Annotated in this window: 104 protein-coding genes (2 of these 104 only partly in view); 40 read left to right on the top strand and 64 right to left on the bottom strand. The window is 71.5% G+C overall.

Annotated features, from left to right (window positions below; translation table 11 throughout):
* On the bottom strand, positions 1-603 hold the 5' portion of the coding sequence (locus tag ABIE45_RS05405; RefSeq protein ID WP_192709634.1) for an NAD(P)H-dependent oxidoreductase. Its footprint begins 12 nt before the window's first position; 603 of the gene's 615 nt are visible here — the first part of the coding sequence; the start codon lies at positions 601-603; the stop codon falls past the left edge of the window.
* An 88-nt stretch (positions 604-691) separates the two neighbouring features.
* Here ABIE45_RS05405 and ABIE45_RS05400 point away from each other — a divergent pair, with 88 nt between their 5' ends.
* The 3 genes from ABIE45_RS05400 (at position 692) to ABIE45_RS05390 (ending at position 2,336) form a co-directional block, all read left to right on the top strand.
* On the top strand, positions 692-1,072 hold the full coding sequence (locus ABIE45_RS05400; RefSeq protein WP_192709635.1) for a helix-turn-helix domain-containing protein: 381 nt from the start codon (positions 692-694) through the stop codon (positions 1,070-1,072).
* 102 nt (positions 1,073-1,174) lie between these two features.
* Positions 1,175-1,585 carry a response regulator gene (locus tag ABIE45_RS05395; protein WP_192709636.1) on the top strand — a complete coding sequence of 137 codons (411 nt, stop codon included), beginning with the start codon at positions 1,175-1,177 and terminating at the stop codon, positions 1,583-1,585.
* A gap of 130 nt (positions 1,586-1,715) precedes the next feature.
* Complete coding sequence (locus ABIE45_RS05390) at positions 1,716-2,336, top strand: glutathione S-transferase N-terminal domain-containing protein (RefSeq protein WP_192709637.1); 621 nt, start codon at positions 1,716-1,718, stop codon at positions 2,334-2,336.
* A gap of 29 nt (positions 2,337-2,365) precedes the next feature.
* Here ABIE45_RS05390 and ABIE45_RS05385 read toward each other — a convergent pair whose 3' ends face one another.
* From ABIE45_RS05385 to ABIE45_RS05345, 9 genes are all read right to left on the bottom strand, one after another.
* The gene (locus ABIE45_RS05385) at positions 2,366-3,124 is read right to left on the bottom strand and encodes an SDR family oxidoreductase (RefSeq protein ID WP_192709638.1); all 759 of its coding nucleotides are present in this window, start codon (positions 3,122-3,124) and stop codon (positions 2,366-2,368) included.
* 15 nt (positions 3,125-3,139) lie between these two features.
* The gene (locus ABIE45_RS05380) at positions 3,140-4,354 is read right to left on the bottom strand and encodes an ABC transporter substrate-binding protein (protein ID WP_192709639.1); all 1,215 of its coding nucleotides are present in this window, start codon (positions 4,352-4,354) and stop codon (positions 3,140-3,142) included.
* Between the two features lie 133 nt (positions 4,355-4,487).
* Positions 4,488-5,309, bottom strand: a complete 822-nt coding sequence (phnE, locus tag ABIE45_RS05375; protein ID WP_192709640.1) for a phosphonate ABC transporter, permease protein PhnE — start codon at positions 5,307-5,309, stop codon at positions 4,488-4,490.
* On the bottom strand, positions 5,306-6,112 hold the full coding sequence (gene phnE, locus ABIE45_RS05370; RefSeq protein ID WP_192709641.1) for a phosphonate ABC transporter, permease protein PhnE: 807 nt from the start codon (positions 6,110-6,112) through the stop codon (positions 5,306-5,308). Before phnE (ABIE45_RS05370) ends, phnE (ABIE45_RS05375) begins: the two co-directional genes overlap by 4 nt.
* Positions 6,109-6,921, bottom strand: a complete 813-nt coding sequence (gene phnC / locus ABIE45_RS05365; protein ID WP_192709642.1) for a phosphonate ABC transporter ATP-binding protein — start codon at positions 6,919-6,921, stop codon at positions 6,109-6,111. The genes phnE (ABIE45_RS05370) and phnC overlap by 4 nt, the downstream gene beginning before the upstream one ends.
* Positions 6,921-7,943, bottom strand: coding sequence for a phosphate/phosphite/phosphonate ABC transporter substrate-binding protein (gene phnD, locus ABIE45_RS05360; RefSeq protein ID WP_192709643.1), 1,023 nt, complete (start codon positions 7,941-7,943; stop codon positions 6,921-6,923). The genes phnC and phnD overlap by 1 nt, the downstream gene beginning before the upstream one ends.
* A gap of 442 nt (positions 7,944-8,385) precedes the next feature.
* Complete coding sequence (efeB, locus tag ABIE45_RS05355; RefSeq protein ID WP_192709779.1) at positions 8,386-9,627, bottom strand: iron uptake transporter deferrochelatase/peroxidase subunit; 1,242 nt, start codon at positions 9,625-9,627, stop codon at positions 8,386-8,388.
* A gap of 78 nt (positions 9,628-9,705) precedes the next feature.
* Positions 9,706-10,593: an iron uptake system protein EfeO gene (gene efeO, locus ABIE45_RS05350; RefSeq protein ID WP_192709644.1), complete on the bottom strand. Its 888-nt coding sequence runs from the start codon at positions 10,591-10,593 to the stop codon at positions 9,706-9,708.
* Between the two features lie 189 nt (positions 10,594-10,782).
* Positions 10,783-10,968, bottom strand: coding sequence for a hypothetical protein (locus ABIE45_RS05345; protein ID WP_192709645.1), 186 nt, complete (start codon positions 10,966-10,968; stop codon positions 10,783-10,785).
* A gap of 134 nt (positions 10,969-11,102) precedes the next feature.
* On the opposite strand from ABIE45_RS05345, the gene ABIE45_RS05340 reads away from it, so the two are divergent.
* Positions 11,103-13,523 (top strand): ATP-binding protein, encoded by a 2,421-nt coding sequence (locus ABIE45_RS05340; RefSeq protein WP_373622184.1) that lies wholly within the window; start codon positions 11,103-11,105, stop codon positions 13,521-13,523.
* Positions 13,520-14,872, top strand: a complete 1,353-nt coding sequence (gene ugpB / locus ABIE45_RS05335; RefSeq protein WP_373622183.1) for a sn-glycerol-3-phosphate ABC transporter substrate-binding protein UgpB — start codon at positions 13,520-13,522, stop codon at positions 14,870-14,872. Before ABIE45_RS05340 ends, ugpB begins: the two co-directional genes overlap by 4 nt.
* Positions 14,873-14,893: 21 nt before the next feature.
* Here ugpB and ABIE45_RS05330 read toward each other — a convergent pair whose 3' ends face one another.
* The 5 genes from ABIE45_RS05330 to ABIE45_RS05310 all read right to left on the bottom strand — a co-directional run bounded on the left by ABIE45_RS05330 (position 14,894) and on the right by ABIE45_RS05310 (position 20,575).
* Positions 14,894-16,531 carry an ABC transporter substrate-binding protein gene (locus ABIE45_RS05330; protein WP_192709646.1) on the bottom strand — a complete coding sequence of 546 codons (1,638 nt, stop codon included), beginning with the start codon at positions 16,529-16,531 and terminating at the stop codon, positions 14,894-14,896.
* Positions 16,528-18,876 (bottom strand): HAMP domain-containing sensor histidine kinase, encoded by a 2,349-nt coding sequence (locus ABIE45_RS05325; protein ID WP_192709782.1) that lies wholly within the window; start codon positions 18,874-18,876, stop codon positions 16,528-16,530. The genes ABIE45_RS05330 and ABIE45_RS05325 overlap by 4 nt, the downstream gene beginning before the upstream one ends.
* Before the next feature lie 262 nt (positions 18,877-19,138).
* Positions 19,139-19,390, bottom strand: coding sequence for a hypothetical protein (locus ABIE45_RS05320; protein ID WP_192709647.1), 252 nt, complete (start codon positions 19,388-19,390; stop codon positions 19,139-19,141).
* A 15-nt stretch (positions 19,391-19,405) separates the two neighbouring features.
* Positions 19,406-19,672, bottom strand: a complete 267-nt coding sequence (locus ABIE45_RS05315; RefSeq protein WP_192709648.1) for a hypothetical protein — start codon at positions 19,670-19,672, stop codon at positions 19,406-19,408.
* Between the two features lie 141 nt (positions 19,673-19,813).
* Entirely contained in the window at positions 19,814-20,575 is a 762-nt protein-coding gene (locus ABIE45_RS05310; protein ID WP_192709649.1) for a response regulator, read from the bottom strand.
* A 134-nt stretch (positions 20,576-20,709) separates the two neighbouring features.
* Between ABIE45_RS05310 and ABIE45_RS05305 the strand changes: the two genes are divergently transcribed.
* On the top strand, positions 20,710-22,464 hold the full coding sequence (locus ABIE45_RS05305; RefSeq protein ID WP_192709650.1) for a DUF3369 domain-containing protein: 1,755 nt from the start codon (positions 20,710-20,712) through the stop codon (positions 22,462-22,464).
* Between the two features lie 145 nt (positions 22,465-22,609).
* Positions 22,610-22,741: a hypothetical protein gene (locus ABIE45_RS05300; protein WP_373622182.1), complete on the top strand. Its 132-nt coding sequence runs from the start codon at positions 22,610-22,612 to the stop codon at positions 22,739-22,741.
* Between the two features lie 88 nt (positions 22,742-22,829).
* On the opposite strand, the gene ABIE45_RS05295 is transcribed toward ABIE45_RS05300, so the two are convergent.
* The 15 genes from ABIE45_RS05295 to ABIE45_RS05225 all read right to left on the bottom strand — a co-directional run bounded on the left by ABIE45_RS05295 (position 22,830) and on the right by ABIE45_RS05225 (position 39,273).
* Entirely contained in the window at positions 22,830-24,080 is a 1,251-nt protein-coding gene (locus tag ABIE45_RS05295; RefSeq protein ID WP_192709651.1) for an ATP-binding protein, read from the bottom strand.
* A gap of 309 nt (positions 24,081-24,389) precedes the next feature.
* Complete coding sequence (locus ABIE45_RS05290; RefSeq protein ID WP_192709652.1) at positions 24,390-24,875, bottom strand: DUF302 domain-containing protein; 486 nt, start codon at positions 24,873-24,875, stop codon at positions 24,390-24,392.
* A 49-nt stretch (positions 24,876-24,924) separates the two neighbouring features.
* The gene (locus tag ABIE45_RS05285) at positions 24,925-26,532 is read right to left on the bottom strand and encodes a DHA2 family efflux MFS transporter permease subunit (protein ID WP_192709653.1); all 1,608 of its coding nucleotides are present in this window, start codon (positions 26,530-26,532) and stop codon (positions 24,925-24,927) included.
* Entirely contained in the window at positions 26,529-27,686 is a 1,158-nt protein-coding gene (locus ABIE45_RS05280; protein WP_209578389.1) for an HlyD family secretion protein, read from the bottom strand. The genes ABIE45_RS05285 and ABIE45_RS05280 overlap by 4 nt, the downstream gene beginning before the upstream one ends.
* 60 nt (positions 27,687-27,746) lie before the next feature.
* Complete coding sequence (locus tag ABIE45_RS05275; RefSeq protein WP_192709654.1) at positions 27,747-28,232, bottom strand: helix-turn-helix domain-containing protein; 486 nt, start codon at positions 28,230-28,232, stop codon at positions 27,747-27,749.
* A gap of 123 nt (positions 28,233-28,355) precedes the next feature.
* Positions 28,356-29,363: an SLAC1 anion channel family protein gene (locus ABIE45_RS05270; protein ID WP_192709655.1), complete on the bottom strand. Its 1,008-nt coding sequence runs from the start codon at positions 29,361-29,363 to the stop codon at positions 28,356-28,358.
* Between the two features lie 46 nt (positions 29,364-29,409).
* The gene (locus ABIE45_RS05265; protein WP_192709656.1) at positions 29,410-31,656 is read right to left on the bottom strand and encodes a xanthine dehydrogenase family protein molybdopterin-binding subunit; all 2,247 of its coding nucleotides are present in this window, start codon (positions 31,654-31,656) and stop codon (positions 29,410-29,412) included.
* A gap of 10 nt (positions 31,657-31,666) precedes the next feature.
* A complete protein-coding gene (locus ABIE45_RS05260; protein ID WP_192709657.1) occupies positions 31,667-32,113 on the bottom strand; it encodes a (2Fe-2S)-binding protein in 447 nt (148 codons plus the stop codon).
* 251 nt (positions 32,114-32,364) lie between these two features.
* Positions 32,365-32,985 (bottom strand): reactive chlorine resistance membrane protein RclC, encoded by a 621-nt coding sequence (gene rclC / locus ABIE45_RS05255; RefSeq protein WP_192709658.1) that lies wholly within the window; start codon positions 32,983-32,985, stop codon positions 32,365-32,367.
* Between the two features lie 37 nt (positions 32,986-33,022).
* A complete protein-coding gene (locus ABIE45_RS05250; RefSeq protein WP_192709659.1) occupies positions 33,023-33,370 on the bottom strand; it encodes a carboxymuconolactone decarboxylase family protein in 348 nt (115 codons plus the stop codon).
* Positions 33,371-33,457: 87 nt separating this feature from the next.
* Positions 33,458-34,408, bottom strand: a complete 951-nt coding sequence (locus tag ABIE45_RS05245) for an AraC family transcriptional regulator (RefSeq protein WP_192709660.1) — start codon at positions 34,406-34,408, stop codon at positions 33,458-33,460.
* A gap of 80 nt (positions 34,409-34,488) precedes the next feature.
* Positions 34,489-34,839 carry a response regulator transcription factor gene (locus ABIE45_RS05240; RefSeq protein WP_373622181.1) on the bottom strand — a complete coding sequence of 117 codons (351 nt, stop codon included), beginning with the start codon at positions 34,837-34,839 and terminating at the stop codon, positions 34,489-34,491.
* 183 nt (positions 34,840-35,022) lie between these two features.
* Positions 35,023-35,703 (bottom strand): response regulator, encoded by a 681-nt coding sequence (locus ABIE45_RS05235; RefSeq protein WP_192709662.1) that lies wholly within the window; start codon positions 35,701-35,703, stop codon positions 35,023-35,025.
* Positions 35,704-35,907: 204 nt separating this feature from the next.
* Positions 35,908-37,698, bottom strand: coding sequence for a thiamine pyrophosphate-requiring protein (locus ABIE45_RS05230; protein WP_192709663.1), 1,791 nt, complete (start codon positions 37,696-37,698; stop codon positions 35,908-35,910).
* Between the two features lie 351 nt (positions 37,699-38,049).
* Positions 38,050-39,273: an acyl-CoA dehydrogenase family protein gene (locus ABIE45_RS05225; RefSeq protein ID WP_192709664.1), complete on the bottom strand. Its 1,224-nt coding sequence runs from the start codon at positions 39,271-39,273 to the stop codon at positions 38,050-38,052.
* A gap of 483 nt (positions 39,274-39,756) precedes the next feature.
* Between ABIE45_RS05225 and ABIE45_RS05220 the strand changes: the two genes are divergently transcribed.
* From ABIE45_RS05220 to ABIE45_RS05200, 5 genes are all read left to right on the top strand, one after another.
* The gene (locus tag ABIE45_RS05220) at positions 39,757-40,746 is read left to right on the top strand and encodes an aliphatic sulfonate ABC transporter substrate-binding protein (RefSeq protein WP_192709784.1); all 990 of its coding nucleotides are present in this window, start codon (positions 39,757-39,759) and stop codon (positions 40,744-40,746) included.
* 4 nt (positions 40,747-40,750) lie between these two features.
* Positions 40,751-41,803 (top strand): LLM class flavin-dependent oxidoreductase, encoded by a 1,053-nt coding sequence (locus ABIE45_RS05215; RefSeq protein WP_192709665.1) that lies wholly within the window; start codon positions 40,751-40,753, stop codon positions 41,801-41,803.
* A 13-nt stretch (positions 41,804-41,816) separates the two neighbouring features.
* On the top strand, positions 41,817-43,154 hold the full coding sequence (locus tag ABIE45_RS05210; RefSeq protein WP_192709666.1) for an LLM class flavin-dependent oxidoreductase: 1,338 nt from the start codon (positions 41,817-41,819) through the stop codon (positions 43,152-43,154).
* A 253-nt stretch (positions 43,155-43,407) separates the two neighbouring features.
* Positions 43,408-44,463 carry a helix-turn-helix domain-containing protein gene (locus ABIE45_RS05205; RefSeq protein ID WP_192709667.1) on the top strand — a complete coding sequence of 352 codons (1,056 nt, stop codon included), beginning with the start codon at positions 43,408-43,410 and terminating at the stop codon, positions 44,461-44,463.
* Positions 44,464-44,666: 203 nt separating this feature from the next.
* Positions 44,667-45,650 (top strand): transporter substrate-binding domain-containing protein, encoded by a 984-nt coding sequence (locus tag ABIE45_RS05200; protein ID WP_373622180.1) that lies wholly within the window; start codon positions 44,667-44,669, stop codon positions 45,648-45,650.
* Here the strand turns inward: ABIE45_RS05200 and ABIE45_RS05195 are convergent.
* From ABIE45_RS05195 to ABIE45_RS05160, 8 genes are all read right to left on the bottom strand, one after another.
* The gene (locus ABIE45_RS05195; RefSeq protein WP_192709669.1) at positions 45,638-47,014 is read right to left on the bottom strand and encodes an LLM class flavin-dependent oxidoreductase; all 1,377 of its coding nucleotides are present in this window, start codon (positions 47,012-47,014) and stop codon (positions 45,638-45,640) included. The two genes, ABIE45_RS05200 and ABIE45_RS05195, sit on opposite strands and share 13 nt — an antisense overlap.
* The gene (locus ABIE45_RS05190) at positions 47,014-48,252 is read right to left on the bottom strand and encodes an SfnB family sulfur acquisition oxidoreductase (protein ID WP_192709670.1); all 1,239 of its coding nucleotides are present in this window, start codon (positions 48,250-48,252) and stop codon (positions 47,014-47,016) included. The genes ABIE45_RS05195 and ABIE45_RS05190 overlap by 1 nt, the downstream gene beginning before the upstream one ends.
* 10 nt (positions 48,253-48,262) lie before the next feature.
* Entirely contained in the window at positions 48,263-49,504 is a 1,242-nt protein-coding gene (locus tag ABIE45_RS05185; protein WP_192709671.1) for an SfnB family sulfur acquisition oxidoreductase, read from the bottom strand.
* A gap of 26 nt (positions 49,505-49,530) precedes the next feature.
* Positions 49,531-50,184 (bottom strand): methionine ABC transporter permease, encoded by a 654-nt coding sequence (locus ABIE45_RS05180; RefSeq protein WP_192709672.1) that lies wholly within the window; start codon positions 50,182-50,184, stop codon positions 49,531-49,533.
* Between the two features lie 48 nt (positions 50,185-50,232).
* Complete coding sequence (locus ABIE45_RS05175; protein WP_192709785.1) at positions 50,233-51,390, bottom strand: ATP-binding cassette domain-containing protein; 1,158 nt, start codon at positions 51,388-51,390, stop codon at positions 50,233-50,235.
* The gene (locus tag ABIE45_RS05170) at positions 51,390-52,190 is read right to left on the bottom strand and encodes a MetQ/NlpA family ABC transporter substrate-binding protein (RefSeq protein ID WP_192709673.1); all 801 of its coding nucleotides are present in this window, start codon (positions 52,188-52,190) and stop codon (positions 51,390-51,392) included. The genes ABIE45_RS05175 and ABIE45_RS05170 overlap by 1 nt, the downstream gene beginning before the upstream one ends.
* A 245-nt stretch (positions 52,191-52,435) precedes the next feature.
* On the bottom strand, positions 52,436-52,897 hold the full coding sequence (locus ABIE45_RS05165; protein WP_192709674.1) for a YeeE/YedE family protein: 462 nt from the start codon (positions 52,895-52,897) through the stop codon (positions 52,436-52,438).
* Positions 52,894-53,385 (bottom strand): YeeE/YedE family protein, encoded by a 492-nt coding sequence (locus ABIE45_RS05160; protein ID WP_373622179.1) that lies wholly within the window; start codon positions 53,383-53,385, stop codon positions 52,894-52,896. The genes ABIE45_RS05165 and ABIE45_RS05160 overlap by 4 nt, the downstream gene beginning before the upstream one ends.
* 190 nt (positions 53,386-53,575) lie before the next feature.
* Between ABIE45_RS05160 and ABIE45_RS05155 the strand changes: the two genes are divergently transcribed.
* The 7 genes from ABIE45_RS05155 to ABIE45_RS05125 all read left to right on the top strand — a co-directional run bounded on the left by ABIE45_RS05155 (position 53,576) and on the right by ABIE45_RS05125 (position 60,303).
* The gene (locus tag ABIE45_RS05155) at positions 53,576-53,767 is read left to right on the top strand and encodes a hypothetical protein (protein ID WP_192709786.1); all 192 of its coding nucleotides are present in this window, start codon (positions 53,576-53,578) and stop codon (positions 53,765-53,767) included.
* A 329-nt stretch (positions 53,768-54,096) separates the two neighbouring features.
* A complete protein-coding gene (locus ABIE45_RS05150; RefSeq protein ID WP_192709676.1) occupies positions 54,097-55,320 on the top strand; it encodes a metallophosphoesterase in 1,224 nt (407 codons plus the stop codon).
* A gap of 50 nt (positions 55,321-55,370) precedes the next feature.
* The gene (locus tag ABIE45_RS05145; protein WP_192709677.1) at positions 55,371-56,639 is read left to right on the top strand and encodes an arsenic transporter; all 1,269 of its coding nucleotides are present in this window, start codon (positions 55,371-55,373) and stop codon (positions 56,637-56,639) included.
* 29 nt (positions 56,640-56,668) lie between these two features.
* A complete protein-coding gene (locus ABIE45_RS05140) occupies positions 56,669-57,604 on the top strand; it encodes a DMT family transporter (protein WP_192709678.1) in 936 nt (311 codons plus the stop codon).
* 12 nt (positions 57,605-57,616) lie between these two features.
* On the top strand, positions 57,617-59,008 hold the full coding sequence (locus ABIE45_RS05135) for a TAXI family TRAP transporter solute-binding subunit (protein ID WP_192709679.1): 1,392 nt from the start codon (positions 57,617-57,619) through the stop codon (positions 59,006-59,008).
* A 217-nt stretch (positions 59,009-59,225) separates the two neighbouring features.
* Positions 59,226-59,951, top strand: coding sequence for an adenylate/guanylate cyclase domain-containing protein (locus ABIE45_RS05130; protein WP_373622178.1), 726 nt, complete (start codon positions 59,226-59,228; stop codon positions 59,949-59,951).
* A gap of 112 nt (positions 59,952-60,063) precedes the next feature.
* Positions 60,064-60,303, top strand: coding sequence for a hypothetical protein (locus ABIE45_RS05125; protein WP_192709680.1), 240 nt, complete (start codon positions 60,064-60,066; stop codon positions 60,301-60,303).
* 28 nt (positions 60,304-60,331) lie between these two features.
* On the opposite strand, the gene ABIE45_RS05120 is transcribed toward ABIE45_RS05125, so the two are convergent.
* The 6 genes from ABIE45_RS05120 to ABIE45_RS05095 all read right to left on the bottom strand — a co-directional run bounded on the left by ABIE45_RS05120 (position 60,332) and on the right by ABIE45_RS05095 (position 67,515).
* Positions 60,332-60,649 (bottom strand): cytochrome c, encoded by a 318-nt coding sequence (locus ABIE45_RS05120; RefSeq protein ID WP_192709681.1) that lies wholly within the window; start codon positions 60,647-60,649, stop codon positions 60,332-60,334.
* A gap of 23 nt (positions 60,650-60,672) precedes the next feature.
* A complete protein-coding gene (locus tag ABIE45_RS05115) occupies positions 60,673-61,881 on the bottom strand; it encodes a molybdopterin-dependent oxidoreductase (protein ID WP_192709682.1) in 1,209 nt (402 codons plus the stop codon).
* A 97-nt stretch (positions 61,882-61,978) separates the two neighbouring features.
* On the bottom strand, positions 61,979-62,920 hold the full coding sequence (locus ABIE45_RS05110) for an NAD(P)-dependent oxidoreductase (RefSeq protein WP_192709683.1): 942 nt from the start codon (positions 62,918-62,920) through the stop codon (positions 61,979-61,981).
* A gap of 94 nt (positions 62,921-63,014) precedes the next feature.
* Entirely contained in the window at positions 63,015-65,504 is a 2,490-nt protein-coding gene (locus tag ABIE45_RS05105) for an EAL domain-containing protein (protein WP_192709684.1), read from the bottom strand.
* Entirely contained in the window at positions 65,494-66,891 is a 1,398-nt protein-coding gene (locus tag ABIE45_RS05100; RefSeq protein WP_192709685.1) for a cytochrome P450, read from the bottom strand. Before ABIE45_RS05100 ends, ABIE45_RS05105 begins: the two co-directional genes overlap by 11 nt.
* Positions 66,892-67,254: 363 nt before the next feature.
* Positions 67,255-67,515 (bottom strand): hypothetical protein, encoded by a 261-nt coding sequence (locus ABIE45_RS05095; protein WP_192709686.1) that lies wholly within the window; start codon positions 67,513-67,515, stop codon positions 67,255-67,257.
* 275 nt (positions 67,516-67,790) lie between these two features.
* Between ABIE45_RS05095 and ABIE45_RS05090 the strand changes: the two genes are divergently transcribed.
* The gene (locus tag ABIE45_RS05090; RefSeq protein WP_192709687.1) at positions 67,791-68,162 is read left to right on the top strand and encodes a hypothetical protein; all 372 of its coding nucleotides are present in this window, start codon (positions 67,791-67,793) and stop codon (positions 68,160-68,162) included.
* Positions 68,163-68,568: 406 nt separating this feature from the next.
* On the opposite strand, the gene ABIE45_RS05085 is transcribed toward ABIE45_RS05090, so the two are convergent.
* A complete protein-coding gene (locus ABIE45_RS05085) occupies positions 68,569-68,778 on the bottom strand; it encodes a hypothetical protein (RefSeq protein ID WP_192709688.1) in 210 nt (69 codons plus the stop codon).
* Positions 68,779-68,961: 183 nt separating this feature from the next.
* On the bottom strand, positions 68,962-69,411 hold the full coding sequence (locus ABIE45_RS05080; protein ID WP_192709689.1) for a hypothetical protein: 450 nt from the start codon (positions 69,409-69,411) through the stop codon (positions 68,962-68,964).
* A 280-nt stretch (positions 69,412-69,691) separates the two neighbouring features.
* On the opposite strand from ABIE45_RS05080, the gene ABIE45_RS05075 reads away from it, so the two are divergent.
* The gene (locus ABIE45_RS05075) at positions 69,692-70,228 is read left to right on the top strand and encodes a DUF2059 domain-containing protein (RefSeq protein ID WP_192709690.1); all 537 of its coding nucleotides are present in this window, start codon (positions 69,692-69,694) and stop codon (positions 70,226-70,228) included.
* A gap of 234 nt (positions 70,229-70,462) precedes the next feature.
* On the top strand, positions 70,463-70,831 hold the full coding sequence (locus tag ABIE45_RS05070) for a response regulator (RefSeq protein ID WP_192709691.1): 369 nt from the start codon (positions 70,463-70,465) through the stop codon (positions 70,829-70,831).
* Between the two features lie 264 nt (positions 70,832-71,095).
* Here the strand turns inward: ABIE45_RS05070 and ABIE45_RS05065 are convergent, their stop codons facing one another.
* The 6 genes from ABIE45_RS05065 to ABIE45_RS05040 form a co-directional block, all read right to left on the bottom strand.
* Entirely contained in the window at positions 71,096-71,380 is a 285-nt protein-coding gene (locus tag ABIE45_RS05065) for a hypothetical protein (RefSeq protein WP_192709692.1), read from the bottom strand.
* A gap of 137 nt (positions 71,381-71,517) precedes the next feature.
* Positions 71,518-71,829 (bottom strand): hypothetical protein, encoded by a 312-nt coding sequence (locus ABIE45_RS05060; protein WP_192709788.1) that lies wholly within the window; start codon positions 71,827-71,829, stop codon positions 71,518-71,520.
* Between the two features lie 410 nt (positions 71,830-72,239).
* A complete protein-coding gene (locus ABIE45_RS05055) occupies positions 72,240-72,389 on the bottom strand; it encodes a hypothetical protein (protein ID WP_192709693.1) in 150 nt (49 codons plus the stop codon).
* Positions 72,373-72,588 (bottom strand): hypothetical protein, encoded by a 216-nt coding sequence (locus ABIE45_RS05050; RefSeq protein ID WP_192709694.1) that lies wholly within the window; start codon positions 72,586-72,588, stop codon positions 72,373-72,375. Before ABIE45_RS05050 ends, ABIE45_RS05055 begins: the two co-directional genes overlap by 17 nt.
* A gap of 1,293 nt (positions 72,589-73,881) precedes the next feature.
* The gene (locus tag ABIE45_RS05045) at positions 73,882-77,076 is read right to left on the bottom strand and encodes a multidrug efflux RND transporter permease subunit (protein ID WP_192709695.1); all 3,195 of its coding nucleotides are present in this window, start codon (positions 77,074-77,076) and stop codon (positions 73,882-73,884) included.
* Positions 77,077-77,178: 102 nt separating this feature from the next.
* Positions 77,179-78,435, bottom strand: coding sequence for an efflux RND transporter periplasmic adaptor subunit (locus tag ABIE45_RS05040; protein WP_192709696.1), 1,257 nt, complete (start codon positions 78,433-78,435; stop codon positions 77,179-77,181).
* A gap of 88 nt (positions 78,436-78,523) precedes the next feature.
* Here ABIE45_RS05040 and ABIE45_RS05035 point away from each other — a divergent pair, with 88 nt between their 5' ends.
* Complete coding sequence (locus ABIE45_RS05035) at positions 78,524-79,123, top strand: TetR/AcrR family transcriptional regulator (RefSeq protein ID WP_192709697.1); 600 nt, start codon at positions 78,524-78,526, stop codon at positions 79,121-79,123.
* A gap of 750 nt (positions 79,124-79,873) precedes the next feature.
* Here ABIE45_RS05035 and ABIE45_RS05030 read toward each other — a convergent pair.
* From ABIE45_RS05030 to ABIE45_RS05020, 3 genes are all read right to left on the bottom strand, one after another.
* On the bottom strand, positions 79,874-80,587 hold the full coding sequence (locus tag ABIE45_RS05030; RefSeq protein ID WP_192709698.1) for an SDR family NAD(P)-dependent oxidoreductase: 714 nt from the start codon (positions 80,585-80,587) through the stop codon (positions 79,874-79,876).
* A gap of 375 nt (positions 80,588-80,962) precedes the next feature.
* The gene (locus tag ABIE45_RS05025) at positions 80,963-82,267 is read right to left on the bottom strand and encodes a TAXI family TRAP transporter solute-binding subunit (protein WP_192709699.1); all 1,305 of its coding nucleotides are present in this window, start codon (positions 82,265-82,267) and stop codon (positions 80,963-80,965) included.
* 94 nt (positions 82,268-82,361) lie between these two features.
* A complete protein-coding gene (locus ABIE45_RS05020) occupies positions 82,362-83,069 on the bottom strand; it encodes a hypothetical protein (RefSeq protein WP_192709700.1) in 708 nt (235 codons plus the stop codon).
* A 322-nt stretch (positions 83,070-83,391) separates the two neighbouring features.
* Between ABIE45_RS05020 and ABIE45_RS05015 the strand changes: the two genes are divergently transcribed.
* Positions 83,392-84,093: a GntR family transcriptional regulator gene (locus tag ABIE45_RS05015; protein WP_192709701.1), complete on the top strand. Its 702-nt coding sequence runs from the start codon at positions 83,392-83,394 to the stop codon at positions 84,091-84,093.
* A gap of 10 nt (positions 84,094-84,103) precedes the next feature.
* Here ABIE45_RS05015 and ABIE45_RS05010 read toward each other — a convergent pair whose 3' ends face one another.
* The gene (locus tag ABIE45_RS05010) at positions 84,104-84,520 is read right to left on the bottom strand and encodes a nuclear transport factor 2 family protein (protein WP_192709702.1); all 417 of its coding nucleotides are present in this window, start codon (positions 84,518-84,520) and stop codon (positions 84,104-84,106) included.
* A 197-nt stretch (positions 84,521-84,717) separates the two neighbouring features.
* Between ABIE45_RS05010 and ABIE45_RS05005 the strand changes: the two genes are divergently transcribed.
* From ABIE45_RS05005 to ABIE45_RS04990, 4 genes are read left to right on the top strand one after another with little or no spacing between them, the layout of a single operon-like run.
* On the top strand, positions 84,718-85,899 hold the full coding sequence (locus ABIE45_RS05005; protein WP_192709703.1) for an ABC transporter substrate-binding protein: 1,182 nt from the start codon (positions 84,718-84,720) through the stop codon (positions 85,897-85,899).
* A gap of 8 nt (positions 85,900-85,907) precedes the next feature.
* The gene (locus tag ABIE45_RS05000) at positions 85,908-86,777 is read left to right on the top strand and encodes a branched-chain amino acid ABC transporter permease (RefSeq protein WP_192709704.1); all 870 of its coding nucleotides are present in this window, start codon (positions 85,908-85,910) and stop codon (positions 86,775-86,777) included.
* 4 nt (positions 86,778-86,781) lie between these two features.
* Entirely contained in the window at positions 86,782-89,250 is a 2,469-nt protein-coding gene (locus tag ABIE45_RS04995) for a branched-chain amino acid ABC transporter ATP-binding protein/permease (protein WP_192709705.1), read from the top strand.
* Between the two features lie 9 nt (positions 89,251-89,259).
* A complete protein-coding gene (locus ABIE45_RS04990; RefSeq protein ID WP_192709706.1) occupies positions 89,260-90,147 on the top strand; it encodes a polysaccharide deacetylase family protein in 888 nt (295 codons plus the stop codon).
* Between the two features lie 157 nt (positions 90,148-90,304).
* On the opposite strand, the gene ABIE45_RS04985 is transcribed toward ABIE45_RS04990, so the two are convergent.
* The gene (locus ABIE45_RS04985) at positions 90,305-91,591 is read right to left on the bottom strand and encodes a Zn-dependent hydrolase (RefSeq protein WP_192709707.1); all 1,287 of its coding nucleotides are present in this window, start codon (positions 91,589-91,591) and stop codon (positions 90,305-90,307) included.
* 358 nt (positions 91,592-91,949) lie between these two features.
* On the opposite strand from ABIE45_RS04985, the gene ABIE45_RS04980 reads away from it, so the two are divergent.
* The 6 genes from ABIE45_RS04980 to ABIE45_RS04955 are packed head-to-tail and all read left to right on the top strand — an operon-like array spanning position 91,950 to position 98,293.
* Positions 91,950-93,191: a transporter substrate-binding protein gene (locus ABIE45_RS04980; RefSeq protein WP_192709708.1), complete on the top strand. Its 1,242-nt coding sequence runs from the start codon at positions 91,950-91,952 to the stop codon at positions 93,189-93,191.
* Positions 93,184-94,803 (top strand): urea ABC transporter permease subunit UrtB, encoded by a 1,620-nt coding sequence (gene urtB, locus ABIE45_RS04975; RefSeq protein WP_192709709.1) that lies wholly within the window; start codon positions 93,184-93,186, stop codon positions 94,801-94,803. The genes ABIE45_RS04980 and urtB overlap by 8 nt, the downstream gene beginning before the upstream one ends.
* Positions 94,800-95,900 carry an urea ABC transporter permease subunit UrtC gene (gene urtC / locus ABIE45_RS04970; protein ID WP_192709710.1) on the top strand — a complete coding sequence of 367 codons (1,101 nt, stop codon included), beginning with the start codon at positions 94,800-94,802 and terminating at the stop codon, positions 95,898-95,900. The genes urtB and urtC overlap by 4 nt, the downstream gene beginning before the upstream one ends.
* Entirely contained in the window at positions 95,897-96,607 is a 711-nt protein-coding gene (locus ABIE45_RS04965; RefSeq protein ID WP_192709711.1) for an ATP-binding cassette domain-containing protein, read from the top strand. The genes urtC and ABIE45_RS04965 overlap by 4 nt, the downstream gene beginning before the upstream one ends.
* Positions 96,604-97,317 carry an urea ABC transporter ATP-binding subunit UrtE gene (gene urtE, locus ABIE45_RS04960; RefSeq protein WP_192709712.1) on the top strand — a complete coding sequence of 238 codons (714 nt, stop codon included), beginning with the start codon at positions 96,604-96,606 and terminating at the stop codon, positions 97,315-97,317. The genes ABIE45_RS04965 and urtE overlap by 4 nt, the downstream gene beginning before the upstream one ends.
* A 19-nt stretch (positions 97,318-97,336) precedes the next feature.
* Entirely contained in the window at positions 97,337-98,293 is a 957-nt protein-coding gene (locus ABIE45_RS04955) for an acetamidase/formamidase family protein (protein WP_192709713.1), read from the top strand.
* 157 nt (positions 98,294-98,450) lie between these two features.
* Here ABIE45_RS04955 and ABIE45_RS04950 read toward each other — a convergent pair whose 3' ends face one another.
* Complete coding sequence (locus ABIE45_RS04950) at positions 98,451-98,804, bottom strand: transposase (protein WP_192709714.1); 354 nt, start codon at positions 98,802-98,804, stop codon at positions 98,451-98,453.
* Positions 98,805-99,021: 217 nt separating this feature from the next.
* On the opposite strand from ABIE45_RS04950, the gene ABIE45_RS04945 reads away from it, so the two are divergent.
* The 5 genes from ABIE45_RS04945 to glnT all read left to right on the top strand — a co-directional run bounded on the left by ABIE45_RS04945 (position 99,022) and on the right by glnT (position 104,266).
* Positions 99,022-99,708, top strand: coding sequence for an XRE family transcriptional regulator (locus tag ABIE45_RS04945; protein ID WP_192709715.1), 687 nt, complete (start codon positions 99,022-99,024; stop codon positions 99,706-99,708).
* A gap of 99 nt (positions 99,709-99,807) precedes the next feature.
* Entirely contained in the window at positions 99,808-100,716 is a 909-nt protein-coding gene (locus ABIE45_RS04940) for a glutamine amidotransferase family protein (protein ID WP_192709716.1), read from the top strand.
* A gap of 48 nt (positions 100,717-100,764) precedes the next feature.
* A complete protein-coding gene (locus ABIE45_RS04935; RefSeq protein WP_192709717.1) occupies positions 100,765-101,451 on the top strand; it encodes a GXGXG domain-containing protein in 687 nt (228 codons plus the stop codon).
* Positions 101,452-101,554: 103 nt separating this feature from the next.
* Positions 101,555-102,883: an FMN-binding glutamate synthase family protein gene (locus ABIE45_RS04930; protein ID WP_192709718.1), complete on the top strand. Its 1,329-nt coding sequence runs from the start codon at positions 101,555-101,557 to the stop codon at positions 102,881-102,883.
* A 75-nt stretch (positions 102,884-102,958) separates the two neighbouring features.
* A complete protein-coding gene (gene glnT, locus ABIE45_RS04925) occupies positions 102,959-104,266 on the top strand; it encodes a type III glutamate--ammonia ligase (protein WP_192709719.1) in 1,308 nt (435 codons plus the stop codon).
* Positions 104,267-104,293: 27 nt separating this feature from the next.
* Here the strand turns inward: glnT and ABIE45_RS04920 are convergent, their stop codons facing one another.
* The 5 genes from ABIE45_RS04920 to solA form a co-directional block, all read right to left on the bottom strand.
* The gene (locus tag ABIE45_RS04920) at positions 104,294-105,070 is read right to left on the bottom strand and encodes an amino acid ABC transporter ATP-binding protein (RefSeq protein ID WP_210331888.1); all 777 of its coding nucleotides are present in this window, start codon (positions 105,068-105,070) and stop codon (positions 104,294-104,296) included.
* 5 nt (positions 105,071-105,075) lie between these two features.
* A complete protein-coding gene (locus ABIE45_RS04915; RefSeq protein WP_192709720.1) occupies positions 105,076-105,921 on the bottom strand; it encodes an amino acid ABC transporter permease in 846 nt (281 codons plus the stop codon).
* Positions 105,918-106,667 carry an amino acid ABC transporter permease gene (locus tag ABIE45_RS04910; protein ID WP_192709721.1) on the bottom strand — a complete coding sequence of 250 codons (750 nt, stop codon included), beginning with the start codon at positions 106,665-106,667 and terminating at the stop codon, positions 105,918-105,920. Before ABIE45_RS04910 ends, ABIE45_RS04915 begins: the two co-directional genes overlap by 4 nt.
* Before the next feature lie 139 nt (positions 106,668-106,806).
* Complete coding sequence (locus tag ABIE45_RS04905; RefSeq protein ID WP_192709722.1) at positions 106,807-107,646, bottom strand: transporter substrate-binding domain-containing protein; 840 nt, start codon at positions 107,644-107,646, stop codon at positions 106,807-106,809.
* Between the two features lie 95 nt (positions 107,647-107,741).
* Positions 107,742-108,911: an N-methyl-L-tryptophan oxidase gene (gene solA / locus ABIE45_RS04900; RefSeq protein ID WP_192709723.1), complete on the bottom strand. Its 1,170-nt coding sequence runs from the start codon at positions 108,909-108,911 to the stop codon at positions 107,742-107,744.
* 151 nt (positions 108,912-109,062) lie between these two features.
* On the opposite strand from solA, the gene ABIE45_RS04895 reads away from it, so the two are divergent.
* The gene (locus tag ABIE45_RS04895; protein ID WP_192709724.1) at positions 109,063-110,082 is read left to right on the top strand and encodes a GlxA family transcriptional regulator; all 1,020 of its coding nucleotides are present in this window, start codon (positions 109,063-109,065) and stop codon (positions 110,080-110,082) included.
* Positions 110,083-110,168: 86 nt separating this feature from the next.
* Here ABIE45_RS04895 and ABIE45_RS04890 read toward each other — a convergent pair whose 3' ends face one another.
* Positions 110,169-111,098, bottom strand: the 3' end of a protein-coding gene (locus ABIE45_RS04890; RefSeq protein ID WP_192709725.1) for a molybdopterin oxidoreductase family protein. Its footprint extends 1,107 nt past the window's final position; 930 of the gene's 2,037 nt are visible here — the last part of the coding sequence; the start codon falls outside the window, past its right edge; the stop codon is at positions 110,169-110,171.

Below are 111,098 nucleotides of genomic sequence, written 5' to 3'. Positions count from 1 at the left end.
CTGTCCGATGGCGTCGCGCGCCACCTCCATCGCGTGGGTCTTGGTCTGCTCGCCGGCCGCCAGACCCTCGACCAGCACGAATTCGGGCGCGATGCCCAGGAACCCGAAGACCGCGCGCAGGTAGCTCTGGGCGTGCTCCGCCGAGATCATCGCGGTGTCCGGACCATAGAAGCCGCCGCGGGCCAGCGCGACGATCACGCGCTTGCCCCGCATCAGGCCCTCCGGACCGCCCGCGCCGTACCTGAAGGTCCGGCCGGGCACGGCCAGGCGGTCGATCCAGGCCTTGAGCTGCGAGGGGATGCCGAAATTGTACATCGGGGCCCCGACCACCACGATGTCGGCGGCCAGGAACTCGTCGAGGAGCCGGTCGCTGGCGTCGCGCCGGGACTGCCCGGCCGCGTCGAGCGCGCCCGCCAAGGCCGCCCGGGGATGGGCGCTCGGCAGCGTCGCCAGCGTCAGGTGCGGCAGATCCGCCTCGGCGAGGTCGCGGTACGTGACCTCCGCCGCGACGCCCGCCGTCACCCTCCGGACGATCAGGGCCGACAGCTCGCGCGAGACCGAGCCAGCCCCGAGAATGCTGCTATCCACGTGCAGAAGTTTCATATCGGAACCCGGTTCCTGTTTGTGACCGGGCGATGATATGAGCTTGGCTGGGCGCCGCAAGACGGCACAGATTTGATACCGAGGTTACATGGATGTGACCGAGTCGACCGTCTCGCCGTCGTCAGATTGCCGCCGGGTCTCGCAGGTCCTGTCCCGTATCGGCGACAAGTGGAGCGTGCTCGTCATCATGCTGCTGCATCGCGGACCGCACCGTTTCAGCGCGCTGAAGCGCAGCATCGGCGGGATCTCGCAGCGGATGCTGACGCTGACCTTGCGGAACCTGGAGCGGGATGGCTTGGTGAGCCGCACCGTCACGCCGTCGATCCCGCCCCGGGTCGATTACGAGCTGACCGAGATGGGGCGCTCCCTGGCCGAGCCGGTGAAGGCGCTGGGGGCCTGGGCCTTCCAGCATCTCGACGCCATCGGCGCCGCGCAGACCCGGTACGACGACGGGCAGACCGGCGCCTGAGACGGCGACCGGACCGGTGCGCTTGCGCCGCCCGGCGTGCCGCCCGCTACCTCGCCCGATGCGCGGCCCGGATCTTTGATCTGGGTTGGGCTTTGTCTGGTGATGACCGACTCGCCTGCCCCCTCGACCCCTTACGCCCTCGTCGTCGACGATGATGGCCTCATCCGCATGGATGCGATGGATATGCTGGAGGATGCGGGGTTCCGGACCTTCGAGGCCAGCGACGGCGACACGGCGATCGCGCTGCTCGCTCAGAACCATACCCTGATCGTCCTGCTGTTCACCGACGTGCAGATGCCGGGCTCCCGCGACGGCTTCGCGGTCGCGCGGGAGACCGCCCGTCAGTGGCCGCACATCGCCATCGTGGTGGCGTCCGGTCAGGTCCAGCCGGGCCCGGATGACATGCCCGACGGGGCGCACTTCATCGGCAAGCCGTTCACGGCCGACATGGTGCACGATCATCTCAAGGAGATCCTGCCGGACGGCCAGAAGCCGGATCCGCTGCGCAACTAGGCTCGGATGGGGAATGCGGCGCGGCCGGTAGCCGGGCGGCTGGCGGTATCCCGTGCGATCCCTGCTTCTGCGGACCGGCCAGGGCCGGTACATGGGACCGACGATCCGGCGCCTGAGGGGATGGACCGCGATGATCGAGCTGTACGCCTGGAACACGCCCAACGGCCGCAAGATCAGCGTGGCCCTCGAGGAGATGGCGCTGCCCTACCGGGTCACGCCGGTGGACATCACCCAGGGCGCGCAACACGAGCCGGCCTTCCTGGCGATCAGCCCGAACAACCGGATCCCCGCCATCGTCGATCCCGACGGGCCAGACGGCGCGCCGATCTCGGTGTTCGAATCCGGTGCGATCCTGCTGTACCTCGCCGAGAAGACCGGCCGGTTCCTGCCGGAGGACCGGCGGCAACGCGTCGGCGCGCTGGAATGGCTGATGTGGCAGATGGGCGGCTTCGGGCCGATGCCCGGCCAGGTCCACCACTTCCTGACCGTCGATCCGGCGAACCGGGCCTACGGGCTGGAGCGCTACCAGAAGGAGACGCGGCGGCTCTACGGCGTCCTCGACCGCCGCCTGGCGCAGGTCGAGTTCGTGGCGGGCCCGCTCTCGGTGGCGGATTTCGCGATCCTCGGATGGGCCTGGCGGCACGAGCGCCATCAGGTCAGCCTCGACGCGTATCCGCACGTGCAGCGCTGGTACCAGACCCTGATGAGCCGCCCCGCCGTGCAGCGCGGTTTCGAGGTTTCCCTGAGCTGAGGCCGGCGCGGCCCCCTCATCGCGACCGCTCAGAGCTTCACACCTTCGAGATAGCCGCGGTTCCAGGTGGGGCTCATCAGGATCTCGTTGATGCACACGGAGGCCGGCAGGCGCGCGACGAACAGGATCGTCTCGGCGAGATCCTCCGCCTGCAGCATCCGCCCCTTGTCCTCCGCCGTCACCGGAACCGGCCGCTTGTCGAGGAGCGGCGTCGCGACCTCGCCGGGGCAGATGCAGCAGGACCGGATGCCGTGGCCGCATTCCTCCTGGTTCAGGCTCTCCGAGAGCGCCACCAGCCCGTGCTTGGCCGCCGAATAGGCCGGTCCGGTCAGCTTGGAGACGTAGCGGCCGGCCCAGGAGGAGACGTGGATGATCAGGCCGCTCCCCTGGGCGCGCATCGCCGGCAGCACCGCCCGCGACGCGTAGAACGGGCCGTTGAGGTTGGCGCCGACCACGGCGTCGATGCCGGCCGGCGTGATCGCGTCCCAGCCCCGCTGCGGCACGTTGAGGCCCGCCGCATTCACCAGCAGGTCGCAGCGCCGGTAGGCGGCCTCCACCGCCTCCCAGGCGCGCTGGACGTCGTCGGCCACGCGCATGTCGGCGGGGGCGACCAGTGCCTCCCCGCCCGCCTGGCGCACGAGCTCGGCGGTGTGCTCCAGGGCCTCCCGCCCCCGTCCGGTGAGCGCGAGCCGCAGCCCGGCCTTCGCCAGAGCCAGGGCGGCCGCCTGTCCGATGCCGGACCCGGCCCCCGTCACCCAGGCGACCTGTCCTCCGATGTCACGCAGCATGCCGGGCTCCCGTTTCTACAGCTTGCCGACGAGCGGGCAGCCCCCCTCGGCCAGGGGGCGGAAGGCCTGCTCGGCCGGGATCGTGTCGAGGAGCCGGTAGAGGTCCCACGGGCCCTTCGATTCCGAGGGCGCCTTCACCTCGAACAGGTACATCGGGTGCACCTTGCGCCCGTCCGCCCGGACCGTGCCCTTGCCGAACAGCGGGTCGTCCGTCGGGTTGGCCTTCATCCAGGCCATGGTCGCCTGCGGGTCCGTCGACTTCGTCGCCGCCACCGCCTTCAGGTAGTGCAGCAGCCCGGCATAGACGCCCGCATGGTTCATCGTCGGCATGCTGTTGCCGTTGCGCGGATAGAACCGCTCGGAGAAGGCCCGCGTCCCGGGGTTGAGATCCCAGTAGAACGATTCCGTGAGCACCAGCCCCTGCGCGGTCTGCAGCCCGATCGCGTGGACGTCGACGGCGTAGATCAGCAGCGCTGCGAGCTTCTGGCCGCTCTCGGTCAGCCCGAACTCGTGCGCCTGCTTGACCGCGTTGACCGTGTCGCCGCCGGCATTGGCCAGCCCCACCACCTTCGCCCCCGAGGCCTGGGCCTGCAGCAGGAATGAGGAGAAGTCGGTGGCGGGGAACGGGACCCGGGCGGCGCCCAGGACCCGCCCGCCGCCCTTGTCGATCACCGCGGTGGCCTCGTTCTGCAGCGAGAGGCCGAACGCGTAGTCGGCGGTGAGGAAGTACCACGCGTCGCCGCCGCGCTTGAGCATGGCGCCGGCCGTGCCGTGCGCCAGCGCGTAGGTGTCGTAAGTCCACTGGATCGTGTTCGGCGAGCATTGCCGGCCGGTCAGCTCCGTGGTCCCGGCGCCCGAATCGATGAAGACCTTGTTCTTCTCGCGCGTGACCTGGCTCACCGCCAGCGCGACCGAGGAGGTCGGCACGTCGAGGATCGCGTCGACGCCCTCGCGGTCGTACCACTGGCGGGCGACGGCGGCCCCGACATCGGGCTTGTTCTGGTGGTCGGCCGAGACGACCTCGACCTGCACGTCCGGGTTGGTCTTGGCGAAATCCTCGACCGCCATCTGCGCGGCGACGACGGAGCCCTTGCCGCCGGTATCCGCGTAGACGCCGGACATGTCGTTGAGGATTCCGACCTTGACGCGGATCGGCTCGGCGGAAGCCGGCCCGATCAGGGCGGCCAGATTGATCGCGGCCGAGAGAACGCAGCACCGGATCAGCGTCATGGCAGACATTCCTCCGAGGCGGATTTTTTATTTGCCGACAGGAGGGCATGGCTGGCATCCCAGCGTCAAGCACCGGTCCCGGCGGGATCCGGCGCTCGGCGTCGACGCGCCACGCGAACCTGTCGCCTTAGTCTCAGAGCATGCGGGCTCTCACGGTCGTGACCACGATCTCGGCCGCGATGACGGTGGCGAAGATGGCGGCGAGCACCACGGCCACCTGATCCCAGTAGAGCAGGTTGAGCGCCGTATCGAGCGCGACGCCGATGCCGCCGGCGCCGACCAGGCCGAGCACGGCCGATTCCCGGATGTTGATGTCCCAGCGGAACAGCGCGATCGACCAGAAGGCCGGCTTCACCTGCGGCCAGTAGCCGAGCAGCAGGGTCGAGAGCCGCCCGGCCCCGGCGGCCTGCAGCGCCTCGATCGAGCCGCGGTTCGCCTCCTCCAGCGCCTCGGCGAACAGCTTGCCGGTGAACCCGACGGAGCGCAGCGCGATCGCCAGCGTGCCGGCGAGCGGACCCGGGCCGAACACCGCCACGAACAGCAGCGCCCAGACCAGGGAATTCACCGAGCGGGAGGTCACGAAGACGAACTTCGCCAGCAGGTTCAGGGGCAGGCTGGGCGTCACGTTCCGCGCCGCCAGCAGCCCGATCGGCACCGCGATCCCGATCGCGATCAACGTGCCGAGCGTCGCGATGTGCAGCGTCTCGACCAGCGCCCGCAGCGTCGGGCCGACATAGCCGGCATCCATCGGCCACATCCGGCCGAACAGGTCGGCGAGCTGGTCGGGGGCGTCGTAGAGGAATTCCGGGATCACCTCGATCGTGCGCAGGCTCGTCACGAAGGCGGCCACCGCGAACAGCGTGAAGGCGAGCCGCGCGAGGCGCTTACCCAGGGAGAAGCGCTGCCAGCGGCGCGGGACCGGAGCGGCGGAGACGGTCGCGGCGGCGGCGCTCACTGGAACACCTTCCGCGCCCAGCCCGACACGATCTCGGCCACCATGATCAGCGCGACGATGACGATCAGGATCGCCAGCACGACGTCGTAGTCGAAGCGCTGATAGGCGGTGAACAGCGTCGCGCCGATGCCGCCGCCGCCCACGATCCCCACCATGGTCGAGTTCCGGAGGTTGGAATCAAGCTGGTAGGTGGCGAAGCCGATGAAGCGCGGCAGGACCTGCGGCTGCACGCCCATGATCAGCGTGGACAGGAAGCCCGCGCCGGTCGCCCGCACCGCCTCGACCTGCTTCAGGGAGATCTCCTCGATCGCCTCGGCGAACAGCTTCGCGATGAAGCCGACCGAGGCGACGATCAGCGCCATCACGCCGGCCAGCGCCCCGAAGCCGATCGCCTTCACGAACAGGATCGCCACGATGATCGGGTGGAACGAGCGGCACAGGGCGATCAGCGCCCGCATCGGCCACGTCACCCAGGGCGGCATCAGGTTGCGCGCCGCGAGGAAGCCGATCGGCAGGGCGACCGCGATGCCGACCACCGTGGCGATCACGGCGATCTGCAGGCTCTCGACGATGCCGGACTGGATCAGCTCCCAGCGCGAGAAGTTCGGCGGGAACATGCGGGCCAGGAACTGCCGGCCATGGCCGAGCCCGCTGGCGAGGCGCTCGGGCACGAAGCCGAGCTGGCTGGCGGCGTAGAGCGCGTAGACGGCGAGGAGCGCCCAGCCGATCCGCGCCGTCCAGTTCGGACGGAACGCGGCGCCGCGGGATGCGGCCGCGGGGGTTGGTCCGGCGGTGGCGCTCATTCGAGCCAGTTCTCGCCGCCGTAGATGCCGCGCAGGTCGCGCTCGCTCAGGCGGTCGGGCGGCCCGTCATAGACCACGTGGCCGCCCGACATGCCGACGATGCGCGCGGCGAAGCGCTGGGCGAGCGCCACGTTGTGGATGTTGACGACCACCGGCACGCCGCGCTCGGCCGCGAGCCGCGACAGGATCTCCATGATCTCGACGGAGCTCTTCGGGTCGAGGGAGGAGGTCGGCTCGTCGGCGAGCACGATCTCGGGCTCCTGCATGATCGCCCGGGCGATGCCGACGCGCTGGCGCTGGCCGCCCGAGAGGGCGTCGGCCCGGCGCGTGGCGAAGCCCGAGAGGCCGACCGCGTCGAGGAGGTCGAAGGCCCGGGCGATGTCGGCCTCGGGGAACCGCCGCAGCCACGCGCGCCAGACCGGCACGTAGCCGAGGCGCCCGCAGAGCAGGTTCTCCATCACGGTCAGGCGCTCGACGAGGTTGTACTCCTGGAACACCATCCCGATCCGGCGACGCGCCTGGCGCAAGCGGCGGCCGGAGAGTTGGGCGAGATCCTCGCCGCGGAACAGGATCTCCCCCGACGTCGGCTGCACGAGGCGGTTGATGCAGCGGATCAGGGTGCTCTTGCCGGTCCCCGACGGCCCGATGATCGCGGTGAGGCCGGTGCCCGGCACCACGAGGTCGATGCCCTTCAGGACCGGCTGGCCGGGCCGGTATTCCTTGGTGAGCCCGCGGATCACCAGGGCGCGCGGGTCGTCCGCCGGAACGACGGCGGATTGAGCGGCCTCGCGCAGCGCGGAGCCCGCCATCACTTCTGGCCTGCGCTTTCCGCCTTCTTGCGCGCCGCCTCGGCCTCCCGGGCGGCCTCCCGCTCGTAGGCAGCCTTGTTGTAGGGCGTGCCGGATTCCTCCGCGACCTTGCGGACGATCGCCCAATCCTTGAGGTAGGTGATCGGCGCGAAGCGGTCGTCGCCCTCGAAATCCTTCACCATGTCGGGCGGGAAGCGGAAATCGTAGAAGCACTGCTTCAGCTTCTCGGCGAGCTCCGGCTTGAGATCGTGGGCGTAGGCGAAGCCCGAGGTCGGGAATTTCTCGCTCGTGTAGATCACCCGGTAATCGTCGCCCTTGATCGTCCCGCGGGCGACCATCCGGTAGAACACGTCGGAGGCGACCGGGGCCGCGTCGTAATCGCCGGTGCCGACGCCGAGCGCCGACTTGTCGTGACCGCCGGAATAGATGAGCTTGTAATCCTCGCCCGGCTTCAGGCCCTGCTCGGGGAACAGCGCCTTCGGGGCGAGATTGCCGGAATTCGACGACGGGGCAGTGTGGGCGACCCGCTTGCCCTTGAGATCGGTGAGCGTTTTGTACGGGCTGTTTGCCTTCACCACGACGATGAGGTTGTAGCCCTCGGCGCCCTTCTCGGTGCCCTTGGCGGCGAACGGGATCGCGCCGGCCATGTTGACGGCGAAGCCCAGAGGGCCGGTCGAGAAGCCCGCGACCGTGAGCCGGCCGGAGCGCATCGCCTCGATCTCGGCCGAGTTCGACTGGACGGGGTAGTAGACGACCCGCTTGCCCGTGCACTGGCTCAGATAGGTGGTGAACGGCTTGAAGGAGTTCTCGTAGACCGCGGGATCCTCGACCGGCGTGTAGGCGAACACGATGACGCTGGGATCACGGGTCTTCGCCGGCACATCGGCGACGAGATCCTTGTTGGCGTCGCAATACGCGTCGTCGAGCTGGCCGCGATTGGGGCAGTCGTCGGCCTTAGCGGGCGACACCGAACCCAGTCCCCAGAGCAGCGCCAGGGCTGCACCGCATCGGGCGATTGTCACGCGGTTTCCTCCATGGGGAGCAAGGCCTTAAGGCCGCCCCACCGTGTTGCCGCTCGATCCGGGCCGAGCTTGAGCCGGCAACTTGTAGGCGGCGGCTTCCGGATTGCGCAAGGCCGCCGGCGCGGCGGTTCTTGAGGGATGGGGCGTGGTGACAGGTCCCGTCGATCCGCAGCGCGCCCGCCTCGCGGCATCGAACCGCGTTCCCCGGCGGCGGCGCGCCAGGATCGAGATCGCGACCCTCGATCAGGAATTCGCTTGGGCTGCCGGCCATGCCGTCATTCCGGGGCGCCGCAGACGAGCCCGGAATCCAGAACCACCGACGGAGCAAAGCATTGGCGCGTCGGCGGCTCTGGATCCCGGGCTCCGCTGCGCGGCCCCGGGATGACGGTGCGCAGGACCAACCCCGGGTGGCCAGGTCCACGCGAATCGGGACGCGATCAGCCTACGCCGCGGCGAGCAACCCTTCCCCCAGAAAGCTCCCGGGCCCCGCGACGCCCGGCAGGGCGAAGAAGTAGCCGCCGCCGACCGGGCGGATGTACTCCTCGAGGCCCTCGCCGGAGAGGCGGTTCTGGACGGTGATGAAGCCGGCCGCGAGGTCGGCCTGATAGCAGACGAACAGCAGGCCCATATCGAGCTGTCCGGCCGTGGTCAGCCCGCGGGAGTAATTGTAGCTGCGGCGGAGGATCAGGCTGCCCTCGGTGCCGGGGAGGCGCGGGTTGGCGAGGCGGATATGGGCGGCGAGCGAGATGGCCTCGCCGTCCGGATCGGCCGCGTAGTCAGGGGTGTCGCGCTCGTGGCCCTGCCGGAGCGGCGCGCCGCTGCCCTTGTGCCGGCCGATGATCGCCTCCTGCTCGCCGAGCGGCGTGCGGTCCCAGCGCTCGACGAGGGTGCGGATGATCCGCACCACCTGGTAGCTGCCCCCGACGGCCCAGGCCGGCTCGTCCTGCCCCGCCCCCACCCAGACGTAGCGGTCCATCAGCCGGGAATTCCGCACGTCGAGATTGGCGGTGCCGTCCTTGAAGCCCAGCATGTTGCGCACGGTGTCGGCCCCCATGGTCTTCACCACGTGGGGCGGCAGGAAACCCTCGATCTTCCAGCGCGGCGCGAGCAGGCCGGGCGTCGCCTTGATGACGTCGCGCAGGGCGTGGATGTTGGTCTCGGCCGTGTTCGAGCAGAACTGGATCAGCAGGTCGCCGTGACACTGGGCCGGGTCAAGGGCGTCGTTGGAGAAGCGCTCCATGGGCCCGAGATGGCGCGGGCGGGCGCGCGCCAGGCCGAACCGGTAGTCGAACAGGCTCGCGCCGACCGAGACGGTGGCGGTGAGGTTGTCCGGCAGGACGGTCGGACCCAGGATGCCGGAATTGCGCGGCGGCAGCTGCGGGTGGACATCGGGCACGGCGCCGCCCCGGGTCAGGAAGGCCAGGCGCTCGGTCAGCGTCCGGAACAGGTGGGGCAGCTCGCCCCGACGCTCGGCCAGCACGTCGAAGGCGACGTAGAGGGCGGCGGCCGGCTGCGGGGTGACGATCCCGGCCTGATGGGGCCCGTAGAAGGGTTGGGCGACGAGCGTGCCCTCGGTCGCCGGCGTGGGCGTCGCATCCTCGGCCCGGGCCGGACCGAGGAGCGCGGCCGCGCCGAGACCGCCGAGGAAACGGCGGCGGGTGGGGACCGGAGACGGAAAGCGCATCATCGCTCGACGAGATCTGTTCGTTCTGCCGCTTGTCGCCGCGAACAAAGACGACAGGACGGCACCTTGGCAATGGTTTCAGTCTAAGCCCAGCCGGCCGCGCAACGTCGACAGGTCTTCGGCGAGCAGCGTGATCGGCCCCTTGAGGGCGTTGCGGTCCCGGGCCGTGAGGTTGTCGTAGCTCTGGAAGGCGCCGTCCGGGCTGCGGTAGCGGGCAAGCAGGTCCTCAACCCGCTTGTAGCTGCGCTCGACCCGGGCCACGAAGTCCCGGTCCGCCAGGAGCGGACGCAGAAGCGTGAACACCACCTTCGAGCCCTCGATATTGGCCTGGAAGTCCCACAGGTCGGTGCGACTGTAGCGCTCCTCCTCGCCGCTGATCTTGGTGGCGGCGATCCCCTCGATCAGGGCCGAAGCGGCCCCGACCGCCTTGGCGGGCGGAATGGCCAGCGCCGCGATTCTGTCGCGCAGGGTCACGGTCTCGGCGGAGAGCCGCTCTGCGACCTCGCCGAGGCCCTCCGTGGTGCCGTGGGTGAAGAGCGCCATCTCCAGGCGGTGGAAGCCCACGAAGGCGGGATCGCGCTCGCGCAGCTCGAACTCGTCGCTGCGCACGTCGAGGCGCTTGATCAGCTCGGGAAACAGGGCCGCCACCGGCTCGATGCGCTCGTAGGGCGCGCGCGCCGGGGCGTAGAGCCGGCGCGCCTCCGCGAGCTGCCCGGCCTGGATCGCCGCGACGAAGCGCGCGGTCTCGCGCACGAAGGCGTCGGCCTGGGCGACGACGTAGGTCCTGTACGCGGCGAGGGCCGCGGCCAGCTCGGGCGCGATCGGCCGGGCCGGACGCGCGGGACGCGGGCTGTCCGGCTGCTCGAGGGACAAGGCCGGCCGCGCCTCGCCGAGACCGATCAGCATCGCCACGGCGACCGCCGCGACGCGGCGTCGGTCCCTGTCGAGGCGTGCAATCTCGGGCATGCGGGGCCGGAGGCGGATCTGGACGCGGAGCGCGGCGCGAACCGACCGCAGAGTCCGGCTAACCGAGGCCGCGCACCAGGGCAACCGTCGCGGGTCATGACAGCCGGCTCAGACGAGGAGCGGGATCAGGACGGCGACCACGACATTCGTCCCGACGAGGAGGACCAGAGGCAGGGCACCCATGGCCGGTCAGCCGATGCAGGCCAGCGCGCGGGCGCCGGGCGCGGCGGCCTTCGCCGGGCAGGCGCGGGAGACCATCGCGGAGGCCGGGGCATCGGCCGGCTGGGCGGTGACGGCCTGCGAGAGCATGGGCAGGTAGGTGGTGCCGGTCAGGATGCCGGCCGAGAGCAGCAGGCGGGCGATGACGTCGAGCATGGTGTTTCCCCTTTTTCGGTCTTCGAGGACCGTTGTGCGGGGCGGTGTCTACGGGTTCTGTGATGCGGGAATATTGCGTCCCGTGTTGCTTCAGTGCTCTCGGGAAGTCATCGCGCGGATGTCACAATAACCGAATGTGTCGTCGCGAGGTCGGCGGCGGAACGGGAGACCGCAACGGTGGCGGGGCGCGGGACACGGTGTGGGGCGCGATGATGCGCGGGTTCGGCACGTCCGGCATCGCGCGCCGCGTCCTCGTGGTCGGGGCGATCCCGATCCTGGTCGCCGCCGCGATCGCGCTCGGCGCCTGGATCCTGCTCCACGAGGCCGAGCGCGCCCGGGCCGGCGCCGTGGTGGCGACGGAGACGGCGCAGACGCTCGCGGCGATGAACCGGGCGCGGGCGGATGCCCTGAGCGGCAGCGTCGCGGGGCGGGACGGGGCCGAGCGCCGCTTCGACGAGCGCGCCGCGACGGCGACGGCGCAGCTCGAAAGGCTGGAGCGGCTCGCGCGGACGCGCGGCCAGGCCGCCCTCGTGGCGACCGTGACGGGCGACCTGACCTCGCAGGTGACGCGGATGCGCGCGCTCCTGCTCTCGGAGCGGGCAGCGACCGCGACCATCGCCGACATGGCCCGGCGGGCGGACGCCCTGGTGGCGCTGACCGACGTCGCGCGCCGGCGCCAGCAGCAGGACAACGCCCAGCTGATCGCCGTGCTCGCCGTCAAGGATGCCGAGCTGGAGCGGAACCAGGGCGTCGTCACCGCGCTGCGGGAGCTGCGCGAGGCGATCAGCACGGCGGAGCTGAACCGGGCGCGCATCGGCCGCCCGGTCTTCCCGATCGAGTTCGACGAACTCGCCGCGGATCTGCGGCAGCTCGATGCGGTGGGCGACCGGCTGCGCCGGGTCCTGCGCGTCGACGGCGAGGCCGGGGCGGCCGACCGGGCGACGGAGCTGCTGAAGGCCTATCGCGACCGGAGCCGGACCGAGGATGACCTCAACCGGGTGCTCTCGGAGGGGTTCGAGCTGACCCGCGCCACCCAGGCGGGCCGGGTCCTGGTCGAGTGGTGCGACCAGCTCGTCCAGGTGAACGTCGCCCGCCAGAGCCGGCTCTACGAGGAGGTCGCGCTCCTCATCCGCCACTCGGTCCTGTCGAACGAGGCCGAACTCTCCGCCCAGGACATCGCCCTCACGGCCCTGCGCCTCGCCCGGCGGACGGACGCGGCGCTGGCGGGCCGGGACACCGCCGAGGCGTCCCGGGTGCTGGCGGCGGGTGCGGACCTGTCCGGCACCTCCCGGACGCTGCTCATCCCGGTGAGCATCCGCGACGAGATGGCGGGCGCGATCGACGGCTGGCGCACGCAGCTCGCCGCGACGATCGAGAAGATCGGCGAGCAGAACGAGACCATCGCCGACATGGACCGGCGGGCCGCCACCATGAGCGCCAACGCCCAGACCCTGAGCCGGGCCTTCATCGACGACGCCGACCAGTTCGGCAGCGTGATCCGGCAGCTCCTGATCGTCGGGGCAATCGGGGCCCTGTGCCTCGGGATCGGCGCCGCCGCCGCGGTGGCGCGCTCGATCACCCGGCCGCTGCACGCCCTCCAGCACAGCATCGTCACCGCCGCCGGCGCGCCCACGCCGGAGGATATCGGCCGGGACGGCCACCTGCTCGCCCGGCGCGACGAGCTCGGCGACATCGCCCGGGCGACCAACGCGTTCCTGGAGCAGATCCGCCGCCGGGAGGCGGACCGGCGCAACGCGTCCCAGCGGGCCGACGACGCGCTCACGACCCTGCGGCAGGCCCAGGAGGACCTGATCCGGGCCGAGCGGCTCGCCTCGCTCGGCCAGCTCGTGGCGGGCGTCTCGCACGAGATCAGCACGCCGCTTGGCATCGCGTTGACCACGGCCACGCAGGTCCAGTCCGACTCGGCGGCCTTCGCGCGCCTGGTCGGGGAGAACCAGCTCTCCCGCTCGCGGCTGACCCAGTATGCCGGGCGGATGCAGGAGGGCGCGCAGCTCCTGACCAGCAACCTCATGCGGGCCGCCGACCTCCTCTACAGCTTCAAGCAGGTGGCGGCCGATCAGGCGATCGAGGACCGCCGGGCGCTGAACCTCGCAGACTGGATCGACGAGCTGCTGAAGAGCCTGCGGGCCCTGGCGCGGCCGGGCCGGCACGCCTTCGTGGTCGACTGCCCGCCCGACCTCGTCGTCGACACGCTCCCGGGCATCCTGGCGCAGATCGTGTCGAACGCCGTCAAGAACGCGATCGAGCACGGCTTCCGGGACCGGGAGGGCGGCCGCATCACCATCACGGCGCTGCGGACCGGGGGCGGGATCGACCTGTCCATCGCGGATGACGGGCGCGGCATCGACAGCGCCGATCTCGGCCGCGTGTTCGACCCGTTCTTCACCACGGCCCGCGCCCGCGGCGGGACGGGCCTCGGCCTGCACATCGTCCACAACCTCGTGGTGAACCGCCTCCAGGGGCGGGTCGAACTGCAGAGCAGCGCCGGCGCCGGCACGGTGCTGCGGCTGTGGCTTCCGGAGCGGCTGGCATGAGCAGAGCTATGCGGAACGCCCCGCGCGGCGGCCTCGTCCGCCTGGGGCTGCTGATCGCCGGCCTGCTTCTCGCGCTGCGCCCGCTCCCGGCCGCCGCCGTCACCGAGCTGCAGTTCTGGCACGCCCTCGACGGGCCGAACGGCGAGCTGGTGACCCGCCTCGCCGAGACCTTCAACGCGTCGCAAGCCGATTACCGGGTCGTCCCGGTCTACAAGGGCAGCTACGCCGAGACGATCAGCAGCGGCATCACGGCCTACCGCACCGGCGCGGCGCCGCACCTGCTCCAGGTCTTCGAGGTCGGCAACGGGACCATGGCGGCGGCCATCGGCGCCGTCAGGCCGGTCGCCACCGTGATGCGGGAGGCGGGGCTTTCGGCGACGCCGGAGGATTTCCTGCCGGTCGTCGCCACCAATTACCTGGCTTCCGAGGGTGGGATGCTGTCCCTGCCCTTCAACGTCTCCTCGACGGTGATGTGGATCAACCGGGACCGGTTCCGGCAGGCGGGCCTCGACGCCAACCATCTGCCGGCGACCTGGCCGGAGGTCTTCGAGGCCGCGCGGCGGCTCAAGGCGGCGGACGGCACGCGGTGCGCGCTGTCCTCGGCCTGGCCGACCTGGGTGCATCTTGAGCAGCTCTCCGTCTGGCACGACCGGCCGCTCGCGACCCGCTCCAACGGCCTGGACGGCTACGACGCCGAACTCGTCTTCAACGGCCCGCTCCAGGTCCGCCACCTGCAGAACCTCGTCGACCTGCACCGCGCGGGCGTGTTCGCGTACAACGACCGCGTCAACCGCGGGGAGGCCCGGTTCGTCTCGGGCGACTGCGCGATCTTCCTCACCTCGTCGAGCCTCTACGGGAAGGTCTCGACCGCGGCCCGGTTCGACTGGACGGTCGCGCCGATGCCCTTCTATCCCGACATCGTGCCGGAGCCGCAGAACGCGATCCTGGGCGGCGGCTCCCTCTACGTGATGCAGGGCAAGACGCCGGACGAGTACCGCGGCGTCGCCCGGTTCCTGGCCTTCCTGATGGAGGGACGCCAGCAGGCCGCGCTGTACCGGAACACCGGCTACATCCCCACGACGCGCGCCGCCTATGCCGACGCGGTGGCGGAGGGCTTCTTCGAGCGGCACCCGCAGCTCCACGTCGCCGTGCAGGAACTCACCCGGCGCCCGCCGACGCGCAACACCGCCGGCCTGCGCCTGGGCAACATGCTGCAGATCCGCGACCTGTGGGCCGAGGAGCTGGAGGCGGCGCTCAACGGCGCGAAGTCGCCGCAGCAGGCCCTCGACGACGCCGTGGCGCGGGGCAACCAGGTCCTGCGGGTCTTCCAGCAGCGGACCAAGAAGTGAGCGTGGTGGGCGGTCGCGCCGTCACCGGGGCGCGCGGAACCGCACCGTCTCGAACAGGTGGCGGCCGAGGGGATCCATCGTCAGGCCGAGCACGTCGTTGCGGATCGCCAGATGGACCTTGGTGTGCGCCAGGGGCACCCAGGGCATCGCCTTCCGGACGATGGCCTGGGCCTGGCGGTAAAGGGCCTGGCGCGTCTCGCGGTCGCCGGTGCGGCGGGCGGCCTCGACCAGCCGGTCGTAGGCCGGGTCACACCAGCGGGCGAGGTTGGCCCCGCCGGCCTGGGCGGCCTTGCAGCCGAGCAGGACGTTCAGGAAGTTGTCCGGATCGCCGTTGTCGCTCGTCCAGCCGTAGAGCATCAGGCTGGGCTCCCCGCCGTAGAGCGCGGCGCGGTACGCGTTCCAGGGGCGCGTGACCGGGCGCGCGCGGATACCGACCTGCGCGAGGTCGGCCTGGATCATGTCGGCGACACGCCGTCCGTTCGGGTTGTAGGGCCGGCTGACCGGCGGGTACCACAGGTCGGTCTCGAAGCCCTCGGCGAGCCCCGCTTCCGCCAGCAGGCGCAGGGCCCCGGCGCGGTCGAAGGGCGCGTCCGGCAGCTCGGCGTCGTGGGCCCAGATCCCCGGCGGCAGCGGCCCCTGCGCCAGGAGGCCGGCATCGCCGTAGACGCCCGCCACGATCGCCTGCCGGTCGATCGCCAGATTGACGGCGCGCCGCACCCGGACATCGTCGAAAGGCGCCTTCGTCGTGTTGAGCGCGAGATAGGCGACGTTGAGCTCGGCGAGTGCGAGCAGCGTCAGGCCCGGCTCGGCGCGGATCGCGTCGAGGTCCCCGGTCGCCGGGAACGCCATGGCGTGGCACTCCCCGGCCCGCAGCTTGGTCAGCCGCACCGCCGCATTCGGGGTGATCGCGAAGACGAGGCCGTCGGGGCGCTCCCCCGGTTCGCCGTCGTCCGCCGCGCGGCGCCAGTAATCCGGGAAGGCGCGATAGCGCAGGACCTGATCCGGCCGGTAGCCCTCGAACACGAACGGGCCGGTCCCGATCGGCGCCCGGGCGAGGTCGTCCGACGCGTTGCCGGCTGCGAGGGCCGCGGCGTACTCGGCCGACAGGATCGCCGCGAAGGCCTGGGCGATGTTGGCGAGGAACGTGGTGTCGGCCTCGCGCAGCCGGAAGCGGACGTGGCGCGGATCCGGCGCGTCAATGGCCTCGATCAGGTCGGCGAGACCGAGATCGTGGAAGTAGGTGAAGCCCGGCGCGGCGCCGTCGGGTCCGGCCCGGCGCTGCCGAGCGAAGGAGAACACCACGTCCTCGGCGTTCAGGGTGCGGGTCGGGGTGAAGCGCGCGTTGGCGTGGAAGCGCACGCCGTCCCGCAGGGCGAAGACGTAGGTCCGGCCGTCCTCCGAGACCGTCCAGGATTCGGCGAGGCCCGGGCGGATCGTCGTGGTGCCGGGCGCGAACTCCACCAGCGTGTTGTAGACCTGCCAGGCCGCGTTCATCGTGGTGGTGGTCGTCGCGCGGGCGGGATCGAAGCTCTCCGGGCTGCCCTCCGAGCAGAACACGAAGGTGCGGGCCGCCGCCGGGCCGGGGGCCAGCAGAAGCCCGGGGAGCAGGCCGGCCGCCAGGGCGAGGAGCCCGGCCCGGCCTCCCGCAGCCGGCCTCACGGTGTCCCGATCGCGGTGGGGAGCGCATGGGCGGCCGTTTCCGCGCGGCGAGCGGGAAACTCGACCTGCACCACCGTGCCCTGGCCGAGTTCGCTGGTGAGCGCGATGCGACCGCCGAGCTTGGCGGTGACGAGGTTGTGGACGATGTGCATGCCGAGCCCCGTGCTGCCGGCGCTGCGCGCCGTCGTGAAGAACGGATCGAAGATCCGGTCGAGGTGCTCCGGCGGGATGCCCTGGCCGGTGTCGCGGACCTCCATCCGCACGAGGCCGCCGTCCCGTTCCGACACGTCCACGGCGATCCGGCCCGGCTCGCCCGCGCGGAAGCCGTGCACGACCGCGTTGGCGATCAGGTTGGTCACGATCTGCGCCAGCACGCCGGGATTGGTGTCGATGACGAGGTCCTCCGGGCAGGCGCGCTCCACGATGTGGCCGCCCTTGCGCAGCATCGGCCGCAGGCTCGCCAGCAGGTCGTCGAGCCAGGTCGCCAGCACGACGCTGCGGCTCTCGTCGCTGACGCGGTCGACCGCAACCTGCTTGAAGCCCTGAACGAGGTCGGCGGCCCGGGTGAGGTTTGTGCAGAGCAGCGTGGCGCCCTCCTCGACCCGGTCGACGAAGTGGTTGAGCCGGGAGCGCGACAGCGTGCCGGCGGCGAGGCCCGTCCGGAAGGTCCGCGCCTCGTCGCTCATGAGTGTCCCGGTGGTCAGCGCGATGCCGAGCGGCGTGTTGATCTCGTGGGCGACCCCGGCCACGAGCTGCCCGAGGGAGGCGAGCTTCTCGGCCCGGACGAGATTGTCCTGGGTCCGGCGCAGCTCGACCAGGGCGACGTCGGCCTGATCCTTGGCCCGGCGCAGCGCCCCCTCCCGGCGCGTGATCTCGGAGACGAAGACGGCCGTGGCGCGGGCGATGTCGCCGAGCTCGTCCCGGCGGCCCGTGCCGCGCACGGCCGCGCCCGCCGGGTTGCCGGTCAGCATCACCATATCGCCCTGCAGGGCGCGCAGGGGCACCAGGATCGAGCGGGCGACGCAGATCACCACCAGGGCGCCGAACAGCAGCAGCCCGGCCGCGCCGGCGAGCAGGATCCGCTGGATGAAGATGCCGAACCGGTCGGCGTCGCCCACGAAGGCGTCGTTCAGGGCCTTGGCGCTGTCGATCATCGTCGCGGCGAGCCCGTCCATCGCGACGATCATGGCGTTCTGGCTGCGCAGGCCCCCGATGGTCGTGGTCAGGCGCGCCCGCCAGCCGTCGAGGGCCTGAATCATCTCCGCCTGGATCAGCGGCGAGATCGGCAAGGCGCCGGCGCTCCGGGCGAGGCGCTCGCCCTCGGCCAGCATCCGCTCGGCGAGGGCGGCGTCGCGGTGCAGCAGGGCGCCCGCCGTGCGCGGCCCGAGCTTGAGGGTGCCGATGGCGACGTTCTGCGTGGCCTGCTCGATCTCGTTGGCCTCCACCGAATAGGCCAGCAGCTGCGCCACCTCGTCGTGCAGGCTCTCCTGGCCGGAGGTCTCGATCTTCAGATTGCGCTCGATCCAGCCGGCGAGCTTGCCGCGGTCCGGGTTCTGCCCCGCGGCCTCGACGGTCAGCGCGTCGAGCGCCTCGGCCTCGGCCTCGCGGCCGTCGGCCCGCAGCGCCGCTGCCAGGTCGCTGCTGGCGGCGCGGAAGCGGGCCTGCCCGCGCTGGGCCTCGGACTCGGCGGCCGCGGGGCTGGCCGGGTCGGCGCCCTGGCCGGTGATCTGGCCGGTGATCTGGCCGGCGCTCTGGGCGACGCCTTGCGCGGCGATCACCGCGCTCTCGGCGGTGCGGACCCGCAGGGCGTTGAGGCGGGCGACGAGGCCGCGGGCGACCCGCAAGGCCTCGACCTTCTCGGCCAGCGAACGGGCGAGGTCGGCGTTCGAGGCCTGCTGCCGCAGGCGGGCCCGGTCGGTGAGGTCGATCAGGGTGTCGGCCCGCTGCGTCATCTCGCGGATCAGGCCGTCATTCTCCTGGGTGCGCCGGACGAAGGCCTCCATCTGGCTGCGGTAGCGGGCGAGCGCCGCCTCCACCGAGGCGATGCGGGCGCGCTGGGCGTCGATGCGGGCGAAGCCCGTGAGCCGGCCGAGGCCCGCTTCGGCCCGCGCCGTCAGCCCGGCGAAGCGCTCGGCGTAGGGCTGTCGGTCCTGCGCGTCCGCGGCGGCGTACTGGTCGCGGACCAAACGCGCGGTGGCGATGTCGTGGTACACGTCGGCGACCAGGACCGCCCCGCCCCGTGCGCGCTCCTCCTGGGCCAGGAGGAGCCAGCCGGCCATGGCGATCGCGCCGGCGGCGAGGATCGGCACGCCTCCGACCAGGGCGATCTTGGGTCCAACCCGCATCCGCGTCCCGACATAGGGGTCCGGCATCAACTTAAAGCCGTGCCGGAGCGCGGTGCAATCGGGCGGCGTTCCGGCGAGTCCCGGCGGCCCGGTGACGCGGCCATCCCGTTTCCGTTCGAAGCCTTCGGTCGATGCCGTCCGCTCCGTCATCACGCGCGCCGCGACGTGACCCAGGGCTGCGCGCGTCCGGTCGGTGCGGCGCTGCTGGATCGCGTCGCTGCGCTCGCACAGACGGCGTCGCAGCCACCCACCCCGCGCGGTCTCAGCGGGGTCGGGATCCGGCCGGTCGCGGGTCGGGACCGGCCAGCGCCGCATCCTGCGGATCACGCGCGCCATCGCGCGGCGTTGGCACGCCGTGTGGCGTTGACGCGCCGAGCGGCGCCGGCACGCCGAAGCGTTCCGCCCGGGTCGGCGGGCGCCGCGGCGCGGGATCCCGGCCGTGCAGCATGAGGTGCAGCCGGCGCAGCAGGTCGGGATCGTCGCCGGCGCCGGGATCGTCGCTGAAATGCGGCATGGCGGCCCCCGCCTCTCACCGCGGGCCGGGCGCGGGCTCGACCGCGATGAGCCGCACGCGGCGGGGCGGCGCATCCGCTTCGCTGGGGCCCGCACAGGCGCCCGGCGGGTACGGCCAGGCCGCGCCGGCACAGGGTGCGCCGTCACGGAGAGACGCGGCGGAGGCCCGCGCATCACGATCCACCACCGGCGCCGCGCCGCCCGGGGCGACCAGGCCGACGAGCGCCAGAACGCAGAGCGTGCCGGCCGCCGCGGCCGACGAGGGTCCGATCACATGTCGCATGGCCTGTCCTCCGGGCCGCCTCGGCCCTCGGTCCTGCCACGCTGATAGGGGCTTTCCGTGCCGCGGTTATTGCGTCCCGGCTGGTCCGAGCGCCGAAATGTTGCGTCCGCAGGCCGGGACGCAATATTTCGGCGCCTTCCATCAGTCTCCCTCGGGCCGGAAGATGTATCCGAGGCCCCTGACCGTACGGATGTAGCGCGGATTGCCGGGATCCGGCTCGACCTTCTTGCGGATGCGGTTGATCCGCACGTCGATGGCCCGGTCGAACGCGTCCGGGTCGCGGGCATCGGCGAGATCGAGCAGCCGCTCGCGGGATAGGGCGCGCCGCGGGTTGTCGGCGAACGCCTTCAGCAGATCGAATTCCGAGCGGGTGAGCGCCTGCTCGAGGCCGGCATCGTCGCTCAGGCGCAGGGCGTCGAGTTCCAGCCACTTGGTCCCGAACCGAATCCGGCGTCCCACGTCCGGGTTCGGCACCGGCGCTGCGCCCGGCGCCTGCACGCGACGCAGCACGGAGCGCACCCGGGCGACCAGTTCCCGCAACTCGCACGGTTTGGGCAGGTAATCGTCGGCCCCGAGTTCCAGCCCGACCACCCGGTCGATCGCGCTCGCCGTGGCGGTGAGCATGATGATCGGGATCGCCGTCCGGGCCTTGAGGTCGCGCACGATGGAGAGCCCATCCTCCTCGGGCATGTTCAGGTCGAGCACGATCAGGTCCGGGCTCTGCCGGACGAGGTGCTCCCGCAGGGCGCGTCCGCCGTCGCACAGGACCACCGAGAACCCGTGGAGCTTCAGGTAATCCCCCACCATCTCGCGGGTCGCTGCCTCGTCATCGACCACGGCAATAGAAGGCATCACCGCGCCGCCACGGGCGGTGCCGAGGGCGGGGCTGTCTGGAATGGTCATCGCAGCTGTGCGCACTTTCCGGCTTCGCTCTGGAACGAATGTAGGAATCGTATCGGATCACGATAGCGTGACAAGTTTTCAACACGATTGCTAGCGTACTCGTCAGGTTTCGAGCAGCATTTCAGGCCACAGCCATGGATGACGACACCCTCACGCTGATTCCGGACGATCTCGACGAGGCGAAACCGAATGCGGGGGCGTGGGTCATCGCCGTGATCGACGACGATCCGGCGGTCCATGACGGCACCCGCTACGCCCTGGCGAGCTACACCCTCGACGGGCGCGGCCTGGAGATCCTCACAGCCCGCTCGGCCGCAGAGGCGCGGGTGCTGCTCGCCGAGCGCCGCGACGTGGCGGTGGTGCTGCTCGACGTGGTGATGGAGACCGACAACGCCGGGCTGGACCTCGTCGACTACATCCGGCGCGAGCTCCGGCAGGAGACGGTCCGGATCATCCTGCGGACCGGCCAGCCCGGCCAGGCGCCGGAGCGGCGAATCATCGTCGATTACGACATCAACGACTACAAGGCGAAGACCGAACTCACCGCCGACAAGCTGTTCACCAGCCTCACCGCAGCGCTCCGCGCCTACCAGCAGCTCAAGCGCCTCGACGAGACCCGGCGCGGGCTGGAGATCATCATCGACGCAGCCCCGATGCTCCTCGACCACAAGTCGATGCAGCGGCTGGCCGAGGGCGTCCTCACCCAGGTCGCCTCGCTCCTGAACGTCGCCTGCGCGGGCATCCTGGTCCTGCGCGAGACCGCGGCCCCGCAGGAGCGCTTCTGCGTGCTGGCCGGGTCCGGCTGCTACGGACATTACGCGGGCCGCGAGCCGGCTTGGCCGCTGGAGGAACGGGTGCAACCCCTCGTCGAGCGGGCCTTCGCCGAGCGCCGCCACAGCTTCGGCGAGCATTGGTCGACCCTGTACCTGCACACCGCGAGCGGCAGCGAGATCGTCGCGCTGATCGAGGCCGACCGGCAGCTCTCCGAGACCGACCGCTCGCTCATCGCGCTGTTCACGAGCCGGCTGTCGATCGCCTTCGACAACGTCATCCTCTACGAGCGGCTGCAGCAGACCAACGCCAGCCTGGAGCGGCGGGTGGTCGAGCGCACCGCCGAGCTGATCCGGGCGAACCGCCGGCTGGACCTGCAGCGCTCGGACCTGCGGCGGGCCAACAGCCTCAAGACCGAGATCCTCGGCACCATCGCGCACGACCTGAAGAACCCGCTGGCGGTGATCCTCGGCCGCGCCGAGATGCTGTCCGACCTGATCGACATGCAGGGCGACCGCGAACAGATGCGCGCGCAGGTGCAGCACGTGCGCGCCAGCGCCAAGGGGCTGACGACCATGATCGACAGCCTCATGGCGGACGCGATGAACGACGCCCTCGACATCAGCCTGCGCCGCGAGCCCGTCGACCTCGCGGGCCTCGCCCGGGAGGTCTGCGAGGCCGACCGGCCGCTGGCCGACGCCAAGGGCCAGACCCTGGTCTGCGAAGGCCCGGACGAGCTGTTCCTCTGCGGCGACGCCGAGCGCCTGCGCGAGGCCCTCGACAACCTCGTCTCCAACGCGATCAAGTACAGCCCGGCCGGCGGCGCGATCACCGTGCGGGTCAGCCGCGAGCCGGGTCCGCGGGGTGCGGAGCTGGTCTGCGCGGTCGTCGATCACGGGCCCGGCCTGTCGCCGGAGGATTCGACCCGGGTGTTCGGGCGCTTCCAGCGCCTCTCGGCGAAACCCACCGGCGGCGAGAATTCCACGGGTCTCGGCCTCTCGATCGTCCGCCGCATCGCCGAGCTGCACGGGGGCCGCGCCACGGCCGAGAGCGCGGGACCCGGGCTCGGGGCGGTGTTCGCGATCCGCTTTCCGGAAGAGGCCGTCGGATTGATTTGAGCCGACGCGTCAGGAGCCTGTGACCGGGGCTCCCGTGATCCGCTCGGAGCACGCAACAATCGACGCAATCCGCACGCAAACCAGCTTGGCCATACAGCCATCCCAGAACAGCCGACCCGCTTTTGTGGTGAGGGGGAGACGACGGATGGCCACCCGGATGATGACCAACAGCGTGACCGGCGCGGACCGCATCGTGACCTGGACCATGATCAGCGGTCTGGCGCTGGCCTTGATCCAGTCCGCGCAAGCGTTGGCGCTGCCGGCCCATTTCGTCTAGGGCCATCCGGACGGTCCGAGATCGACGGCACTTCGCAGCCCGACGGCCCGCCCCGCCGCATCGCGGGCGCACGCATCGGGCGGCCCGTTCACGTCCGATGGAGCGGCAGACGGACGGAGAAGCGGGCGCCCGGCGCTTGGCTTCTAGCGCCCGCCTCGATCGAGCCGCCATGCGCCGCGACGATCGTGCGGCAGATCCCGAGACCCAGGCCGAGCCCTTCGGCGCGCGTGGTGAAGAACCCGTCGAACAGCCGCTCGGCGTTCCCCGGGTCGATGCCCGGCCCGTTGTCGAGGATGTCGATCACGACGGACGCGCCGTGATCGGACGTCTCGATCATGATCTCCGGCATCGTCGTGCGGGCGTGCCGGTGAACCTGGATGGCGTTCATCAGCAGATTGACGAAGACCTGCTGCAGCTGGATCCGGTCGGCCTGGACCAGCGCGTCGCCGCCGGTGCAGGCGAGGCTGAACCGGACGTCGATGCGGTCGAGATCGTGCCGCACGAACTGCACGGATTCCGTCAGGACCTCCGCCACGGAAACGAGCGTCCGGACGCTGTCCCGCTTGGTGGCCATGCGGCGCGTGCGATCGATGATGTCGCCGGCGCGGGCGACCTGATCGACGATGCGCTGGCATTGCCGCCGGAGCAGGTCCCGGTCGAGATCGTCCCGGTCGAGGAGGCGCAGCATGGCCCCGGCGGTCATGCCGATCGACGACAGCGGTTGGCCGATCTCGTGGGCGATAGAGGCGGAGAGTTCGCCCAGGGTCGAGATCCGGGCGACATGCGCGAGCTCGTCGCGCAACGTGTTGAGGGATGTCTGCCTCTGAACGTGTTCGGTGATGTCGACGAAGGAGGCCAGCCACAGGCCGGAGGTCGCCCCGTCCGCCCGCGGCACCACGCAGAAGAGCGTTTCGAAGCGGCTCCCGTCCAGCCGGACGCTGTGCGCCTGCTGCTGGAACGCGGTGGCGCCGGCCGCGAAGGCCCGCGCCGAATTGACCTGCGCGGTGCAGAGCGGATCGAAGAAGCGCTGCGTGCGCTGCCCGATCATGTCCGCGCGGCCGGCGGCGCCGAACATCCGTACGGCCGCCTCGTTGACGTCGAGGATGACCATGCCGTGCCGCAGCCGGTCCGCCACGGCGGGATGGGCGTCGAGATAACCGGAGATGTCGGCGATCCCGGCGGCTCGCAGCGCGTCGATGGCGGCGACGCGTTCGCGCGCGTCGACGACGACGAAGCCGATCGTCGAGACCTTCATGCAGACCAGGTACCAGGCGTCGTTCCAATCGGCCTCGGTGCTGACGATCAGCCGATCGGCCGCGGGCGCGAGTCCGACGCTCATGCCGGCTGTCCCCGGGCAGGGCTGCGGGCGCCGTGTCCCGCGCGCGCCGGCGCGGGCTCAGCCCGCGACCGCGTCAGTCCGCGCGCCCAGGTTGGCATAGGCCGCCACCCGGCCACGTCCACGGTGCGCGTCATCGGGAAGCTCCACTCCGGTCACGGGACGGGTAAGGCCATGCAGCTTTGCCGCCAAGTCTCCGCCCCGTTCATCCGGCGGCTTCTGCGTGCGGCCGCGTGCTGATCCGCGATCGCGCGCTCCCGAGACGCCGAAGGCGATGCACGACCGGGCGGGGCTGGGCTCCCGGAGGGCCGGTCACGCGGCCGCCGCGATCAGCGTCGCCCGCAGCTGCGCGTCCAGATCGCGCGCCACCGCATCGACAGCCGCATCGTGGAACTGGCCGAAGGCGGTCGCCGGCCGGTCGTACTCGAACGCGACGCCGTCGGCGCCCTCCCGCAGCAGCACCCGGATCGGCGCGTACAGGGCCGCCGAGAGCACGTGGCGCGTCATGCGGGAGGCGGTCAGCGGGTTGCCGATGTCGTACTGAATGGCCTTGCGCTCCAGGCCAGCGATCCGCAGCAGAGCGCCGTGATCGCGCTGACCGAAGATCGAGAGCGGGGCCGCGCGCGCGAGCTGGCTGCGCGCCTCCTCGGCCCGGCCTGCCTGGACGATGGCCGCGTAGCCGTGATCGAGGGGCGGGACCGCATCCTCCAGGGCCTGGCGCACGGCGTCGAAGGGTTTCGTCGAAGGGATCGTCACGTGCTCGATCGTGATGGGCGTGGTCGATGCGGTCATGGCCATGACGCTGTCTCCGTGTCTGGCGGGTTCGGCCCTGCCTCGGTCCCCCGGGTCAGTGCGCGTCGGCGGAGGGCCCCTTCGGCGGGGCAACCTTGCGCATCAGCGGCACCAGCGCGGTGGCCAGGGCGAAGCAGAGCGCGATGGCCGTGAAGGCGTCGGCGTAGGTCATGGTCTGCGCCTCGCGCAGCGTGAGCGACCGGAGCTGCCGCAGGGCGGCGACGTGGCCGTGCTCGGGATCACCCGCGAAGCTGCCCGCCATGCGCGCCTCCATCCCGCGCAGGAGGTCGAGCATCGCCGGGTTCGTCGGGTTCAGGTGCTCGGCCAGCCGCAGGAAGTGCAGGTTGGTGCGGTCGTTGAGAATCGTCGCGCAGGCCGCGATGCCGATGGCGCCGCCCAGGTTGCGCATCAGGTTGAACAGCCCGGAGGCAAGCTTCAGCTTGGCCGGCGCGAGGCCGCCGAGCGTCAGCGTCACGGTCGGCGCCACGGCGAATTGCTGCGCGAAGCCGCGCATCGCCTGCGGCCACAGCAGCTCGCGCCAGCCCCACTCGTGCGTGATCGGCGTGAACGACCACATGCTCAACCCGAACAGGCCGAGCCCGAACATCATCAGCCAGCGCAGGTCGATCCGCCTGGCCAGGACGGCGTAGACCGGGATCGCCATCACCTGAAACACGCCGGTGGAGAAGATGGCGAGCCCCATCTGCAGGGCCGAGAAGCCGCGCACCTGACCCAGGAACTGCGGCGTCAGGTAGATCGTGGCGAAGATCCCGATGCCGGTGACGAACGAGAACAGGCAGCCCAGCGCGAAGTTGCGGCTCCTGAGCGCCGTCAGGTCGACGATCGGGTGGGCGTAGGTGAGGCTGCGCCAGAGGAAGCCGATTCCGGCGAGCCCGGACAGCCAGGCCGTGGTCCGGATGGTGGCGTCCTCGGTCCAGTTCCAGCGTGGCCCCTCCTCGAGCGTGTATTCGAGGCAGCCGAGGAACACGGCCATCAGGGCGATGCCCAGCCAGTCGGTGGACTTCAGGAGTGCCGGCTCGGGCTCGTCGACCCGCACCAGCAACGGCACCACGACGGCGACGAAGATCCCAGGCACCAGATTGACGAAGAACAGCCAGTGCCAGGAGTAATTGTCGGTGATCCAGCCACCCACCGTTGGCCCCAGGGTCGGCGCCAGCGACGACAGCGCCCCGATGGTCGCGGCGGCCACCAGGATCTTCTTGCCGGGGAAGAACGCGAAGGCGGTGGTGAAGACGGTCGGGACCATCGAGCCGCCCAGGAAGCCCTGGAGCGCCCGGAAGACGATCATGCTCTCGATGTCCCAGGCCCAGCCGCAGAGCAGCGAGGTCGCGGTGAATCCCGCCGCCGAGACGCAGAACAGCCAGCGCGTCGACATCACCCGGGCGAGGAAGCCCGAGAGCGGGATCACGATGATCTCGGCGATGAGGTAGCTGGTCTGGACCCAGGCGACCTCGTCCGGGCTCGCCGCCAGGCCGCCGCCGATATCCTTCAGCGAGGCCGAGACGATCTGGATGTCGAGGAGCGCGATGAAGAAGCCGATGCACATCACCGCGAAGGCGAAGACCTTCTGGCCCTCGCTCAGCGGGGCGGGGGTCTCCCGGGGCGGGGCCGTGGCGCCGCCGGTGACGGCCGCGGCCCTCATCGGGTGAGCTGACCGACGACGACGCCCGCGCCTTGGGCCGGCGCGTCGGGCTCGGGCGCGCCGCCGCGGCGGTCGACCGAGGCGGTCACCGACAGGCCGGGCCGCAGGCGGCCGAGCCGTCCGGCCTCGCCGTCGAGGCGGATCCGCACCGGCACGCGCTGGACGATCTTGGTGAAGTTGCCGGTGGCGTTCTCGGGCGGCAGCACGCTGAACTGTGCGCCGGTCGCCGGCGCCAGGCTCTCGACATGGCCCGTGAAGGTCTCGCCCGGACGCACGTCGGCCACGACGGTCGCGAGCTGGCCGGGCCGCATCTCGGCGAGCTGGCCCTCCTTGAAGTTCGCGTCGACCCAGAGACCCTGCGCGGGCACCAGGGCGATCAGGCCGGCGCCCGGCGTCGCGTAGGAGCCGGTGCGGGCGCTGCGGTTGCCGACCACCCCGGCGATCGGCGCCCGGATCTCCGTGTAGCCGAGGTTGAGCCGCGCCGTGTCGCGCTCGGCCACGGCCTGGGCGCGGGCGGCTTCGGCCTGCCGCTTCTGCGTCTCGATGACGGCGATCCGCCGCTGCGCCGCATCGAGGGTGGCGCGCGCCTTCTCGACCGCCGCACGGGCTTTCTTGTCGTCCGCGTCGGCCTGCTGGAAGCGCTGCTCGGACGCGTACTGGCTGGCCGAGAGCTGCCGGTAGCGGGTGTAGTCGAACCGGGTGCGGGCGGCTTCGGCCTCCGCGGCCGCGAGATCGGCGCCCCCCTGCGCGATCACGGCCTCCTGCAGGTGCCGGGTGGCGTCGAGGTTGAGGAGCGTGGCCTCCTGGCCGGCCACCGCCGCCTCGGTCCTGGCCAGGGCCGCCCGGTAGTCGCGGTCGTCGATCCGCAGCAGGAGGTCGCCGGCCTGGACCCGCTGGTTGTCGGTGACCAGCATCTCCGTCACGAAGCCCGACACGCGCGGCGCGAGAACGGTGACGTCCCCGCCGACATAGGCGTCGTCGGTGCTCTCCAGGAAGCGGCCAGTCTCCCACCAAGAGCGGCCATAGGCCGACCCCGCCGCCAGAGCGAGAACCACGAGGCACGCGGCGGCCGCACGCTTGCGGGATCGCCGCCGACCGGCCGCCGCATCGGCCGGAACCGCCTCCACGAACCCGTCCATCGCCGCGCCGCTCATGGTCCCGTGCTCCTGACCCCGTGCCCCTGGCCCGTGCTCCTGGTTCTGTGCGCCTGCCGGTCAGAGCGCGGTCTGGCGCTCGAAGCGCCGCCGCAGCCGCGGGCTCGCCGCCGGCCCGGCGACGACGCGGACGCCGTCGGAGAGCGGCCGGCCGGTGCGTCGGTCGACCACGACGGGATCGACCGGCAACCCGGTCTCGGGGTCCATGAGGCTCACGCTCTCGCCCTCCGGGGCGAGGTGGCGGTTGCCCCAGGCGAACAGGGTCCACAGCACGGGCCGGAAGTCCCGGCCCTTGTCGGTGAGCACGTACTCGTAGCGCGCGGGCCGCTCCTGGTAGAGCCGCCGCTCCATCAGCCCGGCCTCGCACAGCGCCTTCAGGCGGCGCGTCAGCATGTTGGGCGCGATGCCGAGGCTCTGCGCGAACTGGTCGAAGCGCGTCAGCCCGTAGAAGGCGTCGCGCAGGATGAGGATGCTCCACCACTCGCCGACCCGATCCAGGGAGCGGGCGACCGGGCACTGCATCTGATCGAAGGATGTGCGTTGCATGATGCAAGTTACCGGATATGACTTTCATCAAGCAAGTGACATTTCGCACATTCGATGGTGGTGGGTGCCGGTCGCGCGGGCCGCGATGGCGTGCGGCTCCGCGCGGTCCGGTGCGACGGCGTCTCAGCCGCTGAGGGCGCGCAGCTCGCCGCGCGCGATGCCGGTCAGGGTCCGCAGGGCGAGCGCCCCGATCAGCCCCGTCGCGAAGGCGAGGAGCAGCAGCGCCAAAGCGTCGGCGAGGCCGCTCTGCGCGTGCTCGGCGTAGCGCAGGGCGGCCACGGCGGTCGCGGCCGCCGGGAAGCTCACGGCCCACCACGACACCCGGAACGGGCAGCATCGCGGCAGGTCCCGGAGCAGACCGACGAGGATCACGAAGACGAACAGGCCGATCAGGAACAGCCCCTCGGCGAACGCGTCGATCCGCCCGAGCGTCGCGGCGTAGCTCGAGAAGCCCACCACGAAGGGCGCGACCAGGATCATCAGCGTCGGCCGCATTGCCGGCGCGAGCGGCTCCTCGAACACGAGGCGCGCGAAGACGAGGGTGAAGAGCGGCACGGCGAAGAACAGGCCGACGCTCAGCGCCAGCAGGGTCACGGTCTGCGTGTGCGGCAGGCCGAGGACCGGGGCGGCGAGCGGCACGTCGAGGAGCCCGACCACCGGCACGATCCAGGCGGGCGTCGCGTGCGCGAGCTGCTGGCGGCTGCTCATCCAGCGGCTGACGATCATCACCGCGAAGACCAGCATGCCGGCGGCGGCCAGGATCCAGACGCCCTGGGCCAGGAGCGGGCTGACGCGGACCAGGACCAGCGGCAGCAGCAGCAGGCTGATCAGCACGGTCCCGAACAGGTTGCCGGCGATCGGGTGCCGGAACTCCGCGACGACGGTCGGCCACGCCGTGACCGCCTTCATCCCGTAGGCCGCGGCCAGGGCGAGGAAGGCGGCGAGCGCCGCCCACCCGATCAGGTCCGCCACGAGGCCCGGCAGAGGGTAGCGCAGGGCCGCAAGCCGCCACGCGACGCTCAGGCCGGTCAGCCCCATCACCGATCCGAACAGGGCGACCGGCAGGTACTCGAAGCGGGGCCCGGTCCTGAACAGCGCCCATCGGGGCGTCTGCGCGGCTGCCGTCGTCATCGCGTATCCTCCAAGTCCCGTCGCCGCGCCCCGCGCAGCTTTTGCATCACGCCCCAGAGAGGCGCGCCTTGGCCAGCGGCAGGCTGCGCAGGCGCTGGCCGGTGAGCAGAGCCACCGCGTTGACCACCGCCGGCGGCACGCCCGGCAGACCCGGCTCGCCGATGCCGCCCATCGGCGCGCCGCTCTCCACGATCGCCACATGCACCCGCGGCATCCGATCCCGATCGAGGATCGGGTAGGCGTCGAAGTTCCGTGCCTGGCGCTGCCCGCCCTCGTAGACGACCTGCTCCAGCAGCGTCGACGACAGGCCCAGAGCCGCCGCGCTCTCCACCTGACGCTTCACGATCGCCGGGTTGACCACGCGGCCCGGATCGATCGCGATCCACAGGTCGTGCACCCGCGCCTCGCCATCCTTGAGCGAGACCTCGGCGATCGTCGCCGTCTCGGAGCCGAACGGCGAGGCCATCGACACGCCCCGCGCCCGGCGCGTCCCGTCCGGCGCCTGGAACGGCCCCGGCTTCCAGCCGCCGGCCAGATCCGCCACCGCCTGCAGCAGCGTCCGATGGCGGGGGCTGTCCTTCAGGAGCGCCATCCGCAGGGCGAACGGGTCCTGGCCGCCGGCCTGGGCGATCTCGTCGAGGAAGCTCTCGTAGAAGTAGTCGTTCATCGAGTGCCCGACCGAGCGCCAGAACGCGATGGTCACCGGGTGGGGCACCTTCACGTAGCTGAGCTTCCGGTTCGGGATCGCGTAGGGCTTCTGGTCGAGGCCCTCCACCACCGAGGAATCCACCGGCGACTTGAACAGCGCGCCGAACCAGCGCCCGATCGGGCCCTCGCCGACGGCCGTCGTCTCGAGCGCCACCGGCATCCCGTCGGGCCCGAGCGCGGCGCGGAAGCGCGCGAAGCTCAGGGGCCGCAGCGCGTCCATGCCGAACTCCTCCTCGCGCGACCACAGCACCCGCACCGGCTTGCCCAGGGCCTTGGCGAGCAGGATCGCCTGCGGGAACGGGTTCGCCGGCCCGTAGTAGAAATGGCGCCCGAAGAAGCCGCCGAGCATCGGCGAGTGGATCCGGACCTGATCGGGCTGCAGCCCGGCGGTCTTGGCGGCGATCTGCTGGAACAGCTCGGGCATCTGGTTGGGCAGCCACAGGTCGAGGCTGCCGTCGGCGGCGAAGCTCGCCACCGCCGAGGGCGGCTCCAGCTGCGCGTGGGCGAGGTAGGGGGCGTCGTATTCCGCCGCAACGACCTTGGCGGCGCCCTTGAAGGCGGCGTCCGGGTCGCCCGCCTGCTCGGCCGGGATGCCAGGCTCGGTCGCGCCCTTCAGGGCCGCCAGCATCGCGGCCGAGGAGAAGCCGGCCGACACGGTGGCAATGCCGTCGGGGGCCGGCTTGGACCACGTGACCTGCAGCGCCTCCGCGCCCTTGCGCGCCCGCCACCACGTGTCGGCCACCACCGCCACTGCGCCCGGCAGGCGCTGGACGGTTTGGACGCCCGGCATCGCCCGGACTTCCGCCTCGTTGGCGATCGCCTCCGGCTCGGTGCCGAGATGCGGCGCGTGCTGGACGGCCGCGTGCAGCATGCCGGGCTGGCGGATGTCGATGCTGTAGACGGCCCGGCCGGTGGACTTGTCGCGCATGTCGAGGCGCGCCACCGGCTTGCCGATCCAGCGGAAGGTCTTCGGGTCCTTCAGCGGGACGTCGTCGCGCGGCTGCAGGGCGAGGGCGGCGGCGGCGAGCTCGCCGTAGCCGAGGCTCCGGCCGGAGGCGGCGTGGACCACGCGGCCATCCGCGGTGGTCAGGCTGTCCTGCGGCACGGCGAGCTTGGCGGCGGCGGCGCGCAGCAGCATCTCGCGGGCGGTGGCCCCGAGCCGGCGCATGGCCTCGAAGCTGGAGCGGGTCGAGAACGAGCCGCCGGTCATGCGCAGGCCGTTGACGACGGCGTAGTCCGGCCCGGGCGGAGCGCATTCGACCGTGAAGCGGGCCGGGTCGAGATCGAGTTCCTCGCCGATGGTCTGAGCGAGCCCGGTGTTGATGCCCTGTCCGCCCTCCACGAACGGGCTGAGCAGGCGCACCGAGTTGTCGGGGCGGATCTCCAGGAAGGCGGCGACCCGGGTGCCGGGCTTCGGCGCAACGGCCGCCGGGCCTTCCGCGCGGGTCTGCGCGGCGGCCGGCTCGAGCCGCAGGCCGATTCCGAGGAAGAGCGCGCCGGAGGCTGCGCCGAGGAAGCCGCGGCGGGAGAGGTTGCGGACCGGCTCGCGACGGTCGGCGCGGCGGAGGGGCGTGAGGTCGGTCATGGGGCCCTCCTCAGGCGGCGGCCTGCCGCACGGCGGCGGCGATGGCGTTGTAGGTGCCGCAGCGGCAGAGATTGGTCATGGCGCCGGCGATGTCGGCGTCCGAGGGTTTTGGGGTCTGCTTGAGCAGGCTTGTGGCGGCCATGACTTGGCCGGACTGGCAGTAGCCACATTGCGGCACCTCGATGCCGACCCAGGCGGCCACGACCTTGGCGCCGACCGGATCCTGCTCGATCGCCTCGATGGTGGTGATCGCCTGGGTGCCGACGCTCTCGAGCGGGATCTGGCAGGAGCGGGTCGCCGCGCCGTCGAGGAGCACCGTGCAGGCGCCGCACTGGCCGATGCCGCAGCCGTACTTGGTGCCGGTCATCCCGAGGCTGTCGCGCAGGACGAACAGCAGCGGCGTGTCGGGCTCCGCATCCACTGTGTATTGGCGCGCGTTGATCGTGAGCTGGATCATCGTTCGACCTCTTCCACAACGTGGCAAGGGTTATCGCGCCGGATCCATTTGTCCTGGCGCCACGAAACTCTCGAAGGCGCGCCACGAATGCGGTGCTTCGCGATCGCGTCCTGTTCGAACGGGCGTACAGGCGCCGGAAGCGGTTCGGAATCATACGAAGGTTAGGGGTCATCACCCCGAGCGATGGCCGACCGGGGGTGCTCCGAACCTCGGTGGCGGGGGCGGCCGTGCAGCCCCCGCCCAGCGATCCATTACGCCTTCGCGGCCGGCACGAGCCCCGCCGGGGCGGTGCGGGTCGACGTCTGCTCAAGGACGGCGCGGGCGCTGTCGGCGAGGACCAGCCACGCGCCGGCCATGAGGGTCACGTCCTTCAGGACGAGGCGGCCGGCTCCCGACAGGTAGGGAAAGCCGTGCTCGGCATCGCCCAGGGCGGCAACCCAGGCCTCCGGCGTGGTGACCAGGAACGACAGGGTCACAACCGGGGTGAGGAAGGCCAGCACCGCCCCGGCGAGGCCGAGCCGCCGCGACACCAGCCCGACGAGGACGAGCAGGCCGATCAGCAGCTCCACCGTGCCCAGGCCGCGGGAGAACGCGTAGGTGTGGTTGGCGGCCTGCCAGGCACGCGCGGCGAGATTCAGCTCGCCCTCATGGGTGAGGTGCTGCGCATACTGGTCCGGATGGGCGTAGAAGAACGCCATCACCGGGCTGTTGGCGACGAACGGCGTGATGCTGTCGGCCTCGTAGGGCACGAACTTGAGCGCGCCGATCCAGAGGAAGATGATGGCGATGGCGACCCGCATGGCCTGAAGGCCGAGGCGGTTCGATTCCGGCCCGGAGACGAGGCCGAGGACGCGACGGATCTGCGTGTTCATGACACGATTCCTTTGCTCAGCGGACGGGCGTGCGGGGTCAGGCCTCGGCGGAGGCCGCGAAGGCGTCGAGGGCGCGCGTCGCGTAGACGACCGCGGCGCCGGCATTGATGCTGGTGGCGACGCCGAGGGCTTCGGCCAACTCGGCCTCGGTGGCGCCGAGCTTGCGGGCGGCGTCGGTGTGGACCGTGATACAGCCGTCGCAGCGCAGGGAGATCGCCACCGCGACCGCGATCAGCTCGCGGGTCTTGGCATCGAGCTGGCCGGTCTTCTGGCCGGCGGTGCTCAGGGTGCCGTAGCCGCGCACCGTGTCGGGGCTGAGCTTGGCGAAGTGTCCGACGCCGGCCGTGACTTGCTGGCGGTACGTGTTCCAATCGATCATGGCCATGACGACCTCCTTCGTGATGACGAGGAAGGTAATCGTGGCCGGCGCCGCCCTCGATGGCCGGGCGGCGCAAGCGGATGACCGCGCGGATCAGCCTGGATCGGCGGGGTGTTCGGCCTGTCGCACGTGGCCGGGGCGGATCCCATACTTGCGCAGGAACGCCCGGCTCAGGGCAGCGGCGGACTGGTAGCCGACCTCCACCGCCAGGACTTCGAGCGGGACGGTGCCGGCACGCAGACGGTGACGGGCGAGGCCCAGCCGCAGGTCGGTGAGGAATTCCAGGGGCGCGATGCCGGCGGCCTTCCGGAAGGCGCGCACGAGGCTCGCCCGCGAGGCGGCGGAGAGAGCGGCGAGTTCGTCCAGCGTCCAGTCGCGCACGGGATCGCGCACCATCGCGAGCACCGCCCGGGCGGTCACCGGCTGCCCGAGCAGGCGCAGCAGGCCCTCGGCGGGCGCCGCGGCTTCGAGATGCGCGCGCAGCATCATCATGAACAGCGCGCTCGCGAGATTCTCGGCGACCGCGACGGCTCCGGCACGCCCGTCGCTCAGCTCCTCGCGGATGCCGACGAGGAGGGGCTCGAACCGTGTCGCCAGCGGCTGCGCGCCGACGCTCAGGACGACGAGGTCCGGCAGAGCGGTCACGATCAGATTCTGCGGCGCGGCCTCGAAGTGCAGGCGGCCGCAGATCAGCTCGACATCCGGCTCGGCCCCGAGGGTGGTCTTGAACCGGAGTTCGTGCCGGTGCTGGACGGCGACGGGCAGCCTGGCCTGCGGCAACGGTCCCGCGCTGTGGAGGGTGTGCGCGTCGCCGCGCGGCAGCAGCAGGATGTCCCCGGCGGCGATCTGGACCGGGTCGCCCTCCGGTCGCCGGAGAACGGCCTGGCCGCGCGTGACGATGTGGAAATAGGCCTGCCGGGTCGGCTCCGGCGAATGCGGGGCGGCCCAGCATCCGCCGAAGCGGCAGACATCGTCCAGATGCGGCCGCACGCGCAGCAGGGGTGCGAGCCCGCTCAACGGATCGTCGCCCCCCGTCGCCGTCATGCGTCCCGTCCCATGCTGCGCGCGCTCCACCGGGTGATGATCCTGCACCGCGCCGCCACGTGCCTGAGACACGACCGGTTTCAGGCCCCGATCGTGTCTTCCAGGCAGCGGATCAGGTCGTCGGCCGCCAGCGGCTTGCGCAGGAGATCGCGGGCGCCCCCCGCGAAGGCACGAAGCCGCGTGGTGTCGTCCGTCAGCGCCGTCATCAGGATGACGGGCAGGGCCGGCCGGACCCGCCGCACGCGCTCCTGCAGATCCAGGCCGTTGAGGCCGGGCATGTTGATGTCCGTCAGCAGGCAGGACACATCACCCGTGAGGCCCGAGGCCAGGAACGCCTCGCCCGAGTTGAAGGCCCGCGGGTCGTAGCCCAGCGCTTCGAGGAAGCTGGATGTCGCATCCAGAACGGCCTCGTCGTCGTCGACGACCGCCACGGCTTTCTTTCCAGCCGACACAGATGTTCCTTTCGAGGCGTCCCGCCGGCGGATGGTCTGAACTCAATGCGCCGATCGCAGTGATCCCGATATTATACGTTCGGTTGGTCCGGCCGGCCGCCGTTTCCCTCGGGCCAGACAGCCGGTGCATCCGTCTCACTGACGATCATCGCGCGCATCCGGTCACCCGGTCGGCCGGCAGCTCTCTGCCCTCGTCTTCAACATCTCGGTCTTGCGCACGAGGTCGGCGACGGACCCGGCCGCCATCTTCCGCATGACGTTGCCGCGGTGGATCTTGACCGTGATCTCGCTGATGCCGAGCGCGTGGGCGATCTGCTTGTTCAAGAGACCCTTGACCACGTGATGCATCACCTCGGCCTCCCGCGCCGTCAGGGTGGCGGCGAGCGCCTCGATCTCGGCCACGCCCGCGCTCGCGGCGCGCCGCGCCCGATCCCGCTCGATCGCGACCGCGATCGCATCCAGCATGTCCTGATCGCGGAACGGCTTCGTCAGGAAGTCGAGGGCGCCGGCCTTCATGGCCTGGACGCTCATGGGAATGTCGCCGTGGCCGGTCATGAAGATGATCGGCATGCGGTTGCCCATCGCAACCAGCTTCGATTGGAGCTCGAGGCCGCTCGAGCCGGGCAGCCGGACGTCCAGGACCAGGCAGCCGGGACGGTTCGGCAGGGCCGCGGCGAGCAGACCGCGCGTCGAGTCGAAGGCGATCGTGTCGAGGCCCACCGACCGGAGCAGATCCTGCAGCCCGTCGCGGACACCCTCGTCATCCTCGACGATGACCACCAGCGGCGGAGCCTTCGCGTCGGCGGCCGTCCTGACCGCGACGCCCCGGGTGTTGCCTGCCATCGTCATCAACGAGCCCTTGCAGTCCTATGCGAGCGCACCCCTGACAGGTGTGCTTACAGAGATCGGCGCCGCGCGATCAAGCGCGCGTGATCGGGCCGGAAGGGCTTTCACGATCGTCGCGACCGGCGTGTCCCGCGGCTTGTGCAAGAGCGCCGGTCCGCGGCCCGGATCGGAGGGTTGATCAGGTCGGAGCGGGCGGCCGCCCTACGTCCTGTCGCCGGGCAGGACGGAACTCAGCACCTGCCGGGCGGTGTCGGCGAGCAGATGGCGCTCCTTCGAGTCGCCCTTGCCCAGCATCGACATGAAGTTCTTGACCTGCTCCAGGGTGAAGAACGGCGGCAACGGCGGCACCTCGGGATCGGTCTTGACCTCCAGCACCACCGGCACCGGGCTCGCCAGCGCCTCGTCCCAGGCCGGGCCGACCTGCGCCGGGTCATCCACGTAGAGGCCCTTCAGGCCGATCAGCTCGGCGAACTTGTGGTAGGGCACGTTCGGGATGGTCTGGCTCGCCTCGAATTTCGGGTTGCCCTCCATCACCCGCTGTTCCCAGGTCACCTGGTTCAGGTCCTCGTTGTTGAACACGCAGCAGATCCAGGTCTTGTTCGACCAGCGATGCATGTACTTCGCCACCGTGATCAGCTCGGCCATGTTGTTCATCTGCATGGCGCCGTCGCCGACCAGCGCGATCACCGGCCGGTCGGGATGCGCCACCTTGGCGGCGATGGCGTAGGGCACCGCCGCGCCCATCGAGGCGAGGCCGCCCGAGAGCGAGCACATCTGGCCCCGGCGCATCTTCAGGTCGCGGGCGTACCAGTTGGCGCAGGAGCCGGCATCCGAGGTGACGATCACCCGCTCGGGCATGCGCGGCGAGAGCTCCCAGGTCACCCGCTGCGGGTTGACCGGGTTCGCCTTGGCCATCGCCCGGTCCTCGGCCTCCTTCCACCAGGAGGCGACGTTCTTCTCGATCCCGGTCCGCCAGGCGCCGCCCTCCTTCTTCTGGTCGAGGAGCGGCAGAAGGGCGGTGAGCGTCTCGGCGGCCTCGCCGCAGAGCGGCACCTCCATCGGGTAGCGCAGCGACAGCATCTCCGGCGCGATGTCGATCTGCACGCCGCGGGCCTGCCCCTCCTCGGGCAGGAACTCGGCCCAGGGAAAGCCGGAGCCGACCATCAGCAGGGTGTCGCATTCGGCCATCATGTCGGAGGACGGCTTGGAGCCGAGCAGGCCGATCGTGCCGGTGACGAAGGGCAGGTCGTCCGGCAGCGCGGCCTTGCCGAGCAGCGCCTTGGCGACGCCGGCCTGGAGCTTGTTGGCCACCGCGATGACTTCGTCGGTGGCGTGGAGCGCGCCGGCGCCGACCAGGATCGCGACCTTCTGGCCGGCATTGAGCACGTCGGCCGCCCGGCGCAGGTCGCCGTCGAAGGGCACGACCTTCGGGGCGGTGTAGCCGACGCCCGAGAAGGTGTTGCCGTGCTTGCGCACCGGCCCCTCGTAGGGAACGTCCTGCAGGTCGTTGGGCAGGATGATCGCCGCGACCTTCCGCTCGGCCTTGGCGATGCGCATGGCGCGGTCGACGATGTGACGGACCTGGGCGGGCGCGGAGGCCTGCTGCACATAGGCGGCGACGTCCTTGTAGACGCTCGTGAGGTCGAGCTCCTGCTGGTAATGCGCGCCGTTGACGTTGCGGGCCTGCTGGCCGGCGATGGCGAGCAGCGGCACGTGGTCCGAATAGGCGTCGTACATGCCGGTGAGCAGGTGGGTCGCGCCGGGACCGGAGGTGGCGAGGCAGACGCCGACCTCACCGGTGAACTTGGCGTAGGCGGTCGCCATGAAGGCCGCCATCTCCTCGTGGCGGACCTGGATGAACTCGAAGGGCAGGTCGTTGCGCTGAAGGGCGCCGAGCAGGCCGTTGATGCCGTCCCCGGGGTAGCCGAAGATCGTCTTCACCCCCCATTCGGCCAGACGCTTCCAGAAGAAGTCGGCGACGGCGTCGGCCATGTGAATCCTTGGACTATGAGCGGCCGTGGCGCCGTGCACGCAGGATCGGGCCTGCGGGCTGCGGATCGGAAACGGCTCGTGCCGCCGTGGAGCGCTGCTGCGTGCTTGGCCAACCCGACACCGGAAACCGTGTTCCTGACCACCCCGCGGCGCGCTCTGACGCGCGCGTGATGCGGCATCGGGCGGCCGAACCATCAGGATCGGCGGTGCCGAGGAGTTGCGCGGCGGCGACGTACAGACGACGCGCACCTGCGCCCTCTCGGGCTACGGGGCCGCCTCCCGCGCGGCGCTGGTCATGCCCGGGACGGCCTCAACCGCCCGGTCACCGGATACCGTCCCCGGCGACGCGCCTCACGCCGTGCCGACGCGGTATTGCCGCGGCGGCGGCGCGCCCGTGATCGCGAAGGTCCCGACGATGCGGTCCCGGTAGATCCGGGGATTGTGGGACGCGATGGTGCGGGCGTTGCGCCAGTACCGGTCGAGGCCGAGCCCCGACTTCACGGCCGAGGCGCCCAGCGCGTCGAACAGCGACGTCGTCGCCTGCAGCACGAGGTCCGTGACCACGCTCACGGCCTGGTTGACCTCGACATCGGCGAGCGTCGTCGCCCGCTCGGTGGCCGGCCCGTCGCCGGCCTGATGCGCCGCGTAGGCCCGCTGGAGGGATTCGGCGCTCTTGAGCACAACGGCGCCGGCCGCGTAGGCATTGGCCCGGACGCGGCCCACCACCGCCTGGATCTGCGGATCCTCCGCACTGCGCCCGGCATTGCCGTGGCTGTAGACCCGGGTGCGCTCGGCCACGAGCCGCGCCACGTCCTCGGCGGCCGCCCGGCCGATGCCGGCGAGCGTCGCGAGATGCACCAGCTGGAAGAACGCCATCGCGTAGGGAAAGCGGGCCGGATCGGGCTTGATCAGGTCCGGATCGAGCGCCACGCCCTTGAAGGTCACGGTGCCGCTGGCGGTCAGCGCCTGCCCGAACCCGTCCCAGTCATCGACGACGGTGACGCCGGGCGCCCGGACCGGAACGGCAGCGGTCACGGCCCCGCCCGTCTCATCCTCGGCCGAGAGGTGGATGTAATCCGCGAACAGCGAGCCGGTGGTGTAGAACTTCCGGCCGTCCACCACGAACCCGCCGTCCCGCCGCCGCACCACCGTGTCGAAGGCGCCGACCTTGGCCGGCCCGGTTTCCGAGACCCCGCTGCCGATCGTTGCGCCGGCCCCGATCCGGGCGATCCAGGCGGTGCGCCACGCGTCGGAGGAGGCGCACAGGGCGTCCTCCGTGAAGCCGAAATGCGCGCGCAACGCGTTGGTGACGTTGGAATCGGCCTGGGACAGCTCGATCAGGAGCGCGAACAGCTCGGGCAGGCTGGCGCCGTGGCCGCCCTGCTCCGGGGCGAGGCGCAGGGTGGTGAAGGTCGCCTCCCGCAGCCAGCCGATCTCGGCGTGGGGCAGGATGCGGGCGCGGTCCCGCTCGGCCGCGTTGGCGCGGATCTCGGCGAAGACCGGACGGAACCGGTCCGCCAGCGTCTCGTAGCGCGCACTCGGACCCGCGCCCCAGCCCGCTTCCGTCTGCGACATGGCTTCCCGTTCCCGATCCTGACCAGCGCCGCAGCGCCTCACCCTGGAATCGAGGGTTTGTCCGGTGACCTCAAGCTGAATCGAGAGTTCGCCAGACTTTTGAAAGCATCATCTCGCCAGGGCCGGTTCGCAAACATCTTCGATTTATAAGTCGACCCTAGAAGAAAAACCTTTTCTTTCCGCGAACCTTCCTCTGCTGCGGAGAACGCGCGCGGCAATCCCCGGTCCGGGCCAGCCCATCGATCCGACCGGTACTTTTCGCGGCCGACATCGGAAAGACGACACTGCTGCTGATGCCCATCTATGAAGGATGTCGTTTTACATCCGCCTTAGAAATAGAAACATCGTTCCATTGATCCTGTCGTTCGTAACGGTCTTCAATAGAAGCAGGACGGGATGCGACGCGGATCTTCGCAGGATCGTGCCTTCCACAGCAGCTCCGGCACGCCGTCCGGGCACAGCTTCGAGATCCACGAGACCGTGATGACCGACGACACGTTGAGCCGGATCGCCCCGTCCCGCCGGTCCCTGCTGCACGCCGGCCTCGGCGCGGCCGCCACCCTGGCGCTCGGCGCGCCGGCGGTGCGGGCCGGCCTCCGCGAGGTGAAGATCAGCATGCAGCGCTCCTCGGTGCTGTTCACCGTGCTGAAGGTGAAGGGGACGCTCGCCGAGCGCCTGGCGCCGCTGGGCTTCACGCCGAGCTGGCACCTGTTCACCAGCGTGATCGAGCCGATGACGGCCGGCGCCGTCGACATTCACGCCGACGTCGCCGACGCGGTGCCGATCTTCACGCAATCGGCCAAGGCGCCGCTGACCTTCTACGCCCGCGAGCGCGGCGCGCCGGCCGCCGAGGCGATCATCGTGCCGGCGGAGTCGCCGATCCGCACGATCGCGGACCTCAAGGGCCGCACGGTCGGCGTCTCCCGGGGCTCGGGCAGCCACTACGTGCTCGCCGCCGCGCTGAAGCGCGCCGGCCTGAGCTTTTCCGACATCAAGCCGGCCTACCTCCAGGCGCCGGAGGGCGCGGCCGCCTTCGAGCAGGGCAGCCTCGACGCGTGGTCGATCTGGGACCCCTTCCTCGCCTTCGCGCAGGCCAAGCGCCCGGTGCGGGTCGTCGCCGACGCCACCGGCCTGACGAGCTACCATCGCTACTACCTCGTCAACGACAGCTTCGTCGCCGCGCAGCCGGAGGTCGTCGCGGTCGTCTACCGGGCGCTGGTCGAGGCCGGCGCCTGGATGCGGTCGAATCCGGAGGAGGCGGTGGCGCTGCTGGCCCCGATCTGGGGCGACCTGCCGCCCGCGGTCGTGGCCGCCGCCAACAGCCGCCGCACCTACGCGGTCGAACCGGTGGACCGCGCCCAGCTCGGCGAGCAGCAGGCCATCGCCGACGTGTTCTACGAGGCCAAGCTCATCCCGCGCCGGATCGACGCCACCGACGTGCCGATCTGGCAGGCGCCGGCGGGGCGGGGCTGAGGCCATGGCCGGACCGACCCACGCGCCCCGCTTCGGCATCTGGGCGGCCGTCCATGGCTCCCGGGCCTCCCATCACGACCCCGACGAGCCGGATGACGCCAGCTGGGACCGCAACCGCGCTCTGGTCCTGGAGGCGGAGGCCCTGGGCTTCGATTCCGTGCTGGTCGCCCAGCATACGATGAACCCCTACGACCCGACGCGCGACCAGCTCGAGGCCTGGATGGGGGCGGCGGCGCTCGCGGCGCTGACCCGGCGCATCGAGATCATCGCGGCGATCAAGCCCGGGCTCTACCATCCGGTGGTGCTCGCCAAGATGGCGCTCCAGATCGAGCATATCAGCGGCGGCCGCTTCGCGCTGAACCTCGTGAATGCCTGGAACAAGGCCGAGTTCGAGCGGGCCGGCCTGCCGTTCCCGGCGCACGACGACCGCTACGCCTACGGGCGCGAGTGGATCGGCCTCGTGGATCGGCTGATGCGGGGCGAGCGGGTCACCTTCGCGGGGGCGCATTTCCGGGTCGAGGACTACCAGCTCCGCCCCGCCGGCACGTTCCGGAAGCGGCCGACCATCTATCTCGGCGGCGAGTCGGAGCCCGCCCGGGCGCTGGCCGCCGACCATGCGGATGTCTGGTTCATCAACGGCCATCCGCTGGAGGACGTCGCGGCCCTCATCGCCGACGTCGCCCGCCGTCCCGCGGCCAACGGCCCGCTGCGCTACGGCCTCTCGGCCTTCGTGATCGCGCGGGATTCCGACGCGGAGGCGGAGGCGGAGCACGCGCGGCTCCTCGCCTTGGCGCAGCGCGACGCGGACCTGCGCGCCGACACCCGCGCCCGGACCGACCGGGCCAGCGTGATGTTCGCCAAGACCGACGCGGCCGCCAGCCGGCATGTCGGCACCAACGGCGGCACGGCCGCCGGGCTGGTGGGCAGCTACGCGACCGTGGCGGAGCGGATCCGCGCCTTCCACGCGGCCGGCATCGAGCTGTTCATGCTGCAGTTCCAGCCGTTCGAGGCGGAGATGCGCCGCTTCGCCGAGCAGGTCCTGCCACGCGTCCGCTGACCCGGAGAGTTCGATGAGCGGACGCACGCTGCATCTCAACGTCAACCTGCTGCATTCGGGCGTCTACCCGTCCGCGTGGCGACTGCCGGACAGCCGGCCAGACGCCTTCATCGACATCGACCATTTCGTGCGCGTCGCCCGCATCGCGGAGCGGGGCAAGCTCGACGCGATCTTCCTGGCCGACACGCCGGCGATCAACGACCGGATCGACTACCGGCCGTTCAACGCCCTCGAACCCACGGTGGTGCTGGCCAGCGTGGCGGCGGCGACCAGCCATGTCGGCCTCGTGGCCACCGCCTCGACGACCTACAACGAGCCGTACAATCTCGCCCGCCGCTTCGCGAGCCTGGACATGGTCAGCCGCGGCCGGGCCGGCTGGAACGTGGTGACCACCGCCGACGCCGCCGCGGGCCGCAATTTCGGCTTCGCGGGCGCCTCCGAGCACGGGGCGCGCTACGCCCGGGCGCGGGAATTCACCGAGCTGGTCCACGCCCTGTGGGACAGCTGGGAGGACGACGCGTTCGTCGGCGACAAGGCGGGCGGCCGGTTCGTCGACACCGGGAAGGTCCACGCCGTCCGCCACCGCGGCGCGCATTACGCCGTCGAGGGGCCGCTGACCGTGCCGCGCAGCCTGCAAGGGCGCCCGGTGACCTTCCAGGCGGGCGGCTCGGAGGACGGGCGCGAGCTCGCCGCCGCCACCGCCGACGCGGTGTTCTCGCTGGCCCAGACCATCGAGGACGGGGCGGCCTATGCCCGCGACCTGCGCGCGCGAGCGGCGCGCTACGGACGCGGGCCGGATGCCCTCGTCATCCTGCCCGGCCTCGCCACGGTGATCGGCGCCACAGAGGCCGAAGCGCGCCGCCGGCAGGACGAGCTCTGGGATCTGGTGCCGGAGGCGTACAGCCTCGCGCGGCTCGCCGGGACGCTGCGGATCGATCCGGCACGGCTCGATCTCGACAAGCCGCTGCCCGACCCGCTGCCGCTCCCGCCCGACGCCAACCACACGATGTTCCTCGGCACGGTCGCGCTCGCCCGGCGGGACGGGCTGACGGTGCGCCAGCTCCTGCGGGCGCTGGGCGGCGGCGTCGGCCACCGCATCGTCGCGGGCACGCCGGAGGCGATCGCCGACGACATCGAGGCGTGGTTCCGGGCCGGCGCGGCGGACGGCTTCAACCTGATGCCGGACGTGCTGCCGGACGGGCTGGAGACCTTCGTGGACGCGGTGGTGCCGATCCTCCAGCGCCGCGGCCTGTTCCGGCGCGACTACGCGGGCGCGACCCTGCGCGACCATCTCGGCCTGGACCGGCCGGCACGCCGCTACGCGGTCGGCGCGGCCTCGCTCTCCGCCTGACACGCCCGAGGCCGCCCCGGGACGGAAGGAGCCCCCACGCCGGCTGTCCGTCCGGACGATGGCGGCGCCCGGTCGCGCGCACCGACACGGCAAAGGACCGTGTACAGCCGCCTCGTGCGCCGTGGGAGCGGATGACCCTCCGGCCGGCCGGGGCTAACATCCGGACCGATCGAATCGCGCTGCGCCGCGGCGCGATGCCGCTTCCCACGCCTCGTCAGCGGTCGCGATCAGAACACGCATCCAGGCTGACCGTATGCCGTCCGACGCGACAAGCCGCCCTGCCGACGCCGCCTCGTCCGGCGACGAAGCCGCCGGCGGCGCGGTCGCCTGCCTGCGGTTCGAGCCGCCCGAGGATCCGGAGGCGCTCGGCCGGGCCTGGCAGGACCATCTCGCGCCGGTCTTCGCGGTCAGCTTCCGGCCCGAGACCGATCTCACCGTCCCGATCGCGATGCGCAGCTACAACCTCGGCGACCTCCTCGTCGGCGACGTGATCGCGCCGGCCCACACCCTGGTCCGAACCGAGGCGATGATCCACCAGCAGGGCATCGACCACATCCTTCTCCAGTTCTACCGCCGGGGGCGGAGCGTCGTGGAGACGGACAGCCGCGCCGGACCGGTCACCGAGGTGCAGTGCATCGTCTTCGACCTCGCCCAGCCCGTGCGCATCGTCGCGGAGGCCGTCGATGCCACCAACGTCGTGATCCCGCGCGCCCTCCTGGAGCAGCAGGGCTGCCACCCGGACGCCCTGCACGGCCGCCCCCTCGATCACGACGGCGACCCGTTCGGCCGGCTGGTCCACAACTTCGTCGCCAACGTCGTCGCGTGCGGCGACCTGCTGGACCGGCGCGAGGCGCTGTCGGCCGCGGCGGCGATCACCCAGCTCTGCGCGAGCTGGCTGCGCGGCCAGGAGCAGGGCCGCCCGACCGAGCATCAGGACGTCCGGATCCGGCTGCGCCGCCTCATTGAGGCCGAACTGGGCAACCCGAAGCTGACGCCCGCGCTGATCGCCGGCCGCCTGGGCCTGTCGCGCTCGACGCTGTACCGCCTGTTCGCGCCGAACGGCATCGTCGCCTATATCCGCGACCGCCGCCTAATGGCGGCGATGCGGATGCTCGTCCGGTACGACGCGCCCCGCCCGCTGCGCATCGCGCAGGTCGCCTACGCCGTCGGATTCTCGGACGAGCGGACCTTCCGGCGCGCGTTCAAGCGCCGGTTCGGCTTCATCCCGAGCGACGCCCCGCACCGCGCGGACGCAGAGCCGGACCGGGCGTCGGCGGCCGTCCTGCGCAACTGGATCGAGAGCCTCTGACGTGCGGGCCCCTCACCGGTCGATTCCCGCATGCCTGCTGGCCGTGCGGCTGTCCGTGTGCCTGGCCGCCGCGGCCCTGCTGCTCGATGCCCGCGCCTGCCGGGCCGAGCCCGGGGAGACGCCGCGCGAAGCACCCCTCGCCCTCCGAACCGGGAGCCCCGAGACGTGGCGGGGTCGCGACCCATTCGGTCCCGCCGCTGGTCATGGACGAGGGCGGCCGGCTGCGCGGGTTCAGCATCGATCTCTGGAACGCGATCGCCAAGGATCTGGGGGTCCGGACGGAGTACCGGCGCGTCGACAACCTGCCCGCGCTGTTCGACGCCCTGTCGGCAGGCCGGGCGGACGTGGCGATCGCGGCCGTCTCGATCACCGCAGAGCGCGAGCAGCGGTTCGACTTCTCGGTGACCATGCTGGAGATCGGCCTGCGGATCGCCGTCCGGGCGGCCCCGGATTCCACGGGATCGGCCACGGGGCGGGCCCTCTGGGCGCTCCTGGGCGACGCCGCCTTCCTCCAGGTCGTCCTGGGGATCGGCGCGCTCATCCTCGCGGTGGCCGCCCTGGTCTGGTGGCTGGAGCGGCGCCATCCGGCGGGCATGGTGGCGCAGGCGCCGCCTGGGCGCGGCTTCGCCTACACGCTGTGGTGGGCCCTGAGCAGCCTCGGCGCACAGGCGGAGGAGATGCCCCGCAGTCCCGCGGCGCGGGCGATCACCGTCCTCTGGCTGTTCGCCTGCATCGCCCTGGTGGCGTGGTTCACGGCCGGCCTGACCAGCACCGCGACGGTGGAGCGCCTGCGCGGCGCCATCAACGGGCCGCAGGACCTGCCGGGCAAGCGGGTGGGCACCGTCGCCGACACCACGTCGGTCGCCTATCTGGCGGACCACTTCGCCACGCCGGTGGCCTTCGCGAGCCTGGAGGAGGCCTGCGCGGCGCTGGAGGCCGGGACCGTCGCCGCAGTGGTCTACGATGCCCCGGCGCTGGCCTATTACGCGACGCAGGCCGACCACGCGCCGGTGCGCCTGATCGGACCGGCCTTCAACCGGCAGGCCTACGGCATCCTGTTCGCGGCCAACGACCCGCGCCGCAAGCGCGTGAACCGGGCCCTCCTCGCCCTGCGGGAGGATGGCCGCTACGACGAAATCTACGGCCGGTGGTTCGGCTCCGAGAGCGGCGAGGCTCAGTCCCGCTGAACCACCCCGGGGCGGAAGGCGTCCGCGGGGTGGCGCGCGGGCAGCCGGTCGCCCGCGCCGAACAGCTTCGCCCGCAGCGCGCCTTCGGCATAGGCGGTCTTGTAGAGGCCGCGGTCCTGCAGCTCCGGAATCACGATGTCGATGAAATCCGAGAAGCTTTCCGGCACGACGATCCGGCTGAGATTGAAGCCGTCGACCTCGCCCTCTTCGATCCAGGCCTGGAGTTCGTCGGCGATCGTCACGGCGTCGCCGGTGAGCACCGCGTAGCGGCTGCCGAGCTGCAGCTCGGCCAGGAGGTCGCGCTTGGTCAGGCCGCGCCTGGCCGCCGCCGCGGTAGCCGACTGGATGGCGTTGCCCGGCGCGTAGGGGATCGGCTCATCGAGGCCGTAGCGGGCGAAGTCGATCCCCGTGGAGGCGGAGAAATGCGCGAGCCCCGCCTCCGGGCTCGCGTAGGACAGGTATTCATCCCGCTTCGCCTCGGCCTCCGCCCGCGTCCGTCCGGGGATGACCGCGAGGCCGACGAACACCTTCACGTCGTCGGGATTCCGGCCGGCGGCGACCGCCTCGGCCCGGATGGCGCGAACGGAGTCGCGGGCGGTGGCCGGGTCGCGGGCCGAGATGAACACGCATTCGGCGTGACGCCCCGCGAAGGCCCGGCCGCGGCCCGAGGCGCCGGCCTGGTAGAGGACCGGCGTGCGCTGGGGCGACGGCTCCGACAGGTGGTAGCCCTCGACCGAGAAGAACTCGCCCCGGTGGGAGACCTTGCGGATATGGGCGGGATCGCTGAACACCCGGGCCGCCCGGTCCCGGCGTACGGCCGCGTCGTCCCAGCTGCCCTCCCAGAGCCGGTACAGCACCTCCAGATACTCGTCGGCGTAGTCGTAGCGCCGGTCGTGCGCCGGCAACGTGCCGCCGCTCTGGCCGCGATGGGCGCTGTCGAGATAGCCGGTGACGATGTTCCAGCCGATCCGGCCGCCGGTCAGGTGGTCGAGGGTCGAGAGGCGCCGGGCGAAGGTGTAGGGCGCCTCCTGGTGGACGTTGATCGTCACCCCGAAGCCGAGATGCTCGGTCACCGCCGCCATGGCGGAGATCATCACGGTCGGGTCGTTGACCGGGAGCTGCACGGCCTCCCGGGCGGTGACGTCGATGCCGCCGCCGTAGATGTCGTAGACGCCGATGATGTCGGCGATGAACAGGCCGTCGAACAGGCCGCGCTCCAGGAGCTTCGCCTGCTCGGTCCAGTAGGACAGCGTGTTGTACGCGGCCGAGCGGTCGCGCGGGTGGGTCCAAAGCCCGTGGTTGATGTGGCCCACGCAGGTCATGTTGAAGGCGTTCAACAGGATCTGCTTCTTTGCGAGGGCCATCAGAGCGCTCCGTGCCGGGGCGGATGCCGGCCGTCGAGGTGGTAGGCGCCGATCCAGTGGTACTTCCAGCGCACCGGATCGTGCAGGGTGTGGGTGCGGACGTTGCGCCAGTAGCGGTCGAGCGCCTCGGCCCGGTCGGTGGCGGAGGTGCCGCCGAGTTCGAGGAGCTTGTTGGCGGCGAGAAGCCCGGCCCGGTGGCTCGCGGCCCGGGCCTCCGCCACCGCCACGGAGGCCGCCGCGACGCGCTCGGCGTCGGGGGCTTCCTGCGCGGCGTCGACGAAGCGGCCGGCCCGCGCCAGCAGGGCGTCGGCCGCCGCGAGGCGCACCTGGACGTCGCCGAGCGCGTGCAGGGTCAGGGGATCCTCGCTCGCCCGCGTGACCCCGGAATCGATCCACGGCCGGGCGCGGTCGCGCACGAAGGGCAGCGTCGCCGAGAAGGCGCCCGCGCCGATGCCGAGATCGATCCCGGCATGCAGGATCTGCGCGAAGGGACCGATGGCGGTCGGCCGCTCCAGCGAGGCCTGGAACGGCACCACCCAGTCGGGCTCCACGGCGACCCGCTCGAACAGGATCGAGCCCGAGCCGGTGACGCGCTGGCCGAACCCGTCCCAATCGTCGACCAGGGTCACGCCGGGCGCGTCCCGGGGGATGAAGACCAGGTAGGTGACCTCCCGCCCCGCCTCCTCGACGTTGACCAGGGTCGGGATACGGTGGGCGTAGAGCGAGCCGGTGCAATAGAATTTGCGGCCGTCGACAGTCCAGCCCGCGGGATCGCGCACGAGCCGCGTGCGGCGGGTGTGGTCGCGCGAACCGATCTCGGCGAGCGCGTTGCCGAAGCGCTCGCCCGCCAGGACGCGGCCGTAGAGGGCGCGCTTCTGGGCCTCGGTGCCGCCGTTGCGGAGCACCTCCAGGGCGTAGAAGTGGTTCTGCGGGATCTGGCCGAGCGACCCGTCCGCCGCGGAGATCCGGGCGATCACCTGGGCGACCGTGGCGCTGTCGAGGCCGGGGCCGCCGTATTCCGTCGGCACCGAGATCGCCCAGAGGCCGGATTCGGTGAAGCGCTCGATCTCGGCGAAGGGCAGGCGGCGCTCGCGGTCGCGTTCGACGGCGGCCTCGGCGAAGTCGGAGGCCAGCGTGTCGGCGATCGCCAGCGCCGACGCGGCGTCGGCGATCACCGGTACCGGGCGCGGCGGCGCGGGCGTCCGCGTGAACGCGGTCTCGTGCGGCTGGAGCGGCATGGCCCGGTCCTCAGTTCCACTGGTGCCGGGCCGGCAGCACGCCGTTCAGGGCGTAGTTGCCGAGGAGGTGATATTTCCAGCGGACGGGATCGTGGAGGGTATGGACCCGGGCGTCGCGCCAGAACCGGCCCAGATTGTCGGCCTCGCGGGTCGCCGAGGCGCCGGCGAGCTCGAGGAGCCGCTCGGAGGCCTCCAGGGCCACCTCGGTGGTGAGGATCTTGGCCTGCGCCACCGCCACGGAGGCCTCGGCCGAGCTCTGCGCGGTGACGGGCGCGGCGGCGATCCGGTCCAGACTCCGTCCGGCGCGGGCCAGAACCTCCTCGGCGGCGTGCAGGTCGACCGTCAGCCGGCCGATCTCGCCGAGGATGTGGGGATCCTCCGCGACGGTCTCGGCGGTGAACGGATAAGGCCGCGTCCGGGTGCGCAGGAATGCGAGGGCGGCGGCGACCGCGCCCCGGGCGAGGCCGGCATCGATCGCCGCCTGGATCAGCTGCGAGACCGGACCGAACAGGCCCGGCCGGTCGGCCAGCGGCGCGAGGTCCAGGGTGAGATCCGCCTCGACGGGCGCATCCTCGAACACCACCGTGCCGCTCGCCGTGGTGCGCTGGCCGAAGCCCTGCCAATCGTCCACGACCCGCACCCCGGGGGCATCCCGGCGGACGAAGACCACGAGCGGCCGGCCGGCGGGATCGACCGCGCGGGTCGGGATCCAATGGGCGAAGAGCGCGCCGGTCGAGTAGAAGCGCGTGCCGGTCAGGCGCGGCCCCTCCGGCCCGGCGGTCAGGCGCGTCTCCACATGGGTGATCGCCTTGCCGTTGCGGGCGGGTCCGGCATTGCCGATCCGGTAGCCGGCGAGCACGTCGCGAAAGATCCGCGCCTTCTGGTCGGGACTTGCGGCGAACGCGACCAGGGCCAGCACGCCGAACTGGTTCTGGGGGATCTGCGCCGCCGAGCCGTCGGCCTCGGCGAGGATCGCGAACACCTCGGCGAGCGTCGCGTACGAGACCTCCGCCCCGCCATGGGCCCGCGGCACCGTGATTCCGCCGAGCCCGCTCTCCGTGAACGCCGCGATCTCCGCCCAGGGCAGGCGCCGGTCGCGGTCGCGCTCCGCCGCGCCCGCGGCGAAGATCCGGGCCACCGCGCGGGCAGCCGCGAGCGCCTCGGCGTCGGAGCGGATCCGGTGCGGGGGCGAAGGCGGCGGAAGCCGGTCCACCGCGGCTTCGGGGGCGGGATCGTCCAGATGCAGAATCATGGCCGGAGCGCCTCGAACCGAGTCCGTCAGCGGGCCCGGAGGCGCCGCACCGCAGTGTCGCCCACGAGCTGCACGAGGCAGACGAGGGCGATCAGGATCGCGATCACGACGCTCATCACGGTGGTGTCGAAGCGCTGGTAGCCGTACCGGATGGCGACGTCGCCGAGCCCGCCCGCGCCCACCGCCCCGGCCATCGCGGAGGCGCCGATCATCGACACCACCGTGATGGTGAAGCCGCCGACGATGCCGGGCAGCGCCTCGGGCAGGAGCACGTGGGCGAGGATGTGCCGGCGCCGGCAGCCGATGGACTGGGCCGCCTCGATCAGGCCGGCATCGACCTCGCGCAGCGACACCTCGGCGATCCGGGCGAAGAACGGGGTGGCGCTCACCGAGAGCGGCACGATCGCCGCCCAGACGCCGATCGTGGTGCCGGCCACCAGCCGGGTGAACGGGATCAGCGCCACCAGCAGCACGATGAACGGCACCGCCCGGAAGCCGTTGACCAGGGTCCCGACCACCCGGTTGGCCCGCGGCGCCGGGAAGATGCCCTCAGGGCCGGAGGTGACGAGGAACAGCGCCAGCGGGATGCCGACCAGCACCGCGATCCCGGCCGAGACCCCGACCATGAACAGCGTGTCCAGGAAGGCCTGCCAGAGGCGGTCGATCATCTGCGGGGTCATGGCGAGGCTCCGGGTCGAGACGGTTATCGGGCGGCCGCTGTCGCGGACTCACTCCGCTTCGAAGTCCGAGCCGGCGTAGCCCAGCCGCTCGACGCTCCCGCCGAGTGCCCGCAGCCGGCCCTCCACGCCCGGATCCTCGCTTGCGACGGCGACCAGGATCCGGCCGACCGCGTGGCCCTGGATCCGCTCGATGCCGGCCTGGAGGAGCCGCACCGGCGCCCCGGCGGCGGCCGCCAGGCCCGAGAGATCGGGCGCGCCCTGCCCGGAATAGGTGACCTGCAGGATCGCCGACCCGCCGGGCTCCGGGTGCGGCTGCAGCCGGGCCGCAAGGTCCGCCGGCAGGCCGCGGGTCAGCGGTTCGAGGAGCGCCCGGGTGGTGGGGTGCTCGGGCGCCCCGAAGACGCGCCAGACCGGCCCGGTCTCGACCACCCGGCCCGCCTCCAGCACAACCACGTCGCTGCAGATCTCGCGGATCACGCTCATCTCGTGGGTGATCAGCACGATGGTGATCCCCAGCCTCCGGTTGATATCGCGCAGCAGATCCAGGATCGCCAGCGTCGTCTCCGGGTCGAGGGCGGAGGTCGCCTCGTCGCAGAGCAGGATCTCGGGGTTGCTCACCAGTGCCCGGGCGATGCCGACCCGCTGCTTCTGCCCGCCGGAGAGCCGCGACGGGTAGGCGTCGGCCTTGTCCTCCAGCCCGACAAGGCGCAGCGCCTCCGCGACCCGCCGGCCGATATCGGCCTTGGGGATGCCCGCCACGGCCAGCGGCAGCGCCACATTCTGTCGGACGGTCTTGGCCGCCAGCAGGTTGAAGTGCTGGAAGATCATGCCGATGCGGCGGCGCAGGGCCACGAGCCCGTTCGTATCGAGGGCGTCGATCGGCGCGCCGTCGACCAGCACCCGGCCAGAACTCGGCATCTCCAGCCGGTTGACGGTCCGCAGCAGGCTCGACTTGCCCGCCCCCGAGCGGCCGATGATGCCGAAGATTGCCCCGGCGGGGATGTCGAGGTCGACGCCGTCGAGGGCCCGGACCGGGCCGGCGGCGGACGGATAGGTCTTGGAGACCGCCTCGAACCGCACCGTGCCGGCGGCCCGGCCGGGCGGCGGCGTCACGCTTGCGGGAGCCAGGGCGGCGCTCGGGTTCCGCGGTCCGAGGGCGACCCGTCCGGCCGGATCGCGCAGACTGTCGAAGACGAGACCGACCATCAGTTCTGCCACGCCAGCACGTACAGCTTGTCGCTGTTGGCGAAGGACTTGCGGATCTGCTGCTTCACGGCTTCCGAGCTCTGGAACAGCTTGACGAATTTGGCGATGGCCGGGTCGTCCTTGCGAGACGCCTTGGTGACGAAGCTGACGGCGAAGAGCTTGTCCTCGATGCCGGAATAGATCAGGCCGCTGGTCGGGTCGAAGCTGCCGGACGCCACGATGAAGTGCGGGTAGCCCTGCGCGAGGTCGACGTCGCGGGTGATCCGCACGAGCTGCGGCCCCTCGACCTCGGTGAATTTCAGCTTCTTCGGGTTCTCGGTGATGTCGTCGAGGGTGCCGAGGAAGCCGACCCCGTCCTTAAGCTTGATCAGCCCGGCCTTCTGGAGGAGCAGCAGGGCGCGGCCCTGGTTCACCGGATCGTTGGCGATCGCCACCGAGCCGCCCACCGGGATCGCGTCGAAGCTCTTATGCCTCAGGGAGTACAGGCCGATGTTCTGCAGGATCCCGAGGCCGACGATCGCGAACTGGTAGCCCTTCTGCTTCGCGGCGTTCTCCATGAAGGGCCGGTGCTGGAAGAAGTTCACGTCGACATCGCCGGCGTCCAGCGCAACGTTCGGCGTCGTCCAGTCGCTGAACTCGATGACCTGGACATCGAGCCCCTCGGCCTTGGCCTCCCGGGCCGCCACGTTGGCGGCGTCGCTGTAGGCGCCGGGGACGGTGCCGATCTTCAGGGTCTCGGCCCGGGCGGAGACTGTGCCGAGGGCGAGCCCCAGGGCGGCGAGGACGGGCAGGAACTTCATCGGGCAGGACTCTGGTCTCGTGACGGGGCGCGAGGCCCGCACCGATCGGACGGCACCGATCCCGCAGGCGGACGCCATCCGGGGATCGCTCCTCAAGTCGATGGCGGCCGGTGCGCTCAGCTGATCTTCAGCGCTGAGGTTTAGATCACGGGCGCCGGCGCCGACATTCCAAAGATACCGATCGAATGGGATGTTTGATCTCTGGCCGGCCTGTATCGGAAATCGGAATGCTTCCGGCGTCCGGCTCAGGCCGGGGCGCGTCCGTGCGGCGCATCCTTGCGCCCCGCGACCCCGCGTCCGAGATCGTGGAGGGCCATCCCGGCGAGCATGGCGGCGACGAAGACGAGGACCTGGCTCGCCCCCGTGGAGAGCGCCGCGACGGCCGGGCCGGGGCAGAAGCCCGAGAGCCCCCAGCCGATCCCGAACAGGGCCGCACCGGCAACGAGCGGCGCGTCGATCCGGCGCTTGGCCGGCCAGTCGAACCGGGTCGCGAGCACCGGCCGGGCGCGGCGCCGGCTCAGGCGGTAGCCCAGACCCGAGACCGTGACGGCGCCCCCGAGGACGAAGACGAGGCTCGGATCCCAGGCGCCCGCCACGTCGAGGAAGCCGCGTACGCGCGCCGGGTCGAGCATCCCCGAGAGCGCGAGGCCAAGGCCGAAGAGCAGCCCGGACGCCAGGGCCGCGAGGATGCGGAGGGCCGCGCTCACGCCAGCCCCCGGACGGCCGCGACCGTCAGCATTCCGGTGGCGAGGAAGACCAGCACCGCCACGATCGAGCGCGGCGACAGGCGCGCGAGGCCGCAGACGCCGTGGCCGGAGGTGCAGCCGGACCCCAGCCGCGTGCCGAAGCCGACCAGCAGGCCGGCCAGCGCCAAGACCGGCAGACCGGCCGCGATGCGCATCTGCGGCCAGTGGCCGGCGAGCAGAGCGAAGAGCGGCGGCCCGAGGGCGAGGCCGAGCAGGAACGCGGCGTCGGTCCAGCGGCGCGCGCCCGGGCGGCCGATTCCGGCGACGAGCCCGCTGATCCCCGCGATCCGGCCGTTCAGCAGGAGCAGCAGCGTGGCCGACAGGCCGATCAGCAGGCCGCCCGCCAGGGCGGGGAGATAGGTGCCCATCGCACGTCCCCAGATCGCGACTCGCGCGGCCGCGGCGGCGGCCGGATGCGACGTGGTAGCGCTCCGGAAACGCCGGAACAAGTCTTGCCGGATCGTTTTGGACCTGCAATTACTCAGTCCTCACAATAGCTTAGTGAAGATCATGCTCTTCCGCGAGCACTCCGCGAACGAAACCTTCTCCTCGACCCTGGAGCCCAGGGAAGAGCTTTCCCGGGACGATCGGGCGCCCCCGCGGCAGACCCGCGACGCTTGGGAGCGACCGGCTCTGGGCGTGGCGCAGGGCGACGAGGTCGTGTTCGAGCGGCTCGACCTCGCCGAGATCCTGGGGATCTGGCGCCACGCCCGCGGCCGGGTCGTGGGCATCCACCGCCAGGGCGGCGACGCCGCCACCGTGGATGTGAAGTTCGAGGGACACGAGACCCTGGAGCGCTACCTGCCGGACCTGTTCCGCCGCGTGCACTGACGCACCGCCGGAAGTCTCCGGCCGCCCGCGGCAAGATCCGGCCGGGCGCGGCCCAAGATCCCGCGATCTGTCGCGCCAGACGACAGGAGGTGTCTGCTTTCCCGACACTTCCGGCTGCTGACCCTCCGGCGCGGCCCCGATCACGAAAAGTTAGGCCCGTCCGCCCGCGTGCCTCCCCGACAGGCCGGAACTCGGCCCCGTTCGAAACGTCGGGCCGGTCGCGACCAATGCGGCCGATCCCCGGCCGGGGCGGACGCGTCTGTCCCGGGGGGCACGATGGCTGAAGGGAACCGCAGAGCGAGCGGGCGGCGTGCGCGCGCGGGCGCACCATGACGGCCCGCCACGGCGTCTTCGCGTTCGCGCATGTCGGCGACCTCCACTTGGCGGGTGCCGATGACCGCCACGTCGCCGACCTGCGGGCGATCCTCGCGGAGGTGGCGGGCCTGCACGGCCGGGGCCTGCTCGACTTCGCTTATCTCCCCGGCGACCTCGCCGAGGATGGCCGGGCGGAGCAGTACGCGCTACTGCGCGCGGCCCTCGACGCGCATCCGGACCTGCCGGTGCGCCTGATCGCCGGCGACCACGACCGCCAGCACGGCACGATGACGGATTTCGACGCCCTGTTCGCGGCGATCGCCGGCAGCCGCCGCGGCGGCGGCCACGCGGCACGCCGCCACGACCTGCCGCGCCCGCGCGATCCGGCCCCCGTCACCCAAGCCTACTACGCCGAGACCATCGCGGGCGTGCGCTGCCTGTTCCTCGACATGATCAGCGCCGGCTACGGCGAGAAGGGGTTCGGCCTCGATTTCCGGCTCGGCCCCTGCCAGCTCGCTTGGCTCGGCGAGGAGCTGGCCCGGGCCGAGCGCGAGGGCCTGCCCTGCGCGGTCTTCGCCCACACCTATCCGGACGACCTCTGCGTGCCCGACGAGCGGGAAGCGCTCGCCGGCCTGATCCGCCACCACGGCGTGCGCCTCATGGAAATGGGCCACACCCACTACAACGAGCTCGCCCCGGATGGCCGCACCCTCTACGCGGCGGCCCGCTCGGTCGGCCAGAACGAGGACGGCTCGGTGGGCTACGCGGTCGCGGCGATCGACGGGCCGGTCACGAGCTGGCGCTTCAAGCCCCTCGATCGGGCGCTGCCCTTCGTGATGATCACGAGCCCGGCCGACCGGCGCCTCGCCACCGCCCCCCTCGACGACCCCGACGGCACGATCACCGTGCGCGCCCTCGTGCTGTCGGAGAGGCCGCAGGACGCGTGGCGCTGCCATCTGCGCGTCGATGGCGGCCCGGCCCACCCGATGGTGCCGGACGGGCCCCGCACGGTCCACGCCCGCATCCCCTGGCGGGAGGGCGCGCACCGCCTCGCCGTCACGGTGACGGACGGCACCGGCCCTGCCGATACCGAGGTGATCGAGCCCGTGGGCCGAAGCTTCGTGCCGCCGCCCCCACACGCGCGCCCCGGCAGCGATGCGTTCCGCCTGCCCGCTTGGCCCGAGAAGGGCCTGCGCGGCGACCAGCTCGGCCCGAACCGCAATGGCCGGGACTGGTAGACGCGCTACACCCCCGCACCAACCAACCCGACAGAGGATCACCGGACCCGATGGGCGCGCTGACGCTGACCCCCAATATCGCCACCTGGGCCATCGCCGCGCTCGCGACGCTCGGCGTCATCGTGCGGCCGTTCTCCTGGCCGGAGGCGATCTGGGCCGTGCTCGGCGCCGGGGCGCTCGTCGCCCTCGGCCTGCTCGCCCCCGCCACCGCCTGGGACGGCGTGCTGAAGGGGACGGACGTCTACCTGTTCCTCGTCGGCATGATGCTGATGTCGGAGGTCGCCCGGAAGGAGGGCTTGTTCGACTGGCTGGCCTCGATCGCGGTCCGGGCCGCCAAGGGCTCGGCGACGCGGCTGTTCACCCTGGTCTACCTCGTCGGCACGGTCGTCACGGTGTTCCTGTCGAACGACGCCTGCGCGGTGGTGCTCACGCCCGCCGTCTACGCGGCCACCAAGGCCGCCAAGGTGGAGAACCCCCTCCCCTACCTGTTCATCTGCGCCTTCATCGCCAACGCGGCGAGCTTCGTGCTGCCGATCTCGAACCCGGCCAACCTCGTGGTCTTCGCCGACCACATGCCGCCGCTGGTGCGCTGGCTCGGCCTGTTCGCCCTGCCCTCGGTTCTCGCTATCGGGACGACCTACGCGGTCCTGCGGCTGACCCAGGCGAAGACCCTGCGCGGCCAGCAGGTCGCCACCGACGTCGAGGCCGTGTCGCTGTCCCGCACCGGCCTCGTGGCGGGCTTGGGCATCGTGGCGACCGGCGGCGTGCTGATCGGCGCCTCGGCGCTCGGCCTCGACCTCGGCCTGCCGACCTTCGTGGCCGGGCTCGCCACCACGATCGTCGTGCTGCTGCTCAAGCGCGGCGGCCTCGTGGAGGTCGCCAAGGACGTGTCGTGGAGCGTGCTGCCGCTGGTGGCCGGGCTGTTCGTCCTGGTGGAGGCCCTGGAGAAGACCGGCGTGCTGGCGATGCTGGCGGACCTCCTCAAGGGTTACGCCCACGCCGCCCCGGAGGCCACCGCCTGGGGAGCGGGCGGCCTGGTCGCGGTGCTGTGCAACCTCGTCAACAACCTGCCGGCCGGGCTGATCGCGGGCGCCGCCGTGCAGACCGCCCACGTGCCCGAGAAGGTGGCGGGCGCGATCCTGATCGGCGTCGACCTCGGTCCGAACCTGTCGGTGACGGGCTCGCTCGCGACGATCCTCTGGCTCACCGCCATCCGCCGCGAGGGCCAGGATGTCGGCGCCTGGACCTTCCTCAAGCTCGGCCTGCTGGTGATGCCGCCGGCCCTCGCGCTGGCGCTCGCCGGCCTGCTCCTCGTCTGACCCTTTTCCCGCAAACCCAAGGTCCGCGCGTGACGGCTGCCCTCCTCTATCCCTTCATCCTGGTGGCGGGCGCGCTGCAGGCGATCGGCAACGCCATGAACGCGCAGCTGCGCGGCCGCATGGTCAATCCGTGGCTCGCCGCGACGGTGTCGTTCCTGCCGATCGTCTTCGTGTTCACGACCCTGTTCCTCACGATGCCGACGCCGCTGCCGAGCCTCGACAGCTTGAGCAAGATGCCCTGGTACGCGCCGCTGGGGGGCCTCGCCGGCGCGGTGGCGGTGTTCGGCGGTCTCGCCTTCATCGACAAGGTCGGTGCCGGGCCGTTCAACGGCCTGACGCTCACCGCCAACATCCTCACCTCCCTGGCCATGGACGCGCTCGGCCTGTTCGGCCTCCAGGCCGCGGGCTTCAAGCCGATGCCCTGGCTCGGCGGCCTGCTGATGGCGGTGGGCGTCACCTTCATCGCGCGCTCAGGCGGCAAGAGTGCGGGCGGTGAGGGGCATGGCGAGGGGCACGGCATGTCGGGCAAGCTGCTCTACCCGTTCATCCTCGTGGCCGGCGCCCTGATGGCGATCGGCGTGGTCTGGAACGCGCAGCTCCGCGGCGCCCTGGAGAATCCCTGGCTCGCCGCGACGGTGTCGTTCGTGCCGGTCGTGTTCGTGTTCGCGCTGATGTTCCTGCTGCGGCCTTCGCCGCTGCCGACCCGGGACGACATCGCGGGCGTCCGCTGGTGGATGCCCCTCGCCGGGATCACCGGGGCGGTGGCGGTCTTCGCCGGGCTGCTCTTCGTCGACAAGGTCGGGGCCGGCGCGTTCAACGGCCTGCTCATCACCGCCAACCTCCTGACCTCGGTGGCGCTCGACCATTTCGGCTGGTTCGGCATGAAGCAGGTCAAGGCCGGCCCGCCGCGCCTGATCGGCGCCGCCCTGATGGTCGGCGGCATCGTGCTGATCTCGCTGTTCTGAGCGCCCTGGCCGATGGCGACCCTCCCCGCCTGGCTCCTGCGCCGGGAAATCCTGCTCCTGGCGGGCGCGGCCCTCCTGGGCGCGGGCGGGGTCGCGGCCTGGGTCCTGCTCCAGGCGACGGTCCTGACCATCGCGGTCGCCCCTCGCGACGGCACCGAGCCCGGCCTGATCAAGGCCTACGCGGACGCGCTCGATACCGCCCACGAGAATGTCCGCCTGAGGATCCTGTCCTTCGACGACGTGCGCGAGAGCGCCGCCGCCCTGCAGGACGAGCGCGCCGACCTCGCGGTGGTCCGCCCCGACGTGCTGCTGCCGACCAACGGCCTGACCCTGGCGATCCTGCGCGACCAGGCGATGATCATCGCCTCGCCCGAGCAGGCCGGGATCACGCGCTTGCCGAAGCTCGCCGGCAACCGGCTCGGCATCGCGGCGCACCGGGACGCCGATCTCTGGCTGCTCCGGAATCTCCTCGGCTATTACGGCCTCACCCTGGAGGAGGCCACCGGCCCGACCCGGGATTCGACGGTCCGGCTGGTGCCGGTCGACCAGGAGGCGGTGGCCGGCGCCTTCCGCAAGCGGCGGATCGACGCCTTCGTCAGCATCATCGCGCCCTCGTCGCCGAAGGCCTTGGCCCTGGTCTCGGCCGTGCAGGGCGTCGCCCGCGGCGGCAAGGTGGCGTTCGTCGCCGTGGAGGATGACGGCGCCGTCATCGAGCGCTTCCCGCGGCTCCAGGCGGTCACCGTTCCGGGCGGCCTGTTCGGCGGCCGGCCGAAGCTGCCGGCCGACGACGTGAAGACGGTGGGCGCCTCGTACCGGCTGATGGCCCGGGCCTCCCTGAGCCGGGTCGTGGCGGCCGACGTGACCCAGCAGCTCTTCGAGAAGCGCAGCGCCGCCGCCCTGGCGACGGACGCCGCCGAGTACGTCCAGGCCCCGGCCTACGATACGACCGTGGCGGCCACGAGCGCCCGGATCCCGATCCATCCCGGCGCGATCGGCTATTACGAGCGCGACCAGCACGGCTTCATCGAGCGCTACGGCGACACGCTCTACCTGCTCGGCGCCCTGGCGGGCGGCCTCGTCTCGGTGCTGGCCTGGATCCGGCAGCGCCTCGCCGGCCTTCGCCGCGAGCGCATCGACGAGCTCCTGGACCGGCTCCTGGAGATCGCAGGGCAGGCCCGGGCGCTGCGCGACCCGGCGGCGATCGAGGCGCTGAACACCGAAGTCGACGCCCTGGCCATGGACGTGGTGCGCTACGCCCGGGAGCGGGAGCCGGACACCCGGACCATGTCGGCTGCCGCGGTCGCCATCGACACCGCTCGGGCGACCATCGCGGATTGCCGGGCGCGGGCGGACGGTTCCCGGATCGGACGATCCGTCCGGCTGCACGGCGCGGGTGGGGCCTGAGATGGCCGTCTCGGAACGTCACGCCTGGGCGTTCTCCTGTCGGCCCTCTGCGGCCGGCGCAACGCGAACCTTTGGAGCGAGCCCCGACCGATGCTGTCCCGCCGTCATCCCGGGGCCGCACAGCGGAGCCCGGGATCCAGACCCGCCGACGTGCCAAGATCCTGCACGGCCAGCGGATCTGGGTTGCCCGCCTGCGGCGTGCCTCGCGGTCCTGTTCGTGCTGTTCGCCGCCTCGGCCCTGCGGGAGGCGACCCGGCGCAACCGGCTGTCGCGGTTCCTGCCGCAAGAACTGGTCCTGCGGCTCGCCGACGGCGACGGCAGCCTGAAGGCCGGCCGTCGACAGCGGGCCGCCATCGTGTTCGTCGACCTGCGCGGCTCGACCACCCTCGCCGAGAGCCTCGATCCGCACCGGCTCTCCGAGTTCCTGTCCGCGTTCCGGCGGCGGGTGACGCGCCTCGCCCGCCTGCGCGGCGGCGTGGTCGACAAGTTCATCGGCGACGGGGCCCTGGTGGTGTTCGGCCTGCCCGATCCTGGCCCCGACGATGCCGCCCGCGCCCTCGCCTTCGCCCAGGACCTCGTTGCGGTGATCGCCCGCTGGACCGACCGGGCCGAGCCGACGGAAGCCGTGCGCATCGGCGTCGGCGTCCATTACGGCGAGGTGTTCTGCGGGATCATCGGCGAGGCGGCGCGCTACGAGTTCACCGTGCTGGGCGACGCCGTCAACGTCGCCGCCCGCCTGGAACAGGCGACCAAGCTCCACGGCGTCCCGATCCTGGTCTCGGAGGCGGCGCGGCGAGCGGCCGGAGCCCCGGCCGCGGCGTGGCGCGAGGTCAGCCGCGAGCCCCTGCGGGGACGCCGCGCGCGCATGGCCTACCACACGCCCGCCGGACCTGGCGCCGGTCGGGCGGATCTTCCGCTGCCGACGATCGAAACGCCGCCCTGAGAAGAACCTGTTTGCCGTCTGGTCTGGGCGGAGAACAAGCATCTCTACGCGCAGCGAAATACGAAAGACGCGTCCATTGCGAACGGGGGTGCCGAGCGCGACATTCCGGATCATGCGCAGCGTCTCTGAAATCCAGTCGCCGGCCTTCGATCCGTTCGGCGAGCCCGTTGCCGACGGCGTCGCGCGCGCCTGCCCGGCCACCACGGCCGGCGACCGCACGGCGCGGCGCGTCGGCGGTGCGGTGTTCTGGACGCTGGCGCTGGCGATCCTGGCCGGCCGCGTCTACGCCTACGATCTTCCGGCCGTGCAATCCGTCGCCGCCCACGCGGCGCAGGTGCTCGCGCTGCGCTGACGCGGGTCCCGTCCGTCGCTCGACCCGCTCAGTACGTCCCCGCCAGGTAGGCGGCGATCGCGCCGGCATCGGCCTGCTCGATCGGGGCGTGGTAGGCCTTGATCATCTTGGCCACCTCCGCGTCCCAGAACGCCGTCCCACGGCCGGGCGGCTGCGTGGCGATGTAATCCACCGAGTGGCAGGTCTGGCAATTGGCCTGGGCAGCCTCGTAGCCCGCGGCCAGGCTGCCGTCCTTCGGCGCCCGCAACTGCGCGGTCGGGTCCGGAACCGTGTAGGTCCGTGGCGCGGCCCAGGCCGCGCCGGCGGTCAGGCCCGCGATCACCGCGCCGAGCAGAAGCGCACGCATCCCGTCTGTCCTCCGGTTCGCCGTCATGCCGCCTGCACCCGGGTGGTCTCGACGCCGTTGCGCATGTAGCCGGACGGGTTCCAGCGGGACGCCATCGGCTGGGTGCTGCCGTCCTGGGCGGTGGCCCGCACCCGGATCACGTGGGCGCCGGGCGCGAGCGCGGCGGTGAGCGACCAGGGCCGGAACGCGTAGGGTCCGAGATCCTGGCCGAGCGCGGCCTGGGTCCAGGTGGCGCCGTCGTCGGTCGAGACCGCGACCTCCTTGATGCCCGAGCCGCCGTCGAAGGCGATGCCGCGCAGGGCGACCGGCCCGGCGGCCACGCGCGCGCCGTCGGTCAGGTTGGTCAGGAACGACCGCACGTTGAGGCGCGCGATCGGCACGGTCTTGTCGGCGGCCTTGCCGGGCTCCGTGCAGGCGCAGGCATTGGCGGGGATGCGGTAGGCGGTCTTCATGAAGAAGCCCTCGAACGGCTTGTCCAAGACCGTGATAGTGTCGAGGTGCTTGACCCAGTAGGTCCCGTAATAGCCCGGCACTACGAGGCGGAGTGGGTAGCCATTGAGCCAGGGCAGATCGGCGCCGTTCATGCCCCAGGCGAGCAGCACCTGACCGTCGCCGGCCTGGTCGAGAGACAGCGCCTTGGCGAAGTCCGGTGTTTCCGGCAGGACCGGGCGGTCGAGCCCGTTGAACGCGACCTGCACGGCCCCGGCCTTCACGCCGGCCCTGTCGAGTACGCTCTTCAGCGGCACGCCGGTCCAGCGGGCGCAGCCCATGGCGCCGTTGGCGAGCTGGCCGCCGGCCATGCGCGGCTCGAAGAAGCCGCGGGAATTGCCCGAGCACTGGTTGACCGCGACGATCTCGGTCCGGCCCGGCAGCGCCTTCAGCTCCGCGAGCGACAGCGCGACGGGGCGCTCCACTTGGCCGCCGACGTTCAGCCGGAACGCCTCGGGGTCGATCTCCAGGGGAATGTCGGCGAGGTGGTAGCGGACGAAGAACGCGTCGTTCGGGGTGATCGCGCCCTCGTCGAAGACCGCGAACGGCGTCTCCAGTTGGGGCGGCCGGGCGGTGGTCTGCAGCAGCGGCCGCTTGCCCGGATAGGCGACGAGCGGGCGCTCGCCGTTGCCGAAGGGCAGGTGCGCGTCCCCCCCGGCCCGGGCGAGCCGCAGGCCGCTCCCCGCCGCCAGGACACCGAGGGCGGCGCTCCTCAGGAAGGCCCGTCGTGCCGGATCGGTCATCCCCTGCTCCCTCCCGGCCGGCCCCGCAATTCGCGGTCGCACAGCGCCGGTCCCGATGGATAGCCCGCGCCGGCCGAAAGGCCCAGATCCCGGGCGTTCAGCCCTGCGTGAGATGTCGGCGCACCGCCGCCGCGATCACGGCCGAGACCCGGACGTTCGATTCCTGCGTCACCCCGGCGATGTGCGGCGTGAGGATCAGGTTCGGCACCCCCGCGAACGCGGCGCCGGCCGCGGCGTCGAGGGGCTCGCGGTCGAACACGTCGAGGGCCGCGCCGCCGAGATGCCCTGACCGCAGGGCCGCCGCCACCGCGGCCGCGTCGACGACGCCGCCCCGGGCCGCGTTGATCAGCACGGCACCCGCGGGCATCCGCGCGAGGGCGGCCGCGTCGATCAGGCCGCGGGTCTCCGCGGTGAGCGGGACGTGCAGGGAGAGCACGTCGCTCTCCGCGATCAGCGTCGCGAGGTCCCGCCGCTGCACCGGACCGTAGGCGGGCCTCCAGGCCGGATCCGCGTCCGCGACGAACGGGTCATGGGCCGCGATCGCCATGCCGAGGGCGGCGGCGCGGCGAGCGGTCTCCCGGGCGATCGATCCGAAGCCCACGAGCCCGAGGCGCTTGCCGGCGATCTCGCGCCCCATCAGGGCATTGCGCGGCCACGCGCCCGAAGCGACCGCCGCGCTCGCCCCGTAGGCCCCGCGCAGGAGCAGCATCGCGGTCGCCACCACGTACTCGGCGACCGCCCCGTCATTGGCGCCCGTCGCCGGACAGACCGCGATGCCACGCGCCTCGCAGGCCGGGACATCGATGTTGTCGAGACCGACCCCGAGCCGCCCGACCACCCGGAGACGCGCCGCGGCGGCGAGGAGCGGGCCGCGCACCTGCGTCCGGTTGCGCACGATCAGGGCGTCGGCGTCGCCCAGGACCGCCGCGAGGGCGTCGGGCCGGTCGACGAGGCCGGGATCGTACAGGGTGTCGAAGCCCGCGAGATCCGCGGCGATCGCCGCCTCGTCCATGAACTCGCTGATGACGACCTTGGGCATGCGGCGCTCGGTTCCTCGGGTTCGCGTGGCCGCACCCCGCTACAGGGGTTTGCGGCCCCGTGGAACAGCAACATGGAACAGAGGCGGCCGCGGCTCAGGCCACCGCGCGCACCGCCTGCTCCGCCTGCAGGGCCAACCGGGGAATGCGCTCGACCAGGCCCGGCACCTCGCCGGGCGGACGGGCCGGGCTGTACAGGAAGCCCTGCGCGGAGTTGCAGCGCCGCGACCGGAGAAGCGCCGCCTGCTGCTCCGTCTCGACGCCCTCCACCGTGACGTCGATGCGCAGGTCGCGGGCGATGACCATGATCGCCTCAATCACCGTCAGGCATTCCGGACGGCTGCTCAGGTCGCGGACGAAGGCCCGGTCGATCTTGATCTTGTCGACCGGAAACTGCGTCAGGTAGCTCAGCGACGAGTAGCCCGTCCCGAAATCGTCGAGGGCGATGCGCACGCCAAGCGCCCGCAGCGCGCGGAGGTTGTCGAGCACGTGCGGCGTGTTGGCGAGGAAGATCGATTCCGTGATCTCGATCTCGAGGCGCTCCGGCGCGAGGCCGGTCTCGGCCAGCACGGCCTCGACGTCGGCGAAGAAGTCGGGCAGCCGGAAATGGATCGACGAGATGTTGACGGCCACGCGCATCTGCGCCGGCCAGGTCAGCGCCTCGGCGCAGGCCTGCCGCAGCGCCCAGCGCCCAATCGTGATGACGAAGCCCGTGCTCTCGGCGATCGGGATCATCTCGGCAGGCGAGACGGCGCCGTGGCCGGCGCGCGTCCAGCGCAGCAGCGCTTCGCAGCCGACCACCTGCCCGTCCTGCAGGCTCACCAGCGGCTGATAGTGCAGCTCCATCTCGCCGTTCTCGAGGCCCGCCCGCATCGCTTCGTCGAGCTCGCGCCAGCGCTGGACGCGGCGCTCCAGGTTGCGGTCGAAGCGCTGCCAGCGGCCCTTGCCGGCCTCCTTGGCGCTGTAGAGCGCGAGGTCGGCCTTGCGGAGCAGGTCCGCGGGGGCGGCCGCATCCCCGGGCGCGCACGCGATCCCGATGCTCACGCCGATCTCCGCCCGGACGCCGTCGATCAGGTAGGGCGCGCACAGGGCGCCGATGGCGGCCTCGGCCAGGGCCTCCGCCGCCACGGGATCCCGGCCGCGGTGCAGGATCGCGAACTCGTCGCCGCCGAGACGGAACGCCTGGGCGTCGGCCGGGAGCAGGACGCGCAGGCGCTCGCCGACTTGGCACAGCAGGGCGTCGCCCGTAGCGTGGCCCGCGCTGTCGTTGACGGTCTTGAAGCCGTCGAGGTCGAGGTAGAGCAGGCTGACCGGCGCGCCCTGCGCCTCCGAGACGGCCGCCGCGCAGGCCTCGGAGGCGACCTCGTGGAACATGACCCGGTTGGACAGGCCGGTCAGCGCGTCCCGGGTCGCCAGATAGGCGATGTGCGCCTCCGCCTCGCGGCTCTGCGTGACGTCCGAGCCGACGCCCCGGAAGCCCGCGAGGCTCCCGCGCTGATCGAGGAACGGCTTGCCGCTCAGCCGCAGCCAGCGCTGGCCGGCCGGCGTGGGGAAGGCGACGAGGTGCTCGTGGAAGGCGCGGCCCTGCCGGAGGTGATCGAGGAGCTCGGCGCTGCGATCGGCCTCGGGGGGCGCCTCGCCTCTGCCGGCGAGCAGGGCCTCGAATGCGCTGTGCTGAAGCACCGCGACCGGGCAGCCGAGCACCTCCGCCATCCGGGTGGAGACGTGCTGGAACTGTCCGGTCGCGTCGGTCTCCCAGAGCCAGTCGCTCGCGCCCGCCTCGAACTCGTTGAGCAGCAGGCCGATCGTCTCGCTCTGCTCCTCGACCCGCACCCGGTCCAGGATGCGCTGGCGCGACAGGCGGCTCATGCGGCCCACGCTCACCACCACGAAGAGCGCGTAGACGACGAGCAGGAAGCCGATGCTGAGCGCGACCGGCTCCCCGCACCGCGCCAGCCCGACGAAGCTCCCGAGGATGACCGGGATCGCGAACAGGTATGAGACCGACAGGAGCGGGCCGACTACGTAGGCGTCCGAGATCAGGCCCGCCGCGGTGGCGACGATGATCAGGCGCTCGTCGGCGTCGGCGGGGGCGAACAGCACCACCGGCATGGTCGCCCAGGCCAGGCCCAGGGCGAGGGCCAAGCCGCCGGAGATCCGGCAGCCCCACAGGACCCCGGCCGGCGAGACGGCGCTGGAATAGGTGCGCAGGTAGCGCCACGTCAGGTAGGTCGCCGCGACGATCACCACGGCGACCCAGGCGAGCAGGCCGAGGAGGTAGGCCTGCGGCGCCGAGGTCCAGAAGAAATACGCGACGGCGGCCGCGATGATCAGGTGCGTGACGGCCGAGTAGGTGGCGAGCTTCAGCGTCTCCTCGAGGAGGCCGGCGCGGACCTGCAGCCGGTAGCGGCTCGGCAGGGCCGCGACAGCGTCGAGGCGGCGGATGCGGTCGATCAGGGACCGGGCCGTACCGACCGGCGCGGCGGCCGTCTCGGCCGCCTGAGCCGTTCCGGCCGCCTGAGCGGTTTCGGCGGCCCGGGCGGTTTCGGCCGCGCGGTCTGGCCCGGGCGCGCGTTCAGTCAACATGGCGCGGCACGACCCTCATCCGCAGGCCGCCCTCGGGCCTCAGCGTCACGCGGAACTGCGCCCGCGGCATCTCGGCCGCCTCGGGCACGAAGCGGAAGGCGGGCAGCAGCGTCGCCAGGATGACGAGGCATTCCGTCAGGGCGAGGCTCATGCCGATGCAGACCCGCGGGCCGGCCCCGAACGGCAGGTAGGCGTAGCGGTCGCGCGCCGCGGCCCGGCCGGGGGCGAAGCGGTCCGGATCGAACAGCTCCGGCCTGTCCCACAGCAGCGCGTGCCGGTGCAGGGCGTAGACGGGGACGTGGATCGACTGCCCGGCCGGGACCGTCATGTCTCCGAGGCGGACCGGGGCCTTCGCCCGCCGCACGATCAACGGGGCCGGCGGATACAGGCGCATCACCTCGAGGAGGACCTGGCGGGTGTAGGGCAGCCGGTCTGCGGCCTCGGGATCGGCGGCGAGGTCCGCGTCGAGGGCCGCCATCTCGGCGAGGACGCGCCCCTCGACCGCCGGGTGCTCCGCCAGGACCCGGAAGGTCCAGGCCAGCGCGAGGGCCGTGGTCTCGTGGCCGGCGGCGACGAAGGTCAGGAGGTTGTCGATGATGCTCGCGTCGGCGAGGGGCTGTCCGGTCTCCGGATCCCGTGCCTCGAGCAGGAGGCCGAGAAGGTCGGCGCCGGGCTCGGCCCGGGCGCGGCGGCGCGCGATCGTCCGGCCGACTTCGGCGCGCAGGTAGCGGGCCGCCGCCGCGCCCGCCCGCGCACCCGGATGCGGGACCCAGGCCGGCGCGTGCAGCATCTCGAGGGCGATCTTCCAGCTGGTCTGTCCGAGATACGCGTCCATCGCGCGGCCGAACGGCTCGACCTTCAGCCGATCGTCGCCCGACACCATCGTGGCGACGATCACGTCGAAGGTGGTGCGCATCATCTCGCGCAGGATGTCCCGGGTCCCGTCGGGCGGCGTGTCGCCGCGCCAGCGCGCCCGGGTCGCCTCGGCGGCCCGGGCCATCGCCGGCACGAAGCTGCGCACGCGATCCGGCCGGAACATCGGGACCGCGGTCCTGCGCTGCTCCCGCCAGTGTGGGCCATCCGCGGTGAGGACGCCGGCCCCGAGCGCGGGCGCGAGGGCGCGCAGCATGAACGGCTCGCGCTCCAGGGCGTCGGCCTGGTCGACCATCAGGCTGCGGATCTGGCCGGGGCTGCACACGTAGGTGGTCCGCCGCCCGAGGAAGCGGGTGGTCACCAGTGGCTGCGTGTAGATCTGCTGCGGCCACGCCTCGATCAGGCTGCGCAGCATCGTGGCGAGCACCGACGGCAGAAGCATCACCTCGGCCAGGGCCTCCCCGAGCGGGGTCTGGCCCGGCTCGCAGACCCTGAACCTTCCGACAGCTGGCATTCCCAAATCCTCTCGGGACCAGAATCGGGCGCCAGTGTTAAATTTTGGCCCGGGTCCGAGCAGCACCCGGACGCAGGTTCCCTGAACGGTCAGAGAATTCATCACCGTGCTTACCGATCGCTTGCGCAATCGCGCGCGGATCGGAAGGTTCGGAAACCGCACCGCCGCGCCGCATCTGCGCGCGGTGCGCGACCGACTGGAGCGCGGCCGCGATCAACTGCGGACCCGGCAGACCGTCCGAAACGATACAGCTCCGCACCTGGGCCGTCGGTCGGATCATCGCCAGGCTGGTTCTCTGGTGGAGCCGAGCCGATCGGCCGGCTTGCGGTCGGCGCCTCGGGTCTGGGCTGGCGAACCCGGAGCTCAATCCACCCCGCAGGCCAGAAGATCGCGTCTGTGCCGCTCGGCCTCCTCCCGCGCCTCCTCCTGCCAGCTGTCCTCGGGAGGGGTGACCTTGACCCGGTCCGAGCGCTCGCCCGGCAGATGCAGGCTGCGCGGGTCGACGGTCAGCGAACCCGTCGTCTCGGGATCCTGGCCGCAATCCTGGCCCGGCCGATAGGCCTGCGCGAAGGCGGGACCGGCACACACGGTCGCGGCCACCGTGAGGGCGATGAGCTTGTTCATGATCGGTGTCTCGGCATCCTGACGCGACGGATCGGTCACCGTCGTGGGCGGCGGCGGGTGCGGGCCGACCGCCTTACCGGGAAGTTCGGGCGAAGGCTCGGCCGCAGCTATGGGCGCGAAGCATGCGCGCCCCGACACGGTCGCGCTTGACCGCGCTTCCCCGTCGGGCGGGGCCGCCCGCCGCGAGCGAAGCGCGCATGGCCGAGCCGGATTGGCCAAGCCGGAATGGCCAAGCCGGAATGGACAGGCCCAAACGGCCTCGCTAGCCTTCCGGAATGGCTGACAGCATTCTGGAGATCACCGGTCGCGTCGGGAGCACCGTGCGCGCCGTATCGACATCCGCCGGCATCGGCCTGCGGTCGCGAACCCATGGCGCAGGCGTGGCCATCGACCTCGCACCGGAAGCGGCCCTCGAACTCGGCGAGTGGCTGGTTGAGCAGGCGCGGGCACAGGGTGTCGGCCGTCCTGCGGCCGACGATCAGGGGGCGGCCGCCGACCATGGGGCAACCGCCGGCCAAGGGGCGGCCGACAACAAAGGGGCGGCCGCACGGAGCCCCGCATCGCCCGAAGGGGCGACCCGCGGCCTGACGCCGACCGGGCGCCCTCGCCGTCCGCGGACCGGCCGGACGATGCCGGCCGCGCGATAGGTCCCGCTGTGCACGATCTCCGGGCCGCCGAGGCCCAGCGTCGGGCGTCGCGGCTGAATGCCGGAGGGCGCCGGAAGCCTGTGCGGCGTGCCGTGGTGGCAGCCATGCGACAGGGCTCGGCGATCGCCTGTGGATGACGGCGCTTGCCCCCGAATGATCAAGGTTTGGGCGCGAGGCTGATCAGATCACCCGCGATCCGATGACCATGCTCGCTCTCCATCACGCTTTCGTCCACCGGCACCGCGAAGAGGTTGCCGTGCTCGTCTCCTCGGTCGTGTTCCTGGCCAGCGCGCTGCCGTTGTTCTGGGCGCTCGGCTGACCGTCGTCCGGACCGGGAAACGTCTCGACGGATCCGCCCGCGCGCTCCGACGACGTCATGACCCGTCTCGGCTGTCGTGGCGCCCTCTCAGGGCACCCGAGCCTCCCTGGCTGCGTGGCGTTCCGCTTCCGCCCGCCACGCCCTGCATTCGGCCTGGACCGCCTCGAGACGCGCATGCAGGTGCCCGGCATCGATCGCCGTCTCCATCAGCATGTCCTGCGCGGCGGCGAGCTGCTGACGCAGCTCGGTATTCTCGGTGGCGAGGACGAGGAGGAGAGAGGCCACATCGTCACCCATCCGGGCTCCTGGTTCCGCGATCCGAGCCGGCGCGTCTACGCGCGCCGGGCGGCAGGTTCAACCGCGTTGATCACGACGCGCCCGGACAAGCCGCCGCGCCTCTGCCCGCCGGATTCACCGCCCGTGCGGGATCGCGCGGCGCGACCGCGTGACCGAGGGCCGCCCGCCGCGACACCCAAAGCCTCAAAGGGCCGAGCCGGATGAGCGGCGGCGCGACAGGTCGGGCAGAAAAGCCGGATCGGTGAGGGCCGCCGCGAGCACCGCGAACAGGCCGAGATGGAGGCCCAGGGCCGCGAGCCCGAGATCGTGCAGCGACCACAAGCCGATGGCGCCGGCCGCCATGACGGGCGGTCCGGCGACGTAGACCGGCATTCGCCACAGGGCCGCGGGCCGCGCCAAGCGCCAGAAGCAGCCGGCGAAGGCCGCGAGCGCGAGACCGCCCTTGATCAGCGCCATGAAGCGGATCACCCGCACGAGGTCCGGATCGACGGTTGCGGTCGGCCCCCGCACGGCCGCGGCGCAGCCGACCAGAACCGCGCAGGCGGTCATCACGGCGAGGGCCGGACGCGCGGATCGCGGCCCGCTCGGGGCGGCAGCGGACGCGTCTGCGATTCGCATCGTCTGGGTTCGCATCACGATCTCCCGCCGTCTCGCACCGACCGCGTCGCGGTGGCCGGATACCGGGTCAGCCCGAACCGGACGAGCGAGGCAGCCTTCGCCCTCACCGGACGCCGCCAGGGTGACAGTCTTGCCCGCGTCCCGTGCGGTGATCCGCATCCTATCACCGCTTCGATCCGATCGTCGATCGGCGCTGCTCAATCCTGAGGTGTCATCGATTCTATTCAGAGCTGTGATAGCAGTCCTAGTCGGCTTCGAAGCGCCGGACGGCGCCGGGCCTTGAACTGGAGCGATCATGCGCCTTTCACCCTGGCTTGTCGGCCTGTGTCTCGGGGTTGCGCTGCCATGCGCCGCGACCGCGCAACCCGCTCCGAAGCCCGCGCCCGCCGCGGCGCCGGATCCGGCCTTGCTGAAGGTCGCCCGGGAGACGGTCGCCCAGATGCAGGGCGACCGCGCCGCGACACTCAGCTCGATGGCCGCGCCCATGGTCGGCATGATGCAGCAGATCGGCATCAAGGAGCCCGACAAGGCCCAGGTGCTGGTGCAGGAGGTCGTGATGCCGACCCTGTCGGCGCATTACGACGAGTTGCTCGACATCCAGGCCCGCGGCTTCGCCACGGTGCTCGGCAAGGACGACCTGCAGGCCATCGCCGCGTTCTACGCCACGCCGGCCGGCAAACGCCTCGCGGCCGCCCAGCCGCAGCTCGCCCAGATCCAGCTTGCCGGCATGCAGCAATGGATGCAGGCCGTGGCGCCCGAGATGCAGGGCAAGCTCATCAAGGCGGTCCAGGCGCACGGCTGGACGGCAGGGGGCCAAGCGAAACCCCATTGAGGCACACCCTGCCCTGAGCCGGAACCGCTCAATCCGATCCGCGCGTGCCGGGAGGCGGCGGCGGACGGCCGGGACGGCTGGAGAATCCGGCCTCGCCCGCGGCGAGCCGGACCGCCGCCCGGCGTGACGGCCGACAGGTCCAGAGCCGTCCCAGGCAGCGGCTGCCGGCGGCGCGGACGGCAAAAATTCTACGGCCACGCTGAAACGCGCGACGGAGGGACGCATTTCTGATCCATGTCAGGATCTCGCCCCCTCGCCGTTATCGCCGATGATGAAGCCGTCATCCGCATGGCTGCAGCCGACATGCTGTCGGCGCTCGGCTTCGAGGTGCTGGAAGCCGAGCATGCCTACGGGGCCCTGCAGCACCTGGAGGCCTGTGGCGGCGCCACGCTGCTCTACACCGACATCAACATGCCAGGCGTGATGGATGGCTGTGATCTGGCGCACGCCGTTCGCGCGCGCTGGCCCGAAACCCGGATCATCGTCTGCTCGGGGTGCGACCCGCTGGAGGCCGCGACACTGCCCGAAGCCGCCCACTTCATCAGCAAGCCCTGCGCCGAGCGCCTCGTCCGCAAGGCGCTTCAGGCGCTGCGGCTGCACTGAGCCGAGGAGCCACTCGAAAGCAGCACGAAAAAACCCGCACCGGCGGACCGGGCGGGCTGAAGGCGTTCTTGGGAGGAAGCGCGACCATACGGCGCGTGCACTTGGTATACCAGAGCGTCCAGCGCATGTCTGACCAGCGAGCGCGGGACCGGCACGGTCGGGACATCCGTCCGGGCGGGCGATCCCGGCCTCAAAAACGCGGCGCGGATCGGCCGGGCCGGACAGGCTGGCGCTGACCGGAAGCGCCAGCCGCAGTGCCGCCCTTCAGTAGGGGTAGCCGTAGTACGGCCGCGGCGCTGGACGGTAGCGCTCCCTCACAGGCCGGCCTTGAGGGCCGTACGGTCCATAGGCCCGCAAATAGGTGTTGTATTCGGGCGGCGAATAGTTGCCGCTGTTCACCCCGCCAGTGCGGCCATTACCGCTGAGTTCGGAATAGGGATTCAACCCGCTTCCGCTGTCTCCGCCGCCGCTGCCGCGTGCCAGCACGGCGCCCGACGCGCCCAGGATCATCAGGGCCGCAAGCGCAGCGCGCGTTGCATGCTGTCTCATAGTGCTCTCCCGATCGGCTCTGCCCCCACTGGAGCAGAGATGGGAGGCGCCGGCCCGGTTTGGCACCGGGGCGCGGCATGAGGGCTCAGGGAGGGCTCAGCCTGATCTGGCGGCCTCACGCCCGCCCTGTGACGGACTCACCTGCGCTCATCGGCCCGCCAGCGGCGCGGCGGGTCGACCCAGACCCCGCTCTCCGCGTCCGGGGATTGGCTCTTCGCCTCGCGCTTCGAACCGGCTCCCGCGCGCGCCGCGTCGACCGCCGATACCTTGGGCGTGATCGCTCCGGTGGTCTCGGGATCCATCCAGTCCGGCGCGCGCGCAGCGCCCTGGGCGACCTGGGCGGCCGGATCCGGCAGATTGCGCTCGTAGCCCACGACCACGGCGGTCAGGCCCACCGCGACCAGCACGAAGGCCAGTCCGTCGACGATCATGTAGCCCAGTCTCGGCATCGCACCCGCGCTCGTCCCGAAGCTCCAGGGCTACGGCGGCAGGGTTAACGATTCCTGGCACGCGCGCGCGATCACGCCGCGGCTACCGGGTGGCCCAGGTTCCGGATCGGCTGCCAGCGAGAGAGGCCGGCCACGATCGGTGTTCTGTCGACGATCGCGACGTCGCGCTGTCCTGCCGCCAACGGTCGGAGGGCCGGGTCGCCCACCGGGGAAGGCACCCTCCGACGCGCGTTCCGAGCGCGCCGTCGTGCGTGTCGACGGCCCATGCGTGCGGCGCCGTCAGATGGCCGAGAGGCTTTCGACGGCGTCGCCGAGACGGGAGGCCGAGACGGGAAGCCGAGACGGGAGACCACGACGATCCGCGCAGCGCACGGGCTCAGCTGTCCAGCGCTCGGATCCGTCGGCGAACCTCACCGCCCCAGCAACTGGTGAAAAATCAGACCCGAGAAAATGAAGATGAGCAGCATCACGTTCAGATAGAGATGCATCCGACTACGCCGGAAGTCGATCTGATGATCGTCGCTGTTCAGCGCCCGCTCGTACTCATAATTGCCGAACATCAGAGAAAACCGCTCCCTGCTCCATGCGCCCGCGCGAGGTGGGGTGGACCGCGCCCAGGCCGAGGCCGCAGGCCTCGATCAGCTCGTTCTGGATGTCTTTGCGTTGCGCCTCTGTCAGTTCGGACAAGATGTCTTGGCCGTCGCGATCGATCGCCGCAGTCAGATGGTATGATGAACCCGTCGTCTCGAAATCGACCAAGACTTCGCGCTCCGCGTAAGAATCAAGAGGATCGATGCACAGGTGTATGAGCACGTCGAATGATCCCGCGGACCCTGTCGTGGATTCTGCACGCAAATTACAAGCCGGTTCTTAGCGCGGTCAATGAGTTTTATTTTCGTTTTGCGAACGACAGCGAGAAAGAACATGCGCCCATGCGCGGTGCGGGCAGCGCCTTGTTTCAAGACACGCTGCAGGGTTGCGACGCGGATCGTTTCGCAGGGGCGACAGGTCGATCCTCTGAAAGCCCCGAAGACCGGCCGGCTGCTGAGCGGACGGGACGGTGCGGCCTCTGTGGTCGCGCCCGCCTTCCGCAGCGTCCGACCATGATGCCGGCGCCCGCGCTGTTCGCGGACGCCGTCAGATCCCGTCGAGGGAACGAGGGCCGTTCCGGTTCCGGCACGGACGCTCGCGGCCCGGAAGGATCGATCCATAGCGCTGCGCCCGGCGACGAAGCTCAGTTCTCAGGCGCCGGCCGTTATCACGCTTTGATCTGCGGCCGTGTCGGCAACGTGCAGACGGTGCCTACAAGCCGTGCCGACGTCGAACATGCGTCCGCGCCTTCGCTCGGCTTTTCGGCCGCGCCGCCGCCTGTGGCGGTGGGGCGAGATCGACCGCGGGCGTGCCGCCCGATGCGCCCAGCCCGCGCTCCTGTCCACCGAGGGGCCCGCCCGCCTGTGAGCCGGAGCGGTTGTACGGCGAATTGCCCTGCGCAAACGCCGGGCCTGTCAGCAGCGCACACATCAGGATTGTGACGGGCGTAATCTTCATCTTGGTTCGCTCCTGGATGGCTGCGCGTGTTGATCTGAGCGTCGAAGCGGGGAATGTCTTGGATGATCCCACGCGCCCGGTGAGCCGAGGCGACTTCTGCAACATGTCCGTCCCGCGTCGGGTGAACGGTGCGGGGTGGGTCCTGTGTCGTCAGACCGACTTACCGGCGGTCGTGATTCGGCACCGGGACCCTCCTGACGAGTGGCGAGCGGAAGATTCCGTCCGTCGACACAATGTTGCTTCAGTATTGACGGCGATCAATAGAAAGCTAAATCATTTTTCAATACCAACACCGAACTTAAATTCGTGTTGGCCGTGAAATCGAGGATGACAATCTTTCCCGTCCGCGGCCAGCGGGCTGGGCGACGACACGCTGCCGAATCGTCGTGTCCCAGAGCGGAGTCGGCCCGCGCGCCGTCAGCCGCGGATCCGCCGCGACGGCCGGCACGGCCGCACATATCGGCTCGTCGCCCTGTCCGATCCGCCCGGTTGCCCCGGCCTCGACTAGACCGGCTCCGCGATGCCGCTGTCGTGTGACACCGCCGTCTCGTGGCCATGCTGCTTGAGCGGCCTGTTGCCGCTCAAGCGACGGAGCAGGACGTAGAAGACCGGCGTCAGGAACAAGCCGAACGCGGTCACGCCGATCATGCCCGAGAACACGGCAACGCCCATGGCGCGCCGCATCTCCGATCCGGCCCCGGTCGCGGTCACCAGCGGCAGGACGCCCATGATGAAGGCCATGGATGTCATCAGGATCGGGCGCAGCCGGAGACGGCTCGCCTCGATGGCCGCCTGGAGCGGCGTGCGGCCGGCAAACTCCAGCTCGCGCGCGAATTCCACGATCAGGATGGCGTTCTTGGCCGAGAGGCCGACCAGCACGATCAGGCCGATCTGCGTGAACACATTGTTGTCGCCCGCCGACAGCCACACGCCGAACATGGCGGCGAGCAGGCCCATCGGCACGATCAGCAGGATCGCCAGCGGAAGGGTGAGGCTCTCGTACTGCGCGGCCAGCACGAGGAAGACCAGGAGCAGCGCCAGCGGGAAGACCCAGATCCCGGAATTGCCCGCGATGAACTCCTGGTAGGTCAGGTCCGTCCACTCGAAGGCGAAGCCCCGCGGCAGCGTCTCGGCCGCAATGCGCGTCGCCGCGGCCTGGGCCTGCCCCGACGAGTAGCCGGGGGCCGCGCCCGCGTTGATGTCGGCCGACAGGAAGCCGTTGTAGCGCATGGCCCGCTCGGGGCCGGCGATCTGACGGACGTGCAGCAGGGCCGAGAGCGGCACCATCTCGCCGGAGCCGGTCCGGACCTTCAGCGACCCGACATCGTCCGAGCGCGCCCGGAAGGGCGCGTCGGCCTGGACGCGCACCGAATAGGTCCGGCCGAACTTGTTGAAGTCGTTCACGTAGAGCGAGCCGAGATAGATCTGCAGCGTGTCGAAGATGTCGGTCACCGGGATGCCGAGCTGGCGGGCCTTCGTCCGGTCGACGTCGGCGAAGAGCTGCGGCACGTTCATCTGGAAGCTGGAGAACAGACCGACGAGTTCCGGCGCCTGGGCGGCCTTGGCCATGAACGCCTTGGTGGCGTCGTTCAGCGCCTCGTAGCCGAGGCCGGCCCGGTCCTCGATCTGCAGCTTGAAGCCGCCGATGGTCCCGAGGCCGTTGACGGGCGGCGGCGGGAACATCGCGATGAAGGCTTCGGGAATGGCCGCGTATTTCCTGTTCAGCGACTGGGCGATGGCCGCCCCGTTCAGCGACGGATCCTTGCGCTCGTCGAACGACTTCAGGGTCGAGAACACGATCCCCGAGTTGGAGCTGTTGGTGAAGCCGTTGATCGAGAGGCCCGGGAAGGCGACCGCGCTCTCGACGCCCGGCTCCTTGAGCGCGATCTCGCTCATGCGGCGGATCACCTCCTCGGTCCGGTCGAGGGTGGCGCCGTCGGGCAGCTGCGCGAAGCCGACGAGGTACTGCTTGTCCTGCCCCGGCACGAAGCCGCCCGGGATCTGGCGGAACAGAAGCGCGGTCACGCCGACGAGCAGGAGGTAGACGACCATCATCGTCGCCTTGCGCGACACGGCGAAGCCGACGCCGCGTCCGTACCCGTGCGCGGCCTGCCCGAAAGCCCGGTTGAACCGGCGGAAGAACCATCCCAGCAAGCTGTCCAGGATGCGGGTCAGGCGATCCTTCGGGGCGTGGTGATCCTTCAGCAGAAGGGCCGAGAGGGCCGGCGAGAGCGTCAGGGAATTGACCGCCGAAATCACCGTCGAGATCGCGATGGTCAGGGCGAACTGCTTGTAGAACTGGCCCGTCAGGCCGCTGATGAAGGCCAGGGGGACGAAGACGGCGACGAGCACCAGCGCGATGGCGATGATCGGGCCCGAGACCTCGCGCATGGCCTGGTAGCTGGCCTCCCGAGGGGACAACCCGCTCTCGATGTTCCGCTCGACATTCTCGACGACCACGATCGCGTCGTCGACCACGATGCCGATGGCCAGCACCAGGCCGAACAGACTCAGCGCGTTGATCGAGAAGCCGAAGACATGCATCACCGCGAAGGTGCCGACGATGGAGACCGGCACGGCGAGCAGCGGGATGATCGAGGCCCGCCACGTCTGCAGGAACAGGATCACCACCAGCACGACGAGGGCGATGGCCTCCAGCAGCGTGTGGATCACCGCCTCGATGGAGGCGCGCACGAACTGCGTCGGATCGTAGACGATCTGGTAATCGACCCCCTCCGGCATGGTCTGCTTGATCTCCGCCATGGTCCGGCGGACCTCGTCCGAGATCTGGATCGCGTTCGAGCCGGGCGACTGGGAGATCGGGATCGCCACCGCCGACTTGTTGTCGAGAAGCGAGCGCAGGGCGTAGTCGGAGGCGCCGAGCTCAATCCGCGCGACGTCGCGCAGCCGGGTGATCGCGCCGTCGGTGCCGGTCTTGACCACGATGTCGCCGAACTGCTCCTCGCTGCTCAGGCGGCCCTCCGCGTTGAGCGAGAGCTGCAGGTCGAGCCCCGGCACGGCCGGCGACGCGCCGATGACGCCGGCCGCGGCCTCGACGTTCTGGGCCTGGATCTCGCGCACGACGTCGCCGGCGGACAGGCCGTGCTCGGCGACCTTCTGCGGGTCGAGCCAGATCCGCATCGCGTAGTCGCCGGAGCCGAAGAGCTGGACCTGACCGACGCCGTCGAGGCGGGCCAGGCGGTCCTTGATGTTCAGCACCGCGTAGTTGCGCAGGTAGGTCATGTCGTAGCGGCCGTTCGGCGATACGAGATGCACGACCATGGTCAGGTCGGGAGAGCTCTTCACGGTGACGATGCCGAGCTGGCGCACCACCGCCGGCAGCCGCGGCTCGGCCTGCGAGACGCGGTTCTGGACGAGCTGCTGGGCCTTGTCGGGGTCGGTGCCCAGCCGGAAGGTGACGGTCAGCGTCATGATGCCGTCCGTCGTGGCCTGGCTCGACATGTAGAGCATGCCCTCGACGCCGTTGATCTGCTCCTCGATGGGCGTCGCCACGGTCTCGACGATCACCTTGGGATTGGCGCCCGGGAAGGTCGCGCGGACCACGACGGACGGGGGCACCACGTCCGGGTACTCGGAGATCGGCATCGCGAAGAGCGAGAGCAGGCCGCCGATGAAGATGAGCGTCGAGAGCACGCCCGCGAAGATCGGGCGGTCGATGAAGAACTTGGAGAGGTTCATGCCGCCCTCCGGGGGCGAGAGGCCAGAGCGGGACCGGGCGGCCGCGCGGGCCGCCGGATCAGTGCGTCCGGTGAGAAGGCGAGGTGGGGCCGTGGCGCCCCGTCAGCGCTGGGCGAGCTGACGCGTGCCGGAGGCGGCGTCCTGCGGCCGGCCGCCCATCGCGACGGGTTCGGGCTGCACGAGGGTGCCGGGACGGATGCGCTGCAGCCCGTTGACCACGATGCGCTCACCACCCGCCAGACCGGAGGTCACGACGCGCAGGCCCTCGACGGCCCGGCCGAGGGTGACGACCCGGAACGCGGCCCGATTGTCCGCCCCCACCACGAGCACAAACTTCTTGTCCTGATCGGTGCCGACGGCCCGCTCGTCGACGAGCAGAAGCCGTCCGGGGGCAGCCTGACCGAGCCGCATGCGCGCGAACTGGCCGGGGATCAGGCGGCCGTCGCCGTTGGCGAAGGTCGCACGCACGCGGATCGTGCCGCTGCGGGCATCGACCTTGTTGTCGATGAACTGCAGATGCCCCTTGGCCTGTGTGCCGTCGGCGGTCGCCATCTCCACGGGGATGCGGTCGAGCTTGCCGCGTCCGCCCGCCGGCTCGGCGATCGAGGCGAGCGCCTTCAGGACGCCCCCCTCGTCCGCATCGAAGCTGGCATAGACGGGATCGACCGAGACCAGCGTGGTGAGCACGGGGGCCCCCGCGCCGGTCGCCACGAGGTTGCCCGGCGTGATCTCACGCCGTCCGACGCGGCCGCTCACGGCCGCGCGAACCTGGGTGTAGCCGAGGTTCAGGCGCGCCGCCTCCAGCGCGGCCTTCGCGGCGTCCAGGCTGGCTTTCGCCTCCTTGAAGGCGTTGGCCCGGACGTCGAGGTCGCGCGCCGTGACGATGTGCTGGTCCGACAGTCTCTGTCCGCGCTCGAGGTCGCTCGACGTCATCGCGACGCGCGCCTCGGCACCCGCCACCTGGGCTTCCAGGCGCTGGACCTCCGCCGCGTAGGGGGCCGGATCGATGGTCACCAGCAGGTCGCCGGCCTTCACCAGTTCGCCCTCGGCGAAATGCGTGGCCTGAACCGCACCGCCGACGCGGGCGCGCACGTCGATGCGGTCGACGGCCTCCAGACGCCCCGAGAACTCGTCCCAGAGGATGGCCTCCCGCGGTTCGAGGGTCGCGACCGAGGCCGGCATCGCCTGCTCGGCCGGCGGCGTGCCGGCGACCGCCTGCGTTCCGGATATCGGCCAGAGCGGGATCAGGTGGTAGGACGCCCCCGCCGCCGCGAGGGCGAGGCCGCCGCCGACGAGGCGCCGGAGGCGGGAACGGTCCGACGGAGAATGGCGCTGCGATTCCAAGGCTGCCCCCGACATCTGTACAGGGCGCTACACATGTCGGCATGGACGCGAGGCGTCAAGTGACTTATCTACCACTCGATACAAAAGTTGGAGTTCGCGGACAATGGTGATGGGTCGGCCCCGGTCGTTCGACACGGACAAGGCCCTCGACGACGCGATGGAGGTGTTCTGGCGCCACGGGTACGACGGCGCGAGCCTCGCCATGCTGACGAAAGCGATGGGCATCAAGCCGCCGAGCCTCTACGCGGCCTTCGGCAGCAAGGAAGGTCTGCTCAAGGCCGCCCTCGACCGCTACGCGGAGCGGCGGTCCGCCCATATGGGCTACGTGCTTGCCGGCACGACCGCCCGCGACGTGGCGGAGCGCTTCCTGAGCAGCATCGCGGAGAGCCATACCGATCCGGCCAACCCGCCCGGTTGCCTCCTGGTCCAGGGCGGGCTCGCCTGCGGGGCCGGCTCGGAGAACATCCCCTTCGAGCTCGCGTCCCGGCGCGCGCAGACGGAGACGGAACTCCGCGACCGGTTCGTTCAGGCGAAGCAGGAGGGCGATCTCGCGGAGGATGCCGACCCGGCGGCGCTGGCGCGCTTCCTGTCGACAATCGCGTCGGGCATGGGCGTCCTGGCCTCCTCCGGGGCCGACCGCGACGCGTTGCGGGAGGTCGCGGGCGTCTCGCTCAAGGCTTTCGGCCAGAGCCAGGGGGTTTGAAGGCCCGCGGCCGGCAATCGCGGCCGTGCCGAGCGGGCTTGCGCCTCCCAGAGCCCGGCGCGGTCCGGGGGGCCGCTGTCGTGAGGCGAGACGCGTGAACCCATAGAATGATGATGCGCGCATCGCGCTTCTGCGGACAGCTCATCCTACAAGAATTATGATATAGAGTATTGATGTTTCGATTTAATCGCGCGAACGACTAAGGTATTTCGGAATTTTATCAAGGTGCTAGCTCTGTATCGCGCGCCGGTGGGGCGCGGCGATCAACGGGAGAGTGACCTTGCGGACCATCATCACCTTGGGCGTCGGCTTGTTCCTCGGCAGCGCGAGCCTCGCCTGTGCTCCCGCCTCGGCCGCCCCCGTCCCTGGAACCGGTCTGGGAACGGTCGATATTCCGGTCACCCTCGCCCGCTTCGAGCATCGCGGTCGGCGGTCCTGGCATGGGCGCCATCATCACCGACGCTTCGTCCCGGGCCTGCACGGGCGCGGTCATCATCATCGGTTCTGACGCGGCCCACGCCACGCGGGACCGGAGACCGGCCCGCCATCGCGTGATGCGCTGAGAGGCGCATGCAGGGCCGCTCCCGACGGTCTCTTCGTCGAGGAGCGACTCCCGTCGATCCGGCCGCAGGACGCGCCCCGTTGCGCAGGACTCGCCGATCCTCAAAGAAGCCGGCATCCTCGGCATCATCTCCGCCCGACCGGGATTTGAAGATCTACCATCCGGAGAATGACGATACCGGGCTCGCATCACGGCGGGATCGGCTGCCCGTCCCACGCGAAGATCTGACCGGAATCCCGGCTCTGCAGCCCGGACACGACCCGCAGCAGATGGGCCGCACTCGCGTCGGGCGTGAACACGCCGGGCGCTCCAGGCTGCGGGCGAAACGGGTGGGACAACGCCGTCCGCACGGTTCCGGGATGGAGACCGACGACGATCAACCCCGGGTGGCTGCGCGCCGATTCGACGGCGAGGGTGCGGAGGATCTGGTTCAGCGCCGCCTTCGACGCCCGGTAAGCGTACCATCCACCCAGGCGGTTGTCGCCGATCGAGCCGACGCGTGCCGAGAGAGCCGCGAACACACTGCGTTCGGCACGCGGCATCAGCGGCAGGAAATGCTTGGCCACCAGCGCGGGGCCGATCGCGTTGACGGCGAACACCCGGGTCATCGCGGCCGGATCCAGGGCGCGGATCGCCTTCTCCGGCGCGATATCCGGCCCGTGCAGCAAGCCGCTGGCGACGAGGACCAGCCCGACCGGTCCCGCCGCTCCGACCGCCTGGGCCGCAGCCGCGATGGAAGCCTCGTCCGTGAGGTCGACGGACAGGGATCGCACAGGTTCGGGTTGGGACAGCTGCGCGCGCGACAGAGCGAACACGGGCTCGTTCATACCGCCTGCCGCGAGCGCCGCGACGAGGGCGCGGCCGATCCCGCCCGAGGCGCCGACGACGACCGCGCTACTCATGCTGCCCACCATCCCCCAAAGGACCCCGCACCGAAAGGTGTCCCCACGCCGCCAGCGTCTCCAGAGAGAGCCTCACGGGATCGGTCACGCGTACCGGCCGGCCGACGCCCGCGAACCCCGGACCACCGTCATTCGGATCGATCGTATACAGGGTGAAGCGTCGAGCTGTTCCGCATTCGGGACGGATCGTCATCAAGCCTGCAAGTCGGCATCAATATCGCGCTCGCCACGTGCGATGTGGACCAGCAGGCCCGGCCCGTGGTTCGCCCGTTCGCCGCGATCACCGGCCGGGACGGGTTCGACGCCCTGTCCCGCCGAGCACCGGACACGGCGCCGGTCGCGCCCACCAGCCAGGCCAGCGGGTCCTGGCCTCTGTCACGGGACGGGATGAGGGCCGCCCGCGACGGCACGCCCGGCCCGACGGCGCAGCGCCTCGTGCACATGGGTGGCGAGGAGCGCGACGAGCCGCATCTCGATGGTCTCCGTGCGCCCGTGCGCCTCCTCCCGGACGACGGCCTCCACGATCGCGTCCGTCTCCGCCTCCAGACCGGCCAATTCCGCCGCGTCGGCCGTGCGCACGGCCAACCAGATCTCCAGGAGGCGCATGACCCGCGTCGGCGGTCGCGGCGGCCGATAGCGGTGATGCAATGCCATGCCGGTCGCGCTCAACGAGGCGATCGCGCTCGCCACCAGTCCGAGCCAATAGGCCACGCTCTGGGCTTGGTCGGACAAGCTCGGCAGGTTGCCCGACAGGTAGGCGGCCGCGCCCGGATGGATCGGCAGCGCCTGGGCCTTGTCGTCCGTGTCCGGCGCCTCGATCCCGCTGAGGTCATCGTCCATGGCGACGAGCTTCGGCTTGCCGGTCAGGACCTCCCGCGTGATCTCGCCGGCGAGCCAATCCGGCATTCTGCTGCGCGCGACGAGCCGGTGACTGACCGACAGGGTCGTGATGTCGTCACTGGGCGCCGGGATCGAGCCCACGAATGCGCCTTTGGGCAGGTCGATCGTGCTCAGGACCGGGTGCTCACGGGCAAGCGCGGCCGCCTCGTCGACCTCGAAGGTCCGCGGCGCACCGGAGCCCTTGCGCAGGGCCGTGTAGAGCGGCAGCCACACCTTGCCGGCGACGGGCGCGACGACGAAAACCGCGCCGATGCGATGGTGCCGTGCTGCGTCGGTCAGCTGATCCATACGCAGCACCGCGCGGCGCACGCTCTCGGGCGGGACGCCGTAATGCGTCAGGATGCGGTCGAGCAGGTGCGGGTCGAGCTTACGCCCATCCAGGAGCGCCACCGTTTCTCCGCGCAGCTTGGCGATGCTGTCGACGTGGCTGCCACCGGGCGCGACGAACACCACAGCGTCGCGACGGGTGATGACGAGCGTCTGTCCGTCCTGCGGAGCGGCATCGGCGCGCACGAGGGCGAGCTGGGCCTCACCCCTGTCCAGGGCCGCCGCAGTGCCCGACCGATCCGGTGCCAGGACGGTCCTGATCCGCACGCGCGGATGCTCGGCGGAGAACAATCCAATCAGGGCCGTGGCGGCCTGACGATCCTCGGTGCTCGTCTCGGCGATGGCGAGCTTGAGCTCGAACAGCCCGAGCAGGACATGCACGAGGATCGCGCCGGCTGCAGCGGCGATGATGACGGCCAGCGCAGCAGCGGGCGCGGCGTACCGCCGTCGCATCGCTCATCCTCCCCGACTACACCGTAGCATGCTCTGGGTCGGCCCGCCTCCGCGGACTTTGATCCGGTCCTGCGGGGATGGCGCGGGTGCGCTTTCAGGCCGTGCGGGACGTGCCATCCTGACGCCGATCTTCGGCCGGGGCGGCCTCATCCCACTCGCGATCCTGCTGCGCGCGCAGAGCGGCACGGCGCGCCGCGACGACCTCGGCTTCGGTCGCGGGCGCGTCCATCGTCGCGTCCGCGGCGCGCGGAGCAGGTGCACCGTCCACGGCCAGGAAGCGGGCGAGCGTCGTGACGAGGCGATCCACATCGCCGGACATCACGACGCCTGTGCCGAGGAGGTCGCGGCGTGACCGGTCGGCGATATCCGCACAGGTCCCGCCCGACAAGCCGAGCGCGGCGATGGCGGCGGCGCTCAGCGGCAGACGATCGACCGGCATCTCCCGCAGCCGTCCGAGTCTCCGCGCTCCGGTGGCCCCCTCCGTGTGCACATCGCGTGCGCCCGGCAGCCATCGGGCGATCTCGTTGAGGATGAACGTCCGAACCGCCGCGACGCGGACCGGACCGAACTTCCTGATCCCGCTGATCGCCTCCGGCGACGACTGGGCCAGATGAGCGAGATCCCGGTACCCGGCCTTGCGCAGACGGGCCCGCAGGGAGGCTGTCAGGAAGCCGCGGCCGAAACCCGCCGTCGCGAGATGCTGGAGCGTGTCGGGCGGCAGAGCCTCGAACAGCGGGAGCCGCGCGCTGACCTCGCCGAAAAGGCTATCGGACCTGACGGTGCGCAGGGATCGGCCGGGCATCATCTCCGCCGATAGGGCGCTTTCCGGATCTCCGCAACGTTCGGCGAAGGCGGCCATTCCGGGTGCCCGCTCGTCCGCCGTCCGTCCGGCCGTGAACAGGCGCCATCGGCCGGACGCGCCCGTCCGCTCCCGACAGGGTCGGCCGGAAAGGCGGACGGGCTCCGAGCCTGTCCGCAACGGCTGGCGTGACCGTTGCACCCGGAGGTCCGCTTCGGCAGACAGCGCACGGGACATCCGTCCGGGCCGCCGGAGCGGATCGCGACCCCGAGAGGATCATGACCGACCAATCCGCAGGGGCGGTGGCGCCAAGCCCGGGACGTCGATGAAGGCGCGAGACGACGGGGATCGCGTGGGCGCGATCTGCCAGGCGCTGCGGCACGCCATCGTGGAACGGGCCCTGGCCCCCGGAGACCGCCTGCCCGAGGATGCCCTCGGCGAGCGGTTCGGGGTCAGCCGCACCATCGCGCGGCAGGCCCTGCTGCGGCTGGCCGGGGAAGGCCTGGTCGACCTGCGCCGCAACCGCATCGCCGTCGTGGCGACGCCGAGCTGGGAGGAGGCGCGCGACACCTTCGACGTGCGCCTCGGCCTGGAGCGGCTCGTGGTCCGCCGCCTCGCCGGGCAGCTCAGCCCGGAGCAGCGCCAGGGCCTGCTGGACCAGATCGCCCGCGAGGAGGCCACCCGGGGCGGGCCAGAGGCGCTCTCGATCCGGCTCGCCACGGAATTCCACCTGATGCTCGCCGAGATGACCGGCAGCGCCGTGCTGACCCGCTACGTCGCGGAACTCGGCTATCGCTGCGCCCTGATTCTGTCCCTCTACAGCCGGCCGCATTCCTCGGACTGCGCCGTGAGCGAGCACCGCGATATCGTCGCCGCCCTGGTCGCGGGCGATGCCGAGCGCGCCGCCGCGCTCATGGATCACCACCTCGACGCGGTCGCCGAACGGGCGCGCATTGTGCCCCCGGCCCCGCGCGAGCGCGATCTCGCGCGCCTGCTGGCGCCCTACGTCGCCGGCGGCGGGGCCTGAGCGCGCGGCGTCAGGCCGTGAGGCCGTGCTTGGTCAGGAGGCGCTCGGCGCTGTCGTTCCAGACCTCCATGCCGACGATCAGCCCGTCGCGCACGGTGAAGCGGTCGACGTAGCGGTTGCCCTCGAACGGGGTGCCGTCCGGCCACGCGCCGTACAGGGTGCCGAGGCTGTAGACCGTGGTGACGCCGTCGCCCGGCACCACGTCCAGCCGCTCCATCCGCTTCTTCACCCAGGCGTAGCGCCCGGCATTGAAGGCCGTGACCTCGGACGGATGGTTGAACACCCTGGCGCCGGTGAACACGATCCGGGTGCCCGGCGCCATGTAGCGCGCGGCCGTCTCGGGATCCGGGACCATCGAGGCTTCGAGATAGGCGGTGACGTTGGCGGCGTCGCGCGCGGTCGCCGCATCGTGGTTCACGTCGGTCATGGCAGGCCTCCTGTCGGGCCAAGGTGCCGCAAAACCCACGAGAGTGCATGCAGGAAGTGTATGCACTTTGGCGCTGGATTGAGCACAGAATGCCTGCAGGGATACAATCGTCGGTCCGTGCAGCTGCCGAATCGACCAATTCCCGGTGGCATGGAGGTTGCGCTCGGCAGGCTGCGCCCCGCCCTCGGAGACACGCCATGGCCTCCTTCCTGCCCCCGACCCTGCGCCGTATCGCGGTGACGACGAGCGCCCTGCTCGGCCTCGCCGTCTCGACCGCGCAGGCGGCCGACACCGTCAAGATCGGCCTCGTGACCGCCCTGAGCGGCCAGTCCGCCAAGTCCGGCGAGGCGATCTCCCGTGGGATGAGTCTCGCCATCGACGAGATCAACGCCAAGGGCGGCGTCCTCGGGCGCCCCCTCGAACTCGTGGCCCGCGACGACGAGGCCAACCCGTCCAAGGGCGTGCTGGCGACCCGCGAGCTGATCCAGCGGGTCGGCGTCGTCGCGGTGGTCGGCGGCCTCGACACGCCGGTCTCGATGGCGATCGTGCCGATCGCCAACCAGATGAAGGTGCCGTTCATCGGCCCCTGGGCGGCCGGCACCGGCATCACCCGCAACGGCGCGGCCGACAATTACGCCTTCCGGGTCTCCGCGGTCGACGCCCTCGTCGACGAGGCGCTGGTCGCCTACGCGGTGAAGACCTACGGGGCAAAGAAGCCCGGGATGATCCTCGTCAACAACGCCTGGGGCGAGTCGAACCAGAAGGGCCTCAAGGACGCCCTGCAGGCGGCCAACCTCCCGGCGGCGGGCATCGAGAAGTACGAGGCCAACGACGTCGACATGGTGCCCCAGCTGTCCCGGCTGAAGGAGGCCGGGGCCGACGCGCTGTTCCTGGTCGGCAATGTCGGCCCCTCGGCCCAGGTGGTGAAGTCCCTCGACCGGATGGGCTGGTCGGTGCCGGTCGTCTCGCACTGGGGCCCGGCGGGAGGGCGCTTCGACGAGCTCGCCGGCCCGAGCGCCGGCAAGGTCCACTTCATCCAGACCTTCACCTTCGCGGGCAACGCGTCGCCGAAGGCGGGCGCGGTGCTCGACGCGCTCAAGGCCAAGTACCCGGCGATCAAGTCGATGGCCGACGTCACCCCCGCCGTCGGCATCGCCAACGCCTACGATGCGACACACCTGCTGGCGCTCGCCATCCAGGCCGCCGGCTCCACCGAGGGCCCGAAGGTGCGCGACGGCTTCTACAAGATCGGCACCTATCCGGGCCTGATCAAAACCTACACCACGCCCTTCGCCCCCGGCCAGCACGATGCCCTGGGACCGAACGATTACGTGTTCACCCGCTTCAAGGACGGTGAGATCGTCGCGGTGACCAACTGAGCCCGGCGATGCTGACCTCCATCCTCGTCAGCGGCCTCGGCCTCGGCAGCATGTACGGGCTCGTCGCCCTGGGCTTCCACGTGACCTACGCGGTGTCGGGGACCGTGAACTTCGCGCAAGGAAGCGTCGTCACCCTGGGGGCGGTCCTGGCCTACGCGCTCGGCGTCACCCTCGGCTGGCCGATGCCGGCCGCGATCGTCCTGGCGCTCATTGGCTGCGCCCTGTTCGGCCTCGTGGTCGAGCGGGCGCTGGTCCGCCCGTTCGTGGCGCGCGGCTCGGATGCGTGGCTGCTCGCGACGGTGGCGGGCGGCATCGTCCTCGACAACACCGTGCTGTTCACCTTCGGCAAGGAGCCGCGCAGCCTCCCCTCCCCGCTCGCGACCAAGCCGGTGGAGATCCTCGGGACCGGCATCTACCCGCTGCAGCTCGTGATCCCGGTGGTCGGGATCGCCCTGGCCTTCGCGATCCGCACGGTGTTCCGGAAGACCGATCTCGGCCGCGTCCTGCTGGCCGTGGCGCAGAACGCCGACGCCGCCCGCCTGATGGGGATCGACGTGCGCCGGACCGTGGCCTGCGCCTTCGCGCTCTCGGCGGTGCTGGCCGGCATCGCGGGCCTCCTGATCGCGCCGCTGTTCTCGGTCTCGGCCGAACTCGGCACGCTGTTCGGCATCAAGGCCTTCGCGGTGGCGATCCTCGGCGGCATCGGCTCCGCCACCGGGGTGATCCTGGCGGGGCTGCTCTACGGCCTCGTCGAGGCCGGCGTCACCGCGACCCTCGGCTCGACCTACACGCAGCTCGTGGTGTTCTCGGTGATCATCCTGGCCCTCACCCTGCGCCCCGACGGCCTGCTCGGCCGCGCCGCGGTCAACAAGGTCTGACGCGATGCCGTACCTGCGCTCGGCCCCGGCGATGCGGCTCGGCATCGCCGGCCTCACCGCCGCGGCGCTCGGCCTTGTCGCGCTGACCGCCGGCTACAGCCACTTCGTGATCGCCCTCGTGGCGCTGACCACGGTGGCGGGCGTCGGCCTCAACGTGCTCCTCGGCCTGACCGGGCTGATCTCCTTCGGCCAGGCCGGCTTCTACGCGATCGGCGCCTACGCGAGCGCGATCCTGACGCTCCACGGCGTCAGCTTCTGGCTGGCGCTCCCGGCGGCGGCGCTGATCGCGGCGCTCGTCGGCGGCCTCGTGGCAGTGCCGGCGATGCGGGTGAAGGGCCCCTACCTCGCCATGCTGACGATCGCCTTCGGCTTCATCGTCGAGCACGGGCTGATCGAGGGCGGCGCGCTGACCGGCGGCCAGAACGGCCTCGTCGTCACCGACGCGCCGACGCTTTTCGGCGAGCCCCTCTCGCCGGCCGGCCTCGCGGTGCTGGCGGTGCTCGCCGCCGGGGCGAGCCTCGCCGGGTTCGACCTCCTCGCCCGCAGCCGCCTCGGCCGGGCGATGCGCGCCGTGCGCGACGCCGACGTCGCGGCCGCGGCGCTGGGCTTCGATCCGGTCCGGGTGAAGACCCTGGCCTTCGCGATCTCCGCCGCCCTGACCGGCCTCGCGGGGGCTGTCCTGCCGCCGCTGATGCTGTTCATCGCGCCGAGCTCGTTCCCGTTCTCGCAGTCGATCCTGTTCGTCCTCTCGGTGATCGTCGGCGGCGCCGGCACGGTGCTCGGCCCGCTCCTCGGGGCCCTCGTCACCGTGCTGCTGCCGGAGGCGCTGTCGGGCCTCGCCGAGTACCGCCTGCTGTTCTTCGGCGTCGCGACGCTGGCGGTGCTCTGGCTGGTGCCCTCGGGGCTGGTCGGCAGCCTCGCCCGGCTGCTGCCCCGCGGTCGCGGCGCGCCGGCCGCCGCGGAGGGCGGGGAGACGCCGCTGCCCGGCACGGCGGCGCGCGAGGCCCTCGTCCTGGCGGGCATCGGCATCCGCTTCGGCGGCATTACGGCGGCGGACGGCGTCGACCTCACCGCCCAGCCCGGGGCGGTGACCAGCGTGATCGGGCCGAACGGCGCCGGCAAGACCACAGTGCTCAACATGGTCTCGGGCTTCTACCGCCCGAGCGCCGGGGCGATCCGGCTCGGAAACCGCGAGCTCGCCGGCCGGCCCGCGCACGTCGTCGCCCGGGCCGGCATCGCACGCACCTATCAGACCACGCGGCTGTTCGGCTCGCTGCCGGTGGTCGACAACGTCGCCCTCGGCTTCGCGCCGGGCCGGCTCTGGCGCCGCGCGCGGACGCAGGACCGTGAGACGGCCGCCGCGCTCCTGTCCTTCGTCGGCTACCGCGGCGCCCTCGACCGCCCGGCCGCCGAGCTGCCCCATGTCGACCGGCGCCTCGTGGAGATCGCCCGGGCGCTCGCCGGCAGCCCGACGGTGCTGCTCCTCGACGAGCCGGCCGCCGGCCTGTCGCGGGTCGACACCGACCGGCTGGCCCGGCTGATCCGCCGGATCGCCGACAGCGGCGTCGCGGTGGTGCTGGTCGAGCACGACATGCCGCTGGTGATGGGGATCTCAGACCACATCCTCGTCATGGATGCCGGGCGCCCGATCGCGCGGGGCACGCCCGCCGAGATCCGGCGCGACCCGGCGGTGCTGCGCGCCTATCTCGGCGGCGCCGACACGCCGGCCCGACCGCGGAGCGCGCCGTGGCAGGGGCCGGCGGACGCCGTCCTCTCGGTCCTCGACCTGACCGCCGGCTACGGCGCCGCACCCGTCCTCGACGGCGTCCATCTCGACGTGCGGCCGGGCGAGACCGTCGCCCTGCTGGGCGCGAACGGCGCCGGCAAGTCCACGGCGATGCGGGCCCTGGCGGGGCTGCTGCGCCCGGTCGCGGGATCGGTCGTGTTCGACGACCGGCGCATCGACGCGCTGCCGGCGCACCGGATCGCCCGCGGCGGCCTCGTCCTGGTGCCAGAGGGCCGGCAGGTCTTCCCGGAGCTCAGCGTCGTCGAGAACATTCGCCTCGGCGCCTTCGGGCGCGGGACGCCGATCGACCCGGCCGAGGTCGAGCGCCTGCTCGACCGGTTCCCGCGGCTGCGCGACCGCTCGGCAAGCCGGGCGGGCCTGCTCTCCGGCGGCGAGCAGCAGATGCTGGCCATCGCCCGCGGGTTGATGGCGCACCCGCGCATCCTGCTCCTCGACGAGCCGTCGCTCGGCCTCGCGCCGGCGATGATCAACGCCCTCTACGCCACCGTGGCCGAGCTGCGCGACGAGGGCGTCACCATCCTGATCGTCGACCAGATGGCGGCGCTGGCCCTCACGGTCGCCGACCGCGGCTACGTGCTGGAGCAGGGCCGGGTCGTCGCGCGCGGAACCGCCGCGGAACTGTCGGCGGACAAGGGGCTGGAAGCGGCCTATCTCGGTGCGGCGTAAGGGGGCCTGATGGACACGAATGCCGGACACGGCCGCTACGGCTACAGCGCCCTCCCCGACCGGCCGGTCTACGACTGGCCGGAGGGCAAGCGCCTCGCCGTCTATATCGGGCTGAACCTCGAGACCTTCGCGTTCGGCGAGGGCCTGGGCGCCGAGCTGGCGCCGGGCGGCCCGCAGCCGGACGTGCTCAACTACGCGTGGCGCGACTGGGGCAACCGGGTCGGCGCCTGGCGGATCGCCGCGATGCTGGACGAACTGGCGATGCCCGCGAGCGTGCTGGTCAACAGCAACCTCTACCGGGACTGCCCCGGGCTGATCGAGGCGTTCCGGGCGCGGGGCGACGAGATCGTCGGCCACGGGCGGACCAACGCCGAGCGGCAGGGAACCCTCGACGAGGCCGCCGAGCGGGCGCTGATCGCCGAGACGACGCGGGTGATCGCCGCACAGGAGGGCCGCCCGCCGGCCGGCTGGCTCGGGCCCTGGATCTCGCAGTCGCGGGTGACGCCCGACCTGCTCGCCGAGGCCGGCTACCGCTACCTGCTCGACTGGGACCACGACGACCAGCCGACCTGGTTCGCGACGCGCGGCGGCCGGATCCTGACGGTGCCCTACCCGCAGGAACTCAATGACATCCCCGCGATCGTCGCCCGCAAGGAGACGGGCCGCCAGTTCGCCGACATGATCGTCGACGCCTTCGACGAGATGCTGGAGCAGGCGCGCTCCGCACCCCTGGTCATGGGTATCGCGCTCCACCCCTACATCGTCGGGCGCCCGCACCGGCTGCGGCCCCTGCGGCAGGCGCTTCGGCACATCGCCGACCGGCGCGCCGACATCTGGCTCACCACAGCCGGCGCCATCGCGGACCACGTCACGGCGCAGGCGGCCGAGGCCCGCTGACGCGGCGCGATTCCTCACGCGGGCGGCCGAGGCGCGGCCCTGGCCGGACTGCCCGGCCGGCCTCACCGGGTTCCAGGCCCTGGTGCCGATCATGCTCGACCCGGTCGCGGCCGGGCGCCTGGCGCCGCGCACATTCCCGCCTGGCGGGCGCCCGCCGTCAGCCGCCGCAGGTCTCCGCCACCAGCCACGCGGTGAGGATCGCGACGGCGTCGAGAAGGTCGTCGGTCGCCATGGCCTCATCGGGGTTGTGGCTGCCGTTGGCGTTGCGCACGAACAGCATGGCCATCGGCACGCCGGCCTTGGCGAAGGCGGCGGCGTCGTGCGAGGCCGGGCTGCCGAGGGGCCGGGTGGCGATGCCGAGCGCCTCTGACGCCGCCGCGAGCCCGTCGCGGATCCGGGGCGAGACCGCGCCGACGCCCGCCTCGGCGCGGGGCCCGAGCGCCACCGCGACGCCGCGGCGCTCCGACACGTCGGTCACGGCCGCCAGGAACGCGGCCTCCAGCGTCGCCAGCACCTCGGTCGCGTAGGCGCGCATGTCGAGGCTGAACCGGAACTCGCCCGGGACGGTCGTCAGGCCGTGGGCCGCGGCATCAGTGTGGAACCGGCCGAAGGTGACGGCCATCGGGCAGCCGGCCGCCTCGTGCTCCGCCCACACCCGGTCGAGGGCCAGGGCGATCTCCGCACCGGCCAGGGCGGCGTCGCGGCGGAAGCGGCGGGGCGTGCCGACATGGTCGTAGCGCCCAAGGATCCGGACATCGGGGTAGCGGACATTGCCGGGGATCCCGGTGCAGAGGCCGACCGGGATCCCCGCCTCCTCCAGGCTCGGCGCCTGCTCGATATGCACCTCCAGGAAGGCGTGGATCGCGGCGGCATCGCGCGCGGGCGGGCCGCTGCGCAGCGCCTCCGGGTCGCCGCCCTCCCGGGCGATGTGGGCGGCCAGGCTGAGGCCGCTGTCGATCCGGGCAGCGTTCAGCGCCCCGTCCGGCAGGGTTCCGAGGGCCGCCCGGCTGCCGATATAGGAGACCTGGAACCAGACGCTTTCCTCGGCGCGGATGCCCATGACGGTGATGTCGCGCGCCGGGGTCAGCCCCATCGCGCGGAGTGCCGCGACGGCGGCGAGCCCGGCCACCACGCCGGCGGCGCCGTCGAAATTGCCGCCGTGGGCGACCGTGTCGAGGTGGGAGCCGATCAGGATCGGCGGCAGGCTCCGGTCCCGCCCCGGCAGCGTCATGGTGGTGTTGGCGGCCGCGTCCCGCCCGATCGCGAGGCCGAGATCGGCGGCGCAGCGCGTCACCACCGCGTGCGCCTCGGTCTCCTCCGGGCTGTAGGAGGCCCGCGTGAACCCGGGACTGGTCCGGCCGCACCGGGCGAGGTCGTCGAACAGCGCCTCCACCCGGCCGCGCTGCGCGCGGACCGCCGTGCCGACCGCCGCTATCGTGTCCATCCCGCCGCTCCCGGTGCGCGGGTCCGGGGCGGACCGCGACGGCGCCACCCTGCCACTTCCGTGCCGGCGCGGCATCGGCTGGAGGCGCCCCGGCCGGCGCGGTCGTCCGTGCGCGGGCCGACACGGCCTCCGATCGAGGCCGTCGCAGGATGCAGGCCTCCCGTCATCGCGCTCCGGGCGGCACAGGTTTGAGCCTCAATACGAGAATTTTGACGTTCTCGGCCCAGGACCGCCCGCGGCGCGCACAAATGCCGCCAATATGCGCAAGGCCCGCGCCGGCCTGCAGCCTCTTTGACCTTCCCGTCTCCCGGACCTCGGCCGACAATCGGGCGATCCATCCATGGGAGCTTCGGGGTCGATGACGCATCTCACGCGACGCGGCGTCTTGGGCACAGGCATCTCGGGCACGGCGGCGCTGCTCGCGGCACCGGCCCTCATCCGCCCGGCCTCCGCGGCCGACACCGTCAAGCTCGGCTGCCTGTTCTCGTCGTCGGGCACGATGGCCAATCTGGAGGGCCGGCTGAACCACGTGGTCCGCATGGCCGCCGACGCGATCAACGGGCGCGGCGGCGTCAACGGCCGACAGATCGAGGTGCTGACCTCCGATCCCGCCTCCGACTGGCCGCTCTACGCCCAGGTCGGCCGGCAGATGCTCCAGCAGGAGAAGGTCGCGGCCCTGTTCGGCTGCTGGACCTCCGTGTCGCGCAAGTCGGTGCTGCCGGTGGTCGAGCAGAATGACGGGCTGCTGTTCTACCCGCTGCACTTCGAGGGCGACGAGAATTCCAAGAACGTCGTCTACGTGAACTCGCCGCCCGCGAGTTCGGTGCTGCCGGCGGTCGATTACCTGATGGGCCCGGACGGGGTCGGGGCGAAGCGCTTCTTCATGATCGGCTCGGACTACGTCTGGCCGCGCACGATCAACAAGCAGCTCAAGGGCTACTGGAAGAGCAAGGGCATCCCCGAGAGCGCGTGGCGCGAGGAATACGTGCCGTTCGGCTTCTCGAACTTCCAGACGCTGGTGAACCAAGTCCGCAGCTTCGCCAGCCAGCCCGGCGGCCAGGCGATCGTGGTGCTCACCGTCGTCGGCTCCTCGATCCCCGACTTCCTGCGCGAATTCGCCAACCAGGGCATCAGCGCCACCGACGTGCCGATCCTCGGCCTCGACATGGTGGAGGCGGATCTCGAGGGGCTCGATACGGCGAAGCTCGTCGGCCACCTGAATTGCTGGGCCTATCTCCAGGCTGCCAAGGGTGAGCGCAACCAGAAGTTCCTCGCCGACTGGGCCGCCTACGTGAAGGCCAAGAACGTCCCGTTCAGCGCCGACACGGTGATCGACCCGATGGTCTCGGCCTATGACAGCGTCCATCTCTGGGCGCTCGCCGCCGCCAAGGCCGGCTCCTTCGCGGTGCCGGAGGTGCGCAAGGCCTTCGCGGGTCTCAGCTTCGACGACCCGTCGGGCTACACGCTGACCATGACGGGGGAGAACAACTACGTCTCCCGCGGCGTGTTCATCGGCTCGGTCAACGAGAAGCGCGGCTACGACGTCCTCTGGCAATCCCCGGACGCCCCGAAGCCGGTCCCGTTCAGCCCCTATGGCTGATCCGCTCCGCGCGCTCCTGGCCCTCTGCTGTCTCGCGCTGCTAACGATTCCGGCCTCCGCCGCGCCCCTCGACCGGGCGGCCTTCGCGGCGGATTTGTGCGGTGACGGCGCCGCGCAGGTCCGCGGGGCCGAAGGCCTCGTCCAGGCCGGTAGCGACCTGACAGCGGACGATCTCGTCTTTGCCGGCGGACTCCTCGGCGCGCTGGCCGAGCGCCGTCTTGCCTGCCCGGCGGACGGCGCCGTCCTGCTCGACCGCCCGGGGGCGCCGGAGGGCCGCGACGCCGTCACCGGCGCGACGCGGCCGGCCGCGGAGACGCGCGCGCCGGTCCTCGGCCTGCGCCAGCGCGCCGCAATCGAGACCGCGCGCGGCACCGTCGCGCTGCTGACCGGCCCGGATCCGGCTGCCCGCGGAGCCGGTCTCGCGGTGCTGGAGCGCCGCATCGCCACCGTCCCGGCGGCCGTGCTCGACCGGGCCCGCGACGCGGAGACGGATGCCGCGCTGAAAGCGACCATCGCCGGGCTCGCCCAGGCGGCCGCCCTGTCGTCGCCCGATCCGGCCCGGCGCCGGGCGGCGATCGCCGCCGTGGCCGCGAGCCCGTCCGGGGCCGCGCAGGCGCGGCTCGCGGCGCTCAAGGGCGATCCCGCCTATAGCGCCGACCCGGCCTTCCGGGCGGCGCTCGATGCAGGGCTCGCGCAGGTCTCCCGGGCTGTGGCGGTCGGCGACGGCCTCGCGGTCGTCTACAACGGCCTGAGCTTCGCCAGCATCCTGTTCATGGCGGCGGCCGGGCTCGCGATCATCTTCGGGCTGATGGGCGTCATCAACCTCGCCCAGGGCGAGTTCATCATGCTCGGCGCCTACACCACCTACGGCGTGCAGGAAGCCTTCCGGCGCCTCGCCCCCGGCCTGCTCGACCTGTACCTGCTCGCCGCCATCCCGGTCGCCTTCGGGGCGGTCGCCCTGGTGGGGATCGTGGTCGAGGCGCTGATCCTGCGCCACCTCTACCGGCGGCCGCTGATGAGCCTGCTCGCCACCTGGGCGGTGAGCCTGTTCCTGGTGAACCTCGTCCGCGTGACGGTCGGCACCCAGAACCTGCAATTCGTGATGCCGGCCTATGTCAGCGGCGGCGTGCCCCTCTACGCCGATTTCGTCATGACCTGGAACCGGCTGTTCGCCATCGGCTTCGCGGCGGCGACCCTCGTCCTGACGCTCCTGATCCTGCGCCGCACCCCGCTCGGGCTCGACATCCGCGCCGTGACCCAGAACCGCGACATGGCCGCCTGCCTCGGGCTGCCGACCCGCCGGGTCGACCGCCTCGCCTTCGGGCTCGGCTCGGGCCTGGCCGGGCTCGCCGGGGTGGCTCTGTGCCCGATCTACAGCGTCAATCCCGGCATGGGCGCGGGCTTCATCGTCGACAGCTTCATGGTGGTGGTGCTGGGCGGCGTCGGCAGCCTCATCGGGACCCTGGTGGCGGCCCTCGGAGTCGGCGGCGCCAACGTGCTGATCGAGCCGATCTCCGGCGCGGTCGCCGCGAAGGTGATCGTGCTCGTCGGCATCATCCTGTTCCTGCAGCGCCGGCCCGAGGGCCTGTTCGCCGTGCGGCGGCGGCGATGAGCGGCGCCGTGCAGACCGCCCTCGCCGCCCCCGCCGGACCGGCGCGCCGCGTGGTGCGCGATCCCCTGGTCGCGGGGCTCGTCGGGCTCTGCCTCGCCGCCGCGGCGGGGCTCCTCGTGGCGCCCCCTGCCCCGTACCTCGTCAACGCCCTGGGCCAACTCGCGGCCTTCGCGATCCTGGCCGTGTCACTGGATCTGGTCTGGGGCTATCTCGGCATCCTCAGCCTGGGGCACGGGCTGTTCTTCGCGATCGGCGGCTATGTCTGCGCCATGCACCTGCTGGCCCACGGCGCCGCCGTCACCGGCGTGCTGCCGGACTTCGTGCAGTTCATGGGCTGGAAGAGCCTGCCGGCCTACTGGGCCGGCCTCGACCACGCGGCCTACGCCTTCGTCCTGGCCCTGGCGCTCGCCGGGCTCGTCGCCTTCGTGTTCGGGCTGGCCTCGTTCCGCTCGCGGGTCAACGGCGTCTATTTCTCGATCATCAGCCAGGCGCTCGTCTACGTCGCGATGCTGCTGATGTATCGCAACGATACCGGGCTCGGCGGCAACAACGGGATGACCGGCTTCCCGCTGCTGTTCGGCTGGCCGATGGGCTCACCGGGCGTGGTGACCGGCCTCGCGGTCGCCGCCCTCCTGACCCTGTCGGCTTTGCTCGTCGGCGCGCGGCTCCTCGTCGGCAGCGCCGTCGGGCGGCGGATGCTCGCCTGCCGCGACGACGAGACCCGCCTGCGCACGCTGGGCTACAGCACCACCCGGCTGAAGCTCGGGATCTGGTGCCTCTCGGCCATGATCGCGGCGCTCGCCGGCATCCTCTACGTGCCGCAGGTCGGCATCATCAACCCGCGGGTGCTGGCGCCCGACCTGTCGATCGAGATCGCCGTCTGGGTGGCGATTGGCGGCCTGGGACGGCTCGGCGGGGCGGTGATCGGCGCGATCCTGGTCAACGGCCTGAAGTTCTGGCTCAGCGCCGCGATGCCGGAGGCGTGGCCGTTCATCCTGTCCGGGCTGGTGCTGCTCGTGGTGCTGGTCCTGCCGAACGGGCTCCTCGACCTCGTGGGCTGGGGCCTGCGCCCGACCTGGCTGCGGAGGCCCCGATGAGCGCCCTCGTGGTCGACGCCCTCACCGTCGCCTTCGGCCGGTTCACGGCCCTCGATGCCGTGTCGCTCGCCGTCGATCCCGGCGAGGTCCGGGCCGTGATCGGCCCGAACGGCGCCGGCAAGACCACGCTGCTCGACGTGATCTCGGGCGTCACCAAGCCGGTCTCCGGACGGGTGATGCTCGGCGACCACATCGACCTGACCCAGCGCTCCGAGGCCGAGATCGCGAAGGCCGGCGTACGGCGGAAGTTCCAGAAGCCCAGCGTCTTCCCGGCGCTCACCGTGCGCGAGAACCTGGAAATCGGCTGCGGCCCCGCCCTCAGCCCGCGCGACCGCCCGGCGCGCATCGCCGCCGTGCTCGGCGAGATCGGCCTCGGCCCCCGCGCCGAGGTGCCGGCCGGCAGCCTCGCCCACGGCGAGAAGCAATGGCTGGAGATCGGCATGGTGCTCGCCGCCGAGCCGGCGCTGCTCCTCCTCGACGAGCCCGTCGCCGGGCTCTCCGACGCCGAGACCGCCCAGACCGCCGCGCTGATCCGGAGCCTTCGCCGGCCGGACCGGGCGATCCTGGTCATCGAGCACGACATGGGCTTCGTCGAGGCCATCGCCGACCGGGTGACGGTGCTGCACGAGGGCCGGGCCCTCTACGAGGGCAGCATGGCGGGCGCGCGGGCCGATGCCCGGGTGATCGAGGTGTTCCTCGGCCGATGACGCACGCATCCCGACCCGCAGGCCTCGCCGTCGAGGGGCTCGACCAGCATTACGGCAGCGCGCAGGTGCTGCGCGGCATCGGCCTCGCCGTCGAGCCGGGGGCCTGCCTCGCCGTGCTCGGCCGCAACGGCGCCGGCAAGACCACGCTGCTGCGCTGCCTCACCGGCCTGATCCCGGCAAGCCGCGGCCGGATCGCCCTCGACGGGACCGAGCTGACGCGCCTGTCGCCCGACCGGCGCGCCCGCTCGGGCCTCGCCTACGTGCCGCAGGGCCGCGAGATCTTCCCCGATCTCACCGTCGCCGAGAACCTGCGGGTGGCGGCCCGGGCCCACGGGCTGGAGCGGACCGACGCGGTCGACGAGGCCGTCGCCCTGTTCCCGGCGCTCCGCGGTCTCTGGCACCGCCCAGGGGGCAACCTCTCGGGCGGCCAGCAGCAGCAGCTCGCCATCACCCGGGCGCTCGCCACCCGGCCCCGCGCGCTCCTGCTCGACGAGCCGACCGAGGGCATCCAGCCCTCGATCGTCGCCGCGATCGAGACGGTGATCGCCGGGCTCAAAGGCCGGATCACCGTGCTGCTCGTGGAGCAATACCTCGATTTCGCCCTCCGAGTCGCCGATGCCGTGGTGGTGCTGTCCCGCGGCAGCGTCGTCGAGCGCGGCGATCCCAAGGCGTTGAACCCCGAAACCCTCACCCGTCACATCGCCGTCTGACATCCGCACAGGAGCCGCCGTGCCGACCCATCACGAGATCCCCGCCTCGCCCGAGACCATGGTGCTCGGCTATTTCGACGCCGCGCTGCCGCCCGTCCTCACCGTCGCGTCCGGCGACACCGTCACCCTGCACTCGCATCCGGCGGGCGGGCGCGAGTCCCTTCACCCCGATCCGGCCCGCGTTCCCGCCGACCTGCTCCACGCCCTCGACACCCTGGAGCGCGGTCCCGGCCCGCATTTCGTCACCGGGCCGGTCCACGTCGCGGGCGCCGAGCCCGGCGACATGCTGCAGGTCGACATCCTCGACCTGAAGTTCCGCCTCGACTGGGGCTTCGTGTCGATCCTGCCGCTCCTCGGCACCCTGCCGGACGAGTTCACCGAGTACGAGACCGTCCACGCCGACATCGACACCGCGCGCGGCCTCTGCCGCCTGCCCTGGGGCACGGAGCTGCCCCTCGACCCGTTCTTCGGCATCATGGGCACCGCCCCGCCCGCCGCCTGGGGCCGGGTCGGCAGCCCGGTGCCCCGCGCCTTCGGCGGCAACATGGACAACAAGGAGCTGCGCGTCGGCACCACCCTCTACCTGCCGGTGTTCAACCCCGGCGGCGGCTTCTATGCGGGCGACGGCCACGGCGTGCAGGGCGACGGCGAGGTCTGCATCACCGCCCTGGAGACCGGGCTGACCGGCACGTTCCGGCTGACCGTCCGCAAGGACATCCCGGGCGCGTGGCCCTTCGCCGAGACGCCCACCGACCTGATGTCGATCGGCCTGCACGAGAGCCTCGACGAGGCGATGCGCCAGGCCGTGCGCGAGATGGTGCGCCTCGTCTGCGCCCGGACCAGCCTGACCCGCAACCAGGCCTACATGCTGTGCTCGCTCGCCGGGAACCTGCGGATCACCCAGACGGTGGACGGCAACAAGGGCGTCCACATGCTGATGCCCAAGACAGCCCTGGCGTCGTCCGGGGCCGCCTGAGCGCATTCTCGGCTGATGCTGCCTCCTCCGTCTTTGCGAGCGCAGCGAAGCAATCCAGCAGCGCTACGTTCAACGGTCCCGCTGCCCTGGGTCGCTTCGCTGCGCTCGCGATGACGGGGAGGAACGCCTCACCCGATTCCTGCAGATGGAGACCGCCTCAGTTCGCGCTGCGTCCGAAGGCGAACCGGCCGACACAGGCTTGGGCGCCGCGATGGTGCGGCGGCTGGCGCAGGCTCGCGCGCTCCGTCGTGGCCGGCGCCCCGCGCACCGGCTGGACGAGCAGGGCTGCCCGAAGCCGCAGCACCTCCGCCCGGAGGCCGGCATTCTCCCGCTCGACCTGATCGAGTCGGGCCACACCGGCGGGCTTCAGGCCGCCGAGGCGTCTTCGCCAGCGATAGAAGGTGCCGAGCGAGACCCGGGCGCTCGCGCAGATCTCGGCGATGGGGATGCCGCGCGCGGCCTCGTCGAGCAGGAAGGCGATCTCCTCATCCGTGTGCAGGGATCGACGCATGCAGGATCTCCCGGTTCGGCAGCCTTGAGTCCACTTCGCGGCCGAGTTGCGAGCAAGAAGCGGACCGGAGACGCGGCGCGGGTGACGTTCTCGTGCTGCGCAGCCCGCGATCCGGGCTGGCGGGCGCCGATCCGTTGACAGGCGTCCGGCGCCGCGGCAGGGCGGCCGAGGATCCGCGCGGCCGCAGCCCCGCGACCGCCGAGGAGGAGAATCCGCCATGCCGTCAGGCGCGTCGAACCGGGCGGGGGGGGATGGGCCGGAGCCGGCGCGCGAACCGGTCCTGTCGCAGGATCCGCACGCCGTCCGCGAGCCGCGCGAGAACAACCTCGAACGGGCGATCGGCCACGCGGTGCGCGAGCGCCGGAAGCGCCTGGGCCTCACCTCCGCCGACCTCGCCGCGGCCACCGGCCTGTCGCCCGGCATGCTGTCGAAGATCGAGAACGGCAACATCTCGCCGTCCCTGACGACGCTGCAGCTGCTCGCCCAGGCGCTCGGCATGCCGATCACCGGCTTCTTCCGGCGCTACGAGGAGGTCCGCAACGCGGTCTTCGTCAAGGCCGGCGAAGGCGTCGAGCTGGAGCGGCGCGGCACGCGCGCCGGGCACCAGTACAACCTGCTCGGCCACATTTACGAGAACACCAGCGGGGTCACGGTCGAGCCGTACCTGATCACGCTCACGACCGATTCGGACGTGTTCCCGACCTTCCAGCACGCCGGCCTGGAGTTCCTCTACATGCTGGAGGGCGAGGTGCTGTACCGGCACGGGGACCGGCACTTCCACATGCAACCGGGCGACAGCCTGTTCTTCGACGCCGACGCCCCGCACGGGCCGGCGGAGCTCTTGGTGCTGCCGGCCCGCTACCTCTCGGTGATCGCCTACCCGCAATCCGGCAGCACCGACTGACCCGCCGAAATTCTTGGAAAGAAATTTTATTTCCTGACAGTTGATTTTTGCGGGCGAGGCCGCCTATCCTCCGGGCGAACCCGCGACGGAGGTGGTGCCATGTGCGGCATCGTCGGATTGTTCCTGAAGGACCCCGCCCTGGAGCCGCAGCTCGGCGCGCTGCTCGCCGACATGCTCGTCACCATGACGGATCGCGGTCCGGATTCGGCGGGCCTCGCGATCTACGGGCCGCCGACGCCGGGCCTATCGAAGATCACCGTGCAGTCGGCTCAGGCCCTGGCGGATTTCCCCGCCCTGGAGCAGCGCCTGGCGGAGGTGTCCGGCGGCTCGGCGCGGGTGGCAGTGAAGAGTTCGCACGCGGTGATCACCGTGGCGTCCGACCGGCTCGACGCGACGCGGGGCGCGCTGAAGGGCGTCTCGCCGGACCTGCGCGTGATGGGCGCGGGCGAGAGCGTCGAGATCTACAAGGAGGTCGGTTTGCCCAAGGACGTCGTGGCACGTTTCGGCATCGCCGGGATGTCCGGCACCCACGGCATCGGCCACACCCGGATGGCGACGGAATCGGCCGTGACCACGATGGGCGCGCACCCGTTCTCCACGGGCGCCGACCAGTGCCTCGTCCATAACGGCTCGCTGTCGAACCACAACAACCTGCGCCGGAGCCTGGCGCGCGACGGTATGGTGTTCGAGACCCAGAACGATTCCGAGGTCGCGGCCGCCTACCTCACCACCGCGATGGCGCGGGGCCGGGACCTCGGCGCGGCGCTCGCGGGGGCGCTGGAGGATCTCGACGGGTTCTTCACCTTCGTGGTCGGCACCAAGTCCGGCTTCGGCGTGCTGCGCGACCCGATCGCCTGCAAGCCCGCGATCATGGCCGAGACCGGCCAATACGTCGCCTTCGGCTCGGAATACCGGGCGCTGGTCGGACTGCCGGGGATCGAAACCGCCCGCGTGTGGGAGCCCGAGCCGGCGACCGTCTACTTCTGGGATCAGCGGCAGGCCGCCTGAGCCGCCCCGCGTCCCGCCCATCACGGATCTCGTCCACGGATCTCGCCCATGCCCGTCTTCGATCTGGCGGCGACGCCCCTGCGCGTCCTGAATCAGGCCCTCCACGGCGTCGCCCCGGGCGCCAACGACACCGCCTTCGAGGTGCTGAACCCGCGCGGGCAGCACGCGGTGGCGGTCGGGATCGACGGGCCGGTCACCGTCACGGTGCGCGGCTCGGTCGGCTATTACTGCGCCGGCATGAACGACGGCGGCACCGTCACGGTGCAGGGCTCGGCCGGCCCCGGCGTCGCCGAGAACATGATGTCCGGCACGGTCGTGATCGAGGGCGACGCCTCGCAATATGCCGGCGCCACCGGGCGCGGCGGCCTCCTCGTCATCAAGGGCAACGCGGCCTCGCGCTGCGGCATCTCCATGAAGGGGATCGACATCGTCGTGCACGGCTCGATCGGGCATATGTCGGCCTTCATGGGCCAGTCCGGCTCCCTGGTGGTGCTCGGCGATGCCGGCGAGGCTCTGGGCGATTCGCTCTACGAGGCGAAGCTGTTCGTCCGCGGCAGCGTGAAGAGCCTCGGGGCCGACTGCATCGAGAAGCCGATGCGCCCCGAGCACGTGGACCACCTCGCCGCCCTGCTCGACCGCGCCGGGGTGACGGACGTCCAGCCCGGAGAGTTCCGGCGTTACGGCTCGGCCCGCACGCTCTACAGCTTCAACATCGACAACGCTGACGCCTACTGAGAGCGCGCCGCCGAAGTGGATACCGGTTCGGCGCAAGCGAGCGCGTCAAATCAAGGACTTAAAGCCGCTCCCGATCGGGAGCGGCTCAAGCGCGAGATTGGGCATGACCTACCAGAACCCGCCGATGCCGCCGCGCAAGTCGGCGACCTTCGACGACCACACCCTGGCGGAGATCCGCCGGGCCGCGGCCACCGGCATCTACGACATCCGCGGCGGCGGCACGAAGCGCAAGCTCCCGCATCTCGACGACCTGCTGTTCCTCGGCGCCTCGATGTCCCGCTATCCCCTGGAGGGCTACCGGGAGACCTGCGGGACCGGCGTCACCCTCGGCACGCGGTTTGCGAAGAAGCCGATCACGTTGAAGATCCCGATCACCATCGCCGGCATGAGCTTCGGATCCCTGTCCGCCAACGCCAAGGAAGCGCTCGGCCGCGGCGCGAGTCTGGCCGGCACCTCCACCACCACCGGCGACGGCGGCATGACCGACGAGGAGCGCGGCCATTCCGAGATCCTCGTCTACCAGTACCTGCCCTCCCGCTACGGCATGAACCCGCGCGACCTCCGGCGCGCCGACGCCATCGAGGTGGTGGTCGGCCAGGGCGCCAAGCCCGGCGGCGGCGGCATGCTGCTCGGCCAGAAGATCTCCGACCGGGTCGCCGCGATGCGCGACCTGCCGAAGGGGATCGACCAGCGCTCCGCCTGCCGCCACCCGGACTGGACCGGCCCGGACGACCTCGAGATCAAGATCGGCGAATTGCGCGAGATCACCGACTGGGAGAAGCCGATCTACGTGAAGGTCGGCGGCGCCCGGCCCTATTACGACACCGCGCTCGCTGCGAAGGCCGGGGCCGACGTGGTCGTTCTCGACGGCATGCAGGGCGGCACGGCGGCGACCCAGGACGTGTTCATCGAGCATGTCGGCCAGCCGACGCTCGCCTGCATCCGGCCCGCCGCGCAGGCGCTGCAGGATCTCGGCCTGCACCGGGAGGTGCAACTCGTGATCTCCGGCGGCATCCGCTCGGGCGCCGACGTCGCCAAGGCCATCGCCCTGGGGGCGGACGCGGTCTCGATCGGCACCGCGGCGCTCGTCGCCATTGGCGACAACGACCCGGCCTACGAGGAGGAGTACCGCAAGCTCGGCTCCACCGCGGGCGCCTACGACGACTGGCACGAGGGCCGCGACCCCGCGGGCATCACCACGCAGGATCCCGAGCTGGCGGCCCGCCTCGACCCGGTCCGCGCCGGCCGGCGGCTCGCCAACTACCTGAAAGTGATGACCCTGGAGGCGCAGACGATCGCCCGCGCCTGCGGCCACAACCACCTGCACAATCTGGAGCCCGAGGACCTCGTGGCGCTGACCCTGGAGGCCGCCGCCATGGCCCGCGTGCCGCTGGCCGGGACCGATTGGTACCCGGGCAAAGCGGGCTTCTAGAGCCCTTTAACCCCGCCGGTCGCGCCGGAACGGGGCGCGGCCGGCCCCCACCCGATCCGCGCTCAGGGGGCTGCCGTGACGACCGACCTTTCCGCCTACGCCGCCGAGCACGGCGTGCGGTACTTCATGATCTCCTACACGGACCTGTTCGGCTGCCAGCGCGCCAAGCTGGTGCCCGCCCAGGCGATCGGCGCCATGCAGCGCGACGGCGCGGGCTTTGCGGGCTTCGCCACCTGGCTCGACCTGACCCCGGCCCATCCCGACCTGTTCGCGATGCCGGACGCCGCCTCGGTGATCCGCCTGCCCTGGAAGCCGGACGTCGCCTGGGTTGCGGCCGACTGCACCATGGCGGACGCCCCCGTCGACCAGGCGCCCCGGGTGGTGCTGAAGCAGCTGGTGGCGCGGGCCGCCGAAGAAGGCTTGCGGGTCAAGACCGGCGTCGAGGCCGAGTTCTTCCTGCTGAGCCCGGACGGGGCGGCGATCTCCGATCACCACGATCGGGCGGAGAAATCCTGCTACGACCAGCAGGCGCTGATGCGCCGCTACGACGTGATCGCCGAGATCTGCGACCACATGCTGGCGCTCGGCTGGAAGCCCTATCAGAACGACCACGAGGACGCGAACGGCCAGTTCGAGATGAACTGGGAATACGACGACGCGCTGGCCACCGCCGACAAGCACGCCTTCTTCAAGTTCATGGTCCGGTCGGTCGCCGAGCGGCACGGCCTGCGGGCGACCTTCATGCCGAAGCCGTTCCCCGGCCTCACCGGCAACGGCTGCCACTGCCACGTCTCGGTGTGGAACACGGCCGGCACCGTGAACGCCTTCGCGGATCCCGAGATGCCCTTCGGCCTGTCGACCCGGGGCCGGCACTTCCTCGGCGGGATCATGCGGCACGCGCCCGCGCTCGCGGCGATCACCAACCCGACGGTCAATTCCTACAAGCGCATCAACGCGCCGCGCACGCTCTCAGGCGCCACCTGGGCGCCGAACGCCGTCACCTGGACCGGCAACAATCGCACCCACATGGTCCGGGTGCCCGGGCCGGGCCGGTTCGAGCTGCGCCTGCCCGACGGCGCCGCCAACCCCTACCTGCTCCAGGCGGCGATCCTGGCCGCGGGCCTCGACGGGCTGGCGCACGCCGCCGATCCCGGGCCGCACAGCGACGTCGACATGTACCGGGACGGCCACACGGTTTCCGGCGCCCCGCGCCTGCCGCTCAACCTGCTGGACGCCCTGCGGGCCTTCGAGGCCGACGAGGCCCTGCGGGCGAATCTGGGGGGCGCCTTCTCGACCGCCTACCTGAAGCTGAAACAAGGCGAGTGGGACAGCTACTGCGCCCATTTCACCGCCTGGGAGCGCGAGACCACGCTCGACGTCTGATCGGGCGTCCGGCGCGGCGGCCGAACGTCAGAGCACCTGCGAGAGGAAGCGGCGGGTGCGCGGGTCCTGGGCCGAGGCGAAGAAGGTCGCGGGCGGCCCGTGCTCGACGATCACGCCGCGGTCGGTGAAGTAGATGTGGTCGGCGACGTCCCGGGCGAAGTTCATCTCGTGGGTGACGAGCATGCAGGTCATGCCCTCCTCGGCGACTTCGCGGATCGTGACCAGCACCTCCTTGACCGTCTCCGGGTCCAGGGCGGCGGTGACCTCGTCGAACAGCATCACGTCGGGCCGCATCGCCAACGAGCGGGCGATGGCCACGCGCTGCTGCTGGCCGCCCGACAGCTCGCCCGGATAGGCGTCCTCCTTGCCGGCCAGCCGGACCTTGGCGAGGAGCGCCCGGGCGCGGGCCTCGACCTCGCGCCGGTCCTGCCCGAGGACGTGGATGGGGGCCATCATCACGTTCTGCAGCGCGGTCTTGTGCGGGAACAGGTTGTACTGCTGGAACACCATCCCGACCTTGCGGCGCAGCGCCAGCTTGTCGAGCCGCGGATCGGTGACGTCGATCCCCTCGACCTCGATCGAGCCGGCCGTGACCGGCACCAGCGCGTTGACGCAGCGGATCAGCGTCGACTTGCCCGAGCCCGAGGGGCCGATGATGCAGACCACCTCGCCCTTGCGCACGTCGAAGCTGATCCCCTTCAGGACCTCGAAGGTCCCGAAGGATTTGTGCACGTCGGCGAGGCGGACGATCGGCTGATCGGGCGTCCAGCCCGGGGACGGGCTGCTGGCGGCGGGTGCGGGCATCGGGCTCAACGGGTCTCGAAGCGGCGTTCCAGGCGGGCGGTCAGCCGGTCGATCGGGTAGCAGTAGACGAAGAAGCAGAGCAGCGCGAAGCCGTAGAGCGGGGCGAACAGCTCGGGGCGGCCGCCCTCGGCCGCGTGCACCTGCGCGGTCAGCGTCAGCATCTCGGTGACCCCGACGATCGACGCCTGCACGGTCGCCATGGCGATCAGCGAATAGACGTTCATCCAGGGCGGCAGCATCCGCTTCGCGCACTGGGGCAGGATGATGCGCCACAGCGTCTGCCGCCGGGTGAAGGCCAGTGATTCGGCCGCCTCCCACTGTGTGTTGGGCACCGAGCGCACCGCGCCGCGGACGATCTCGGCGACGTTGGCCATGACCGGCAGGCTGAAGCCGAAGGTCGCCTTGATCCAGTCGGGCAGCGGCACACGGATCCCCAACACCGTGACCTGGAACGGCACCAGGAACATCACGAAGAACAGCAGCACCAGCCAGGGCACGTTGCGGAAGACCTGCGTGGCGCACCACGCGAGGCGGGGCAGGACGCGGCCTTCGGCCATCATGGCCAGCCCGAGCCCGATCCCCGCGACGGTGCCGATCGCCATCGCCATCAGCGAGATCGCGACGTTGAAGGCGAAACCCGTGAGCAGCAGGGGCGCCCACTTGATCACGACCTCCAACGGCGACAGCGCGGCGGCCCCGCCCTGCGCCCAGGCCGGCACCGCCACGAGGGCGAGGCCGGACAGCAGCCAGAGATGGGCCGGCCGCAGGCGCGCCGCCGGGCGGTGATCGGCGAGCGCGAACGGCAGCAGGACCGGCAGGTCACCCCGTCGGTTCGGGTCCGGGGCGCTCATCGGCCGTAGCCCGGGATGCGCAGGGCCCGCTCCCAGCGGTGCATGATCCAGACGAGCACGCCGACGAAGACGGCGTAGGTCGCGAGCAGGACGAGCATCATTTCGAGGACGTTCTGCGATTCGGACCAGATCTGCTTGACCGCGTAGAGCGTCTCGGGGACCGCGATGGCGTAGGCGAGCGTCGTGGTCTTCAGGAGGTTGATCAGGTTGTTGTTCAAGGCCGGCAGGCAGACGCGCAGAGCCAGCGGCAGAACGACGTGGCGGTAGGCCTTGAACCGGGTGTAGCCCAGTGCCTCCGCGGCCTCGATCGTGGTCTTCGGCACGGCCTCGATGCCGGAGCGGAAGATCTCGACGTTGAACGCGCCGGCGAACAGCGACAGCGAGACGATCGCCCACTGGACGTTATTGAGGATCGGCGCGCGCAGGCCGTCCGCCGCGCGCAGATCCGGCAGGAGCGTGCCGAGCCCGAAGTAGAAGAAGAAGATCTGCACGAGCGGCGGCGTGTTGCGGAACAGCACGACGAAGCCGTTGACCAGCCCGCGCAGCAGACGCGACGGCCCGCTCTGCAGGAGCGCGCCGACCGCGCCGATCACGAGGCTGGCCAGAATCGTGCTGATCCCGAGCAGCAGCGTCATCCGCAGGCCGGCGACGTAGCGGTCCCAGTCGTAGGGGTCGTAGAAGACCGTGAAGTTGAAGCCCGTGGTCTCGTAGAGCTGCTGGAACCACGCCTGGATCGTGGCGATCATCGCAGGCGAACGCTCTTGGAGCCGCGCCCGATCGCGTCGCAATCGGGCGCGGCTCCACGTCCCTGTTCCGACGCGCTCTCGTGCGCCGAACCGGCGCCCACTTCGGCGGAGAGCGCGCGAGCCGTCGTGCAGGACCGCATCAGTTGGTCGCGTTCTTGTACTTCTCGTGCATCGCCTTCGAGTAAGCGGTCGGCTCGATGCCCCACTTCTTCTCCTCGTCGACGATGAGGCCGGTCTTCATCCAGTCCTTGGTGGCGTCCTCGACCATGGTCTGGAGCGTGGTGTTGCCCTGCGCCACCGCCATCATCCACGGCGCGTCGAGGATGCCCTTGAGCGGCAGGGCGTAGTTGGCCTTCCAATCGTCGTCGAGCAGCTTACCCTGCAGCATGCTCTGGTCGTAGACGTAGCCGATGCAGTTGCCCTGCTTGAGCGCGAAGAGCGGCTTCTCCGAGCCGTCGAAGGCGATGATCTCCGCCCCATAGGTGCGCGCGACGTCCTTGTTGTACCACGCACCCGAGGTCGCGCAGAGCGGCTTGCCCTTCAGCTGCGCCCAGTCGGTGATGCCGGAACTCTTGGGCAGCAGCACGTTCACGAAGTCGGAATAGTATTGCGGGTCGATCGCCTGCACGACGCGGCGACGCTCCGGCTTGTCGGAGAGCGTGGCGATCAGCAGATCGACCTTGCCCTGCTGCAGGAACTCGATCCGGTTGGCCGAGACCACCGGCACCAGCTCGAGCTTCACGCCGAGCCGCTTGGCGAGGTCGGCGGCGAGGTCCGGCTCGAGCCCGATGATCGTGCCGCTCGGATCGCGGAAGCCGAACGGCCTGTAATCCGCCTTCACCCCGACGATCAGCGTCCCGCGCTTCTTGATCGCCTCGACGCCGTCAGCGGCCCCGGCCCGACCCGGCAGCGCGACGGTCGAGAGCGCCGCGAGGGCCAGCGCTCCGGTCGTCAGGAAGGTGCGGATCGTGTGTCGCATCGGAGCGGTCCTGATGGCCTGTGCTGAACGCGGCGCTGGTCTCGGCGCCGATCTTGGCATGGTTTCAAGCAATCCACGAGCCATCGGCCAGCGTATCAACCGAAGCGTGCGAGGGCGAAGGGGGCGAGATCGACTTGGCCAGGCCCGCCGGCCAGCGCCGCGGCGACGGCCTCGCCGATGCCGGCCGAGTGCTTGAAGCCGTGCCCCGAGCAGGCGGAGACCACCCAGAGCCGGTCCATCCCGGGATGCCGGTCGATGATGAAGCCGCGGTCGGGGGTCACCGTGTAGACGCAGGCCGCCGCCCGGACGACCTCCGGGGTGGCGCCGGCCAGCCGGTCCGCGACGCGCAGCCGGTACATCTCGGCGGATTCCGACGGATCGACGCGGCGCTCCACCCCGTCGGCAGTGGTGGCGGTGTCGTACTGCTCGGTCGCGACCTTGATGGCGCGCTCCCCCGGCAGCGGCGGGAAGCCGTAGAGGTACTCGGTGTCGGTCGTGCCGTACATCCAGATGAAGACCGGCGCCTGCGGCTCATAGGCCGAGTCGTCCGCCAGGGCGTACCAGTGCAGCAGCTGACGCCGGACCGTGAGCAGCCGGTCGAACGGGCTCCCGAGCAGCGGCGCCGTCCAGGCGCCGGCGGCGACCACGGCGCGGTCGGCCAGGATCGCGCCGTCCTCGGTCTCGATGCGGATCCCGGCCCCGTCCTGGCTCAGCGCCCGCACCGTGCAGCCGGTCCGGATCTCGGCGCCCGCCGCGGCCGCGCAACCGAGCTGCGCGGCAAGGCAGCGCTCCGGGAACACGTAGCCGCCGCCCGGCTCGTAATAGGCCTTCTCGTCGCCCGCGAGGTTGAGGAATTGCGGGAAGCGGCGGGCGACCTCGGCGCCGTCGAGCACCTCGTGGGCGATCCCGGCCTCCTGCGCGGCGCTGATCGAGCGGCCGACGAAATCCGGCTTGCCGTGATGGGACGAGATCCCGTGACCGGGCGCCATGACGAGGGCGCCGCAGGCATTCAGCAGGGTCTCCCCCGTCGCCGCCTCCAACTCGCGCCAGATGCGGTGCGAGGCGGTGACGAACGGGACGTAGTCGCGCCCCTCACCGACGGCCTGACGGGTGATGCGTGTCTCGCCGTGGCTCGATCCGAACGCGTGCGGCGGGGCGAAGCGGTCGATCCCGACAACCGCGACCCCGCTTTTGGCCAGCTGATACAGGACGGCGCTGCCCATCGCGCCGAGCCCGAGGACCGCGACGTCGACCCGGCGGGTCATCGGATCTGCCCGCGCGCACCGGTGCGGCCGACGAACGCGGGTGGGCACAAGGAATTGGGCATGCGGATGGGGTCCCGGACCGAAGGGGCGGCGCCAAGAATGGCGTCTCGCCTCGGTTGCGCTTGACTGTGACAGACGGTTTCTTGCACGGATGAGCCAACCCGGACCACAGACAGCGGATGCGGGCCCTCCGGGAGCGGGGGATCGGCCGCAAGAGATCGGCTTCCTCCTTGTCCCGGGCTTCGCGCTGTTGTCGTTCGCCTCGGCCTGCGAGCCGTTCCGGGCGGCCAACGACCTGGCGGGGCGCGCCCTCTATCGGCTGCGCTACTTCGGCGAGGCCGAGGGCCGGGTCGCGTCCTCCTCCGGCGTGGAGGTCCCCACCGAGGGGCTGCCCCGGGAGCGCGGGCATCTCCACACCCTCTTCATCTGCGCGGGCGGCGAGCCGGCCGGGTGGGACAGGCCGGCGATCCACGCGGCCCTGCGGCGCATGGCCCGGTTCGGCGTCCGCATCGGCGGCATATCGGGCGGCCCCTACCTGATGGCCGCGGCGGGGCTGCTGGCGGAGCGCGCCTTCACCCTTCACTGGGAGTATGCCGGCGCCACGGTCGAGGCGTTTCCGGAGGCGCGGCTCACGCGGGCGCGCTACGTCGCCGATGCCGACCGCCTGACCTGCGGCGGCGGGGTCGCCCCCCTCGACATGGCGCACAGGCTGATCGCCGAACGGATGGGCGCGGCCTTCGCGCGCCGCGTCTCGGACTGGTTCCTGCACACCGCCGTGGGCGCCGCGGACGACCCACAGCGCGCGTCCGCGGCGGAGCGGTATGGCGTCCACCACCCGGCCCTGCTGACAATCCTCGAGACGATGGAGAAGACGGTCGAGGCGCCGCTGAGCCGTCAAGCCATGGCCCGCCTCGCCTCGGTCAGCGCGCGTCACCTCGACCGGCTGTTCCTCGACAAGCGGGGCCTGCGTTTCTCGGCGCAGTACCGGGCCATCCGCCTGGCCCACGGCCGGCGCCTGTTGCGCCAGAGCCCCCTGGCGATCGGAGAGATCGCGACGGCCTGCGGGTTCTCGAGCGCGGCGCATTTTTCCCGCAGCTACCGGTCCCAGTTCGGGTGCAGCCCCTCCGCCGACCGAGTCCTGTCGGCCAAGACTGTCGACCGCGCGTGTTGATCGGCCGGAGCCGCGCGTGGGGTTGCGGGCGTCCGGAATCCGGGCGCGGCGTCAGGCCAGAGGCGCTGAGGGCCCGAGCCCTCCGCTCAGGCCGCCCGGACCCAGACCGCGGTGTCGTGGAAGGCGGCGCCGTCGTTGGGCGCGGCCGGTGCGGAGCCGATCAGGGTGTTGATCCCGCTGCCGCCCGCGAAGGAGGCGCTCGGCCACAGGCTCTCGACCACCACGACGCCCGGCTGCTGCCCCTCGGCGAGGCGCGCGTGCAGCCGGACCCGGCCGCGGGTATTGCCGATCTCGACGGTGTCGCCCGTGCCGATCCCGAGCCGCGCGCCGTCCTCCGGGTGGAGCAGGCAGGTCGGCCGCCCCTCGCGGCGGAGCGACTCGGCCACGTTGGTGAAGGTCGCGTTGAGGAACTGGCGGGCCGGCGGCGCGATCATCCGGAACGGGTGCTCCGCGTCGGCGGGCTCGGCCGTCGGCCAGTGATCGGGCAGGCTTGGCATCCCGGCCGCACGGGGGCCGAGCGCCGCCCAGTCGGGGGCGAAGCGGAAGCGCCCGTCCGGATGGCCGAACCCGTTCAGGAAATGGCTCTCGGCGAAATCCGGCTGCGCGTCGATCCAGCCGGCCGCCTCCAGCCTTTCGAGGCCGCCCCAGCCCGAACGCGCCAGGGTCGCGTCGGCGAGATCCCGGGCGCTCAGTCGGAAGCCGGCATGGTCCGCCCCGAGCCGGGCAGCGAGCGCGCCGAGCAGCGCGTGGTTCGACCGGCACTCGCCCGGGGGCTCCAGGATCGCCGGCCCCGCCTGGATGTGGCTGTGGCCGCCGGCCCCGTAGATGTCGTCGTGCTCCAGGAAGGTGGTGGCCGGCAGGACGAGGTCGGCCAGCGCCGCGGTCTCGGTCATGAACTGCTCGTGCACGGCCACGAACACGTCAGGCCGCGCCAATCCGGCGCGCACCCGGGCGCTGTCGGGGGCCGAGACGGCGGGATTGGCCGACTGGATCAGCATGGCGCGCACCGGCGGCCC

It is taken from the genome of Methylobacterium sp. OAE515, assembly GCF_041806315.1.
GTDB classification, from domain to species: domain Bacteria; phylum Pseudomonadota; class Alphaproteobacteria; order Rhizobiales; family Beijerinckiaceae; genus Methylobacterium; species Methylobacterium tardum.
Note: the sequence above shows the minus strand (reverse complement) of the source record. Positions and strands in the feature narration are given on the sequence as shown.

What these genes read in the sequence shown, in the direction of transcription:
- ABIE45_RS05400 (WP_192709635.1), top strand. Translation starts at nt 692, where the DNA reads ATGGATGTGACCGAGTCGACCGTCTCGCCGTCGTCAGATTGCCGCCGG.
- ABIE45_RS05395 (WP_192709636.1), top strand. Translation starts at nt 1,175, where the DNA reads ATGACCGACTCGCCTGCCCCCTCGACCCCTTACGCCCTCGTCGTCGAC.
- ABIE45_RS05390 (WP_192709637.1), top strand. Translation starts at nt 1,716, where the DNA reads ATGATCGAGCTGTACGCCTGGAACACGCCCAACGGCCGCAAGATCAGC.
- ABIE45_RS05385 (WP_192709638.1), bottom strand. Translation starts at nt 3,124, where the DNA reads ATGCTGCGTGACATCGGAGGACAGGTCGCCTGGGTGACGGGGGCCGGG.
- ABIE45_RS05380 (WP_192709639.1), bottom strand. Translation starts at nt 4,354, where the DNA reads ATGACGCTGATCCGGTGCTGCGTTCTCTCGGCCGCGATCAATCTGGCC.
- phnE (WP_192709641.1), bottom strand. Translation starts at nt 6,112, where the DNA reads ATGAGCGCCACCGCCGGACCAACCCCCGCGGCCGCATCCCGCGGCGCC.
- phnC (WP_192709642.1), bottom strand. Translation starts at nt 6,921, where the DNA reads ATGGCGGGCTCCGCGCTGCGCGAGGCCGCTCAATCCGCCGTCGTTCCG.
- efeB (WP_192709779.1), bottom strand. Translation starts at nt 9,627, where the DNA reads ATGCGCTTTCCGTCTCCGGTCCCCACCCGCCGCCGTTTCCTCGGCGGT.
- efeO (WP_192709644.1), bottom strand. Translation starts at nt 10,593, where the DNA reads ATGCCCGAGATTGCACGCCTCGACAGGGACCGACGCCGCGTCGCGGCG.
- ABIE45_RS05345 (WP_192709645.1), bottom strand. Translation starts at nt 10,968, where the DNA reads ATGCTCGACGTCATCGCCCGCCTGCTGCTCTCGGCCGGCATCCTGACC.
- ABIE45_RS05340 (WP_373622184.1), top strand. Translation starts at nt 11,103, where the DNA reads ATGTGTCGTCGCGAGGTCGGCGGCGGAACGGGAGACCGCAACGGTGGC.
- ugpB (WP_373622183.1), top strand. Translation starts at nt 13,520, where the DNA reads ATGAGCAGAGCTATGCGGAACGCCCCGCGCGGCGGCCTCGTCCGCCTG.
- ABIE45_RS05325 (WP_192709782.1), bottom strand. Translation starts at nt 18,876, where the DNA reads ATGCGGGTTGGACCCAAGATCGCCCTGGTCGGAGGCGTGCCGATCCTC.
- ABIE45_RS05320 (WP_192709647.1), bottom strand. Translation starts at nt 19,390, where the DNA reads ATGCCGCATTTCAGCGACGATCCCGGCGCCGGCGACGATCCCGACCTG.
- ABIE45_RS05315 (WP_192709648.1), bottom strand. Translation starts at nt 19,672, where the DNA reads ATGCGACATGTGATCGGACCCTCGTCGGCCGCGGCGGCCGGCACGCTC.
- ABIE45_RS05310 (WP_192709649.1), bottom strand. Translation starts at nt 20,575, where the DNA reads ATGACCATTCCAGACAGCCCCGCCCTCGGCACCGCCCGTGGCGGCGCG.
- ABIE45_RS05305 (WP_192709650.1), top strand. Translation starts at nt 20,710, where the DNA reads ATGGATGACGACACCCTCACGCTGATTCCGGACGATCTCGACGAGGCG.
- ABIE45_RS05300 (WP_373622182.1), top strand. Translation starts at nt 22,610, where the DNA reads ATGGCCACCCGGATGATGACCAACAGCGTGACCGGCGCGGACCGCATC.
- ABIE45_RS05295 (WP_192709651.1), bottom strand. Translation starts at nt 24,080, where the DNA reads ATGAGCGTCGGACTCGCGCCCGCGGCCGATCGGCTGATCGTCAGCACC.
- ABIE45_RS05290 (WP_192709652.1), bottom strand. Translation starts at nt 24,875, where the DNA reads ATGGCCATGACCGCATCGACCACGCCCATCACGATCGAGCACGTGACG.
- ABIE45_RS05285 (WP_192709653.1), bottom strand. Translation starts at nt 26,532, where the DNA reads ATGAGGGCCGCGGCCGTCACCGGCGGCGCCACGGCCCCGCCCCGGGAG.
- ABIE45_RS05280 (WP_209578389.1), bottom strand. Translation starts at nt 27,686, where the DNA reads ATGAGCGGCGCGGCGATGGACGGGTTCGTGGAGGCGGTTCCGGCCGAT.
- ABIE45_RS05275 (WP_192709654.1), bottom strand. Translation starts at nt 28,232, where the DNA reads ATGCAACGCACATCCTTCGATCAGATGCAGTGCCCGGTCGCCCGCTCC.
- ABIE45_RS05270 (WP_192709655.1), bottom strand. Translation starts at nt 29,363, where the DNA reads ATGACGACGGCAGCCGCGCAGACGCCCCGATGGGCGCTGTTCAGGACC.
- ABIE45_RS05265 (WP_192709656.1), bottom strand. Translation starts at nt 31,656, where the DNA reads ATGACCGACCTCACGCCCCTCCGCCGCGCCGACCGTCGCGAGCCGGTC.
- ABIE45_RS05260 (WP_192709657.1), bottom strand. Translation starts at nt 32,113, where the DNA reads ATGATCCAGCTCACGATCAACGCGCGCCAATACACAGTGGATGCGGAG.
- rclC (WP_192709658.1), bottom strand. Translation starts at nt 32,985, where the DNA reads ATGAACACGCAGATCCGTCGCGTCCTCGGCCTCGTCTCCGGGCCGGAA.
- ABIE45_RS05250 (WP_192709659.1), bottom strand. Translation starts at nt 33,370, where the DNA reads ATGGCCATGATCGATTGGAACACGTACCGCCAGCAAGTCACGGCCGGC.
- ABIE45_RS05245 (WP_192709660.1), bottom strand. Translation starts at nt 34,408, where the DNA reads ATGACGGCGACGGGGGGCGACGATCCGTTGAGCGGGCTCGCACCCCTG.
- ABIE45_RS05235 (WP_192709662.1), bottom strand. Translation starts at nt 35,703, where the DNA reads ATGGCAGGCAACACCCGGGGCGTCGCGGTCAGGACGGCCGCCGACGCG.
- ABIE45_RS05230 (WP_192709663.1), bottom strand. Translation starts at nt 37,698, where the DNA reads ATGGCCGACGCCGTCGCCGACTTCTTCTGGAAGCGTCTGGCCGAATGG.
- ABIE45_RS05225 (WP_192709664.1), bottom strand. Translation starts at nt 39,273, where the DNA reads ATGTCGCAGACGGAAGCGGGCTGGGGCGCGGGTCCGAGTGCGCGCTAC.
- ABIE45_RS05220 (WP_192709784.1), top strand. Translation starts at nt 39,757, where the DNA reads ATGACCGACGACACGTTGAGCCGGATCGCCCCGTCCCGCCGGTCCCTG.
- ABIE45_RS05215 (WP_192709665.1), top strand. Translation starts at nt 40,751, where the DNA reads ATGGCCGGACCGACCCACGCGCCCCGCTTCGGCATCTGGGCGGCCGTC.
- ABIE45_RS05210 (WP_192709666.1), top strand. Translation starts at nt 41,817, where the DNA reads ATGAGCGGACGCACGCTGCATCTCAACGTCAACCTGCTGCATTCGGGC.
- ABIE45_RS05205 (WP_192709667.1), top strand. Translation starts at nt 43,408, where the DNA reads ATGCCGTCCGACGCGACAAGCCGCCCTGCCGACGCCGCCTCGTCCGGC.
- ABIE45_RS05200 (WP_373622180.1), top strand. Translation starts at nt 44,667, where the DNA reads ATGGACGAGGGCGGCCGGCTGCGCGGGTTCAGCATCGATCTCTGGAAC.
- ABIE45_RS05195 (WP_192709669.1), bottom strand. Translation starts at nt 47,014, where the DNA reads ATGGCCCTCGCAAAGAAGCAGATCCTGTTGAACGCCTTCAACATGACC.
- ABIE45_RS05190 (WP_192709670.1), bottom strand. Translation starts at nt 48,252, where the DNA reads ATGCCGCTCCAGCCGCACGAGACCGCGTTCACGCGGACGCCCGCGCCG.
- ABIE45_RS05185 (WP_192709671.1), bottom strand. Translation starts at nt 49,504, where the DNA reads ATGATTCTGCATCTGGACGATCCCGCCCCCGAAGCCGCGGTGGACCGG.
- ABIE45_RS05180 (WP_192709672.1), bottom strand. Translation starts at nt 50,184, where the DNA reads ATGACCCCGCAGATGATCGACCGCCTCTGGCAGGCCTTCCTGGACACG.
- ABIE45_RS05175 (WP_192709785.1), bottom strand. Translation starts at nt 51,390, where the DNA reads ATGGTCGGTCTCGTCTTCGACAGTCTGCGCGATCCGGCCGGACGGGTC.
- ABIE45_RS05170 (WP_192709673.1), bottom strand. Translation starts at nt 52,190, where the DNA reads ATGAAGTTCCTGCCCGTCCTCGCCGCCCTGGGGCTCGCCCTCGGCACA.
- ABIE45_RS05150 (WP_192709676.1), top strand. Translation starts at nt 54,097, where the DNA reads ATGACGGCCCGCCACGGCGTCTTCGCGTTCGCGCATGTCGGCGACCTC.
- ABIE45_RS05145 (WP_192709677.1), top strand. Translation starts at nt 55,371, where the DNA reads ATGGGCGCGCTGACGCTGACCCCCAATATCGCCACCTGGGCCATCGCC.
- ABIE45_RS05135 (WP_192709679.1), top strand. Translation starts at nt 57,617, where the DNA reads ATGGCGACCCTCCCCGCCTGGCTCCTGCGCCGGGAAATCCTGCTCCTG.
- ABIE45_RS05125 (WP_192709680.1), top strand. Translation starts at nt 60,064, where the DNA reads ATGCGCAGCGTCTCTGAAATCCAGTCGCCGGCCTTCGATCCGTTCGGC.
- ABIE45_RS05120 (WP_192709681.1), bottom strand. Translation starts at nt 60,649, where the DNA reads ATGCGTGCGCTTCTGCTCGGCGCGGTGATCGCGGGCCTGACCGCCGGC.
- ABIE45_RS05115 (WP_192709682.1), bottom strand. Translation starts at nt 61,881, where the DNA reads ATGACCGATCCGGCACGACGGGCCTTCCTGAGGAGCGCCGCCCTCGGT.
- ABIE45_RS05110 (WP_192709683.1), bottom strand. Translation starts at nt 62,920, where the DNA reads ATGCCCAAGGTCGTCATCAGCGAGTTCATGGACGAGGCGGCGATCGCC.
- ABIE45_RS05105 (WP_192709684.1), bottom strand. Translation starts at nt 65,504, where the DNA reads ATGTTGACTGAACGCGCGCCCGGGCCAGACCGCGCGGCCGAAACCGCC.
- ABIE45_RS05100 (WP_192709685.1), bottom strand. Translation starts at nt 66,891, where the DNA reads ATGCCAGCTGTCGGAAGGTTCAGGGTCTGCGAGCCGGGCCAGACCCCG.
- ABIE45_RS05095 (WP_192709686.1), bottom strand. Translation starts at nt 67,515, where the DNA reads ATGAACAAGCTCATCGCCCTCACGGTGGCCGCGACCGTGTGTGCCGGT.
- ABIE45_RS05090 (WP_192709687.1), top strand. Translation starts at nt 67,791, where the DNA reads ATGGCTGACAGCATTCTGGAGATCACCGGTCGCGTCGGGAGCACCGTG.
- ABIE45_RS05085 (WP_192709688.1), bottom strand. Translation starts at nt 68,778, where the DNA reads ATGGGTGACGATGTGGCCTCTCTCCTCCTCGTCCTCGCCACCGAGAAT.
- ABIE45_RS05080 (WP_192709689.1), bottom strand. Translation starts at nt 69,411, where the DNA reads ATGCGAACCCAGACGATGCGAATCGCAGACGCGTCCGCTGCCGCCCCG.
- ABIE45_RS05075 (WP_192709690.1), top strand. Translation starts at nt 69,692, where the DNA reads ATGCGCCTTTCACCCTGGCTTGTCGGCCTGTGTCTCGGGGTTGCGCTG.
- ABIE45_RS05070 (WP_192709691.1), top strand. Translation starts at nt 70,463, where the DNA reads ATGTCAGGATCTCGCCCCCTCGCCGTTATCGCCGATGATGAAGCCGTC.
- ABIE45_RS05065 (WP_192709692.1), bottom strand. Translation starts at nt 71,380, where the DNA reads ATGAGACAGCATGCAACGCGCGCTGCGCTTGCGGCCCTGATGATCCTG.
- ABIE45_RS05060 (WP_192709788.1), bottom strand. Translation starts at nt 71,829, where the DNA reads ATGCCGAGACTGGGCTACATGATCGTCGACGGACTGGCCTTCGTGCTG.
- ABIE45_RS05055 (WP_192709693.1), bottom strand. Translation starts at nt 72,389, where the DNA reads ATGTTCGGCAATTATGAGTACGAGCGGGCGCTGAACAGCGACGATCAT.
- ABIE45_RS05045 (WP_192709695.1), bottom strand. Translation starts at nt 77,076, where the DNA reads ATGAACCTCTCCAAGTTCTTCATCGACCGCCCGATCTTCGCGGGCGTG.
- ABIE45_RS05040 (WP_192709696.1), bottom strand. Translation starts at nt 78,435, where the DNA reads ATGTCGGGGGCAGCCTTGGAATCGCAGCGCCATTCTCCGTCGGACCGT.
- ABIE45_RS05035 (WP_192709697.1), top strand. Translation starts at nt 78,524, where the DNA reads ATGGTGATGGGTCGGCCCCGGTCGTTCGACACGGACAAGGCCCTCGAC.
- ABIE45_RS05030 (WP_192709698.1), bottom strand. Translation starts at nt 80,587, where the DNA reads ATGAGTAGCGCGGTCGTCGTCGGCGCCTCGGGCGGGATCGGCCGCGCC.
- ABIE45_RS05025 (WP_192709699.1), bottom strand. Translation starts at nt 82,267, where the DNA reads ATGCGACGGCGGTACGCCGCGCCCGCTGCTGCGCTGGCCGTCATCATC.
- ABIE45_RS05020 (WP_192709700.1), bottom strand. Translation starts at nt 83,069, where the DNA reads ATGCCCGGCCGATCCCTGCGCACCGTCAGGTCCGATAGCCTTTTCGGC.
- ABIE45_RS05015 (WP_192709701.1), top strand. Translation starts at nt 83,392, where the DNA reads ATGAAGGCGCGAGACGACGGGGATCGCGTGGGCGCGATCTGCCAGGCG.
- ABIE45_RS05010 (WP_192709702.1), bottom strand. Translation starts at nt 84,520, where the DNA reads ATGACCGACGTGAACCACGATGCGGCGACCGCGCGCGACGCCGCCAAC.
- ABIE45_RS05005 (WP_192709703.1), top strand. Translation starts at nt 84,718, where the DNA reads ATGGCCTCCTTCCTGCCCCCGACCCTGCGCCGTATCGCGGTGACGACG.
- ABIE45_RS05000 (WP_192709704.1), top strand. Translation starts at nt 85,908, where the DNA reads ATGCTGACCTCCATCCTCGTCAGCGGCCTCGGCCTCGGCAGCATGTAC.
- ABIE45_RS04995 (WP_192709705.1), top strand. Translation starts at nt 86,782, where the DNA reads ATGCCGTACCTGCGCTCGGCCCCGGCGATGCGGCTCGGCATCGCCGGC.
- ABIE45_RS04990 (WP_192709706.1), top strand. Translation starts at nt 89,260, where the DNA reads ATGGACACGAATGCCGGACACGGCCGCTACGGCTACAGCGCCCTCCCC.
- ABIE45_RS04985 (WP_192709707.1), bottom strand. Translation starts at nt 91,591, where the DNA reads ATGGACACGATAGCGGCGGTCGGCACGGCGGTCCGCGCGCAGCGCGGC.
- ABIE45_RS04980 (WP_192709708.1), top strand. Translation starts at nt 91,950, where the DNA reads ATGACGCATCTCACGCGACGCGGCGTCTTGGGCACAGGCATCTCGGGC.
- urtB (WP_192709709.1), top strand. Translation starts at nt 93,184, where the DNA reads ATGGCTGATCCGCTCCGCGCGCTCCTGGCCCTCTGCTGTCTCGCGCTG.
- urtC (WP_192709710.1), top strand. Translation starts at nt 94,800, where the DNA reads ATGAGCGGCGCCGTGCAGACCGCCCTCGCCGCCCCCGCCGGACCGGCG.
- ABIE45_RS04965 (WP_192709711.1), top strand. Translation starts at nt 95,897, where the DNA reads ATGAGCGCCCTCGTGGTCGACGCCCTCACCGTCGCCTTCGGCCGGTTC.
- urtE (WP_192709712.1), top strand. Translation starts at nt 96,604, where the DNA reads ATGACGCACGCATCCCGACCCGCAGGCCTCGCCGTCGAGGGGCTCGAC.
- ABIE45_RS04950 (WP_192709714.1), bottom strand. Translation starts at nt 98,804, where the DNA reads ATGCGTCGATCCCTGCACACGGATGAGGAGATCGCCTTCCTGCTCGAC.
- ABIE45_RS04945 (WP_192709715.1), top strand. Translation starts at nt 99,022, where the DNA reads ATGCCGTCAGGCGCGTCGAACCGGGCGGGGGGGGATGGGCCGGAGCCG.
- ABIE45_RS04940 (WP_192709716.1), top strand. Translation starts at nt 99,808, where the DNA reads ATGTGCGGCATCGTCGGATTGTTCCTGAAGGACCCCGCCCTGGAGCCG.
- ABIE45_RS04935 (WP_192709717.1), top strand. Translation starts at nt 100,765, where the DNA reads ATGCCCGTCTTCGATCTGGCGGCGACGCCCCTGCGCGTCCTGAATCAG.
- ABIE45_RS04930 (WP_192709718.1), top strand. Translation starts at nt 101,555, where the DNA reads ATGACCTACCAGAACCCGCCGATGCCGCCGCGCAAGTCGGCGACCTTC.
- ABIE45_RS04920 (WP_210331888.1), bottom strand. Translation starts at nt 105,070, where the DNA reads ATGCCCGCACCCGCCGCCAGCAGCCCGTCCCCGGGCTGGACGCCCGAT.
- ABIE45_RS04915 (WP_192709720.1), bottom strand. Translation starts at nt 105,921, where the DNA reads ATGAGCGCCCCGGACCCGAACCGACGGGGTGACCTGCCGGTCCTGCTG.
- ABIE45_RS04910 (WP_192709721.1), bottom strand. Translation starts at nt 106,667, where the DNA reads ATGATCGCCACGATCCAGGCGTGGTTCCAGCAGCTCTACGAGACCACG.
- ABIE45_RS04905 (WP_192709722.1), bottom strand. Translation starts at nt 107,646, where the DNA reads ATGCGACACACGATCCGCACCTTCCTGACGACCGGAGCGCTGGCCCTC.
- solA (WP_192709723.1), bottom strand. Translation starts at nt 108,911, where the DNA reads ATGACCCGCCGGGTCGACGTCGCGGTCCTCGGGCTCGGCGCGATGGGC.
- ABIE45_RS04895 (WP_192709724.1), top strand. Translation starts at nt 109,063, where the DNA reads ATGAGCCAACCCGGACCACAGACAGCGGATGCGGGCCCTCCGGGAGCG.